Genomic DNA, 108,101 nt, shown 5'->3' on the forward strand with positions numbered 1-108,101 from the left:
CAGCGCCGCGTTCCCTTTACCGCGGGGTGGAGCAGCCCGGTAGCTCGTCAGGCTCATAACCTGAAGGTCGTCAGTTCAAATCTGGCCCCCGCAACCAAATCAAATATCAAACCCCGTCTCTCAAAAGAGGCGGGGTTTTCGTCGTTCAAGGCTTCAAAGGCGCAGAATCCGCGCGGACGATACGCGTCAGAGCGCCGTGAAATTCCTACGAAATGCGGCGCTCGGTACGCATGATCCGACCGATCGACTCGCAGATGGCCCAGTGAACCCGCCGACTTGGCGCCAAGGCCGGGCAAGGCCAGGACCCGAATCGTTACCTCTTCTCCCGCAGACGCGGGCGGCCGGCGTTCCAGTCTCGGGCACGAACGATCATCGCGCGGATATGATCAGGATCCGGGCCATTCTGGCGGACCAGGACTGCCGGCCAACCGGCATAATGCGCAGTCTGCCAGTATGTCGTGGGAGCCACCTCCATCAGCATGGTGACTGTGTCGCGATCGATCGAGATGCAGAACGAACCGGGCTCATGGCCTGCCGACAAAAAAGTCCGGCCGTTCACTTTGACCGCCGGCATGCCATAGCTCGTCGAAATCTCCGCGCCCGGAAGCGTCAGCGCGTAGGCGACGGCCTCATCCCAGCTGAACGACATATCAAGGCTCCCTGCAGTATCCGCAGGCCGACCGGCCTTGGGCTTGGCCAGATCCTCTGCTTGTCATGCCGCTTACCTATCCAGCAGGCAACTCGGCCTCAATGCTGTAGAAACAGTCTTGACTGTTTGTAACTGCGATTACAGGCTCGCCCGGCTCAGAGCGGAGGAGCGCAGCTTGACCGGAACCGGCGGGAGGCGATCGCAGAAGGAACGCAGCGCGGAGACTTCTGCGCGGCTGATGCATGCGACGATCGATCTGATGCATGACCGCGGGCTCGCTCGCACAACCACCCCCGAAATCGCCCGGGCCGCCGGCGTCTCGCGCGGCGCGCTGACGCATCACTTTGCCGGGCGCGAGGCTGTCATCACGGCTTCCGTCGCCGATCTGCTTGGACGCTCGTCACGGAACCTGCATCGCTTCGCCGAGGCGTTTGCAGAGCGGGGTGGCTCCAGCGACGAGATCGTCGACTACATCTGGCAAATGATGTCCGACCGGCTGTTCTATGTGACCATGGAGTTCCTGCCGGAGGCGCGCCACAATGACGAGTTCCGGGCCGATCTCGTGCCCGTGGTGCGCGAATTCCATGCCGGGCTGGACGCGGTCTGGACCGCACTTGCGGCCCGCACCAAGGCCGATCCGGACCATACCCGCGTCGTGATGAACGCCACCATGTGCCTGGTGCGCGGCATGATCGCCCAGACCGTGTTGCGGAAGGACCCCGCCTATTACGCCGCGATGCTGAACTTCTGGAAGCTCCAGGTCCGCCAGCACTTTCCGACACAGGCATCGCCTTCACGCCAGCCTGTCGCGGGGGCACCGGCTTCATGACGCCACTCCTGACGGTCACGGGCCTGAAACTCGACTTCTACGGCGTGCATGTGCTGCGCGGCGTCGATCTCGCCGTGCCGGCCGGAAGTTTTACCGGCCTGATCGGCCCGAACGGCGCGGGAAAGTCGACCTTGTTCAATGCGGTATCCGGCCTCTACCGGCCCAAAGGTGGCACCGTGGCACTGGGTTCGTCGGATGCCACGGGTCTGCCCCCGGAAGAGCTCGTTGCCGCGGGCCTGGTGCGGACCTTTCAGCTGGCGCGGGGGTTCCCCAAGCTCAGCGTCTTCCAGCATCTGATGCTCTATGGGGCGGATCAGCCTGGTGAGAATCTGCTCGCCGGGCTGTTCGGCTCTGCCGCCGCGCGCCGTCGCGAAGCCGAGCTGGCCGGGCGCGCCTTCGACATTGCGCGCCGGCTGAAGCTCGACCACGTGCTTGATAACCCGGTCACGGCGCTGTCCGGAGGACAGAAGAAACTGGTTGAGATCGGGCGGGCGTTGATGGCCAGGCCAAAGATCCTGCTGCTCGACGAGCCGATGGCCGGCGTCAATCCGAGCCTGGCCGACGAGATCGCCGAACATCTCGTCGGGCTCAATCGTGAAGGCCTGACGATCTGCCTGATCGAGCATGACATGGCGCTGATCAAGCGGCTCTGCGAGCCGGTCGTCGTCATGGCCGAAGGCAAAACCCTGACCCAGGGTTCGTTCGAGGAGGTTGCCGCCGACATCCGGGTTCAGGAAGCCTATCTCGGGAGGCGGCATTGAGTGCTGCTGCGGCGACCATCCTGCTCGCGGTCGAGGGTGTTGTCGCCGGCTATGGCGCGGCCGAGGAAATTCTCAAGGGCACGTCGCTCACGGTCGCGCCCGGTGAGATCGTTTCGATCATCGGGCCGAATGGAGCGGGTAAGTCGACCTTGCTCAAGACCGTCGCGGGGCTGGTGGCGGCGCGCAAAGGCCGGATCAGCCTGAAGGGCGCGGATGTCACGGCTGCGAACGCGCTTGGCCGGACGCGGGCCGGCATCGGCTTCGTGCCGCAGGAGCGCAATGTCTTTGGTGCGATGACGGTCGCCGAGAATCTGGAGATCAGCGGTTTCCAGGATCCTGGCGGGATCAGGACACGCAGCGAAGAGATGTATCACCGCTATCCGATGCTGGCCGAGAAGCGGCGTGCGCTGGCGCGGACGCTGTCGGGCGGCCAACGGCAGATCCTGGCGATGGCGATGGGGCTGATGAATGCGCCGAGCCTGCTGCTGCTCGACGAGCCGACAGCTGGGCTCTCGCCCAAGGCGGCCGATGAATTGTTCGAGGCGATCGTCGCCCTGAACAAAGGCGGCCTGCCGATCCTGATGGTCGAACAGCACGCGCTCGAGGCGCTCGAGATCTCGACGCGAGGCTATGTCCTCGTCTCCGGGCGCAACAGCCGTGAGGGGGCAGGTCCTGCTCTTGCCGCCGACCCCGATATCCGCCGCCTCTTCCTGGGTGGCTGAAGCCGACGCCGACGCAGTTCAAAAATTACAAGGGGATCACGATGACCGATTTCATGACGAACCGCCGGACGCTTCTGACAGGCGCTGCCGCGCTTGCTGGCATCGGTGCGCTACCGAAGCTCGCGCTCGCCCAGGGCGCGCCGATCAGGATCGGCACGCTGACGCCGTTGACCGGATCGGGCGGCCCCTATGGCCCGGTGATGGTCAAGGCGGTCAAGGCCGTCATCGATGAGGTGAATGCGGCAGGTGGCGTGCTCGGGCGCAAGGTCGAGCTGATCTCGGAGGACGACCAGACCAGCCCGGAAGCGGGCGTCCGCGCGGCCCGCAAGCTCATCGACGTCGACAAGGTTTCGGCCATTCTCGGGACCTGGGCTTCCTCGGTCACGACCGCGGTCGCGCCGCTCTGCTGGGAATCGAAGACCTTCCTCGCGACCGTCTCGGGCGCGGATTCGATCACTCAGCTGCCGCATCAGGGCTATCTGATCCGCACGCAGCCGACGACCACGCTGCAGGGCCGCAAGTTCGGTGAGTTCGTCATCGCCGAGAAGGCCAAGCGCGTCTTCTTCCTGTCGCCGCAAACGCCCTTCGCCAAGAGCCAGTTCGACAATATCACCGAGGCAGTGAAGAAGGGTGGCGGCGAGACGGCGTCCCTGATCTATGACGACAAGAAGCCGGCTTACCGCACCGAGATCGACGAGGTGCTGCGCTTCAAGCCCGATGCGGTCGTGTTCGGCGGCTATACCCCCGACACCGCTGTGATGCTGAAGGACCTCTTCCGCGCCGGCTTCGGCGGCCTCAAGGTTGCCTTCGGCTATTCGGTGAACCAGAAGCTGGTCGACAGCGTTCCGGCCGATGTCGTCGACAAGACCTACACGATCTCGCCCTCCTCGGCGGAAGGCTCGAAGGCCTATGAGCGGTTGGTCAAGTTGATCGGCGTGCCGTCGCCCGATCCCTACACCACGCAGATCTATGATCAGATCAACCTGGTGCTGATGGCGATCGCTCTTGCCGGCGATGCCTCCGGTACGGCGATCAAGGACTCGATCCGCAAGGCCAGCCAGGCGCCAGGTGGTGCCAAGATCGACAATGCCATTGACGGTCTGAAAGCCATCGCTGCCAAGCAGCCCGTCGACTATGACGGCGCCAGCGGGCCGTGCGACTTCACCGAGACCGGCGACATCAGCGATTCGAAGTTCCGTTACGAGCAGGTCCAGGGCGGGAAGATCGTCCTCGTCAAGATCGCCTGATCCGGAAAGACCCGCACGCGTGACCCTCCTCCTGCAGGCGCTCATCAACGGGCTAATGACCGGGGCGCTGATCGCCGTCCCGGCCGTCGGCTTCTCGGCCATTTTTGCCGTGCTGCGCTATCCAAACTTCGCCATCGCATCCTATGCCACCATCGGTGCCTTTGCCGCGTGGTGGGCGAATGTGGTGCTGGGGCTGCCGATCATCCCGGCTCTCGTGATTGCGTTTGCAATCGCCGGAACCGTCGGCGTGGTTGCGGAGGAGAGCGCGCTCAGCCGCCTGCGCGGAAACGGGGCGCTCATCGTCGCCATCGCCTCGATCGCGCTCAATCTCGTGCTCGAGAACATCATCCGGTTCTTCTTCGGCAACGATATGCGCGGCTACGACCTGCCCCTGATGCGCGACATGCGCTTCGGCGATCTGCGGATTGGACCGCAGCAGCTGCAGAGCCTCGCTCTGGCGGTCGTGATCATGGCCGCAATGTTTGCCTTCCTGCGCTATACGCGCTTCGGCAAGGCCATGCGCGCAGTCGCCGACAATCCCGATCTCGCCCGGCTGAAGGGCATCGATCCGGCCCGGATCGCCATCGTCACCGTCTTCCTGGGCGCAGGGCTCACCGGTGTCGGCGGCGTGCTGATCGGCCTCGATACCTCGATCGACCCGCTCACCGGCTATCGCGTCTTGCTGTCGGTTTTCGCCGCCGCGGTCCTCGGCGGGCTCGGCTCGATCCCTGGTGCCGTGGTCGGAGCACTCGCGCTCGGCATCGCCGAGGAACTGGCGTTGATCGCGGTGCCCGCGACCTATCGCACCGCCGTCGGCTTTATCGCGATCCTGATCATGCTGACCTTCCGTCCACGCGGCATCCTGGGCGAGAGGGCGGTCTGATGGTGTCCTATGTCATCTTCACCCTGACGCTCTGTGGCATCTACGCACTGCTCGCGCTCAGCCTGAACCTGATCTGGGGCGGCGTCGGACTGGTCAATCTCGGTCTCGCCGGGTTCTTTGCGGTCGGAGCCTATGCTTCTGCGCTGGCGACCGGGGCAGGGGCGCCGGTGCTCATCGGCTGGACGGCGGCGCTCGCGGTCGGTGCGGTGGTCGGGCTTGTCGTCACATTCGCGACCTTGCGCCTGCGCGACGACTATCTCGCCATCGTCACGCTCGGCTTTGCCGAGGTGATCCGGCTCGTTGCATTGAACGAGCGCTGGCTCACCAAGGGATCCGACGGCATCTCCGGGATCAAGGCGCCTCTCAAGGCCGAGCTCGGCCTCATGGGCTTCAACCTGTTCTATCTCGGTCTGGTCACGCTGATCGTGGCCGGTATCTGGCTGCTGCTGCGCCGGCTCGACGGCTCGCCCTATGGTCGGGCGATGAAGGCGATCCGCGAGGATCAGCAGCTTGCAGCCTTCACTGGCAAGACCGTGCTGCGCTTCAAGCTCCAGGCCTTTGCGCTTTCAGCTGCCATCGCGGCATTGGCTGGCGCACTCTATGCGCATTTCCAATCCTATGTTTCGCCCGACCATTTCCAGCCGCTGATCACGATCTACATCTTCCTGGCGGTGACCGCCGGCGGTGTCGGTCGCCCGAGCGGCGCGGTCGTGGGCGCCTATCTCGTCGTGATCTTCCTCGAGGCGACGCGCTTCGCCACCGAATGGGTGCCAGGGCTGCAGCCGGTCCAGGTCGCGGCACTGCGCGAGATCCTGGTCGGGCTCGCGCTGATCCTCGTCCTGCACCTGCGGCCGCAGGGGCTCCTGCCCGAATGCATTCCACGGGCACCCAAACCCGTCCCTTCCAAAGCCTGAAGCCCCGGAGTTCACGATGTCCGATGATCTTGCCGCCCTGTCGCGTCTGCTTGCAGAGCCCGGCCAGCCGGACACGCTGTTCAAGGCCTTCGAGGCTGCGACCAAGCGGCTCGTCGGGCATGAGCTCTTCACCCTGCTCTATGTCGATGGCGAGGAGGTCGCCCGGATCTATTCGAACCGCGCGGCCGAGTATCCGGTCTCGGGCCGCAAGACGATGGGGCCGACGCCCTGGGGCGACCATGTGCTCAAGGGGCGCAAGCCCTATCTCGGACGCGACAAGGCCGGAATCCGCTGGGCCTTCTTCGATCATGCGCTGATCGAGAGCATGGGCCTCGGCTCGGTGATCAATGTTCCAGCGCTCTATGACGGCAAGGTCGTCGGCACGATCAACCTGCTCGCGCCGGAAGGCTTCTATCGCGAGGAGCATGTGCCGCTGGTCGAGCGGCTGGCGCCCCTGCTGGTTCCCGCATTCCTGGCTGCCCGCGCAGCAGCGCGCGCTGTCTGACAGCTCCCATCCGACTGGAGAAACGCCGTGGCTTCCACCCTCTTCACCAATGCCCGCATCGTCGACGGTACCGCGCCGGAGCGCGGTGCACCGGTCTCAGTCCTGGTCGAGGGCGGGACGATCCGCGAGGTCGGCAAGGTTGTGTCCGCCGGCAAGGCGAAGGTGGTCGACCTCGGGGGCCGGACCTTGATGCCCGGGCTGATCGACGCGCATGTGCATGTCATCGCCGGTGTCGCCGATCTCGGGCGCAATGCGGCGCTGCCGGATTCGCTCGTGACGGTGCGCTCGCTGGTGATCATGCGCGAGATGCTGCTACGCGGCTTCACCACGGTGCGTGATGTCGGCGGCGCCGATTTCGGGCTGAAGGTCGCGACCGAGGAGGGGCATTTCCCGACACCGCGCCTCGTCATTTCCGGCAAGGCTCTGAGCCAGACCGGCGGCCATGCCGATTTCCGAGGCCGTTATGACGATCGCGAGGCGGTGACGACCCGCCACCGGCTCGGTGCTCTCGGCCGCATTTGCGACGGCATCGACCAGGTGCGCCGGGCGGCCCGTGAGGAGCTCAAGGGCGGAGCCGATTTCATCAAGATCATGGCCAATGGCGGCTGCGCCTCCCCGACCGATCCGATCCATTTCCTCGGCTATTCCGTGAGCGAGCTCGAAGCGATCGTCGAGGAAGCCCGGATGGCCGGCACCTATGTCTCGGCCCATGTCTATACCGACGAGGCGATCCGCCGCTGCGTCGAGGCTGGCGTCCACTCGCTCGAACATTGCAACCTGATCCAGCCGGATACAGCCAAGCTTGCTGCCGCGAAGGGCGCCGTCGCCGTGCCGACCCTGGTGACCTATGACAAGCTCGCCAGCGAAGGCGGCAAGCTCGGCTTCCCGCCGGATTCCGTCGCCAAGGTCGAGAGTGTTCGTGTCGCCGGCATGGATTCGCTCGCCATCATGAAAACGGCGGGGCTGGCCATGGCCTATGGCAGCGATCTGCTCGGCGAGATGCATCGCCACCAGTCCGAGGAGTTCGTCATTCGCGGCCGTGCCCTGCCGGCGCATGAGGTGATTGGTGCAGCCACGCATGTCGCGGCGAAGCTGCTCGGGCTCGAAGGTAAGATCGGCACCGTTGCGCCAGGCGCCCATGCCGACCTGATCGTCGTCGACGGCGATCCGCTGAAAGACCTGGCACTGCTGACCCGCCAGGGCCGGCATATGCCGCTGATCATGAAGGGCGGCTCCTTCATGAAGCGCTCAAGCCTGAACTGAGTTCACCTGCGGACAGAGGGTTGGGCGGTTCCGGGACGATCGGTCAGCCGAGGCCCGGAACCCGGATCCGCTGTCCCATGTCGAGAGCCGCGTTGGTTCACAGGGGCGGAGCCCGTGCGTTCCGACCCTGACTGCCCATTCGTCATTGACTTCGCGGAGGAGGAGAGGAGGATGTTGTCCTGACGCGTCGCCAGGTAACAAAGGGGCGCCTCCGATGACAATCGCAAAGAAACTCCAAGCCTATATCGACGGCGAAGGCATCGCCTATGATACCGTCGCGCATCACCGTACGGCCACCAGCAGTCAATCGGCGCAAGCCGCGCATGTTCCGGGCAGCAGGTTGGCCAAGTCCGTGGTGGTTCACCATGAGACCGGGTATGTCCTGGCCGTCGTTCCCAGCACGCACCGGATCGAACTTTCCACCTTGCAGGACGTGATACACCAGCGGCTCGGCCTCGCCTCGGAGGATGAGGTGAGTTCGCTGTTCGCCGATTGCGATCTGGGCGCGGTTCCGCCGATCGGATCGGCCTATGATGTGCCGGTGATCCTCGATGAAAGCCTTCATGACGCCAGGGACGTCTATTTCGAGGGTGGCGACCACAGGACGCTGGTGCGTGTCAGCGGTCCCGATTTTCGCAACCTGATGAAGGATGCGCGGGTCGCCCGCTTCAGCCACCCGTCCTAGAGATCGGGATCGTTCGGGGCGACGGAACTCCTATCGATCGGCGCGCGCGACCACGGAGCGGAACAGGACATTCAGTCCGGGCTCCAGATCCTCGCGCGTGCAGAGTTCCAGGTTGTTATGGGTGATGCCGTTCTTGCACGGCGCGAAGATCATCGCCGCCGGAGCATGGCGGGCGACGAAATAGGCGTCGTGCCCGGCCTGGCTCAGGATGTCCTGCGTCCGGTAGCCGAGCCCGAGCGAGACGGAGCGGATGCCCTCGATCAGGTCGCCCGCGAATATGCGACCGCCCCAGTTCCAGGTGTCGAGGATCTCGGCCGTGCAGCCGCCGCGTGCAGCAGCTTCGCCAATGGCGCGGCGCACGCGTTCGGCCATGACCAGGGTCGTCTCCGCATCGGGATGGCGGACGTCGCAAACGGCCTGCGCCCAGTCCGACAGGATGCCGGGTTTGTTTGGCCAGGCGACGAGCCGTGAACCCGTCGCCTTTCCGCCTGTGCCGGCGTGTTCCCAGCCGATATCGTCGACCGCGGTGAGCAGGCGCGCGCCGGCCACCAGCGCGTTCTTGCGCCGCTCCATCGGCCAGGGCCCGGTATGGGCGGTCTCGCCGCGGAATTCGACGAGCATGCCGCAACTGGGGTAGCCGCCGGTGACGACGCCGACCTGCATGCCCTCGCGATCGAGGATCGGGCCCTGTTCGATATGGAACTCGAAATAGGCGTCGAAGGCATGCGGGCTTGCCTCCATCTCGCCGAGATAGCCGATGCGCTGAAGCTCCTGGCCAAGGCTGATTCCGTCATCATCGGTGCGGCCGCGGGCCCAGTCCAGCGTGTAGGTGCCGGTGAAGCAGCCCGAGCCGATCATCGGCGGGGAGAAGCGGCCGCCCTCCTCATTGGTCCAGTTCACGATCTCCAGCGGGCGGCGCGTGCGATGGTCGAGCGCATCGAGGGTGCGGCAGACCTCGAGCGCACCGAGCACGCCGGCGATGCCGTCGAAGCGGCCGCCATTCACCTGTGTATCGAGATGACTTCCCATCACGACGGGAGGCAGCGTGTCGTCGCTGCCCTGACGGCGGGCGAAGATATTGCCGATTCCGTCGATGCGGACGCTCAGGCCCGCCTGCCGGCACCAGCCAACGAACTCGTCCCGGACCTGCTTGTCAGCGTCCGACAGGGCAAGCCTGGAGAGGCCGCCCGGCCGGCCGGTTCCGATTTCACCCGATCGTTCGATGGTCGTCCAGAAGCGCTCGATGTCGATGCGGGCGGCAGCAGGCGGGCTCATGGTGAACGTCTCTTGCGCAAGGTCGGTGAGCGAGGCCGTGCGCAGGCGAAGAGCCGTCACGGCATCACGGGATGCACCAACTCTGAGCGGCGCGGCACCGTGCTGGCAAATGGATATTCGTCATGGACTTGCCTGGCGTCGCACATTGGTCGTGGTTCTCGCCAAGCCTGGATCATCGGACGGGATACCGTATCCGGTCCGATGATCCAGGCTTCCGTGCTTGCATCGGCTTTCCCTGAAAACCGCAATTTACCTTTCGGGCCGATGCTTTAGCGCTCCAGCCAGAGCGCGGTTCTCGGCGACAGCGACAGGCTGACGGGTGCCGCGACCTCATGCAGGTCTCCGCCCGACTGGAAGGGCAGGTCGACCGAGACCTCGGTTTCGCCGATCGCGACGCCGTAGCGCATGCTCGATCCCAGGAACTCGCGATGCGCGATCCTGCCGGGCAACGCGACCTGCCCGGCATGCGCGGCGCCAGCCGCGCCGAGAGTCGCATGCTGGGGACGAAAGACCAGCTTGGCGCCCGTGGGAACGGCAACGTCGCCGGGGATTGGCAGCTTCGCGCCGCCCTTAACCTCGAAAGCGCGCTCGGTGCCGCTGCCGACAACCTTGCCTTCGAGGATATTGGCCGTGCCAAGGAAATTCGCGACGAAGAGATTGGCCGGACGCTCGTAGAGTTCCATCGGGGTGCCGACCTGCTGGACGATGCCCTCGTTCATCACCGCGATGCGGTCGCAGATCGTGTTGGCCTCCTCCTGGTCGTGGGTGACGAAGATCGTCGTCAGGCCGAGGCGCTGCTGCAGGTCGCGCAGCTCGCGCCGCACCTGCACGCGCAGCTTGGCGTCGAGATTGGAGAGCGGCTCATCGAGCAGTAGGACCTTCGGTTCGACCGCGACGGTGCGTGCGACCGCGACGCGCTGCTGCTGGCCGCCGGAGAGTTGGGACGGGCGCCTGTCGCCGAGATGGCCGAGCCCGACCAGATCGAGTGCGTTCCCGACGCGCCGCTCGATCTCGGCGCGGGCGACGCCGCGCTCCTCGAGACCGAAGGCGACGTTCTTGCGGACCGTCATATGCGGCCAGAGCGCATAGGACTGGAAGACCATGCCGACATCGCGCTTCCAGGGCGGCAGGGTGGAAATGTCCTGGCCGCCGATCCGGACCTGGCCGGTATCGGCCTGGTTGAAGCCGGCGATGAGACGGAGCAGCGTGGTCTTGCCGCAGCCCGACGGCCCGAGAAAGGCGAAGAATTCACCGGGCCGGATCGCGAGGTTGACGTTCTTCAGCACATGGTTGGTGCCGTAGGAGAGATTGATGCCCTCGATATCGACGGCGACGGCTTTGGTAGCGAGCGGTGCGATGGCGTTCATGATCAGTGGCCCATTCCCTTGGCCTTCTGGCTGCGTTCGATGATGAGATGGGAGAGGAAGGTGCAGGCCGCGACGAGGATGACCGCAACGACGCCGAGTGCCGCGCCAGGCCCGCGTCCGGCGGCGGACTGCATGAAGACATAGAGCCCGTAGGCCAGAGGCGCGTCGGAGTTGGACTGCACCAGCATCAGCGTGGCGGAGAGCTCGACTGCCGCGGTCGAGAAGCTGGTGACGAAGCCGGCGAGAATGCCGCCTGCCATCAGCGGGACGACGACGCGGCGCACGGTCCGGGATTTGGTGGCGCCGAGATTCTCTGCCGCTTCCTCGAGCGAGACGGAGATCTGCTGCAGGGCCGCGTGGCAGGCGCGCAGCGCATAGGGCAGGCGCCGGATCGCGAGCGCCAGCACGATGGTGATCCAGAGCGAGGCGAGCGGCGTGCCGTCCGGCAAGGTGATGCCGTAGAAGGTCCGGAGATAGCCGATGCCGAGCACGACACCCGGGATCGCCAGCGCCGCCGACGCAGTCCAGTCGAGCCATTCGCGGCCGACGAGCTTTGTGCGCAGCACGAGATAGGCGATGGCGACACCGAGCACGATGTCGATCCCGCCAGCGAGGCTGGCATAGATCAGCGTATTCTTGATGTAGATCGAACTCTCACCGAAGACGCGGGCGTAGTGGGCGACGGTGAAGGCGTCCGGCAGCGGCGAATAGGACCAGATCGTCGCAAAGGAGAGCAGCAGCAGTCCCAGATGCGGCGCGAGCACCAGCGCCAGGATCAGGATGACGACACCGTAGCCGAAAATGGCCTCAGTCGGCGACATCACGCGCTTGGCGAGACCGCCGCCGCCGCGTTGGGTTGTGGCGTAGTCGCGCCCTTTCAGCGCCAGGGCCGACAGCCACATGGCAACGACGGAGGCGACGATCAGGACGACCGCGATGACATAGCCCATCGGGTCGGCAATCCCGATCGAGGTCACGCGCAGATAGGCCTGCGGCGCCAGCATGTCCTTGACGTTGAGCAGGAGCGGCGTCGCCAGGTCGTCGAAGACCTTGACGAAGACCAGCGAGGCGCCGGCGAGATAGCCCGGCATGGCGAGCGGGAAGACGATGCGGCGGAACAGGCGGAAGCCGGAGGAACCGAGATTCTGCGCCGCCTCTTCCATCGCCCGGTCGATATTGCGTAGCGCCGCCGAGAGATTGATCAGGATGAACGGGAAATAATGGACCGACTGGACGAAAATGACGCCGTTCAGCCCTTCCATGAAGCCGATCTTGAAGCCGAACCAATCATCCAGCAGCAGGTTGATCGAGCCGTTGCGGCCGAAGAAGAGCTGCATCGCGACCGCGCCGACGAAGGGCGGCATGATCAGGGGCAGGAAACCCAGTGTCTGGACGATCGCAGCGCCGCGGAAGACGAAGCGCGTCGTCAGATAGGCGAGCGGCAGTGCGAAGACCGACGCCCAGACCACCGACATGGCCGAGACATAGACCGAGTTCCAGAACGAGCGGATGAACAGCTCGGTGCGGAAGAAGTCGTAGAAATTGATCAGCGTGAAGCTGTTCGTGCCCTTCTCGGTGAAGGCGACATAGATCACCGTTGCCACCGGCAGCACGAGGAAGAACAGCAGGAAGGCTGCAATGGCCAGCGCGAGCGCGATCTGGCCAGGCGTCGCCGACATGCGTTTGGGGCGCGAGAGCGCGGGGACGGCGGTCATGGGGAGTTCCCGAAAGAGGCTCGATCGATGAAGCCTGCACCGTCATTCCAGGAGACCGCTCGGATGTCCGGGATCCAGGCCTGAGTCTCCGCTGGGAGTTCGGCATGGATCCCGGCCCTGTACTCCGCTGCAGGCCGGGATGACGGCAGTGGCGACGGCTCAGCGCGCGAGCTTGAGCGCTTCCTCGGCCTTGGTCTTGGCCTTGGCGTAGTTCTCGCGGGCGGCATTGGCCCACTGGCTCTCGAGCTCCGCCTGCCTTGCGCCCTTCTCCTTGCCGCCGGTGAAGGCGCCGCGGAGCTCTGCGCTTGCTGCCTGCGCTTCGTTGACCGGCATGGAGGCGATCAGGTTACGCGCTTCATCGGCCGCAGCCTTGGCCTGGGCGTTGGGCTTCTTGGCCAGCGCGGCGTCGACCTCGTGCAGCGTCTTGGTGACTCCCTTCAGCGCATCGAGCTGGAAGGAGATCAGCTGGTCGAACAGGGTGTCGACGACAGCGGTTCGGGCTTCGGACTTGTCGACGTCGAAGCCGATCATCTTCTGGAAACGCGGATCGGTGAAGGGGTTGGGATAGTCGGCGCCGGCCTTGGCATAGACGGCCGGATTGACGGGCAGGCGGCGGATGCCGGGATCGAGCAGGACCTCCTGGCCGGCCGGCGAGAGCAGGAACTCGACAAAGGCCTCGGCCGCCGCCTTGTTCGGCGGGTTCGCGATGATGCCGACATTGGCCGGCACGACGGTGGTCACGGTCGGATAGACGAACTTGACCGGGAAGCCGGAAGCCTGGGCCGAGAAGGCGAAGAAGTCGATGACGATGCCGACGCCGACCTGTCCGGAGTTCACCGCCTCCGGCACACCAAACGAACGTTCCGTGATCGAGCGGAAATTGCCCGACATCTCCTTGAGCGTGCGCCAGCCCTTCTCCCAGCCTTCGCCCTGAAGGATGGTCTCGACGGTCAGGTGCGTGGTGCCGGAACGGGCCGGCGAGGCGATCGAGACATGGTCGTAGAAGGCCGGCTTGGCGAGATCCTGCCAGTCCTTCGGCTCGGGCAGCTTGTTGGCCTTGGCGTAGCGATCATTCCACATGATGCCGTAGCCCGATGCCGCGAAGCCGAAATAGAAGCCCTGCGGATCATTGATCGGGTAGGAGCCGATCTTCTCGGGGATGCCGGCCGCCTTGGGCTTGTAGGGCGTCAGCAGCTTCTTGCCCTTGAGGACTTCGAAAGCGTCAGGAGCCGAGGCCCAGAAGAGATCGACCTGGTTATTGGCCTTGGTCTCCTCGACATATTTCACGCCGGCATTGGTGTTGCGGTTCTGAACCTCGAGCGTGACGCCGGGAGCGGCCTTCTCGAAGGCCTTCTTGATCGGGTCGGTCACGTCCTTGGAGAAGGAGGTGACGACGGTGACCTTGCCGGCCGGAGCCTGGGCGAGGGCGATGGTTGCGAATGACGTGCTGAGCGACAGGCCGAGGGCGGTCGCGAGTGCGACCCTGCGATTGACCATGATTTCCTCCAAGACAGTTTCTGCTCACCCGGCGTCGAGGCCGATGAACATCTGTCAGCAACGACGGTGCCAACCGGGCGTCATATTGATTCTGTTGAGGAAATTCTGGTTTCGGGACGGAGTCTGCGATCTCTGCGGGTCGTTGTGGTAACCGTCGCGCCGAGCGGATGGGTCAGGGCGGTAACATCGCGACGTCAGTCGGGAAGCGCTGCCGCACCACTCAATCCGTAGCGGCGCATCTTGAGGTAGAGGGTTTTGCGGGTGATGCCGAGGGCGGCTGCTGTGACGCCGATCCGCCCGCCATGGCGTTTCAACGCCGCTCCTATCACCTCGGCTTCGGCGAGCGCGATCTGCTCTTCCAGCGTCAGTTCGGCGCTCGATGGTCCGGGGGTGGTCACGGGATCATCGAAATCCTCGTCCATCCCGAGCAGGCTGCGTTCGGCGGCGTTGCGCAATTCGCGGACATTGCCGGGCCAGTCCTGTCGCGACAGGCGCTGCAGCAGATCGCGGCCGAGCGGCGGGGCGGAACGGCCGACGCGGGCGGCAGCCAGCCCGAGGAAATGCTCGAACAGCAGCGGAATGTCTTCGCGCCGATCGCGCAAGGGCGGGAGGCGCAGCGTCACGACATTGAGGCGATAGACCAGGTCCTCGCGAAACCCACCGGTCTTTGCCAATGCTGCGAGGTCAGCCTTTGTTGCCGCGACGATACGGATATCGACCGCGATCTCGCGGTTTGAGCCAAGGCGTTCGATGCGCCGCTCCTGGAGCGCGCGCAGCAGCCGGACCTGCGCGGCCACCGGCATCGACTCGATCTCGTCGAGAAAGAGCGTGCCGCCGCTGGCATGCTCGATCTTGCCGATGCGCCGCTCGCGGGCGCCGGTGAACGCGCCGGCCTCATGGCCGAAAAGCTCGCTCTCGATCATGGTTTCGGGAATGGCGCCGCAGTTCACCGCGACGAAGCGGCCGCTACGGCGCTTGCCGAGATCGTGCAGCGCGCGGGCGGCGACCTCCTTGCCCGTCCCCGTTTCCCCGAACAGCAGCACGTCGGTATCGGCGTCGGCCATGAGGGTCAGGCGCTGACGCAAACGAACGATCGCCGGCGAGGCGCCGACAAGCCGTGCGACCCACGGGTCGTCGGGGGTGGCTCTTGCACGCAGCAGCCGATTCTCGATGATCAATCGGCGATAATCGCTTGCCCGGCGGACGGTCTCGGTGAGCAGCACGGGATCGGCCGGCTTCTCGACGAAATCCCAGGCGCCGTCGCGGATCGCCTTTACCGCCATGGGGACGTCGGCATGGCCGGTGACGAGCACCACCGGAATTTCGGGATCAATTGCCCGGACTGCCGCAAGCAGGCCAAAGCCGTCGCGGCCGGGCATCCGGACATCGCTGACCAGAACGACCGGGCTGTCGCGGGTCAGCAAGGGGAGGGCTGCGTCGGCCGAGCGCTTTGCCGCGACCTCGAAGCCTTCGAGCTCCAAGGTCAGCCGGCAGGCCTCGAGAACCTCGGCATCGTCGTCGACGAGAACAATCCTTGGCGCATTCATGCGTCAATTTCCATGGCAGCCATTGCGCGGTTCGGCAGGGCTTCGAGCATAATCAGAAAACGCGTGCCGGCGGGACCGGAACTGGCGACGGCGAGCGTGCCGCCAAGGTCCTTGATGATGTTGTAGGAGAGCGAGAGGCCGAGGCCGAGCCCCGAACCGACCGGCTTGGTCGTGAAGAACGGGTCGAAGATTCGCTCCAGATGCGCGCGGTCGATGCCAGGCCCGTTATCCTCGACCCAGATCTCGACGGCCTTGCCACGTTGGGACGCGCCGATCGCGAGCGTCGGGTCTGGCCGGCCTGCGATGGCATCGAGGGCATTGGCGATGAGGTTGACCAGGACCTGCTCCAGCCGGATTTCCTCGGCGCGGACATAGAGCCTTTCGGCGGGCCTGTCCTGCTTCAGCGTCACCTGCCCGGCATCGAGGCGCGGACCGAAGAGCGACAGCGCCGTCTCGACCACACCGCCGACCTCGACGGGAGAAAGCGTCACGCCCGGCTTGCGGGCGAAGCGCCTGAGGTGAGCAATCAACTCGGCGGCGCGGGTTGTCAGAGCCTGGATGCGCATGATGGCGTGGCGGGCCTCATCGGGCCGTTCGCGCTCCAGCAGCAGCACGCCGTTATGGGCGTGGGAGCGAATCGCTGCCAGCGGCTGGTTGAGTTCGTGGCTGAGGCCGGCCGCCATCTGGCCGAGCGCGGCGAGTTTGGCCGCCTGGATCAGGTCGTCGCGGGTCTGGCGGAAGACGGCGAGTGCCCGGGCGAGGTCGCCGAGCTCGTCATTGCCGGCGTGGGGCAGCACGGCCGAGGATTGCCCGCTGGCGATGCTGGTTGCGGCCTCGGTCAGCACGCGCAGCCGCGCGACGAGATTGCGGCGGACATAGAACCAGCCGATCAGAAGGGCTCCGATCAGCGAGGCGGCCGCGATCGCCAGGAGCAGGTTGCGGCCGAGCCTGATCGCCGCGGCGGAACGCTCGGCTGCGGCCTTCGCGGTTGCCTCCGTTCTCTGAACCTCCTGGGAGACCAGGGTGCCGAGCTCGCTGACCAGCCGGCGGCTTTCCGTGATCAGGCGTTGTGCGTCGGACTGGGCTGCCAGCTCGGCGCGCTTGATCGCGGGCAGTCCGGTGCCGGCATCGGCAAGTCCGATCAGTCGCTGGGCGATCTGCCTGACGGTAATGGTATCGGGCCAGCCGTTCAGTGCCCTGGCCTCGATTTCGAGCTGGTCGACCGCCTCGCCAATGACGTGGCCGGTCTGCTCCATATCCTCGCGGGTGCGGACCGCGCCGAGCCGCCCATAGAGGCCGACGATCAGGTTCGCCTGGGCATTCAGCGTCATCAACGCCGCGCTCTTGCGGGTCTCCTCGCGAATGGCATTCGGCTTGGCCGCGCCTGATGCTTCGGTCCCGGCCTGGCCCAGCGCGGTCTCGATATTGAAGCGGGCATCGTCGGTGAGCGGCTCGATTTCGTCGAGAAGATCGGCCTGGAGCCAGCGCAGCTCCTCGCCGATGGCACGGTTGCGCTCGCCAAGCGGAAAGCGCCGCTCAGAGACCGCATCAATGGCCTTGAGATTGGTGCGGATCTCGGTCGCAACTGCGGCCAGGGCGGGCGAGGCGAACCCGCCCTCGGCCCGTTCGGCCAGAACCCGGTCGAGCTCATCCAGCCGTTCGCCGACAAGCCGTCGGCTGCGTTCATAGGCGTCGCGCCGCTCGGCATTGGCAAGCTCGGGCATGCTGGCGATGACGCGCGCGCTGGCTTCGGCGAGCCTCGCCGAAGAGGCAAGGCCCGGCAGATGATCGCGGGCGATGGCCGCGAGCTCCGTGCTCAGCCGTTCATAGGAGATGACGCCGACGATACCCGCGCCGACAGCAAACAGACCGACGCCGAGGAAAGCGGCGATCAGGCGTTCGCCGATGCCGAAACGTCGGCCGCGCCAGAGGTGCCTCATGGCAGCCCTCCAGTCAGTCCGTCATCAGAGTTGGTCCAGCCCGCGGCGGTGAGCCGCTCGGCAGCCTGCCGCAACCTGACGGCGGCGTCCGCAGCTTGGGTTGCGATCGCGCTGCGGATTTCGGCTTCGATTCGGGCCTGTGCCTCGGGTACGGCCAGTCCGCGAGGTACGCGCACAAGATCGGAAAAGCGTTTGGGCTGGGCGAGGTCGGAGGCGGCGATGGGCGGGCGTATCAGCGCTCCGCGCGCTTCGGTCAGGAGGCGGGCCGCCTGCTGATCGGGATAGGCAAGAAGCGCGGCCTCCATCCCCTGCAGGCTGCGCCAGAGCCGGGCATGCTCCGCGCGGCGGAAGGTGATCCACTCGTCGAAGATGATGTTGACCAGTTCGTAGCGACCGGCCGACAGCCCGGCATCGAAGCGTGTCCGGTTGAAGAGGCCGGACACGTCCGAAAGATGCGGCGGCGCCTCGTCGGGACCATAGGCAGCCGGTGAGACCGCAAGCCGGCCGATCCGCGGCTCGCGCAGCAGTTTCTGGCCCTCGGGCGAGAGCACGAAGTCGATGAAGAGCTCGGCTTCCTTCGGATTGGGGGAGGTTGCCAGCCGCGCGATGCTGGCTGGTGCGAACAGCGTCTCCTCCGGCAGCAGGAAGCGGCTGGTTTCGCCCTCCGCGCCGACGGTTTCCGCCAGGAAATCGATCGAGATGCCGATGCCGAAGCGGCCACGTGCGACACCTGCCGTCACGCCGAAGCTGCGCGCCGTGATGGTCGCCAGATTGCCGCCGATCTCGGACCAGAGCGCCCAGCCGCGCTCCCAGCCGAGCGATTGAAGCAGGGCTTCGACCATCAGGTGCGTCGTGCCGGAGCGGGCCGGCGAGGTCAGCCCGATATGGCCGGCATAGGCGGGAGCGGCAAGGTCGGCCCAGTTGCGCGGCACCGGCAGCCCACGCGCCGCGAGATAGGACGGGTTGTAGACCAGCCCGTAGCCCGAGACGGCAAAGCCGAGATAGTGCCCATCGGGATCGTTGATGGGGTAACCCGCGATGCTTTCGGGGGAGCCGGTCGGCCGGGCCTGCAGCGGTGCCAGCAGTTTGCCCTGTTTCAGCAATTCGAAGGCGTCGGGGGCTGAAGCCCAGAACAGATCGGCCTCCTGACGCTGCTGTGTCCGAATGTCCGCGACGGCTGCGGTGGTCTTGCGCTGCACGACCTCGACCGCGATGTCTGGGTGTCGATTGCGAAAGGCGGCCCGGAACGGCTCGAAGAAAGAAGGTGGGAACGAGGTGATGATCTGAACGCGGCGAGCTTCCGCCGGGCCGGCGGCAAGCCAGGTCAAGGCCGCAAGGGCAAGGCAGAGACGTCCCGCGCGTCGGATCATGAATCTGTCATATAGCCGGCAATTCGACCCGCATAGATCGACGGGTGGACCTTGGCCCGTGCCGACCCTAAACATCGCTCGGCGCAGCAACGGGAGGTGCGATTGAGCGGGACGAATCTGATCGAGAGCCTGGCAGGGCTGAAGGCGGGCTCGCAGCTTGCGGATGCCGTATCCGAGCGCTCCGGGATCATGGAGATGAGCCAGGCCAGCCATGATGCGGTCCTGTTGCCACGCGAGCCGGGCGGCCTGAACCATGCCGAGCGTGCGGCGCTGGCGGTCAGAATGGCCCGATGGAACGGGGATTCCGGGCTGGCCGCTCACTACCGGGAACTGCTCGGCCAAGCCGGCGAGACCTCCGTGCTGGCCGCGGTTGCTTCGGGCGCTGCCCTTGAGGTGCTCGACGCGGATGCGCGGCTGATCGCCATCACGCGTCATGTCGATATCCTGACGAAGACCGTCAAGGACGCAACGCGGGCGGATATCGAGGCGCTCAAGGCGGCAGGTCTCGCGGAGCCCGACATCGTCCGGCTCGCCGAATTGGCTGCCTTCGTCAATTACCAGGTCCGCGTCATTGCCGGCCTGCGGCTGCTGGAGGAGGTCCTGTGAGCGTCCCGGTCCACGAACTCACGGTCGAGGTGCCGCGCTGGGCGCCCTATGTCACCCCGGTTACGCTCGAGGACGCGACCCCGGAGCAGCTCGATGCGCTGCAGATCACGCCGTCGAACAAGAAGGTTTCGGCCTATGTCCTGACGCTCGCGCATGATCCCGAATCGTTGAAGGTGCGCTCGCCGCTCTTTAACGCCATCATGTATGGCAAGGGCGGGTTGTCCTCGGCCGAACGAGAGCTTGGCGCGGTCGGCGCCTCGATCGTCAATCGCTGCGTCTATTGCGCGGCGGTGCATGCATCGCGCTTCAACCAGCTGACGAAGCGGACCGACGTGATCGAAGCGATCTTCGCGGATGGCGTCGATGCCGAGCTTGAGGAACACCAGCAGGCGATCTTCGATTTCGCGGTCAGGCTCTCGAGGACGCCGTCCGAGGCGACACCGACGGATATTGCCGCGTTGCGCGATCTTGGACTGTCGAAGCTCGAGATCCTCGACCTTATCCTGTCCGCCTCGATCTTCGGTTGGGCCAACCGGTTGATGCATACGCTCGGCGAACCGGTTCGCGACTGAGCCGTCCGCGCAGCAGGGGTAGAAGCGGCTCACGCTTGCGGCTGCCTTCGGACTCTCGGTGCGCAGCGTGCACGATCACTATGCCCTGTCCTGCGGCGTCGTGCCCGGCCCTGTCGGCGAGATGGCCGGCGCAGTCTACGCAATGCGCCCGGAGCTGATGGGGCCGAAGACGCTCGATACCCGCTTCATCACAGAGGACGTGCCTTTCAGGCTCGTTCCGCTCGAACTGCTCGGCGCCGTCCCGGGCCTGCCAGTGCCGTTGCATCAGGCCGGCATCGCGTTGTTCAATGCGGTCTGTGCGCGGGATTTCAGGGCGGAGAACGATCTTCTGCCCCTACTGAATCTGGGCAGCCTGGACGCCGCCGGCCTGCATCGGCGGTCACGCGACGGCTGAGGCCGGGCCGAACCTCTGCTGACAGGCGCTGACAAGCCGTTTGGCCACGATACTGCGATACAGGGGCGCGACACTGTCCGAAAACGGGTGGCCTGAATGCCCGTTTGCGACAAGAATGCCCCCAGCCAGCTTGAACGAGGAACCGTCATGTCCGCAGCAGCAAAGGGCGCCATCAGGATCGGCATCGGAGGCTGGGTTTTCGAGCCTTGGCGCGGCAGCTTCTACCCGGACGGTCTCTCGCAGAAGCGCGAGCTCGAATATGCCAGCAGCAAGCTGAGTTCGATCGAGATCAACGGCACCTATTACGGTTCGCAGAAGCCCGAGAGCTTCGCCAAATGGCGCGAGGAGACGCCAGATGGCTTCGTCTTCTCGTTGAAGGGGTCACGCTACATCACCAACCGCCGGGTGCTCGCGGAAGCTGGCCCCTCGATCGAGAAATTCATCACGGGCGGCGTGCTGGAGCTCAAGGAGAAGCTCGGCCCGATCAACTGGCAGTTCATGCCGACCAAGGCCTTCGACCCGGGGGATTTCGAGGCCTTCCTGAAGCTGCTGCCGAAATCCGTCGAAGGCCGCGCGCTCCGCCACGCCGTCGAGGTTCGCCATGACAGTTTTCGCTCCCCGGACTTCGTCGCGCTGCTGCGCGAATACGGCGTTGCGGTCGTCACCGCAGCGGATTCCAAATACACGCAGATTGCCGATCCGACGGCGCCTTTCGTCTATAGCCGCATCATGGGCACGCAGGAGGCCGAACCAAACGGCTATTCGGCCGGGGACCTCGACGCCTGGGCCGAGCGCGCCCGTCGCTGGGCGGAAGGTGAGGTGCCGAAGGATCTCGACACTGTCGCGACGCCCGCGGGAGCGCAGGGCGGTCGCGATGTCTTTTTGTATGTCATCAGCGGTGACAAGATCCGCAACCCGGCTGCCGCAATGGCCTTGATCGAGCGGGTCGGCGGCAAAGGCTGAGGCCCGTCAGGCCAGCTCCTGGCAAACATCGACCCATTCGGCCTTGGTCAGCTCCACCATCCGTTGCGGGCTGATGCGGAGCGCGCTCTGCGTGGATCCCGCAGCCGGCACCACCTCGTCGAAGGCCTTCAATGTGATGTCGCAATAGACCGGCAGCGGGGAGGCAAGCCCGAATGGGCAGACGCCCCCGACCGGATGGCCGGTGATCTCGCTGACTTCGCCGGCATCGAGCATGCGAGGCTTGCCGCCAAAGGCCGCCTTGGCCTTGCGGTTGTCCAGCCGTGCGTCACCGCGCGCGACGACCAGTACGACCCGCTCGCCGATCCGGAGCGAGAGCGTCTTGGCGATCTGCGCGGGTTCGACGCCATGAGCCGCCGCGGCCAGAGGGACCGTCGCGCTGCTCTCCGCAGTCTCGATGATGGCGATGTCCGGCGCGTGCTTCGCGAAGAACGAGCGAACCGATTCGAGACTCATGCCGAGGCCTTTCCAAAAAACCAGCGCAGCAGCAGCGCGATCGCCATCGGCACGCCGAAGACGATGAGCAGGATGGGAGCCTCCTCGATAAACGTGTAGCCGGCGCGGGTTACGCCGACGACGAGATTGATCAGCGAGACCGCGAGCCAGAGTGGAATGAACAGTTTGACCGCATAGGCGATCGGGTGCGCGCCGCTGCGGTTCAACCGCGGCGCGAGGAACAGCAGGAGGCCGAGCAGCGCAAAGCCGGCCGAGAGCATCTTCATCGTATGCATGCGTCAGGCCTCCTTCGGCCGGAGCGAGAGCGTTTCCCAGGCCGCGACCAGGACGAGGATGAGCGTCGCACCGAAGCTCAGAGCGAGCTGCGGCAGGACCGCGGCCGTCGGAGCCCAGAGAGCAAGCAGCCCGAGCCCGACGAGATGCGACAGCGGATACCATCCCGCGGTGGCCTTCTTGAAGAGCAGATTTCCGATCACGTAGAAGATCGGCCCGGCGATGACGGCGGTCGCTACCTTGAGCTCGGTATGGCCGGTCGGGTGCGCCAGCACGAACTCGTCGCCGACGGCAACCAGGATGATCCCGGCGACGAGGGGTAGCGGGATGAAGGTATAGGCGCTGCGAGCCAGCGAGCCCGGATCTTCCGCCGTGGAGATGCGCTGGCTGCCGCGCTCGGCGCCGACATGAAAATACAACCACCACATCGCGACGGAGCTGAGAAAGGCATTGCCGAAGGCGAGCGCGTCGGGCAGCGTCGCTGCCAGCTTCGAAGCGGTGGCGCCCGTCACCAGCACGGATTCGCCGAGCGCGATGATGATGATGAAGAGCGCACATCGTTCGGCGAGATGCGCGCCTTCGATATCCCATTCGGCGGTGCTGGAGCGGCCGAGGCCCGGCACCCTGAAGCCGATCCAGGGCGCGCCATATTCAAGCGCAAGCGCGAGCGCCCAAAAGCCGAAACGAAGACCGCCATCGGCCAGTCCGCCGCTGATCCAGAACACGCCGGACAGCGCGAACCAGAGGCAGATCCGTTGGAAGTTCCGGTAATTGGCCGGGCTGCGACCCCTCAGGCTGAGCAGCGTGAAGATGCTGCGTCCGAGCTGCATCGCGACATAGGCGCAGGCGAAGACCAGGCCGCGATCCTCGAATGCGCCCGGTAGCGAGGTCGTGAGCGCCAGGCCGATGAACATCAGCACGAACAGCATCAGGCGTACCGACGTCGAGTCGGGATCGAGCCAGTTGGTCACCCAACTCGTGCAGACCCAGGCCCACCAGACTGCGCCGAGCAGCAGGGCGGCCTGGGCGAGCCCGAGCAGCGAGAAATGCTCCAGCAATGTGTGCGAGATCTGCGTGATCGCGAAGACGAAGACGAGGTCGAAGAACAGCTCGACGAAGCTGACCTTGGCGTGTTCGTGTGCGACGCGCGTCCGCAGGGGCGTACGCCGCTGATGTGTCTGCGTCATGCCGGCCTCGCTCGCGACGCCGGCAGAATAGGACCAAGCCGCGCCCGTGGTCGAGAGCGGCCCTTGCGGCCGTTCGCGCCTCAGTGGCGGAAATGGCGATGGCCGGTGAAGACCATGGCGAGGCCGGCCTCGTCGGCCGCCTTGATCACCTCGTCGTCGCGCATCGAGCCGCCGGGCTGGATCACCGCAGTGGCGCCGGCCTCGGCCGCGGCAAGCAGGCCGTCGGCGAAGGGGAAGAAGGCGTCGGAGGCCACGACCGAGCCCTTGGCCAGGCTGTCGGCAACGCCCGCGGCCTTCGCGGCCTCGCTCGCCTTCCAGGCGGCGATGCGCGAGGAATCGACGCGGCTCATCTGGCCCGCGCCGATGCCGACGGTCGCCTGCGCCTTCACGTAGACGATGGCGTTCGACTTGACGTGCTTGGCAACGCGGAAAGCGAAGCGAAGATCGGCAAGCTCGGCCTCGCTCGGCGCGCGCTTGGTCACGACCCGGAGCTCCATGTCGTCGACGACGGCGTTGTCACGGGCCTGCGCGAGGAATCCGCCGGAAACTGTGCGCAGCGCCAGCCCGCCGCCGCGCGGATCGGGCAGGCCGCCGGTCAGCAGCAGCCGCAGGTTCTTCTTGGCGGCAATCATCGCGATCGCCTCGTCATCGGCTTCGGGCGCGATGATCACTTCAGTGAAGACCTCGACGATCTTCTTCGCGGCCTGAGCATCGAGCTTGCGGTTGAGCGCGACGATGCCGCCGAAGGCCGAGACCGGGTCGCAGGCCAGCGCCTTCTCATAGGCTTCGAGCAGCGAGCTGCCGCTGGCGACGCCGCAGGGATTTGCGTGCTTGACGATGACGCAGGCAGCCGAGACTGCAGGGTCGAACTCGGCGACGCATTCGAAGGCGGCGTCCGTGTCGTTGATGTTGTTGTAGGAGAGCTGCTTGCCCTGGACCTGGCGGGCGGTGGCGACGCCGGGACGCTGCTCGGGAGTCCGGTAGAACGCAGCCCATTGATGCGGGTTCTCGCCGTAGCGCAGCGTCTCGGCGAGGCTGCCGCCGAGGGCGCGGTAAGCCGGAGATGTCTCGGCCAGCTCATTGGCGAACCAGTTCGAGATCGCCGCGTCGTAGGCGGCGGTGCGGGCATAGGCCTTCTGGGCGAGCTTGCGGCGCAGCGTCAGCGTGGTCGCACCCTTCTGGCTCTCGAGTTCCCCGAGCACGGCGGCATAATCCGAAGCATCCACCACGACGGCGACGTCGTTGTGGTTCTTGGCGGCGGCACGGATCATCGCCGGGCCGCCGATATCGATGTTCTCGATGCAGTCGTCATAGGAACGGCCGGCGGCGACGGTCGCCTCGAACGGATAGAGATTGACGACGAGCAGGTCGATCGGCGCGATACCGTGGCCGAGCATCGAGGCCTGATGCTCCGGATGCGAGCGGATGGCGAGAAGGCCGCCATGCACCTTGGGGTGCAGCGTCTTGACGCGACCGTCCATCATTTCCGGGAAACCGGTGAGATCGGACACGTCGGTGACAGGCAGGCCGGCCCCGGCGATCGCCTTGGCAGTGCCGCCGGTCGAAACCAGCGCGATGCCGAGACGGTGAAGGGCGCGCGCGAATTCAATCAGCCCTGTCTTGTCGGAGACGGAAAGAAGGGCGCGTTCGACGCGGCGAAGCTCAGTCGGCATCGGGACAATCCGGTGTGCAGTGCAATGAAGGCAGCTTGGCGGGGGCCCTATCATGCTGGGCCCCGGATGCAAAGTGCGGTGCCCGAAGCCCTGTCCGCCGTCAAAGCAGCAGTTGTGCCTCGGGTCCGCCTCGTTCATGCGGCCGCGTGGCTCGGGGTGCCGTTCCGACGCGGGTCAGTTGCCAGGTGACTTGCGGCGTCACGGCAGCATCGAAGTGGATCGCCAGCTGTTCGGTTCGCCGCTTGCCGTCGGCCGCGGCGAGAAAGATGCTTTCTTCGATCGTGACCACGAGGCCGGAGGCCTCGAACTCCCAGACTTCGCCAGAGGGCAGTGCGAGCAAGGCGCTTTCGCCCTCGCGGATCAGGCTCGCACGAATGCCGGGGTGCAAGTGGAAGCGCGCCACGGCCGGCAGCGCTTCCGTTTCCTTGGGCAGGGCAATCTCGTCTTCGCCGGTCAGCGTCGTGCCGTCATTGCTGAGCAGCAGCCGGCGGGTGTGCAGCGCGCCGAGAGTGCGGCGATAGCCGTCGTGGCTCGCGACCCATTCATGGCCAGCCTCGCTGTCCTGCCGCGCGACCCGCACGTCGGAGGGGCCGGCGGTGATGCGGTGCTCGCCGAGCACGAGGCCGAAGGAGGCGCTGGAGCGCTCCGCCAGAATCACCGTGGAATGGGCTGCGGTGCTGCGCGCGGCCAGCCGAAGCTCGGGAGGCCCGAAACGGCTGGCACCGCAATTGACGACGATGCGCTGGCTGCCGCTGGAGAACTCGAAGGACAGGCAGCCTGCATGGGCTTCGACCGAGTTGGCCCCACGGGGCGCCGCACCGGCATCGACCACCACGGTGCTGCGGCCAGCGCCGAGCCGGTCATAGCCGGAATAGGCGGCATGTTCGATGGGGCGGGCACGCGCGTCGTCATAGGCCGCGAGCGTCGCCATCAGATCAGGCGGGGTAATGCCCATGCCGTTGAAAAGGGCGAGCGAACCATCGCCATGCCGGAACAGCCGCAGATGCGGCATCATCCGCTCGATCGCCATGAGCACGCTGCGCGGCGGCTCGAGCCCGCGCGCGACAAAAGTCTCGCGCAGGGGCAGGAGATCGAGCAGCAACTCGATGATCAGCCGCGGATTACGGCTGAGATGGCCGCCATCGGGCAGGATCTGGACGTCGAGCTCGTCGGACAGGGCGGCCTCGGCTCGTCTCAGCCGGCGCTCCTGGCCGTCGAGACTGATCGCGGCGAAAGTCACCGCGATCAGGCATTGCAGCCGCGCTGCACCATCGACTGCGCCGGACAGCGCCAGCGTCAGCCGCTCCGTCAGCCGCGCGACATGGCGGATGAAGCGCTCGTAGAAGGCGTGATCTGCGCCCTCGAGCAGGAGCGGCGAATGCGACAGGAAGGAGATCAGTCGACGCGCGGCGACTGCCGGCAGCCTCGCGATCTCACTGCGGTCGTGCCGCCTGTCGATGAACTCATCGACCAGCGCGCGCGCATTGGCGCGGGCGATCGCGGTATCGGCGGCGCGCATGTGCCGAAGCCATGAGAAGCCGTACAGAGCCTCGGACCAGCCCTCGCTCGGCGGCAGGCAGTCGAAGGGCGATTCGCCATGGGTTCTCAGCGTGCGCCCGGCAAAGGCATAATACCCGGAATAGATATCGCCGGCCGTGGTCGGATCGGCCGTGCGCAAATCATGCGGAGCAAAGAGCAGACGGGTGGCCTGAACATGGCCGAAAGGCCAGAGCCTGCGCGCGGCGCCGACGAACTGGCCACGCGTACGCCGCGCAGCCCGACCGATCGCCGCCTGGGCAAGCCCCCTACGCTCAGTCCAGCCGTTCAATGCCCCCGCTCACTCCGTCCCGATGCGAATCGTCCCGGAGGACGTGGTCGCGCCCTGCGAATCCCGGCTTCGTCATAGCCTGATCAGACGGCTTGCGTAAAATCCTGTCCATCCGGAGAGCCGCGGAGTTTCGCCGCGCAGCTGATGGGGCAGGGTACGAAGGTCGCCGGCGGCGTTGATCGCCTCAGGAAGACCGCCGATTTCCTCGGGCTTGATCGGCAGGCGCGTAAAGTCCGGGTTCGCGGCGAGGAAGGCGTCGATCTGGTGTTCGCCCTCTTCCGGTTCAAGCGAACAGGTGCAGTAGACCAGGCGGCCGCCGGGGCGCGTCAGGCGCGCCGCCGCGTCGAGGAGCCGGGCCTGGAGCGCGGCAAGCTTGTCGCGATCCTCGGGCGTCTTCGTCCAAGCGACATCGGGATGGCGGCGGATCGTGCCCGTGGCGCTGCAGGGAGCATCGAGCAATACCGCGTCGAAGGGCTCGGTCTGCCAGTTTGCAGCGTCGGTCGCCAGGATCTCGGCCGTGAGCCCGAGCCGCTCCAGATTGGCGCGCAGGCGGCGCAAGCGCGGCGCCGAACGATCGACTGCGGTCACGGCGGCGCCGGCCGCCGCGAGCTGTGCCGTCTTGCCGCCCGGAGCGGCGCAAAGATCGGCGATGCGTTCGCCCGGCTTGGCCGCCAGCAGCAGCGCCGGCAGTGCCGCAGCGGCGTCCTGCACCCACCATTCGCCTTCCGCAAAACCGGGCAGGCTCGGCACCGGCGAGCGTTCGCGCAGACGTACCGATCCGGTCGGCAGCACGATGCCGCCGAGTTTCTCGGCCCAGCCTGCAGCGTCACCCTTTACGCTCAGATCGAGCGGTGGCTCGTCGGCGTGGCTTGCTGCGATCGCGGCGGCCGTTTCATCGCCATAGGCGTTGCGCCAGCTTTCGGCGAGCCAGGGTGGGGTATCGGCAAGGGGGGCGGAGCTTCCGTTCAGGATGGCGTCGCGCTCACGGGCGAGCCGGCGCAGCAACGCATTGCCCAGCGCGACGTAGCGGGCCGAGCGCGCATCCTCGTGGAGATGGCGGATCGCGAGATCGACAGCGGCGTGATCGGGCACGTCGAGGAACAGGATCTGGGCCGCGGCGGCGACCAGGATTGGCTCGAACGGGCCGGAATTCTTCGGGCTGCCGCGTTCGAGCCGCGCATTGATGGCGTGCTGGATCGTGCCGAGCCGACGGAAGGCGGTGATGGCGATGGCGCGCGCCAATGCCGCATCGGCTGCATCGAGCCCGAAGGTCGGGCTCATGCGCTCATAGGTTTCGTCGAGCGCGGTGCCGGCCCGCAGCACCTCGTCGATCAGGTTTGCCGCAAGGCGGCGCGCCGGCAGACCCGGTGCGTCATCAGCCGGCCGGGCGGGAGCCGGTGCCGGTTTGCGGCGCGAATTGTCCTGTTCAGTCATCTCAGCCCCACGGGCCAGGCTTGTGGGAGCCGTTCCACGGGCTCCGTGCGGCCTGGCTGGTGAAACCGCCGGCATCGCGACCTCGGCCGATACCCATGGCGCGCGCCTGCTCCATCAGGGCGGCGATGCGATTGCCGGTGTCGGGGTGGGTCGAAAACAGAGAATCCATGCCGCGTCCGCACAGGGGATTGATGATGAACATGTGGGCCGTAGCAGGCTTGGCCTCCGCCGTCTCGTTCGGAATATGCGCGACACCCCCCGCGATCTTGGCAAGCGCGTCGGCGAGCGCGACCGGATTGCCGCAGATTTCGCCGCCGAGCCGGTCCGCCTCGTATTCGCGCGACCGCGAGATCGCCATCTGGATCACCATCGCGGCCATCGGTGCGAGCACCGAAATCAGGATCTGCACCAACAACCCCGGCCGGTTCTCACGCGAACCGAAGAACATGCCGAAGGTGGTCAGCGAGGAGATCGCGCCGGCCATGGTCGCGGTGATGGTCATCGTCAGGGTGTCGTGATTTTTGATGTGGGCAAGCTCGTGGGCCATCACGCCGGCGAGCTCATCGTAGCTCAGCGTGCGCAGGATGCCGGTGGTCGCGGCGACGGCTGCGTTCTGCGGGTTCCGCCCCGTGGCGAAGGCGTTGGGCTGCTCCTCGTCGATCAGGTAAACCCTCGGCATCGGCATGTTGGCGCGCGCGGCGAGGTCGCGCACCATGCCATAGAGCTCGGGCGCGCTGCGCTCGTCGACCTCATGGGCATTGTGGGAGGCGAGCGCGAGCCGGTCCGAATTCCAGTAGCTGTAGAGATTGGTCGCGGCGGCGATGCCGAGCGCGATCAACATGCCGCCCGCGCCGCCGAGCAGATAGCCGACCACGGCGAAGAGCGCGGTTAGGCCGGCCATCAGGATGCCGGTGCGGACGTAGTTCATCTTGGTTCCCTTTGTCTGTTGCAGGCCGGGATGGAGAATTGGCTCTCCCCGAATGCCGATTTCGGCCTTATGTGGTGAAGACCATGCCGATCCCGCAAGAGAGCACTGCGCCGATGCCAAACGACCTTGCCAAGGATCAAGCCGCGGTCCCGACGAGCGAGACCGATCAGACCAAGAGCCTTTCGCCGGCGGCGCAGCGCGCACTGGCCGAAGCACAGGAGCGGCGCGCCGAGATCGACGCCAAGGCGGCGGCGGCAAAGCGTGACAAGGAGCTCAACGGTCGTGGCGGTCTCGACCCGGTGCGCTACGACGACTGGGAAGTGAAGGGAATCGCAAGCGATTTCTGACGGGTGGTTGCCAAGCTCCGCACCTGCCGTCAAACAGGGCGGGACGGGGATGGAACGGCCACGCATGGATCGCGACACCAAACGCCTCGCCGCCTTGCGGCGACTTCTGACCGAGGCGCACCAGAAGCTCGGATTGAAGCTCGGCTTCGCATTATGGGACGGGAGCCGCATCCCGTCCGAGTGGCCCCAGGACGGCCTGGCGATCGCGATCCGAGATTCCGGCGCCGTCGCGGCGCTGCTCCGCAAGCCAAGGCTCGACACGCTGCTGCATCTGCATGTCACCGACCGGATCGCGATCGTGAACGGAACGATCTTCGATCTCGCGGCGGCGCGGCCGGAAGGCAAGGTCGGCCGGCTGGCGCGCGGTATCCCGAAATCGGCGGTGTTCGATGTCGTGCGGCGTTTCGCGTTCGCGCCCGGCGCCGCGCCGCAGGCCGTCGAGCACCTGCAGGGCGACAAGGCGGCCCGCGATGGCGCGCCCGCCACCAACAAGGCCAATATCGCTTATCACTACGACGTTTCGAACGCTTTCTACCGGCTCTTCCTCGATGAGGAGATGGTCTACACCTGTGCCTATTTCACTGAGGATCATACCGATCTCGAGCGGGCGCAGCGCGACAAGCTCGACATGATCTGCCGCAAGCTGCGTCTGCAGCCCGGCGAGAAGTTGCTCGATATCGGTTGCGGCTGGGGCGCGCTGATCTGCCACGCTGCGCAGCATTATGGCGTCGAGGCGCATGGCGTGACGCTTGCCGAGGAGCAGCTCGCGCTGGCTCGCGAGAAGGTCGAGCGACTCGGTCTTCAAGACAAGGTCACGCTGCATCTCAAGGATTTCACTGAGATGGAGGGGGTCTTCGACAAGATCTCCTCGATCGGCATGTTCGAGCATGTCGGCATCCGCAATCACCCGGCCTATTTCCAGGCGGTGAACCGGCTGCTCAAGCCGCGCGGTCTCTACCTGCACCATACGATCTCGCGGCGAGCCAAGAAGACCGAGCGCGCCTTCAACAAGATGCCGGCCGAGTACCGGGCGCTGGTGCGCTATATCTTTCCGGGCGGTGAACTCGACCATCTCGGCATGTCGATCGCCAATCTCGAGCGCCATGGCTTCGAGGTGCATGATGTCGAGGGTTGGCGCGAGCATTACCAGCGCACGACGCGGCTATGGTTCGAGCGGCTGAATGCACGCAAGGCCGAGGCCGAGGCGGAGATCGGTCCCGAGCGGACGCGGATGTGGCTGCTCTATCTGGCTGGCTGTTCGCTCGCCTTCGAGCGCGGTGGCGCGCTGATCAACCAGACGCTGGTCTCGAAGCGGCGCAAGGGACCATCTGGTCTGCCGCTGACGCGCGCCGACCTCTATCGCTGAGCGTGGCGATAAGCGGATAGGCAATATGGCCGGCCTGGAGCCGACCATCTCGTCCCGGACTGAACATGTGATCCAGGGATGCCCGGGTCGTGCCTGGGCATGCGCGCAGCGCGCGTCTACTTCTTCACGAAGAGATCGAGCTTACCGTAGTGCTCGGCGAGCAGGTAATAGAAGGTCAGGCGCGACTTGGTTTTGTCGTCCTTCATGTGCTCGCAGGTTGCCTTGATGGATGCGTCGAGATCGGCGCTCTTGAGACCGAGTTTCTTCTTCAGGAAGTTCTCGCGGACACGCTCCAGTTCGGCCGGATCCGTGCAGGCGACGAAGCGGGTGTCGGGCTTGCCCATGACGAGCGCGTAGGATTTGGACATACCGGCAAAGGCAGCTTCGTTGACGGCCTTCCTGGCGTATTTCTTGACGTCGGCGAGATGATCCATCGATAGCCCCTGTTGGGCTCGGTGCTTCAGGCCCGAGCGCGATTGAAGTCGTGCAGGCAAACGTTAACGCGCTTCTTTGTCGCAGGCGAGAGGTTACGCTAGGCGAGGGTGCCCTTTTTCGGCGAGCTGCCGGGAGCGCTTGCATTGCGTCGGCGAGATGGCGGTCCCCGCTCCGAAATGGGTTGAGCGAGCTGCCTTTCGATGTTGCGATGCAACACCGCCACGGAGCTCGATTCCAGATGAAGCCGACCATTCTGATGGTTCCGCGTCTGCCTGATCGGCTCGTCGCGCGTCTGAACGAACGCTACGCATTGCTTGGCCCGATGGCGCGCTCAGCTCCGGACGCGTTGCCAGAAGGGGCCGGGGAGGCTCAGGCCCTCCTGACCATCGGCAGCCACAAGACGGATGCGGCGTTGATCGACGCCCTGCCGAAGCTGCGGCTGATCGCGTGCTACGGCACGGGCTTCGAGGGGGTCGACAGGCTGCGCGCGAAGGAGCGCGGCATCCTGCTGAGCAATGCCGCCGACAGCAATGCGACAAGCGTCGCGGAATTTGCCATGGGTCTGCTGCTGGCCAGCGCGCGGCAGATCAATAGCGGAGACCGGTTCCTGCGCGCCGGACGATGGCAAGGCAATGCGGTCGCGCGGATGGCGCATGTGCCTGGCCTGGCTGGTCGCAAGCTGGGCATTTACGGACTTGGCGCCATCGGTGCCCGCATCGCCAGTCGCGCTGCGGCCTTCGACATGACGATCGGCTACCATAATCGTTCGCCGCGCGCGGACCTGCCCTATCTCTATCACGACAGCCTGCTCGGGCTGGCTCACTGGGCGGACCTGCTGGTCGTTGCCGTCCGTGCCAGTGCCGAAAACCGCTACGCGATCAACGCGGAGGTGCTGAAGGCGCTTGGCCCGCAAGGGCATCTCGTCAATATCTCGCGCGGCATCGCCGTGGATGAGTCGGCGCTGTGCGACGCGCTCGAGACGGGCGTGATCGCGGGCGCGGCGCTCGATGTCTACGAGAACGAGCCGCACGTCTCCGAGCGATTGCGGGCCTGCGAGAATGCGGTGCTGACGCCCCATATCGGCGCCAATGCGGAATCGGCGCAGCATGCCCAGCAGGATTTGCTCATCGGCAATCTCGCGGCCTTCTTCTCCGGAAAGCCATTATTGTCCCCGGTTGCCCTCTAAGGCATCGGCCCGAAAAGTGGATTGCGGTTCTCTGGACGGCCGATGCAATCACAAGAGATGATCTAAGGCAGGACCACCACGGGCGTGCCCATGCGGACGCGGGCATAGAGGTCGATCACGTCGGGGTTGTGCATCCGGAAGCAGCCAAAGGAGGCTGCGGTTCCGATCGTGCCCGGCGCGTTGGTGCCGTGGATGGCGTATTCACCACCCGGCCCGAGACCGATGACGCGGGCGCCCATCGGATTGCGCGGCGAGCCGCCGGCGATGACGTCGGGGAGGTTCGGCTGGGCGCGCTTGACCTCGGCCGGGGGGCTCCAGGCCGGTTCGACGGCGAGTTCCTCGACATATTTGACGCCGCGCCATTGCTTGCCGGCCTTGCCGACGGCGATCTGGTAGCGGATCGCCTCACCCGGCGCCGTGACAAAATAGAGGCTGCGCTGGCCTGTACGGATCACGATCGTGCCGGGATAGTAGCGCTGGTCCTGGAACTGGACGAGCTCGCGAGCGAGCGCGGGACGGCCGGCGAAGGCAAGGGCCAGCAGGGACATCGCGCCTGCAAGCAGCAGGTCGATGGGGGCGAGGCGTCTGGTCACGGTTCATCTCCCGCTTCGGGTTCTGCGGGAGATGTGGCGCTGCGACCGTGAACCGGCGGTTGAGCGATATGGTGAAGCCTGGATTCACGATGAATCCGGCGTAAAATCGATCATTCCGATGATTTCGGTCAGGCGTTCAGGACCTTCATCCGATTGAGCGCCTCAGTCACATCTCCGTCCGACAGCGCCAGGCCAAAGCCGAAACGCAGCACGTCGCCGCGATGATCCGTGGCGATGCCGCGCTTCGCCAGTGCCGCCTCCAGCGCGCCGGCTTCGGGCGTGCGGAAGGCCAGGAAATTGCCATGTGCCGAGGGATTGCCAAGGGGCGTCATGAGCTGCGCCGGGGATAGCCAGGGAATCGTCAGCGCATCGAGGCCGGAGAGGAATTGCCGTATCAGGGAGAGGGCGTGCGCGTGGACGTGATGCGCAGCGAGGCCATTGGCCTCTAGCCACGCCAGCACGGCTCGCATGCGATAGAGCCCGCCGGGATCGAAGGTGGCGCCGAGGAAGCGGCCGCCATCGGCGGAGTAGCCGACATTGCTGCCGGGCGGAGCCGCGAGCGCACCAAAGGCTGCAAACCATCCGGTGTCGCGCGGGCGCGGGCCATAACCCGGCGGGCAGTGCATGAAGCAGCAGCCCTCGCCGGCCATCGCGTATTTATAGCCGCCGGCGATGTAGAAGACGCGGTCCGCTATCGCCGAAAGGTCGGTCGGCAGGGCGAGGTAGCCGTGATAGCCGTCGATCGCGACCAGGGTTTCCTCGGACGCTACTGCGCCGGCAAGTGCTGCGAGATCGCCGGAGGTCGCTCCTGAATTGAACAGGACCTGGCTGACATAGATCAGGTCGTGCCCACCGGCGATGATCGCCGTCCGGAGGCGCTCGTGAAATGTGGCGAAGGGCTCGGCGTTGATTTCGTCGAGCTGGATCAGCCGCTCTTCGGCCAGTCGCGCGAGCTGCCGCCGCGCCGTGTGGAATTCGGCGTTCGTTGTCAGGACGCGAGGGGGGCGGTCGGTTGGCAGGCAGGAGAGCAGGCGACGCAGGAATTCGTGGGTGTTCGGCGCGAAGGCGATGCTCGACGGATCGGGAAGCCTCAGTTCGCGGGCAATTCCGGCCTGAACCGCCGGAATCAGCTCGCCGAAGACGAGGCTCCATTTATGGCCCGCAAGGCGGGCGGCATCGGTCCAAGCCTGTTCCTGTGCCGCGAAACTGACATCGGGCCAGTCGTGATGGCTATGGGCCGCGAGGTTGATCCGCTCCGGCGCCGCGCTCCGAAAACGGCTGAAATGAGCTGTCCAGTCGCCGCGCATCAGGCCGCTCCGTAGCTGAAACCCATGCGCCGGCGTACCCCCTCGGGCAAAGCCGGCAGGTCCCGGGCGGCAAGCAGATAGCTGGAGAGATGGAAGAGGTCGATGAAGATGCGGTGCTTCTCGGCCGTGGCACGCAAATAGCCCGAGCCCGAGGAGCCGCCGGTGCCGGGCCGGACGCCGATCATGCGCTCGACCATCAGCGCATGGCGCAGGCGCCAGAGCGTCAGGCTTTCGTCGATGTCCATCAGGCTCTGCAGCAGCCGGAAGGGCTGCTGGAGCACTGGCATGTCGCGATAGAGCGCGATGAACAGAGCCGCTTCGATCGCGCGCGCCGACATGTGCCAGGTTGTCCCGGCGGCGTCCGGCTCGAACAGGGCCTGGAAGCGGGCGAGCGCCGTTTCGATCGCGGCGGCATCGGCCTGGCGCTGCGCTTCCGGCAAGGACGGGTCGGTGCCGACGCTGCGCGCATCGCGCTGCAGCGCCGCGGTCACGGCGGCACGATAGCTTTCGCGGAAACTGTAGTCGCCCAGTGCGACGAAGGGCGTGCGCGCGAGCCAGGCGTCAAGCTGGGACAGCAGGGACGGCTTATGCGCGGCGTCGAGCCTGGCCCGATCCTCGGGCGCCAGGCGTTCGCGCATGCTCTGATCGTCGATCCGGAGACGGAGTGTATCGGCAAGACCGAGACGGCTCTCGATCAGCCGGAACTGCACGGACTGGAAGCCCGAGGCCGGGGTCAGCAGGTCGCGGAATTCCAGGAAGCCGGCGGGCGTCATCGTCTCCAGCACGTCGAGCTGGCCGACCAGAAGCTTCAGGATCTCATGAATGCGGCCGAGGCCCGCAACGATGCGGCCAAGATTCTCGTCGGCGACCGGGCTCGCCGAGAAATCGAGCTGGATGCGGTCGAGCTCATGCAGGATCTGCTTGAACCAGAGCTCATAGGCCTGATGGACGATGATGAAGAGCATCTCGTCATGCGCCGGAGTGCCGACCTTCGCGCTCTCCAGGGTCTGGCAGGCCAGCAGATCATCGACCTGCAGATAGCTTCCGTAGGACAATCTGCGCGGTGAAGCGGCCATGATCGCGGACCCCGGTTCGGAGCAGTTATTTCAAACTTAAAATAACTGGTCCGGGGGATCAAGCGGCTGCGGTGGGCCGATGCTGCTGGGGCAGGAGGAAGGGCAGGCCGGCGGCCGGCGCGCGGCTGAAGCTGAGGTCGACCTTGAAGACATTGCGCAGCAAGGCGTCGTCCAGCGTCGCTGCAGGGGCTCCCTGGGCGACGATGCGACCGCGGTCCATCACGACGAGGTGGTCCGCATAGGTCACGGCGAGATTGATGTCGTGGAGCACGATCAGAACGGCCACACCGCGGGCCGCAATCGCACGTGCCATGTCGAGCAGGGCGAGCTGATGGCAGAGATCGAGACTCGCGATCGGTTCGTCGAGGAAGAGTGTCTGCCGTGATGCGACGCTGCGGCCGGCCTCGAGCTGGCAGAGCACGCGGGCGAACTGCACGCGCTGCTGCTCGCCACCTGACAAGGTCTGATAGCGCCGTGCAGCGAGTTCGGCGACGCCGGCTGAGGCCAGGCACTCGCCGACGAGAGCTTCGCGGCGCTGACGCGACAAGGCGCGCCCGACACCGTCCACGCCGAGGCGCGCGACCTCATAGACGCTGAAGGGAAAGGCGAGCCGCGTGTGCTGCGCCATCACGGCGCGCTGGCAGGCCAGGCGCCAGGACGGGATCGCGGAGAGGCGCTCGCCGTCGAGCAGGACCTCACCATTGGCAGGCTTCAGCTCGCCGGTGACCAGCTTGAGCAGGGTCGATTTGCCGGCGCCGTTGGGGCCGATCAGGATCGTGGTCTTGCCGGGTTTGAGATCGAGCGAAGCCTCACTGACCAGCGCCCGCCCGCCGACCACGAAGCTCAGGGACCGACCCGACAGGATCGGCTCGCCATTGATCGGCTCAGACATCGAGACCATCCGCGCGACGCAGCAGGAGCCACAGGAAGAAGGGCGCGCCGAGCGCCGCGGTGACGATGCCGATCGGCAATTCGGCCGGAGCGACGATCAGGCGCGCGACGATGTCGGCGGCGACGAGAAGCGTTGCCCCGCCGAGCGCCGAGAGGGGGAGCAACAGCCGGTGATCGGGGCCGATGGCGAGGCGGATCAGATGCGGCACGACGATGCCGACGAAGCCGATCACGCCGGCCGAGGCGACGCTGGCGCCAACAGCCAGCGCCACCAGCACGATCGCCAACGCCTTGATGCGCTGCACCGGGATGCCGAGATGATAGGCTTCCGCCTCTCCAAGCATCAAGGCGTTCAGCCCGCGGGCCAGCAGGGGCACCGCCAGCAGCAGCGGCAAGACGATGGGCGCGATGACCACGAGCTTTGTCCAGCTCGCGCCGCCAAGGCTGCCGAGCGACCAGAAGGTCAGGTCGCGCAGCTGTCGGTCGTCGGAAATGAAGGCGAGGACGCCGGTGAGGGCGCCCGCCAACGCGCCGAGCGCGACCCCGGCGAGCAACATGGTTGCGACCGAAGTCCGACCCTGGCGGGTCGCAATCAGATAGAGGGTCAGCGTCGAGATCAGGCCGCCGCAGAAGGCGCCGAATGGGAGGGCTGCAAAGGGCAGCTTCATCGTCAAACCGGCGAGGAGCCGGTCACCGAGCACGATCGTCGCGGCCGCCGCCAGGCCGGAGCCGGCGGAGACGCCGACGAGCCCGGGATCCGCGAGCGGATTACGGAAGAGCCCTTGCATCAGAGCTCCCGAAATCGCGAGTGCGGCGCCAACGAGGGCGCCGAGCAGCACGCGCGGCAGGCGGATATTGAGCACGACGAGCGCGTCGCGCCCTTCCAGCAGGGCGGTCTCGCCTGTCAGCCTGGCCCAGAGGATCTCGGCGACCCGGCCAGGCGGAATCGAGAACGCGCCTTGCCCGACGGCCACGATCATCAACAGGCCGCAGAGCAGGACAAGGCCGGCAACGACCAAAGCGGCCTGCCGCCTTTGTCCGGCCGCGAAGCTGACGAGCGCGCTCATCGCGCCGGTCGGACGGACGGCGAGCGTCATGGCGCGGCGGCGGTCTTGAGCGGCGGGATCGCGGCCTCGGGATAGAGCGCCGCCATCAGGTCGCGGGCTGCCGCCGGTGTGCGCGGCCCGAAGCCGAGCAGGTAGAGGCCATCCATTCTGACGAGCGCCATCTTCGCTGCGGCCGGGGTCTGCGAGAAGGTCGGCATGGCGAACACCTCTTCCGGCGATGCATTATGACTGCTGCTGTTGCGCATCATCAGGATCACGTCGGGCGCCGCGGCGATGATGGCCTCCTCGTTCAGGGGCTTGAAGCCCTCGACCGCAGTCGCGGCATTGACGCCGCCAGCCATCTGGATGATCGCATCGGCGGAGCTGTTGCGGCCGCCGACCAGCACGCGGCCGTTCTGGAGCGACAGGACGAAGAGCACGCGCTTCTTGGCCGGCAGGCCGGAACGTAGCGTCAGAAGTTCATCGAAACGCAGCTTCGTCTGCTGTGCGAGGCGAGCGGCGGGTTCGGCTGCACCAGCCACCGCGCCAATCGCCTGGATCTTGGTGACGACACCATCAGGCGAGTTGTCTTCCGGGATGCTGGCGAGGCGCAACCCGGCTTCGTTGAGCAGAGAGACCGCCCCGGGCGGCCCGGCGCCTTCGAGGGCAATGACCAGCGAGGGCTTGAGGGAGAGCACGCCTTCGGCCGAAAGCGCACGGACATAGCCGACGCTCGCCTTGTCGCGCAGGGCCTCGGGCGGGAACTGGCTGGTGGTGTCGACACCGACGATCCGGTCCTGCAGGCCCAGAGCATAGAGCACCTCGGTGATCACGCCGCCGACAGCAACGATGCGATCCGGAGTTTGTGCCTGGGCCGGGCTGGGGAGCATGGATGGGGCAAGGAGGCCGGCGGCGGCCAAAAGGGTCAATCCGATCGCGGCGCTCAGCTCGCGTCGATGGGGCCGTGCGCCGAGCGGCCTCGCAGGCGCCAGGGGGCTTGGCATGATGGTCTCTCCGCTTCCGGGTTTCGCCTCAATGGAAGACGGGATCGAAATCGATCTCGTCTACCTAAGAGTGCGCGACATCTCGTCATCTGAAGGTGATCTAAAGCAGTTATCAGTTTTTAATTATTCTAAGAAACAATAATGCTTAAGCGTTGTTGACGGTGATATTCAGCTTTACTACAAAGGGTCAAGAGCGGCGCGCCGGGACGGTGCGACCGCCCGCGCCAGCCAGCCACACGCAGCCCGCGTCCAGCCAGCCAGTCGCTGCAAGATCTTCAGGTCAGGTTCGGGGCTGGACGCATGAATTCTCACGCCGCGCTGTTGCGCGCTTCCGTTTCCGTGGCGGCGATCGCGCTGTGGTCGCTTGGCGCTCAGGCTCAATCCCAGCCGGCGCCGACCGCCCCCGCTGCGCCGATTGCGCTGGACGAGATCACCGTAACGGCGAGCAAGCAGGAAGAGCGCGCGATCGATGCTCTCGCCTCGGTCTCGGTGATGACGCGCAACGAGATCCGCTCGCAGCAGCCGCAGAGGCTCGGCACTCTCCTGAACCAGATGCCCAGCGTGTCGACGCAGGAAAACCCGAATGATCCGGCAACCGCGATCAATGTTCGTGGTCTGCAGGATTTCGGCCGCGTCGCGGTGACGATCGACGGCGCGCGCCAGAATTTCCAGCGTTCCGGCCATAATGCCAATGGCGCCTTCTTCCTCGATCCCGCCTTCGTGCGCGTCATCGACGTGACGCGCGGCCCGGTTGCCAACATCTACGGTTCAGGCGCGATCGGTGGCGTCGTGTCCTTCGAGACGGTCGATCCCAAGGATGTCCTCAGGCCGGGCGAGCGCGCTGCGCTCGAGATCGGCGGGACGGGCGTGTTCGCCCGCCAGTCCGGCGTCTTCGGCAATGCCATCGGCGCCTTCCGCGCGAATGATGTCGTCGAAGGCCTGGTCGGGCTTTCCTTCCGCTCGCTCAATCCCTATCGCGACGGCAACGGCACGAAGATCGCCGATAGCGGGCAGGACCTGGTTTCAGGTCTCGGCAAGATCGTGATCACGCCCGGCGAAGGCCAGGAGCTCAAGCTCGGCGGCCAGTACCAGCGTTACGATTTCTCCAACGGTGTCGGCACCCCCACGGCCCCGCGTCGCGACAACGAGGTCACGACGCAGAACTACACGGCGCGCTACAGTTTCTCGCGGCCCGATATCCCGTGGCTGAACCTGAACATCGGTGCGTATTCGACCTCGACGGACACAGACCAGACCCAGATCTCGGGTACGGGCGCGGCCCTGGGCGCGAAGCGCTATTTCAAGGTCCAGACCACGGGGTTCGACATCTACAACACCTCGAAATTCGATCTCGGCGCGGCAGCGCTGAATCTGACTTACGGCGCGGACTGGTTCGAGGATCGCGTCAGGACCAGCGATCCGGTCGGCAATGGCGACGAGACGACGCCGTCCGGCAAGCGCAGCGTCTATGGCGGCTTCGTGCAGAGCCACGTCAAGTATTCGATCTTCGACCTGATCGGCGCGCTGCGCTACGACGCCTATGAGCTCAGCGGCGGTCGCACCTCTTCGGATGGCAACCGCATCTCGCCCAAGCTGACGCTCGGCGTCACGCCGCTGCAGGGCCTGCAGGTCTATGGCACCTATGCCGAGGGCTATCGGGCGCCGTCGGTGACCGAGACGCTGGTCGATGGGCCCCATCCCGCTCCGGCCAGCTTCATCTTCCGGCCGAACCCGAACCTGAAGCCGGAAGTGGGCAAGACGCTCGAGGCCGGCGTCAATCTGAAATATGACGACATCCTGAGCGAGGGCGACCGCTTCCGCGGCAAGCTCGCCGTCTACAGGAACGACGTGAAGAACTATATCGACGGTATCTTCGTCGATCCCGGTGCTCCCTGCGGCGCGCCCATTCCGGGCGCCTGCAACGACGCCTTCTTCTCGTACCAGAACGTTGCCAAGGCGCGCATCACCGGCTTCGAGGCCGAACTCGGCTACGACGCGAAGCGCTGGTTCATGACCCTTGCCGGCTCGACCATCCGCGGCGACAACAGGACGCTGAACCAGCCTCTGGAGTCGATCTATCCCGACAAGCTGGTCCTCAACGGCGGTTTGCGCTTCTTCGAGGAAAAGCTGACGGTGGGCGCCCGGCTGACGCTGGTCGACGATCAGAAGCGCCTGCCGCCTGGATCGCAGGTGCTCGCGAGCAAGGCCTATGCGCTGGTCGATCTCTACGCCGACTACAAGATCACGCCGGATGCACGCGCCTATCTCTCGCTCGAGAATGTCGGCGACGTTCGCTATCGCCGCTACCGCGACGGTGACAACAGCCCGGGCTTCGTCGGCAAGATCGGCTTCTCCACGCGCTTCGGCACATGAGGACTGCAATGCCGCGCGACATTGCCCGCTTCCCGTTCAACCAAGCCAGCCAACAGCCAGCCAACTGAGGATAATGACCATGTTCATCGCCATGAATCGCTTCAAGGTCGTCAAGGGAGAGGAGGCCGCCTTTGAGACGGTCTGGTCCTCGCGCAAGACCCGTCTCGACGAGATGAAGGGCTTCATCGCCTTCCATCTGCTCAAGGGGCCGGAGAAGGAGGACCATACCCTCTATTCCTCGCACACGACCTGGGCCTCGAAGGAGGATTTCACGGCCTGGACGAAGTCCGACCAGTTCCGCGAATCGCACCGCAATGCCGGCCAGCCCCGGGCTACGCCGATGTATCTCGGGCATCCCGAATTCGAAGGTTTCGAGACGGTGCTCAGCGAAGCCAATCCGCATTTGCCCCGCCAGGCGGCAGAGTGAGGGAGGACGGCATGTCGATCTCGCAGGCGAGTGCCGCGGCGGTCCAGGACCCGTCACAGGCAGACCCGATGGAGCGCGTCAGGCAGGCGCTGGCAGCCAAGCCGGATGGCGTGATCGAGGCCATCGCCCGCGAGGTCGGCGTGCCGACGCTCGCGGTGCTCGAGGCAGCGCCGGCCGACCAGCGCCATTTCATCGCTGCCGAGCGCTTCGAGGCGCTGTGGCAGGCGCTCTCGACCTGGGGCGATGTGCTCTTCATCGTCCACACCGCCGATATCGTGCTGGAATGTGAAGGGTCGCTTCCCGTTGGCTCCTTCGGCCATGGCTACTACAACATCCATGGCGACAGCCCGATCGGCGGACATATCAAGGCTGGCAACTGCACGGCGATCTACCTGGTCGATCGGCAGTTCCATGGCCGCCGCTCCTGTTCGGTCCAGTTCTTCAATGCTGCCGGGGAAGCGATGTTCAAGGTCTTCGTGCGGCGCGACGAGAAGCGCGCGCTGATTGCCGAGCAGGTTGCGCTCTTCGAAGGCCTGAAGACGCAATTTTCCTGACAGCTCGGGTCTACGATCCGCCAGCTCAACGCCGTCGTCGCGATCTCGTGACGGCGGCGTTCTTCATTGGCCTTGGCTTTGTGCCTCGATGCGACGATTTTTGCCGGCACCGATGGGAACGCTGACACGGCCTGACAGGATGGTCGGCACAATGGGCGATGTGGGAACGCCTGCGTCGCCGACGCGTTGACCGGTCGCGGCGGTTCCCGTGCCGAGGCGATCCCGTTCAGTCGAACCGAAGGCTGCACTCCATGAAAAACCAGATCATTGCCGGAGCCGCATCCACCAGAACAGGCGCGCACCCGTCTGCGAGCGCGGTACTCGAGAACACAACCTCGCTCCAGGATTGGCGTCGGCAGGTGGCTGATCTCTACGCGGCGGTGCGGGCGATGCCGGCGGAAGCGGGCTGGGCGCAGTGGCGCACTGTGCGCGACGGGCTGTTTCGCGAGCATCGGCAGTCGCCGCTTGCGGCCGCCCGGCGGCAACGCTTCAGGGGCATCCGCTATTTCCCCTACGATCCGGCGCTGCGCTTCGAGGTCGGCTCGCGGCCCGCAATCGGGCGCGAAACCATCCGGGTCGAAGCCGGAAAGGACGGCGCCATGGTGCTCAGGCCCTACGCGCTGACCGATGGGCTGGAGGGCGCGCTCGGTCGGGAGCTGACGCTCTACTGGATCGAGGGCTATGGCGGCGGGACCTTCCTGCCCTTTGGCGATGCGAGCAATGGCGAGGAGACCTTTGCCGGCGGCCGCTACCTGCTCGATACGATCAAGAGCGCCGATCTCGGCGCGACATCGGACGGGCGGACGATCCTCGACTTCAATTTCGCCTATTACCCGTCCTGCGCCTATTCCGAGGCCTGGGTGTGCCCTTTGTCGCCCATCGAGAATCGCCTGCCCGCCGCCATCCGCGCGGGCGAACGAAATCCCCTCAGTTGAGCGCTTGCCCGGGGCGTTCGTTCTCCGGGACCGGAAACGCGAAGGCGCTTTTCTCCTTCGCGAGCCCGAAACTTGCATCGCTGTTCGATCCCTCGTTAGCTAACCCCTTGAGCCATCCCAGGAGGCAGCCATGAAACTTGTCAGCATGCGCTTCGCGAAGACGGTCTGTACTGTTGCCGCCATGATCGTGGTCGGGCTGTCGGCAGCAGCGGCCCAGACGATCAAGATCGGTTCCAAGAATTTCACGGAGCAGTTCATCGTTGCCGAGCTCTATGCCGCGGCCCTGGAGGGGGCTGGCTTCAAGGTCGAGCGCAAGATCAATCTCGGCGGCACGCTGGTGGCGCATGAGGCCCTGAAGAGCGGCGCGATCGACCTCTATCCGGAATATACCGGGACTGGCCTCAACGCCGTGATGAAGGCGCAGGGCGTGACCGAGACCGACCCGGAGAAGGTGCGCGGCATGGTCAAGGCCTTCTACGAGAAGGAATTCAACCTGACCTGGCTGAAGCCCTCCGGTATCAATAACGGCTATGCGATCGTGGTGCGCCCTGAGACGGCGAAGGAATACAACCTCAAGACCCTGACCGATCTCGGCAAGGTCTCGTCCAAGCTCCGGCTCGGGGCCGGCACCGAATTCGTCGACCGTCGGGATGGTATCGCGGGCCTCAAGGAGGTCTATGGCGCCGAGTTTGCCGAGTTCAAGCAGTTCGCTGCGCTCAGGCTGCGCTACGAGGCGCTGAACCAGAAGCAGGTCGACATCGCCAACGGCTTCTCCACCGACTGGCAGATCGCGGCAGAGAAATTCGTGGCACTGGACGACGACAAGTCGTTGTTCCCGCCCTATTTCCTCGCCCCGGTCGTGCGTCAGGAGATTGCCGGCAACGCCAAGGTCGTCGAAATCCTCGAGAAGGTCGGGGCGGCGCTCGACAATGCGACGATGCAGGAGCTGAACCGACAGGTCGAAGTCGACAAGAAGGAGCCGCGTGTTGTCGCCGCCGCCTTCCTGAAAGCCAAGGGTCTTGTTCGCTAAGGCGGGCGGTCTGCGGATGGAGCTGGTGCAAGCGGCCCCTGCCGTCGTCATCGGTGTCGGGCTGCTTTCGATCGAACAGGTTCATGCCGTCGCGCATGGTGCTGAGCGGGTCGCGCTGGCTCCCGCACTGTTGGAGCGGCTGAGCGGGGCTCGCGCGGTGGTCGAGCGCAGCCTTGAACGCGGCGAGGCCGTCTACGGTTTGACGACCGGCCTTGGGGCCGCTGTCGACACGCGACTGGCGGCGGATCAGATCGCCGCCTTCCAGCAGCGGGCGGTTCGGGCGCGGGCCGTCGGCGTCGGGCCTTGCCTGCCGCGGGCCGAGGTGCGGGCGATGCTGCTGGCGCGGCTTGCCGGTCTTGCTCAGGGCGCGTCGGGCATTTCGCCGGGTCTTGTCGGGACACTCGCTGCGATGCTCAATGCCGGGGTTCACCCTGTCGTCCGACGCATCGGTTCGCTGGGGGAGGCCGATCTCAGCTCGCTGGCCCAGCTCTTTCTACCGCTGGCTGGAGAGGGCGAGGCTGAATTCGACGGGCAGATTCGACCTGGTCCCGAGGCGATGCGCCTGGCCGGCATAGCGCTTCCGGCCCTTGGGCCGAAGGATGGGCTCGCATTGCTCAATGCCAACGCCGAGAGTGCTGGCTTGGCTGCGCTGGCGCTTCGCGCCATGACAATGGCGCTGCAGGCGCTGACCGCAGCAGGCGCGCTCTCGCTTGAGGCTTACCGCGCCAATCTTTCGCCCATCGCCAGCAATCTGGTCGCCCTTCGGCCGGTGCCGAGCCATGTCGCCGGCGCGGCGAAGCTGCGCGAACTCCTGGCCGGGAGCGATCTCCTTGACGAGGGCGCCGCCCGGCGCGTGCAGGACCCGCTGTCCTTTCGCTGCCTGGCGCCCGTGAATGGAGCCGCATGCGCCGCGCTCGATACGGCGCGCACGCTCGTCGAAGTCGAGCTTAACGCGGCCGCCGACAGCCCGGCGGTGCTCATCACCGAGGATGTCCTGCGTTCGACGGTCAATTTCGACACCACGGCACTTGCGCTCGCGCTCGAAGGGCTCGGACTGGGGGCCGCCCACGCCGCGACGATTTCGGCGTTCCGCGTCACCAAGCTGATGTCGCCTGCGTCCAGTGAGCTGCCGCGCTTTCTGACCCGCCATGGCGGCACGCATGCCGGTTTTGCGACCACGCAGAAGACGACAGCAGCGCTGGAAGCGGAGATCCGCCATCTCGCCCTGCCGCTTGGCCCGATGACCATGCCGGTTGCCGATGGTGTCGAGGACTATGCCCCCATGACGCCGCGCATCGTCGCAAAGACGGCCGTGATCGCCGAGCACCTGTTGCGGCTTGCTGCGATCGAACTCGTCGTGGCGGCCGAGGCGGCGGATCAGCGCGACGGCATCCGGCTCGGTGCTGGTACCGGCCTCGCGCATGGTTTCGTCCGCGCCCATGTCGCTCGGCTCGACGATGACCGGCCAATGGGGCGCGAGTTCGAGGCGCTCGCCGAACGGCTGACGGCAGGAGAGCTTGCCGCTGCCCTATCGGGCCTGCCGGCATGACCTGGACGCTGGAGAATTACGACCGCCTGCTGATCGCGCTCTGGGAGCATATCCAGCTCGTCGGCATCGGGCTCGCGATCTCGCTCGTCATCGGCCTGCCGCTCGGGATCGTCTCGGCGCGGCGGCCGACCTTCTACCTCGTCGTGCTGTTGATTTCGGGGGCGCTCTACACGGTGCCGGCACTGGCGATCTTTGCGCTGTTGATTCCCATCCTCGGGCTGGGCTTCGGTCCGGCGATCGTGGCGCTCGTGATGTATGCCCTGCTGATCATCATCCGGAACACGGCAACCGGCCTGCGCGAGATCGCGCCCGAGATTCTGGATGCCGCCGACGGCATGGGCTACGGCCGATGGCGCCGGCTCTTCGCCATCGAGCTTCCGCTGGCGCTGCCGGTGATCATCGCGGGCATCCGCATCACGGTCGTCACGATGGTCTCGGTCGCGACGGTGGCAGCCTTCATCAATGCAGGCGGGCTTGGCGACATCATCTTCCAGGGCATCACCCAGGATTTCGGCGAGAAGGTCGTGGTCGGCGCGATCATGACCTCGCTGCTGGCCATCGCCTGCGACGAGATCTTGCGCCGGCTTGAACTCGGCCTGCGGGCGGCCCAGGCGGAGGGGGCCTGATGCTCGACTGGATTTCTGCCAATCCCCGCATCTTCTGGACAGCGGTCGAGAACCATCTCTGGCTCTCGGGCGTGGCACTTCTCGCCGTGATGCTGATCGCGCTGCCACTCGGGCTCGCGCTGACGCGCCATCGCAGCCTCGCCAATTCGGCGATCGCGATCGTCAACATCCTGCGCACCGTGCCCAGCCTGGCCTTGCTCGTCATCATGCTGCCCGTGCTCGGCACCGGCTTCCTGCCCTCAGTGGTGGCGCTGACGCTGTACGGCCTGCCGGCTCTGCTGCTCAACACCTATACGGGCTTGACCGAGGTCGACCGCGACATCGTCGAGGCGGCGCGCGGGCAGGGACTTTCGGATGTGCAAGTCATGACGCGGATCGAGATCCCGCTGGCGCTGCCGGTGATTTTTGCCGGCATCCGCACGGCTGCCGTGCAGGTCGTCTCGGCGGCGACGCTCGCCGCCTTCATTGGCGGCGGCGGCCTTGGCGAGCTGATCACCGCCGGTATGGCGAATTTCAATTTTCCGCAGCTGATTGCCGGAGCGGTAGCGGTCGCCCTGCTCGCGCTCCTGGTCGAGATCGGTTTTGCGAGCGTCGAGCGGGTGATGACGCGTTCCGCGCGAATGGGGGCCTGATGATCCGTCTCGAGAATGTCAGCAAACTGTTCGCGGGCATCGCGCGCGCCGCCGTCGACAGCCTCGATCTTTCTGTGCCCGAAGGCCGGACCTGCGTGCTGATCGGCCCCTCCGGCTGCGGCAAGACCACGACGATGCGGATGGTGAACCGGCTGATCGAACCGAGCTCCGGCCGGATCATCGTCGAGGGTGAGGATGTGACGCAGGCCGATCCGGTGCTGCTTCGCCGCCGCATCGGCTATGTCATTCAGCAGGTCGGCCTCTTCCCGCACATGACCATCGCCGAGAATGTTGCGACCGTGCCAAAACTGCTTGGCTGGCCAGCCGGGAAGATCAGGTCGCGCTCGGAGGAGATGCTGGCACTCGTCGGGCTAGAACCTGCGCAGTTTCTTTCGCGCTACCCGCGCCATCTCTCGGGGGGGCAGCGCCAGCGCGTCGGGGTGGCGCGCGCCTTGGCGGCCGACCCGCCGGTCATGCTGATGGACGAGCCGTTCGGTGCGGTCGATCCCGTGGTGCGAGGGCGCCTGCAGGAGGAATTCGTCGCGATCCTGCGTCGGCTGAAGAAGACGGTGATTTTCGTCACCCATGACATCGATGAAGCGATCCGCATGGGCGATGTCGTCGCCATCATGAAGGACGGCCGACTGGTGCAGTATGACACACCCGACCGCTTGCTGGCGGCTCCGGCCGACGCATTCGTCGCTGATTTTGTCGGTGCCGACGCTGCCCTGCGGCGCCTCTCTCTGGTCAGCGCGGCGGATGCGGTCGAAGAGGGAGCGCCAGAGAGTTCCGACCTGCGGCTTCCGGCATCGGCCAATCTGCGCAACGTGCTCTCGGCGCTTCTGACCGAGGGGCGGGGCGGGGCGACCATCGTCGACGACGAGAGCCGGCCGCTGGGGCGTATCACGCTTGCGGCGATCCGGGCGCGTAGTGCCGGGCGTCCGGCCGAACCCTAGCCCGGCCGACCATAGCCGGCGGCTTCCGCCCTGCGGGCGTCCTGAAGCAGCACGTCATAGGTGCCGTGTTCAACAACGGCGAAACCGGAGAGCTTGAGGCGAGCCAGCAGAGCCTGCGCCTGCGGCAGGGCTGCAGCCTCGAGCAGCGCATCGCGAAGGTTTGCAAGTGGAGCCGCTTCCAGCGTGCCGGAGGCGACCAGGAGCGGCATCGGTCTCGGGAGTGTGGTCTCGATGATCCGCAGCCGTGCAGCCGTTTCAGGCTCATGCGCGAGCAACAGGTCGTGAAAATACGAGTCGAGCGGACCAATATCGATTTCGTCGTTCAGCAGCGCGGCAATGACCCGGCGCGGCGTCAGGAGCGGGCCGATGCTCTGCCGATAGAGCGGCCCTGTCTTCCAATGCGGGAGCAGGTGACAGCGCAAGGCGTTGAAGCCGGACTGCGAGTGCTCGACCGTCCAGCCAAGGCGCTGGCCGAAGCTCCCGGCGAGCGTGGCGATCGGGCTATCGGTGCGGGTGACGAGATGAGTTGCATAGAGGGGCCGCCCGCCCGCCAACGCCGAAGCCGGGATCGGGGCCGCGATCGGCTGCACGGGGAAGCTGCCGCTTGCGAAGGGATAGCCGCAGATGAAGGCGAGGCCGAGATCGCCGCGTTGCCAGAGGTCCTCCAATGGAGCCGGTGCTGCATGATCGACGACAGTCAGCGGAACCCCCGACCGACTGGAGATCCAGGCGAAGAGATCTGTCCAGGCAGCACGAACCGTCGGGTTGACGGCATACATCCGCGCATTGGCGACAAGGTGCGGGGCGGCAGGATTCGTCATGCGTACCGCAGCCTCTGACCAATCCCCATGCGCCCGGCCTTCTCCAGCATGAAATGACCAAGCGCGATGTCGGAGAGCGAGAGGCCGCGATGCCAGAACAGGATGGTCTCGTCGTCGCCTTCGCGCCCGGGCTTCAGCCCGGCGACGATTTCACCCATCTCGGCATAGAGGGTCGCCTTCGAGAGCTTGCCGGCCTCGACATGGGCGCGTAGCGAGCCGAACTGGCCTGACCGGCACTGGCCCCAGTCGTCGACGACGAGCTTACTCATGATATCGGTGAGCGAAAGCTCGACGGCGCTCATCGTGCCATAGGGCACGACGAAGGCGCCGGGCTTGATCCAGTCCGTTTTCAGCAGCGGTTCGGGCGCGTCGAGGCGCGAGGCTTCAACAACGATATCGGCGCCGTCGACGCAGGAACGCCAGTCCTCTGTCACTGTGACGGGCTTGCCGAGATCAGCTGAGAGCCGTGCTGCGAATGCGTCGCGGCTTTCGCGCCGCCGGGAATGCACACGGATCTCGTCGAAGTCGAACAGGGAGTCGAGCAGGCGTACGTTCCAGTAGGCCGTGCCGCGTGCTCCGATATGGCCCAGTACTCTGGCACCCTTGCGTGCGAGGTATTTCGCGCCGATGGCCGTGACTGCGCCGGTGCGCATATCGGTGAGATGGCTCCCGTCGATGATGGCTCTTGGCACGCCATTGGACGGGTCCATCAACAGGAGCAGGCCGAGTTCCGAGGGCAGGCCTTCCTTGTAGTTGTCGACGAAGTCTCCGATCACCTTGACGCCCGCCAGGCTGATCGGCGCACGAAATGCACCCCTCAGCACGTTGAAATGACCGCTGCTGCCTCCTGGAATCAGGTGCATGCGCGGTTCGATCACGGTTTCCCCGCGTCCTTGCGCCGCCAGTCCGGCCTCCACTGCGGAGATGATCTCCTGGTCGGTCAACCCGAGTGCCTCGACGTCCAACGCATTCAGAAAATCGATGTGGATGGGGGTGCGCGTCATGGGATCAAGCCTCTCGATCTGCGAGGGAAACACTGACGGGGACGTCCCCAGATGACAATGGAGCTCGGTTAGAACGCTGATAAATGACGGGTTTTGCCACTTTTCCGCCACAACCTGCGTGGTAGCGAGAACCCTCCCCGGCGCGACCAGCGAAAGTGCTGCCAGATTTACCGTGCGTTAACCATACCGGCGCAGCGTGCAACCTGCGGAGTGAAGCGACGTGATCGAAGGGGTTGATCGCGAGCGAACTCCGGCAGGCGAGCGCCACGGCCCCCGGCCGAGCGAAGACGACCTGCCCGACATCCCGACCGGGGACGTGGATATGGCTGCGCAACTCGCACTGGACAGGGGCGGCTTTGCCGCGGCCGCCTCGGTGCCCGTCCCGGCCGAGCCGATCGCCGCCGATGGCTCTCCCGTCAGGCGGACGGGTCTCCGCAACGGCTTGATGCTGGCGCTGCGCTTCATCCAGGCACGGATTCTTTCGGTATGGGGCCTGCTCTTCGCAGCGGCCCTGTGCCCGCCCAAGGTCTTCGCGGATTTCGCGATCTTTTCGGCGCTGGCCAATTTCGTCGCGATCGCGGTTCTGCTGCGCTTCGAGGCCGTGTTCTTCCAGAGCCATGACAGGGTGCGTCTCGGCAAGGCGTTTCGACTGGCCCTCGCTGCGGGGATGGTTTTTCTTGCCGGGATGACTGCGGCAATCCTGTTCGCGGCCTCCGCGGGCTGGGTTCTGCGCGGCTTTGGTGCGCTCTTCCTGATTTCGTTGGCCAGCCGCGCGGCCATCAGGCTGATCACCGCCGAGGCGACCGCGGAGGGTGATTTCACGACGATCGGCAACAGCAATGTCGTGCAGGCGATTGTCCAGCCGGCCATGATGATCCTGCTGATCTGGCCGCTCGGCCCGACGGCGCTCGCACTGTTCGCCGCCGATGCCTTCGGCCACGCGGTGGCTGCGATTTATCTGTTCTGGCGCCGTCGCAAGGCGCTGATCGGCTTCGTGAGGCTGCGTTACTGGTCACAGCGGGAATTGGTGGAGTCGGCGATACGCTGGCGCACGGCGCCAACCTATCTGCTGCCCTCGGCGCTGCTGTCCTTCGGTTTCATGGTGGCGCCGCTGCTGGCGTTGCCCTTCGCCGGTAACGCCCTCCTGGCGGCGCATGTCGCGCTCGCCATGCGCCTGCTGGAAATGCCGATGCAATTGTTCAACGCAGCGGTCACTCCGCTGGCGATGAACGATCTGCGCAAGCGCGAGGGAGCGGATCGGCAACATTGGGCCCGTCGGATCACCATGGGTATGGTCGCCATTGTCGTCGTGCTCTTCGCGGGCGTGGCCATCGCCGCAATCGGGGCCGACTACGTGCTCGAGGGCACACAATGGGAAGGGGTCGGCGAGATCATGGCGCTGCTCTCGCTGTTCTATGGCTGCAGTACCCTGGTCGGACCGCTGCACGAGATCGGTTCACTGTCGCTGTATCCGCGACGGCAGATGATGACGAATGCGATTTCGCTGGCCGGTGCCGCGCTGGTTATGTGGTGGTTCGGGACTTTGTCGGTCGCGCTGCTCACCGCGATCGGATGCGTTTCGTTCGCGCGCATGATGGCGCATATCCAGTTTACCTGGACGCGGATGGGGGGCGCTCCTGCCCTGCCGCGTACGGCGCGTTGAGCAGGTCTACTCGCGCCGGATCAGGCGGTCGGCGATCAGAGAAGACAGAAAGCCCGTCTTGAAGTCTCTCTCAAGCGCCTCGGGATCGTAGCTGCGCTCGACCCAGTCGAGGAAGGCGATGCCCTTGGCCTCGCCCTCGCGGGCATAGGCTTCGAAGAACGCGTCGAGAATCCCGGTCTTGGCGAAGCGGAAATGGCCGTAGCGCAACGAGAGCTGTTTCATGGCTTCGTCGAGCGGGCGATTCTCGTGCACCAGCAGATAGAGCACCGAGAAAAAGCCAGCCCGGTCCGCGCCCGATTTGCAATGTACCAGCGCAGGTTCCTTCAGGCCCTCGAAGAAGGCCTTGGAGCCGAGGATTGTTTCGCGGTCAGGTGCACCGCGCGAACGCAGGACGAACTCGACCAGTGCGATGCCGTGGCGTTCGCAGGCTTCGCGCTGCAGCGGCCACGCGCCGTGCTCGCGGCCTCCGCGCAGGTTGACGATCGTCTTGACGCCCTGACGGGCGAACCAGGCGATGTCGGTGGGCGCGGGCTGGGCGGCGCGCCAAAGGCGCGGCGTGACCCGGTGGGCATTGAGATAGGCCAGGCGGAAGATGCCATGATCGACCAGCAGCATGTTGGCCCAGGCGCGCAGCCGGTCGACCCGGCCGGTAAGCGGCCGGTCCCAGCGCGCGATGCGTGCCATGCGCCTCGCATAACGCTGATCGTTGCGGCGCAGCAGGTTCAACACCACAAAGTTCCATGCTTGATCATCTGCAGCCCGATATCAGTGGGAAGGGCCATGCGCAAACCCTGATGCCCCGTCCGCCTAAAGGTCGGGCTTGGACTTTTGCGCTACAGCGCGCATAAGGCGCGCCAGTTTTTTGTCTCAACAGGTATGACCCATGCGCCTAGATGCCATCTCCATCGGCAAGAATCCGCCCGACGAAGTCAATGTGGTCATCGAGGTGGCCATTGGTGGCGAGCCGATCAAGTACGAGATGGACAAGGAAGCCGGCACGCTCTTCGTCGATCGCTTCCTCTACACCCCGATGCGCTATCCCGGGAACTACGGTTTCATTCCCCATACGCTGTCGGAAGATGGCGACCCCTGCGATGTGCTGGTCGCCAATACACGGCCGCTGATTCCGGGCTCGTATATCGCGGTCCGTCCCATCGGTGTGATGATGATGGAGGACGAGGGCGGCGGCGACGAGAAGATCATCGCAGTGCCGGTGCCCAAGCTCACCAAGCGCTACGAGAACGTCCACAACTACACCGATCTGCCGCAGATCACCCTCGATCAGATCCAGCACTTTTTCGAGCACTACAAGGATCTCGAGCCCGGCAAATGGGTGAAGCTCACCGGCTGGGGTGACGCCACCAAGGCAAAGCAGCTCATCGTCGAGGCGATGCAGCGGGTAAAGAAGGCCAAGGCCTGAGGCCAGCGCCCGGTATTTTCCGTCATGGCCGGGCCCGCCCCGGCCATGATCTCGTCCCGTCGCCCAGATCGGGGCGGGCCCCCGGCGCAAGGCCGGGCACGGCGCGGATTACGCCGCGATTGCCTCACTCAGCGCCACGACGCGCCTGGCCATCTCGGCGTGAAGCCGCTCGACCATGCGGCCGTCGAGTTGGATCGCGCCCTTGTCGGCATTCTCCGGCTGTTCGAAGGCGGTGATGATCGCCTTGGCGCGGGCAAGCTCATGATCATCCGGCGCGAAGGCGGCATTGGCCGCAGCGACCTGTGAGGGATGGATCAGGGTCTTGCCATCGAAGCCGAGATCGCGGCCCTGCGCGCATTCGGCCGCAAAGCCATCCTCGTTCTTGAGATCGTTGTAGACGCCGTCGACGATGTCGATGCCATGGGCACGGGCCGCGAGGATGGCCGTCACCAGCCAAGGCAGCATTGGCGCACGGCCCGGCACGAAGCGGGCGCGGGTTTCCTTGGCGAGATCGTTCGTGCCCATCACGAAGCAGGCAAGCCGCGTCGAGGGATCTTTCGCCGCGGCGGCAATGCGCGCGGCGTCCAGGACGGCGAGCGGCGTTTCGATCATCGCCCAGATCCGGATCGCCGGATCCGCCCAAAGGCCGGTCAGCTTGTGGCCGATTTCGATCAAGGTTTCGGGGGCCGACACTTTCGGGATCAGGATCGCGTCGGGCTTGGCCTCGGTCGCTGCGGCAAGATCCGCTTCGAACCAGGGCGTGTCGACGCCATTCACCCGAATGACCAGTTCGCGCCGACCATAGCCTCCGGCCCTCACCGCGGCGCAGACCTGCTCGCGCGCCACGTCCTTGGAATCCGGGGCCACCGCATCTTCCAGATCCAGAATCAGCGCGTCGGCGGCAATCTCGCGAGCCTTTTCGAGCGCACGGGCGTTCGAACCAGGCATATAGAGGACGCTGCGGCGTGGGCGGATCGCTGTCATGGGAGACTCCTTAACGACGGCTGATCGGATTTCGCTGCAATGCACACTAGACGCGACCGCAATGCAACGACAGTTCATCGAAAGGTGAAGAGGGGGCGGATGGGCTGGATCGCCGGTGTCGACGGCTGCAAGGCGGGCTGGATCGTTGCGATCCTGGGCGACGCTACGCCCCTGCGTCCGCAGTTGCGGGTGATCTCGCATTTCTTCGAGCTTTTTGAGGGATCGGAGCCACCTGACGTCGTGGCCGTCGATATGCCGATCGGCCTGCCGGATCGGATTGTCGGATCCGGGCGCGGCCCCGAACGGGCGGTGCGCAGCCTGCTTGGCGAGCGGCAATCTTCGGTGTTCTCGATTCCCTCGCGCTCGGCAGTCCAGGCTGCGCAGTACCTCGAAGCCTGCGGTGTGGCGGTCGCGACCTCCGAGCCGCCGCGCAAGGTCTCCAAGCAGGGTTTCTTCCTGTTCCCAAAGATCCGGGAGATCGACGGCTTGTTGCGGCAGCAGCCAGCCTGGCGCGAGCGCGTCTATGAAACCCATCCCGAGCTTGCCTTTCGGACGATGCGCGGCGCTCCTCTGCTGAACCCGAAGAAGGTCCGGGGCGCGATCAATCCTGAGGGCATGGCCGAACGACGGGAACTCCTGATCGCGGAAGGCTTATCGGCGAATGGCGTTCACGCAAGGCCGCCGCGCGGGGCTGCGGCAGACGATATGCTGGATGCGTTCGCGGCGCTGATCGTCGCCAGACACATCCGGGGCGGGCGTGGAAAGCCCTTCCCCGATCCGCCGGGACGCGATAGCCACGGGCTTCCCATCGCGATCTGGACTTTCGCGCCGGATCGCCCAGCCTCTCAGGATCGCCCCATGTCCGACCGTCCGGTGTCCCATTCCATGATCGAGGCGGCTGCCGCGCGCATCGCCGGCCATGCCCGCGTCACGCCGATCATGCGCTTGGGCAAGGGGGCGCTCGGATCCGTGGGGGACATCTCGCTCAAGCTCGAATGCCTGCAGCACGCAGGGTCCTTCAAGACGCGCGGCGCCTTCAACAACCTGCTGTCCCTGCCGGTGCCTGCTGCCGGGGTTTCGGCGGCTTCCGGCGGCAACCACGGCGCGGCAGTGGCCTATGCGGCGCGCGAACGCGGCGTGAAGGCGACGATCTTCGTGCCGGAGATTTCGCCCGCGGCCAAGATCGAGGCCATCCGGCGTTTCGGCGCGGAGGCCGTGGTCGGCGGCGCGCAGTATGACGATGCGCAGACTGCCTGCGATCGCTTCGTCGCGGAAACCGGCGCGCTCAAGATCCATCCCTTCGCTGCGGTCGAGACCATAGCCGGCCAGGGCACGCTCGGGCGCGAGTGGGATTTGCAGGAGCCAGATCTCGATACCGTGCTTGTCGCGGTCGGCGGCGGCGGCCTGATCTCGGGAATCGCCTCCTGGTTCGCTGGATCGAAGGTCAAGGTGGTCGGCGTCGAACCCGCCGGCTCGCGTGCCTTGCAGGCGGCGCTCGAAGCCAAGGGACCGGTCGCGGTCGATGTCGCCTCGGTGGCGGCGGATTCGCTCGGCGCCCGCAATGTCGGCCAGCTGGTCTATGACGCCTGCAAGGACACGGTCGATCACGTTGCGCTCGTGCCGGATGCCGCCATCACCGAGGCCCAGGCGCGGCTCTGGCGCGATTTCCGTCTGGCCGTCGAGCCCGGTGGGGCCGCCGCCCTCGGCGCGCTGATCTCGGGAGCCTACAAGCCTGCTGCGGGCGAGCGCCTGGGCGTGCTGGTCTGCGGCGCGAATGTCGATCTCGCCAAGCTGCAGGCGATTGTGGCGTAGGCTTCGCGCCGTTTCCTGTTGCGGCGCAGCGGACAGCCGCGGGGTGCGCTCGGCCGACCATTCCGGGCCTGCGCCTTACCCCATCGTCGCAGTGGGGCGGGGCTGGACGCAGGCTCTCACGGCAGCGCACAATCCGCCAGCCTGACCAGACGCGAGACGCCGATGTCCCAGACCGCGACGCTGCCCGCTTCCAAAACCAGCCCGGGCCGCTTTTTCGAGGATTTCCGGCTGGGCGAGACGATCGTCCATGCCACGCCGCGGACTGTGACCAGCGGCGATGTCTCGCTCTATACGGCGCTCTATGGGCCGCGCTTCGCGGTGCAGTCGTCGGACAGCTTTGCACGCGCGGTCGGTTATCCCGCGGCGCCGGTCGATGATCTGCTGGTCTTCCATATCGTCTTCGGCAAAACGGTGCCGGACGTCTCGCTGAATGCCGTTGCCAATCTTGGCTATGCGGATGGACGCTTCCTCAGGCCGGTCTATCCGGGCGACACCTTGTCGACCACCTCGGAGGTGATCGGCCTGAAGCAGACCTCGGCGGGTGATGCCGGCATCGTCTATGTCCGCTCGATCGGCCGCAACCAGCGTGGCGAAATCGTGCTGAGCTATGCGCGCTGGGTGCTGGTGCGCAAGCGCGAGCCGCGAGCCTCGGCTCATGCCGAGCAGGTGCCCGAACTGCCGAAGGTTGTTGGTCCCGAACAGCTCGGGGAGGGCTGCCCGGCTCTCGATCTCACCGCCTATGACGATGCGCTTGCAGGCTCGGCGTTTCGCTGGGGCCATTATGCGGTCGGCGAATGCATCGACCACGTCGACGGCATGACGGTGGAAGAGGCAGAGCATCAGCTTGCCACCCGTCTCTACCAGAACACTGCAAAGGTGCATTTCGATGCCTATGGCGCGCGCGAGACGCGTTTCGGCAAGAGGCTGATCTATGGCGGCCATGTCATCAGCCTGGCCCGTGCCCTATCGTTCAACGGTCTCGGAAACGGCCTTCACATCGCGGCGATCAACGGTGGAAGGCATGTCGCGCCACTTTTCGCCGGTGATACCGTCTATGCTTGGAGCGAGGTGCTGGAGAAGGCCGAATTGCCGGGCCGAAGCGATGTCGGTGCCCTGCGCCTGCGACTCGTCGCGACCAAGAACCTGCCTTGCACGGAGTACCCGTTGAAGCTGGGCGATCAATATGCCGGTGGCGTCATCCTCGATCTGGATTACTGGGTGCTGCTGCCACGCTGAGGCGTAAGCATAAAGTTACAATTTGCGATTTATGTAACCACCGATTCGCTGCCTCGCATTGCAGCGCCGGAATGGTTTCTATAGAGACCCAATCACTCTAGAACCATTCCCAAATGGATCGGGCCCCCGGCGGGCCGCAGAGTCGGAGAGTTCACCTTGGCCGAAACCAAACCGATCGCGCGCCCGCTTTCGCCGCATCTGCAAATCTACCGCTGGTCCTGGACCATGGCGATGTCGATCGCGCATCGCGTCACCGGCACGGCGCTCTATGCCGGCACGGTGCTCATCGCCGCCTGGCTCGTGGCTGCAGCCTCCGGCCCGGGTGCCTATGAAACGGCTCAGGCGATTGCCGGCTCCTTCCTGGGACGCCTCGTGCTGTTCGGCTATTCCTTTGCGCTGCTGCACCACATGGTCGGCGGCCTGCGCCATTTCGTCTGGGACATGGGGCACGGCTACGAGCCCGAGACGCGCACGAATATGGCGAAGTACAGCGTCTTCGTCTCGGCGGGCCTGACGATCCTGCTCTGGGTCGTCGCCTACGCGATGCGCTGAGGAGGTTCGTCATGTCGTCAAATTCTTCGATGCGTACCCCGCTCGGCCGCGTTCGCGGTCTCGGTTCGGCCAAGTCCGGCACCGGCCATTTCTGGCTGCAGCGCGTCACTGCCGTGGCGAACGTCTTCCTGACGATCGTCTTCCTCGGCGTTGTGATCTCGCTCTTCGGCAAGCCCTATGTGGCTGCGGTCGCAACGCTGTCGCACCCGCTGGTCGCGATCCTGATGCTGCTCTTCACGCTGTCGGGCGCGGTCCATATGCGCCTCGGCATGCAGGTCGTGATCGAGGACTATGTCCACCACGAGGGGCTGAAGATCCTCGCCGTGATGGCCAACACCTTCTTTGCGATCGCGATCGGCGCGGCTTGCGTCTTTGCGATCCTGAAACTCTCTTTCGGAGGCTGAACCCGATGGCGATCACCAGAGCCCAATCGGTCCCGGCCTATACGGGCCAGGCCTACCCGATCACCGATCACACCTTCGACGTCGTGGTCGTCGGCGCCGGCGGCGCGGGCCTGCGCGCGACGGTCGGCTGCTCGCAGGCGGGCCTGAGGACGGCCTGCATCTCCAAGGTGTTCCCCACCCGCTCGCACACTGTTGCGGCGCAGGGCGGCGTTGCCGCTTCGCTTGGCAACATGGGCAAGGACACCTGGCAGTGGCACATGTACGACACCGTCAAGGGGTCGGACTGGCTCGGCGACCAGGATGCGATCGAGTATCTGGTGCGCAACGCGCCGGCGGCGGTCTACGAGCTCGAGCATTGGGGCGTGCCCTTCTCGCGCACCGAGGACGGCAAGATCTATCAGCGCCCCTTCGGCGGCATGACCACCGATTTCGGCAACGGTCCTCCGGCCCAGCGCACCTGCGCTGCCGCCGACCGCACCGGCCACGCCATGCTGCACACGCTCTATGGCCAGGCGCTGCGCTACAATACCGAGTTCTTCATCGAGTACTTCGCCATCGACCTGATCATGGACGAGGATGGCGTCTGCCGGGGCGTGATCGCGCTCAAGCTCGATGACGGCACGCTGCATCGCTTCCGCTCGAAGATGGCGATCATGGCGACCGGCGGCTATGGCCGCGCCTATTTCTCCGCGACCTCGGCTCATACCTGCACCGGCGACGGTGGCGGCATGGTGCTGCGCGCCGGCCTGCCGCTGCAGGACATGGAATTCGTGCAGTTCCACCCGACCGGCATCTATGGCGCCGGCTGCCTCATCACCGAGGGGGCCCGCGGCGAGGGCGGCTATCTCACCAATTCCGAGGGCGAGCGCTTCATGGAGCGCTACGCACCCTCGGCCAAGGATCTGGCGTCGCGCGACGTCGTCTCGCGCTCGATGACCATGGAGATTCGTGGTGGACGCGGCGTCGGCAAGAACGGCGACCATATCTACCTGCATCTCGACCATCTCGACCCGAAGATCCTGCACGAGCGCCTGCCGGGCATCTCGGAGAGCGCCAAGATCTTCGCCGGCGTCGATGTCACCCGCGAGCCGATCCCGGTCCTGCCGACCGTGCACTACAACATGGGCGGCATCCCGACGAACTATCATGGCGAGGTGCTGACCAAGGTCGACGGCAATCCCGACACGGTGGTGCCGGGCCTGATGGCGATCGGCGAGGCGGCCTGCGTCTCGGTGCATGGCGCCAACCGCCTCGGCTCGAACTCGCTGATCGATCTGGTCGTCTTCGGCCGCGCTGCCGGCCTGCGCTGCGCCGAGATCGTGACTCCCGGCGAAAAGCAGCCCGAGCTGCCGAAGACTTCGGCAGATCTCGCGCTGACCCGCCTCGACAAGTTCCGCAACGCGTCGGGCGGCACGCCCACGGCGGAGCTGCGCAACCGCATGCAGAAGACGATGCAGGACAACTGCGCCGTCTACCGCACCGGCGAGACGCTGCAGGAAGGCCACAAGCTGATCCATGAGGTCTGGGCCGGTGCCTCCGATATCGCAACCACCGACCGTTCGCTGATCTGGAACTCGGATCTGGTCGAGACGCTCGAGTTCGACAACCTGATCACCCAGGCCGTCGTCACCATGGATTCGGCGCTGAACCGTCCGGAAAGCCGCGGCGCCCATGCCCGCGAGGACTATCCGGAGCGCGACGACAAGGACTGGATGAAGCACACCCTGTCCTGGATCGATGACGAGAAGCGGACCGTCACGCTCGACGACCGCCCGGTCCATACCTACACGCTCTCGAACGATATCGAGTACATCAAGCCCAAGGCGCGGGTGTATTGAGGACGATCTGACCGATGGCCGAATTCAATCTCCCCGCGAACTCACGACTGACCGAAGGCAAGGCCTGGCCGAAGCCGGCCGGCGCCAAGAAGCTGACAGAGTTCAAGGTTTATCGCTGGAACCCGGATACCGGCGCGAATCCACGCACCGACACCTATTATGTCGACCGCGAGGATTGCGGACCGATGGTCCTCGACGCGCTGATCTGGATCAAGAACAAGATCGACCCGACGCTGACCTTCCGGCGCTCATGCCGCGAAGGCATCTGCGGCTCCTGCGCCATGAACATGGACGGCAAGAACGGGCTGGCCTGCACCACCGGCATCGATGAATGCGGCGCGAAGGGCAAGGTCGCGATCTATCCGCTGCCGCATATGCCGGTGATCAAGGATCTGGTGCCGGACCTCACACGCTTCTATGCGCAGCACGCTTCGGTCGAGCCCTGGCTCAAGACCACGACGCCGGCGCCGGAGAAGGAATGGGCGCAGGGCAAGGAGGACCGCGAGAAGCTCGACGGCCTCTATGAGTGCATTCTCTGCGCCTGCTGCTCGACGTCCTGCCCGAGCTACTGGTGGAATGGCGACCGCTATCTCGGTCCTGCCGTGCTGCTTCAGGCCTATCGCTGGCTGATCGATTCCCGCGATGAGGCCACCGGCGAGCGCCTCGACGACCTGGAAGATCCCTTCCGGCTCTATCGCTGCCACACGATCATGAACTGCGCCAATGCCTGCCCGAAGGGCCTGAACCCGGCCAAGGCGATCGCAGAGATCAAGAAGATGATGGTGGCGCGGCAGGTCTGAGGCGCCACTCATTCGGCGGTGCGGTCGTCTGACGCGACGGCCTGCGCCGGCTTACGCGTCCCGGGCGCATTTCGGGGAGAGGCTTCGGCTCTCGCCCGTTGCGCCGGAGACTGATTGGCGCTATCGGACGCGCCTCGGCGCGCGACCGGATCGTCGGGATCAGAGATACCGCGCCGGCGCGAATGGCGCCGGATCAGCGATCGGCTTCTCGCCGCAGATCAGCGCAGCCAGGATTTCGCCGGTGACCGGCCCGGTCGCAAAGCCGATATGCTGGCTGCCGAAGGCGAGCCAGAGACCGGGATTTCGCGGCGCTTCCCCGATCATCGGCAATGAATCGGGCAGGGTCGGCCTGGCTCCGCGCCAGGTCGTGGCTTCGGTCGCCTCGGTCAGGTCAAATGCTTCCTTCGCCCGCGGCAGGACAGCGTCGATCTGCGCGAAATCCGAAGGCGCATCGCGGTTGGCGAGCTCGACACCGCTGGTCAGGCGGTAGCCCTTTTCCATCGGCGCGAGGAAGTAGGCGGATTCGACGTCGTAGAACGGGCGCGAAAGGCTGCGTCCGTCGCCTGCTTTGTAATGACGGTGATAACCGCGCTCGACATTGAGCGGGACGCTCAGCCCGAGCGGGCGCAGCAGGTCGGGGCTCCATGGGCCGAGCGCGACTACCGCAAGATCGGCATCGAAGCTGCCGGAATCGGTCATAGCGCGCCAACCCTGGGACGTCTTGGAGAGCCCTGAGGCCGCGGCGCGGATGATCTTGCCGCCGCGTGCCACGAAGAGCGCCGCATAGGCTGCGACCACGGCCTGCGGCCAGTCGACCGAGCCGTTGTCGCGCAACCACAGACCGGCCGAAAAGATCGGGTTGAGATCGGGCTCGACTGCGGAAAGGGCCTGCCGGTCGAGATAGTCGGCACGAAAGCCATGATCCTCGAGCCATTGCTGCTCGGTGCGGGCAGCCTGTTGACCGGCCTCGCTGCGCCAGAGCTTCAGCGTGCCGGTTTCACGCAGGCGATGGCTGATTCCAGCCTCTGCCATCCACGCCTTGTGCAAGGTCAGGGCCTGAGCGGTCAGACCCTGGAGCGCGGCAACGCGCGGCGCGAGGCGGGATGGGCGCGCCTCGGCGAGGAAGCGCAAGGTCCAGCCGGGATTCCGCAGTAGGTGGCCCCAGCGATAGCGAACGGCAGCGTGCTGGTTGCCGAGATAGTTCGGCAGGCTCTTCCAGAGCGAGGGATTGTTGAGCGGGACGACGGAGGTCGGGCTGACCACGCCGGCATTGCCGTAGGAGGTTTCGCTGCCGGGCTCGCGCCGGTCGATCAGAGTGACCATGAAGCCGCGTTTCTGCAGCGCGAGCGCACAGGATACGCCGACAATGCCGGCGCCGAGGACAAGCGAGGTGCGGGTCATGCGAGGGAGGTCTCTCCATCCACCGGCGCGTGCAGCCAGTGGTCGAGGAAGCCGTCGAGCCAGGCCCTGACGGCGGGATCATAGCGATACCAGCCTTCGAGATGCTGATGGCGCAGCTGGGCCCCGGGCATCAGGGTGCGCTCATGGGCGCGCACCGACCAGCGGCACATCATCGCCGGGGTGACCTCGGGATGAAACTGGATGCCATAGGCCTTGGGGCCCGAGCGAATGGCCTGGACCGGGAAATCGCCCCCGGTTGCGAGGCATTCGGCGCCGTTTGGGCAGTCGAAGCCTTCGCGATGCCATTGGTACACGGTCGAGGGCCAGGCGAAGCCGGCCTCGCTTGCATGCGAATGGCCGGCTTCCGTCAGCGCAAGATCGTAATAGCCGATCTCGGCCCGGCCCTGCGGATGCGTGTAGACGGTGCCGCCGAGATGCCTCGTGAGCATCTGGGCGCCCAGGCAGATGCCGAGAAAGGGGGCCTCCTCCTTCAGGCAGGTCCCGATCCAGTCGATCTCGGCCTTGACGAAATCATCGGGGTCGTTGGCGCTCATCGGGCCGCCGAAAATCACGGCGCCGGCATGATCGCGCATGGTCACCGGGAGTGGATCGCCGAAGCGCGGCTTGCGGATATCGAGCGCGTGCCCTCGCGCCGCCAGAAGGCGGCCGACTCGGCCGGAGGTCGAATGTTCCTGGTGGAGGACGATCAGGACAGGCTTTGGTGCCGGCCTGTTCCTGCGGGGGCGGAGGGGGGAGCGGAGCTTGCGGGCAGCGCTGAGACGAAAAGGTTGATCGTTCATCACGGGCTTCGGATCGCTCACGCGCCAAGGTCGCGCCCAATGGCGCAACGTCCATCCATGGACTGACAATGCGGTTCCATGCGGGACCGAGCAAGCAATTCATGCGCCAAGAGCGCATGACGCGCAGGTGTTTTCTGCATGGCGGCGCCCTGATTCCGCCAGGAGCGCACGCTTCTTGACTTCAAGTTCACGATAGGTCATGAGAATGAACGTTCATTCTCATTGTGGGTCCCTCATTTGCCGCCGCCCTTTGCCTTCGCCTCCTCCGAGCGCGTCCTGACGGAACGCCATTCGCGCATCCTCGATGCGGCGGAGCACGTCTTCGCGCGCGCCGGTTTCCATGCCGCAACGATGAATGACGTTGCGGCCGAGGCCGGCATGAGCCCGGGCAATCTCTACCGCTACTTCGCTTCCAAGGACGTGATCATCGCGGGGATGGCCGAGCGGGACCGGGCCTCGATCGTCGCTGATTTCGCGGCACTTGATCCGCGCGCCGGCAACCTCCTTGACCAGCTCGAGGCACTTGCGCGGCGTCATCTCGTCGATGAGCCGCGCGAAAAGGCCATCATCGCGTTGCAGATCTGGGCGGAAGCCGCGCGCAATCCGGAAATGGCGGCGATGTGCGCCGATATCGACGGCATGGTCATGACGGGCCTGACGGCAGCGGTCGCCGCGGCCAAGGACGGCGGCGAGCTGCCGGCCGATCTCGACGAGGTCCGCTTCCTCCAGGCGATGTCGATGCTTGCCGATGGCTTCTTCTGCCGGCGCGCCTTGGATCCGAATTTCGACACCGAAGCAGCTGCCGAGACGATGTTCACCGCGATGCGCGGATTGGCCCAGGCAATGCGCCTGCAATCCCCAGACACAAATCAGCCATGACTGATTCGAAGGTTATCACCATGTTGCCGCTTCCCCTCGCGCTGACGCGCCTGGCTGCCCTGTCCCTGCTGACCCTGGCGCTGCTGCCAACACTCTCGGCCTCGGCCCAGACACCGGCCAGCGCAGCCGCGCAGGCAACGGCTCCTGCTCATGGCCCGGCCGTGACGGTTACGCCGGCCAGGACCGCGGAAATCGTACAGAGCGTCGTGGTCTCCGGCTCGATGATCGCGCGCGACGAGGTTCTGGTTTCGCCAGAGATCGATGGCTTTGCGCTCGTCGAGATCCTGGCCGAGGAGGGGGACCGCGTGACGGCGGGCCAGGTGCTGGCGCGCCTCTCGCGGACGACGCTTGACGTCCTTCACACCCAGAACGAAGCACAGATCGCGCGCGCCGAAGCAACGATCGCCCAGGCCAAGGCCCAGGTCACCGAAGCGGAGGCCAATCGAGTCCAGGCCGAGAACGCGTTCGAGCGGACCAAGGCCCTGCGCGATTCGGGCAATGCCAGCGTCGAGACCTTCGACCTGCGTTCTGCCGCGGCGAGGACGACAGTCGCCCGGGTCAACTCGGCGCAGCACGCGCTTGCCATCGCGACAGCCGATCTTGCGCTCGCCAAGGCGCAGGAGCGCGATATTGCCGTGAAGCTCGCGCGTACGGAGATCAAGGCTCCCGCAGCCGGAATCGTCAGCCAGCGCCGCGCCAAGCTTGGCGCCATGGCTCCGCTGGCCGCCACCGAGCCCCTCTTCCGCATCATCGCGGATGGCGCGATCGAACTCGAGGCCGATGTCGCGGAAGTCGAGCTTGCTTCGCTCAGGCTCGGCCAGAGGGTCGCAGTCACGCCGGCGGGCGCCCAGAAGCCGCTTGTCGGTGAGATCAGGTTGATTGCGCCGCAGGTCGACAAGGCGTCTCGGCTCGGGCGCGTGCGGATCGCTCTCAGGGACAATCCGCCGGTCGCGCTTGGCTCCTTTGCGCGTGGCGTGATCGAAACCGGCCGCAAGACGAGCATCACCCTGCCGCTCTCCGCCATCACCTATTCGCGCAATGGAGCGCTGGTGCAGAGCGTCAAGGACGGCAAGGTCAGCACCAAGAAGGTGACACTGGGACTGACCGGAAATGGCCGGATCGAGATCACCTCCGGCCTTGCCGAAGGTGAGACCGTGGTCGCGCGCGCCGGCACTTTCGTGCGCGACGGCGACGCGGTTACGCCGATCGCGGCGAATTGACGGGGCCGGCGGAATGAACATCAATTTCTCGGCCTGGTCGATCCGCAAACCGGTCCCGGCCATCCTGCTTTTCGTAGTGCTCTGCGTGCTCGGGGTGATGTCGTTTTCGACGCTGCCGGTGACGCGGATGCCGAATATCGACGTGCCTTTCGTCTCGGTTTCGGTGACCCAGGCCGGCGCAGCGCCGGCGGAGCTCGAAAGCCAGGTCAGCAAGCGCATCGAGGATGCGGTCGCCAACATCACTGGCGTCAAGCATGTGATGTCGACGCTGACCGACGGCCAGTCGCTCACCCTGATCGAGTTCCGGCTGGAGGTGAACACCGACCGGGCCGTCAACGACGTCAAGGACGCCATCGCCAAGGTCAGAGCGGACCTGCCACGCACTATCGACGAGCCGGTGATCCAGCGCATCGATGTCGAGGGCCAGTCGGTCCTGAGCTATGGCGCATCGTCGCCCGGCATGACGCTCGAGCAACTCTCCTGGCATGTCGACGATGTCGTTGCGCGCGAATTGCAGGGGCTGAAGGGTGTTGGCCGCGTCGATCGCTACGGTGGCGTCGATCGCGAGATCAGGATTTCGCTCGATCCCGACCGGCTGCTGGCGCTCGGCACCACGGCCGGTGAAGTCAACCGGCAGATTCGCGCCACCAATGTCGACCTCGCCGGCGGGCGCGGCGAGGTTGGCGGCCAGGAACAGGCGATTCGTACGCTCGCCGGCGCACGCACGGTGGCCGACTTGGCCGAGACCAAGATCTCGCTCACCGGCGGCCGCGAGGTGAGGCTGAAAGAGCTTGGCCGGGTCGAGGATTCCAATTCCGAACCGCGCTCCTTCAGCCGCCTGGACAAGCAGCCCGTCGTCACCTTCGCGGTGTTCCGCTCCAAGGGCTCGAGCGAGCTCTCGGTCAAGCAGGTGGTTGCAGCGCGCATCGACGAGCTGAACAAGCGCTACCCGTCGATCGAGCTGAAGCTGATCGACGATGCCGTCGCCTATACCCACGGCAACTACCAGTCGGCGATGGAGACGCTGTTCGAGGGCGCGGCGCTGGCCGTGCTCGTCGTCTTCCTCTTCCTGCGCAACTGGCGCGCGACGCTGATCACCGCTATCGCCCTGCCGCTTTCGGCCATTCCCACGTTCTGGGCGATGCAGATGCTGGGCTTCTCGCTCAATCTCGTCAGCCTGCTCGGCATCACACTCGTCACCGGCATCCTGGTCGACGACGCGATCGTCGAAATCGAGAACATCGTGCGCCATATGAAGATGGGCAAATCGCCTTATCGCGCGGCGATGGAGGCGGCCGATGAAATCGGCCTGGCGGTCATCGCGATCACGCTGACCATCGTCGCGATCTTCGCGCCGGTCTCCTTCATGGGCGGTATCGCTGGGCAGTATTTCCGCCAGTTCGGCCTGACGGTCGCCATCGCGGTGCTGTTCTCGCTGCTGGTGGCGCGGCTGATCACGCCCATGATGGCGGCCTATCTGATGCGACCGGTGAAGCACGAGGATGACAAGCCCGGCCCGTTCATGCGCGGCTATGTCGGCTTGCTGCGGCTCACGCTTGCGCGGATTCGCCTGCCGCTGCTGCCACGCTTCGACGGCACGGGGCGCTGGCGCAAACTGCCATTCAACATGGCCTATCTGACCCTGGTGGTCGGCTTCATCTTCCTGTTCGGCTCGATCCAGGCGACGGCCTTGCTGCCGACCGGCTTCTTCCCGGAGGAGGACACTGCGCGTGTCGTCGCCAGCGTCGAGCTGCCGCCGGGCGCCACGCTGGAAGAAACGCGCGTCACCACCGACCAGATCGTCGACGCGCTGAGGACGATTCCCGAGGTCAGGCATGTCTTCGTGCTCGGTGGCGCTTCGCCCACCGGACAGCGGGAGGTCCGGCGTGCCTCGGTCACGGTCATGCTGACGCCAAAGGGCGACCGGGCGATCAAGCAAAAGGACCTGAAGGTCGTCATCGCAGAGAAGCTCGCCAGCGTCCCCGATGCCCGGGCCTGGTATGTCAATGAGCGCGGCGAGCGCGAGATGGCGTTCTCGATTCTCTCCAAGGACGGCGATGCGCTCGACGAGGCGGTGGCCCGGATCGAAGCGCGCATGCGCCAGGTCGACGGCTACCTCAATGTCGCGACTGCCGGCTCGCTCAGCCGGCCAGAGCTGCGCGTCACCCCGAAGCTCGAGCAGGCGGCAACCCTCGGCGTTACGCCGGAGGCAATCTCGGAAGCGGTGCGCATCGCGACGATCGGTGATGCGGGTGCCAATCTCGCCAAGTTCAATGCCGGCGACCGGCTGGTGCCGATCCGTGTCCAGCTCGATGAGGCTGCCCGCGCCGACATCCGCAACATTGCGGCCCTGCGTGTCACCAATACCAGCGGCGTCTCGATTCCGCTGACGGCGGTGGCCGATATCGGCTTCGGCGAGGGGCCGAGCTCGATTGACCGCTATGATCGCGTCCGACGGGCTGCGATCGGCGCCGATCTGAAACGTGGTTTCGAACTCGGCACCGCGCAGGATACCTTCAACGAGATCGTCAAAGAGGTCGGATTGCCGGCCGGCGTCAAGATTGCCGCTACCGGTGACGCCGAGATCCAGGGCGAGGTCGTGCAGGGCTTCATCACGGCGATGACCACTGGCCTGATGCTGGTCTTTGCGCTGCTGATCCTGCTGTTCGGCTCGATCGCCCAGCCGGTGACCATCCTGCTCTCGCTGCCGCTCTCCTTCGGCGGCGTGGTGATCGCGCTGCTCGCGACCAATAATCCGGTCTCGATGCCGGTCTATATCGGCCTGCTGATGCTGATGGGCATCGTCACCAAGAACGCGATCATGCTGGTCGATTTCGCGGTGGAGGAGGTCGCCCGCGGCAAGGACCGGATCACGGCGCTGCTCGAGGCCGGGCGCAAGCGGGCCCGGCCGATCGTGATGACGACGATCGCGATGGCAGCCGGCATGCTGCCCTCAGCCTATGGCGTCGGCGACGGCGGCGAGTTCCGCGCGCCGATGGCGATCGCGGTGATCGGCGGTCTGATCGTCTCGACCGTGCTCAGCCTCGTCTTCGTGCCATCGTTCTACACGGTGATGGACGATGTCGGCCGTGGTTTCAGCTGGCTCTTCGGCCGCTTCTTCAGCAAGCCGGAAGATGAATCGGCCTGGGAGCCCATGGGGGATGAGGAATCGCCCGGCGAAGCCAGCGCCAAGGCGATGAGTGGAAAGCTGCCGCCGCCGCGACTGGCGGCGGAATAGGGCCGAAGCGCGGGACGGAGCCGAGCGGAAGCGGCTCCGTCGATGGCTTCGAGATTGGGCCGCAGAACCTGCTGCACGTCGCAACAGGGGGCGCAATCTCAGGCCAGTTCAGAGGGGCGGCCCCAAGCGTGGCAACGAACCTCAGCCCTTCCGCACGAGCAGAACCGCTGCCAGAATCGCCACGCCGCCAAAGGCCTGCGCGGGCGAGGGCTGCTCGGCAAAGATCGCCCAGGCAGCGAGAACACTGACCAGCGCCGGCCAGACCATCACCAGCGAGGCGGCGCTGGCGCCATATTGGCCGAGCGCCAGCGTGATCAGTCCCTGGCCCAGTGCATGCGAGACGAGGCCGAGCGCGATCACCGCGAGCCAACCCTGCAGGCTCTGCGGCAGGATGGTCTCGCCAAGCAGGATCGCGACCGCGATGCAGAAGACGGCGCAGAGCGCGCTGGAGATCAGGCCGATGCGCCCCGCATCGGCAAAGTCGCGGGCCCGGCGAATGGCGATGATGTAGACGGCGTAGGAGAAGGCCGCTCCGACTGCCAGGCTGTCGCCAAAAATGCTGCCCGGACTGGCCGCGGCCGTAGAGGACGTGAATTTCGGCAGCACCAGCATCAACGCGCCGCCGATCGCCAGCAACAGCGCGCCGAGGATGCGCCCGGTCGGCTTCTCACCGAGCAGGAGCCAGGCTGCCAGAACAACGACGACCGGCGAGAGATTGCCCAGCAGCGAGGCGTTGGCGATCGTCGTGAAGCCAAGCGAGGCATTGTAGAGCGTCACGTCGACGGCGAAGGCGAACCCGGCCAGTGCGATGGGCCACCACCCGTGAGACCGCGCGGCACCTGATATGGCCTTGCGCCGTTCGAACGCGGTCCAGGCTGCGAGCACCGGCAGGGCAAAGAGCATGCGCCAGAAGCCGGCGGCGGCCGGTCCGACATCGGCATAACGCACGAAGATGCCGGAAAAGCCGATGCAGGTCGCGCCCGTCATCAGGGCGACGAACATGGCGAGGCCGGGTGCGGCCGGACGTGACAAGGCGAGGCTCGGGGTGGTCATCAGGGTCATCCGCGACGGGCAGTGCCGGCGATATAGGGCGCTTCCTTCAATCGGAAAAACGGATTATTCTCATCGTTCCATTCGAATTTCCGATGGGTGAGGCGATGGCGACTCATTTCGATCTGGCGGCGCTGGATATGCTGGTGACGGTCGCCGAGACCGGCGGCTTCACGGCTGCGAGCGTCAGGCTCGGCCGCACGCAATCGGCGGTTTCTGTCCGCATCCAGGATCTTGAAGCGCAATTGGGCCAGAAGCTGCTCGAGCGCTCGCGGCGTGGGGTGACGCCGACCGATGCCGGCGAACGGCTGATCGGTCATGCCCGGCGCCTGCTCGCGGTCGAGCGCGAAGCTCTGGCTGATCTGGGCGGCGAGGCAGCCACGGGGCGACTGCGCGTCGGCGTGCCCGACGATTATGTCGACGCCTATTTGCGACCGCTGATCGCACGGTTTGCGGCGGAGCATCCGCGCGTCGAGCTGGAACTGCGTTGCGATCTCTCGAAACGGATCGAGCCCGCGCTTGCGGCCGGCGAGTTCGATATCGCCGTGATCACGCAGGATCCGGTGCGGCCAAGGGGAGAAACGCTGCGCCGCGAGCCGCTGGTCTGGGTCGCGGCGCGCGGTCATCGCCCGGAATTGCAGGAGGTTCTGCCGCTGGCCTTGTTTTCCGAGGGCTGCCGGGCGCGCCCGCGTGTCCTGGCGGCGCTCACCGGAGCAGGGCGGGCGCATCGGCTGGTCTTTTCCTCCTCGCATACGGCAGGCGTGATCTCCGCGGTCGAGGCCGGATTCTGTGTCACGGCGATCACCGAAAGCGCGGTGCCGCCGAGTCTGCGGCGGCTTGGCGCGGCTGAGGGCCTGCCACCGCTGTTCGAGCTTTCGGTCGGTCTCATCGTCGCGCCTAGCCCTAGTCTCGCGGCCCGGCGCTTTGCACAGGCGCTTCGCGAAGAAATGGCCGCTCCACGGCTTGCCGCGTGAGCCGCCCGCATTGCCCTTCGGCCCGCGGCCCACTACTGAGAAGCAATGAAATTCCTCGACCAAGCCAAGATCTATGTGAAGGCCGGTGACGGCGGCGCAGGCTGCGTCTCCTTCCGGCGCGAAAAATTCATCGAATTCGGCGGCCCCAATGGCGGCGACGGCGGACGCGGTGGCGATGTCGTGATCGAATGCGTGCAGGGGCTCAACACGCTGATCGACTTTCGCTTCCAGCAGCATTTCAAAGCCAAGATCGGCGAACATGGCATGGGCAAGGACCGGCATGGCGCCAACGGCCCGCCGATCGCGCTCAGGGTGCCGCCAGGTACGCAGGTCTTCGACGAAGACGGGGAGACCCTGATCGCAGACCTGACCGAACCCGGTCAGCGTTTCGTTCTGTGCAAGGGCGGCAATGGCGGTTTCGGCAACGCCTATTTCAAGACTTCGACCAACCAGGCGCCGCGCCATGCCAATCCGGGCCTGCCGGGCGAGGAGCGCTGGGTCTGGCTTCGCCTGAAGCTGATCGCCGATGCCGGGCTTGTCGGCCTCCCCAATGCCGGCAAGTCGACTTTTCTTGCCACCGTGACCGCTGCGAAGCCCAAGATCGCCGATTACCCCTTCACCACCCTGCATCCCGGCCTTGGCGTCGTGCGGGTCGACGGGCGCGAGATGGTGTTGGCCGATATTCCTGGCCTGATCGAGGGAGCGCATGAGGGGCATGGGCTCGGCGATCGCTTTCTCGGCCATATCGAGCGCTGCCGCGTGTTGCTGCATCTGGTCGAAGGCACCAGCGAACACGCCGGCAAGGCCTACAAGACCGTTCGGGAGGAGCTCGAGGCCTATGGCGAGGGCCTGGCCGAGAAGCCCGAGATCGTGGCGCTGTCGAAAGTGGACGCCCTGAGCCCGGAACTGCTCAAGGAGCAGGTCGCGCGGCTGAAGCGGGCCGCCAAGCGCGCGCCGATCGTGCTGTCATCAGCGTCTGGCCAGGGCGTCGACGATGCCTTGCGGGCCCTGTTCGCTGTGGTCGAAGAGGCGCGGCAGGAAGAGGCCAAGGCCGATGCACCGGCGCTGGAAGCCGGCTGGCGCCCATAACCCGTGATTTGCCACGGTGTTGTTGACCACCGTTCCCAGCGAGCTGCAAACGGCTTGCGTGGAAACGCACGCCACCGTCTAAGTCTTGGGTGCCGTCAAAGGGGGACTTGTCAGGTGATTTCGAAGCTTCGGCCTCTCGCGTTCGTTTCCGTCGTGATCTTCAGTGGCGCAGCCCATGCCCAGGCGCAGCGCCCCTCCGCGAATGCACCGTCTCCGGCCGTTCCTGGGGGCGTTTCGCAGCCGGACAATACGACGGCGACCTATGGCGACTGGACACATCGCTGCCAGCAGGGCGTCGGGACCCGGATCTGCGAGATCGTGCAGACGCTCGAGGTGCAGGGGCAGCGCGGCCCGGTGGCGCTGATCGCGCTCGGGCGGCCGGTGCGCAATGAGCCCTACAAGCTGGTGGTGCAGGTGCCGCCGAATGTGAGCCTCGGCGCCAAGGCCGGTATCCGCCTTGCGCTCGGAGAGAAGGACGAGGGGACGCTTGCCGACTTCCAGCGCTGCCTTCCCGGCGGCTGCTTCGCCGAGGTGAACGTGAGCGACGAGCTGCTGAAGCGCTGGCGCGGCTATAGCGAAGCCGGCCAGCTCCGCTATCAGGATGGCGCCAATCGCGCCGTTGTGCTGCCCTTCTCGTTCAAGGGCTTTCAGTCGGCCGTGGACGCGCTCGCCCGCGAGCCCTGAGATCGGCGCGTTTCAGTTCTCGGTGAATTGCAGCCGGTGCAGCCGGGCATAGGTGCCATCATGCTCGATCAGGGCGTCATGGCTACCGGTCTCGACGATCCGGCCCTCTTCCAGCACGACGATGAGATCGGCCTCGCGCACGGTCGAGAGGCGATGGGCGATCACCAGCGTCGTGCGGTTCTTCATCAGCCGGGCGAGCGCCTGCTGGACGAGCCGCTCTGACTCGGTGTCGAGTGCGCTCGTCGCCTCGTCGAGCAGCAGGATTGGCGCATCCTTCAGGATGGCCCGAGCAATGGCGACACGCTGGCGTTCGCCGCCTGACAGCTTCGAACCGCGCTCACCGACCTGCGTATCGTAGCCATCGGGCATGGCCATGATGAAATCATGCGCTGCTGCGTCCCTGGCGGCGGCCATGATCTCGGCCTCGCTCGCTCCCGGTCGGCCAAAGGCGATATTGGCCCGCACCGTATCGTCGAAGAGCATGACATCCTGGCTGACGACGCCGATCTGGCCGCGCAGGCTGGCGAGCGTGACGTCGCGCAGATCCTGCCCGTCGATCTCGATGCGGCCCTCGTTCGGGTCGTAAAGGCGCGGCGCGAGCGTGAGCAGCGTCGACTTGCCGGAGCCGGAGCGACCGACCAGCGCCGTCATCTTGCCACCCTGTGCGACGAGATCGATGCCCTCCAGGGCGCGGGCATCATCGCGATAGCGAAAGCGAACGTGCCGGAAGGCGATCTCGCCGGCGCCGACCTTGAGGGGCTGCGCACCGGGCCGCTCGGTGACCAAAGGCTTCTCGTCGATCAGGGCATAGTAGCGTTTCAGCGAGGCTCCGGCTTCCTGCAGGATGGCGTTGAGGTTGCCGAGCGAACGCATCGGCTGCGCCGCGAGCAGCAGCGCCGAGACATAGCCGGTGAAATCGCCGATCGTGCTGGTGCCCGCAGTGATCCTGACGCCGATGGCGGCGAGGACGCCAGCGACCGCCATGCCACCGGCGACCTCTAGCAGAGGATCGAGCCGGCCGCGGGCATTGGCAGCCTTCATCTTGAGGGAGCGGATCGTCTCGAAGGCATGCGCGGCGCGCGCCTTGAGATAGGGCTCGAGCGAATCCGTCTTGGCGACGCGGGCACCTTGCAAGCTCTCGGTGACGAGGCTTGCCATGATGCCTGTCTGCTCCTGCTGCGACATCGCCATGCGGCGCAATTTCTTGCCGATCCGGCCGATCGGGCGCGCGACGATCGGCGCGATCAGCAGGACGACAAGGGTCATCTGCCAATCGATCCAGAGAAGGGCCCCGACCAGTGCGATGGAGGTCATGACATCGCGCACGGCAATGTTGATGATCCGGGTCAATGCCTCCTTCACATAGGTGAAGTCGGTGGTGAAGCGCTGGGTCAGCGACGCGGGGTTTTCGCGCTGGAGCTGTGCAAGGTCGGCATCGATCAGATGCGCGTAGAGCGCGGACTGCATATCCGCTTCGATTCGGCTGACGACGCTATTGGTCATCACGGTCTGCGTGAGCAGCGAGAAGCCCTTGATCGCCGTAACGATGACGACGACGACGGCAACGGCATTGACCACGCCGATTTCGATGCCGATCGACTTTGAGACGAGACGCTCCATTCGGCGCACGAAGCCCGTCGCTTCCGCCGATAGGGGGTCGGCGAAGGCGTCGAAGGCCGCCTTGATGAGCAGCGGGTAGAAGCTGGTTGTCGCGGCGATCACCACCACAAGTGCCAGGATCATCGCCATCTGGGGCAGGTAGGCGTTGACGCGCTCGCGCCAGACGCGGGCGAAGAGCGCAAAGGTGTCGTCGGTAACGCGGCCGATCTTCATGGCGCGGGGCCTAACATGGTCGACCGCGATATGCCACTGGCACGGCGGCGGGGTGGCTCTTCGCGCTCCGGTCTTGTTCCAGACAAGAAGCTGGCGTCCCATAGCCACAGTGCTGCAACTGATTCCGGAGATAGCGTACACCCATGCCCGCGCCCCCGCCGGCCCAGATCGGCCAGAGCTTCGCCGAGATCGACACGCCAGCGCTCGTTCTCGATCTCGACGCCTTCGAGCGGAATCTCGTCGCCATGGCCGCCTATACGCAGGCCCATGGCGTACGTCTTCGTCCTCATGCCAAGACCCATAAGAGCCCGGATATCGCCCTGCTACAGATCGCGCATGGCGCCGTCGGCCAGTGCTGCCAGAAGGTCTCCGAAGCCGAGATTCTCGTTGCGGGCGGTGTCGGCGATGTTCTGGTCACCAACGAGATCGTCGGTCCGGCCAAGCTCGACCGGCTCGCCAAGCTGGCGCGCAACGCACGGATCGGCCTTTGCGTCGACCATCCCGAGGGCGTGCGCGAGGCAGCGGAGGCGGCGGCGCGGCACGACGTGATGCTCGATGTCATGGTCGAGCTCGATATTGGCGGGCGCCGCTGCGGCGTGGCCGTCGGCGAAGCGGTCCGGATCGCCGAGGCGGTCGCGCGGAGCAACTCGCTGCGCTTCACGGGCGTTCAGGCCTATCATGGCTCTGCCCAGCATATGCGCTCGATCGACGAGCGGCGCGAGGCGATCGAGCGTGCCGGGCTGCTCGCCCGCAATGCGGTGGAGCGTCTCGCCCAGGCGGGCCTCAACTGCGAATATGTCAGCGGCGCCGGCACCGGTACCTATGAGCTCGAAAGCCAGTCCGGCATCTGGAACGAGATTCAGGCCGGCTCCTACATCTTCATGGATGCCGATTACGCCCGCAATCGACAGGCGGACGGCACCCCCTTCAGGTCGTTCGAACACGCACTCTTCGTCCTCGCCGGGGTGATGAGCAAGCCCGTGCCGGATCGCGCCATCGTCGATGCCGGGCACAAGGCGGCGGCGGTCGATTCCGGCATGCCGATGCCGTTCCAGCGCGATGGCGTGATTTATACCAAACCCTCCGACGAACATGGCGTCCTCACTGGCGACCCGATCGCCCTGCCGCATCGCGGCGACCGCATCCTGCTCGTTCCCGGCCATTGCGACCCGACGGTGAACCTGCATGACTGGTATGTGGGCGTGCGCGGGCTGCACGGTCCGGATGCGCATGTCGAGACGCTCTGGCCGGTTGCGGGGCGCGGCGCACTGACCTGAAGACATCGAGGCCGCGCATGATTGCGTCCGGAAGCCGCTTCATCTTTTCGGACACAAGGTCCGATGCTGGCTGAGTTCCTGCTGACCCTTGCGACCCCGGTCGGACGGATGACGCGGCAGCTCGGCCTGTTGCGGGAGAGCACGGCGCTCTGGGCGCGGGGGTTGCGCCAGCGCGAGAGCTGGGCGCCGCACCACCAGCGCTGCCAGGCGGTCGTGACGCAGATCGTCGGCGAGCTCGAACGGCACCGCACGGCCGTCGTGCTTGGCTCGGGTTTGGTGCGCGACGTGCCGCTCGATCTGCTCTGCGCTCGTTTTCAGCGTGTCGTGCTGATCGATGCGGTGCACCTGCCCCAGGTCCGGTTGCGCATGGCATTGCGCCGAAATGCCGAACTGGTGACGCGCGATCTGACTGGCGTCATGGGCTGGCTGGCGGGGGAGCGCCAGGGGCGTAGCGACCCGCTGGCCGATTTCAGTGCGGACACGGAGGTCGATCTGGTGATCTCGGCCAACCTGATGTCGCAGCTCGCCTGGCCGGTCGAGGACTGGCTCGAGGAGAACGGGGACCGCGCAGCCGCCCTCCCGGATGATCTGCCGGCGCGCTGCATCGCCTGGCACCTCCAGGATCTTGCGCGTTTCGCGGGGCGCGTCTGCCTGATCAGCGATGTCGAGATGCGCGAGCATGACCGCGATGGCACGGTGAGGGACCAATTGGATCTGGCGCGCGGGGTCCCGCTCCCGCCGCCTGACGAACGCTGGGACTGGCTTGTCGCGCCCTTTGGCGAAGCTGAAAGGGACCGCGAATATGTCCACCGCGTCTGCGCCTGGAGAAATTTCCAGACGCGCGAAACTGAAGGCATTGGCTGGGCGAGCGCTGTGCCATCGTCGTCGAAGGCGACAAGTCGCTGCTCGATCGGTACCGTCTCATCCAGTACCGTGTCATCGTGGCGGACCTCGGCCGAGCACCTGCGTGAGACGATCAATGATCGATAGGCTATCGTGAAAGAGCTGATCAGCGCCGAAGGGCAGACCGCGACCACCGAATTGCAGGGCGCCGCGCTCACGGCCTTTCTTCGCCAATACGACGCAGGCCGGCGCATGAGCCAATCCGCCCTCCCATCGTCGTCGAGCTGCTGATGGCGCAGGACACTTTCCCCGCGGCTCCACGGCGGCAGCCGGCCCTGCTCCACGCCGCCGGGAGCCTGCGCGCGGCATTGACCGAGGTGGCCCAGGCATTCGAAACCCTGACCGGGGTTCAGGTCGAACCTGCCTATGCCCCTTCGGGATTGCTGCGCGAGCGGTTGGCCAAGGGCGAAGCGGCGGAGGTGTTCGCTTCCGCCAACATGGACCACCCGGCTGCACTGGCGGAAGCGGGCCTGGCCGAGCCGGTCGTGCTCTTCGCGCGCAACGAACTCTGCGCCTTCGTTCGGCCGGGCCTGATGGTCACTGCCGAGACAGTGCTGGAGCGGATGCTCGATCCATCCATCAGGCTCGGCACCTCGACGCCGAAGGCAGATCCCTCCGGCGATTACGCCTTCGAGGTTTTCGCGCGGGCCGAAGCCTTGATGCCCGGTGCAAGGGCGGCGCTCGAAGCCAAGGCGTTGCAGCTGACGGGCGGTCCCAGCAGCGCCGCCGCCCCTGACGGCGTCAACGCCTATGGCCACGAGCTCGCCCGTGGCGAGGCCGATATCTTCCTGGCCTATTGCACCAATGCCCAACCGCTCGCCCGGGAGCAGCCCGGCGTGACGCTGGTCCGGTTGCCGCCCGCGCTCGCGGTCGGGGCCGATTATGGGCTGACCGTGATGAGCGCGGCCTCGCCAAACGGCTACCGGCTTGCCATGTTCATCCTGTCGCAGGCGGGGCAGGAGATTCTGGCGAAACACGGCTTTGCAGCGCCGGTTCTTCCGAATAGCGGGTCGAAGTGACGGAGCAGGCAATGGATTGGCAGGCGACGCGACCGGGCGAGACCATCGCTGCCTTGCCCGATCGGCAGGACGCGCATCTCGTCTTCATCGGCCGGCTGCGCACGCCCTTCGCCTCACGCGATCAATGCCCGCGGCGTGGAGACCCGGAATCGGGGCCGATCTGCCATGTCGAGATCGATGCGACCTGGTGGCCGGCGCTGGCCGGGGTCGAAGCCTGCGCGTATCTCGACCTGCTGTACTGGATGAACCTGGCCCGAAGGGATCTGCTGACCCAGAGCCCGAAATCCAGCGGCCGGCTCCTCGGCACTTTTGCGTTGCGCTCGCCGGTCCGCCCCAACCCGATCGCCCTGTCGCGGGTCAGGCTCATCGGAGTCGAGGAGGGCGCGCTGCGGGTGCGCGGGCTCGACTGTGTCGACGGTACGCCGCTTCTCGACATAAAACCGAACCGTTGCCCGCAATCGGGCGCCGGCACGGAGCATCATCATGCGCGGACCTGACCGTCGTGCCGTTCTGGGCGGCCTTGCCACGGCGCTGGCCGCGCCGCGCATTGCGCGTGCCGCAACCGTGCGCGACGGCGCCGGGCGCGAGATCGCCATTCCGGCCCGGGTCGAACGCGTCTTTCCGGCGGGGCCACCGGCCGCCATCACGCTCTACACGCTTGCGCCCGACCTGCTGCTCGGCTGGCCGCGCGCCAATCGCGCGGAGGAGCGCGAGTTCCTGCTGCCTGGAATTGGCGACAGGCCGGAAGTCGGTCGGATCACAGGGCGCGGCAACAGCGCCAATCTCGAAGTGGTGCTCGGCCTCAAGCCGGACCTGATTGTCGATGCCGGTTCGACGGGCAGGACCTATGTCGAGCTGGCGATGCGGGTCCAGGAGCAGACCGGCATCCCCTATGCGCTGCTCGACGGTCGCTTCGAGCAGATTCCGGCAAGCTATCGCATCCTCGGTCAGCTGACCGGACGCGGCGAACGGGCCGAGACGCTGGCGCGCTGGTGCGAGACCGCAATGGCGACGATCATGGGGCGTATCGCGATGATTCCCGGGGAGAAGCGTCCCTCAGTGTATTATGCGCGCGGACCGCGCGGGCTGGAGACGGGGCTCGGCGGCTCGATCAATGTCGAGACACTGTCCTTCCTCAGGGCGCGCAATGCCGCGGCCGAGACGCCGGGCAGCGGTCTTGCGAATGTCTCGCTCGAACAGATCCTGTCCTGGAATCCAGAGGTGATCGTCACCATCGATCCCGTCTTCGCCGATGGCGTCTCCAGCGATCCTGCCTGGGCGAATGTCCGGGCGGTGCGCGATCACCGCGTGCATCTCTCCCCGAAGCTGCCCTTTGGCTGGGTCGATTTTCCGCCTTCGGTCAACCGGATGATCGGGCTGTGGTGGCTGGCGAAGCTGCTCTATCCCGCACAGTTCCCGGAGGATATCCGACTGCTCGCACGGGAATTCCACACGCTGTTCTATCAGGTGACGCCGACCGACGCGCAACTCGACCGTATCCTGACCGGGCGAGGCTAACCCCTTGTCGCCATCCTCCGCGCGCGGAAACCTGTTCGCCGTAGGCCTGCTCGCGCTCGGCGTCATGCTTGCCTTCGCACTTGGGCGCTTCCCGGTCGGACCCGGTGATCTTCTGCGCATCCTCTGGGCGGGGGTGAGCGGTCAGCCGTCGGGCCTGCCGCCGCAACTGGAAACGGTGATCTGGAATATCCGCGGCCCGCGCGTGATTGCGGCCATGCTCTGCGGGGCAGCGCTCGCGGTCGCCGGCACAGCGTTTCAGGGGCTATTCCGCAACCCGCTGGTCTCACCCGATATCCTCGGCGCTTCGTCTGGCGCGGCGCTCGGCGCGGTTGTCGGCATCTATTTCTCGCTCGGCATCGTCGGCATCCAGCTCGGAGCCTTCATCGGTGGGTTGATCGCGGTCGGCGCCGTCTATGTCGTCGGCTCGACCATCCGGCGCGGCGACCCGGTGCTGGCGCTCGTCCTGACCGGCGTCGTCATCGGCTCGCTGCTTGGCGCCGGGATCGGCCTCGTGAAGTACTGGGCCGATCCCTACAACCAACTCCCGGCCATGACCTTCTGGCTACTGGGCAGCCTTGCCGGGACCGCAAAGCCCGATCTCCTGCCGCTGCTCGGCCCGGTCGCCCTCGGCTCCGTGGTTCTGATCGCCCTGCGCTGGCGCATGAACGTCATGTCGCTGCCGGAGGAGGAGGCGCGGGCGCTCGGACTGAACACTGGCCCCTTGCGCCTGACCATCGTCGCGGCAGCGACACTGGTCACGTCAGCGAGCGTTGCGGCGGCCGGGATCATCGGCTGGGTCGGCCTCGTCGTGCCGCATCTCGCGCGGTTCCTTGTCGGGCCCGATTTCGGCAAGCTCGTGCCGACCTCCGCGATCCTCGGCGGCGGCTACCTGCTGATCATCGACACGCTGGCGCGAACGATCGGCCCGGTCGAGACTCCGCTTGGCATCCTCACCGCGGTGATCGGCACGCCCTTCTTCATCTGGCTGCTCGCGTCCGCCCGCGGAGGCTGGTCGTGAGCCTGAGTGCCGTCGATCTCGCCTATGGCTATCCTGAGCGCCAGATCGGCCGGGCGATCACGCTGGCCCTGCGGGCGGGTGAGGTGCTTGCCCTGCTCGGGCCGAATGGCAGCGGCAAGACGACCCTGCTGAAAACCCTTCTCGGCCTCCTGCCTCCGCAAGCCGGCGGGCTGACGCTCGACGAGAAGCCGCTTGCCGGCCTGACAGTCTCAGAGCGGGCGCGGGCGCTGGGTTACGTGCCGCAGGCACATGCCGGAACCTTCGCCTTCTCGGTCTTCACCGTCGTTCTGATGGGGCGCACCGCTCATGGCGCGCTGTTCGCCGCGCCCTCGCGGCATGATCGCGAGGTGGCGATGGCGATGCTGGAGCGTCTTGGCATCGGGGCGTTGGCCGAGCGCCCCTACACGCAGATCTCGGGTGGCGAGCGCCAGCTCGTGCTGATCGCCCGCGCGCTGGCGCAGGAACCACGCTACGTCATTCTCGACGAGCCGACCGCAAACCTCGATTTCGGCAACCAGGGCAAGGTGATGACGCAGATCAGGCGCCTCGCGGCGGAAGGACTGGGCGTGCTCTTCACCACGCACGACCCCAATCAGGCGCTGCGGCATGCCGATCGCGTCATCATGATTCGCGAGGGCGGGATGCTGGCGAGCGGCGTCGCGCAGGACTTGCTGACTCCGGCCCGCCTGATGGAGCTCTACGGTGTCGGGATCGAGACGGTGCGTGATGGCGAGGGGCGAGTCGCGTTCCTGCCGGGCGAATAGAGATGTCCCAGCGTGGCCTCGGGGGGCCGCCGGAAGGATATCCAGAGGACATGATCAATCCGCCGGCGTGGCTGGTAGCTGGCCTGTCTATGCGCGCCCCAGCTCCACCGGCACAGAGAAGGAGCGCTTGACCTGCCCGAGCGCGAAGCTCGATTCGATCGAGGCGACATTGTCGAGCCGTGTCAGCTTGTCCTTCAGGAACCGTTCGTAGGCGGCGAGGTCGCTGACGATGATGCGGAGCAGATAGTCGCGCGGGCCGGTCATCAGGTAGCAGTCGGCCACCTCCGGCCAGCGCGTCACCGCCGCCGCGAAGCGGTCGAGCTCTTCCTCGCGCTGGCGCTCCAGCTTGATCGAGGCGAAGACCGAGACCGGCAGGCCGAGCTTGTCCTGGTTCACGACCGCGACATAACCCTCGATGATGCCGGCCTCCTCCAGCAGGCGAACCCGCCTTGCGCAGGGTGAGGGCGAAAGACCGACTTTCTCGGCCAGGTCCTGATTGCTCATGCGTCCGTCGGCCTGGAGAGCCTGGACGATACGCCGGTCGATATCGTCGAGTTTGTAGTCTGGCATCTTGTCTCACTTTCGTTCGCAGAATTAGCGGAAAGCGCTAAGATGGAAAGCATCGCCGGCGATCTTTGGCAAAAATCGCTGCTGGAAGCGTGCATGATGGCTTTGCCGCATCGAGAGAAGCCAAATGACCGATCCCCGTCTGCCGATTCTCGCCGAACTGGAGAAGAAGATTCTCTGGCTCGCCTCCTGGACGATCCATAACGCCAACCACCTGCGCGATAACGGCGATGGGATGAAGGTGGGCGGGCATCAGGCTTCGTCCGCGTCGTTGGCGACGATCATGACGGCCCTCTACATGGCGGCGCTGAAGCCGCAGGACCGGGTCGCGGTGAAGCCCCATGCTTCGCCGATCTTCCATGCCATCAACTATCTGATGGGCCTGCAGACGCGCGAGAAGCTCGAGAATTTTCGCGGGTACAAGGGCGCCCAGAGCTATCCCTCGCGCACCAAGGATATCGACGATGTCGATTTCTCGACCGGCTCGGTCGGCCTCGGCGTCGCGCAGACGCTCTTCTCCTCACTGACCCAGGATTATGTGAAGGCCCATGGCTGGGGCGCAAGCCGGCCGGATGGGCGCATGGTGTCGCTGATCGGTGATGCCGAGCTCGACGAGGGCAATATCTTCGAGGCCCTGATGGAGGGCTGGAAGCACGGTGTCCGTAACACCTGGTGGGTGATCGACTATAATCGCCAGTCGCTTGATGCCGTGATCCGTGAGGGGCTCTACGACCGTTTCGAGACGATGTTCCGCAATTTCGGCTGGGATGTCGTGACGCTGAAATACGGCTCGCTGCAGCAAGCCGCCTTCAAGGAGAAGGGCGGCGAGCGGCTGAAGGCCTGGATCGATTCCTGCCCGAACCAGCTCTATTCGGCCCTGACCTTCCAGGGTGGCGCGGCCTGGCGCAAGCGTCTGATGGATGATCTCGGCGACCAGGGGCCCGTGACGACGCTGATCGAGAGCCGCTCCGACGCCGAGCTCTCGAAGTTGATGTGCAATCTCGGCGGCCACGACCTGCCCTCGCTGCTCGAAGCCTTCGAGGGCATCGATCACGACCGGCCGGTCTGTTTCCTCGCCTATACCGTCAAGGGCTTTGGCCTGCCGCTCGCCGGGCACAAGGACAATCATGCCGGGTTGATGACCAAGGAGCAGATGGAAGGCTTCAAGCAAGCCAACACGATCCGCCCCGGCCATGAATGGGACCTGTTCGAGGGGCTGTCGCTGCCCGAAGCCGAGCTCCGCGGCTATCTCGACAAGGTGCCGTTCTTTTCCCAAGGGCGCCGTCGCTTCTCGGCGCCGTCCCTGCCCGTGCCTGCGAAACTCGAGGCCGGCATCCAGGCGACGATGTCGACGCAAATGGGCTTCGGCAAGGTCCTGGACGAGCTGGCGAAGCTCGGCGGGCCGCTGGCGGACCGCATCGTCACCACCGCGCCGGACGTCACCGTCTCAACCAATCTCGGGCCATGGGTGAACCGGCGCGGCCTGTTCGCCCGCGCCTCGATGGCCGATACCTTCAAGGACGAGCGCATTCCCTCGATGCAGAAATGGGAATTCTCTCCGAAGGGCCAGCATATCGAGCTCGGCATCGCCGAAATGAATCTCTTCATCAATCTCTCGGCGCTTGGCCTGTCGCATTCGATCTTCGGCGAACGGCTGATCCCGATCGGCACGCTCTATGATCCCTTCATCTCGCGCGGGCTCGATGCGCTGAACTATGCCTGCTACCAGGATGCGCGCTTCATGGTGGTCGCGACGCCATCGGGTGTGACGCTGGCGCCCGAGGGCGGCGCGCATCAGTCGATCGCGACACCGCTGATCGGCATGAGCCAGGACGGGCTCTGCGCCTTCGAGCCGGCCTTCGTCGACGAACTCGCCGTGATGATGCGCTGGTCCTTCGAATACCTGCAGAAGGACGGGGAGGACGATCCCGACGAGCGCACCTGGCTGCGCGACGAGACCGGCGGCTCGGTTTATCTCAGGCTCTCGACGCGGCAGGTCGAGCAGCCGAAGCGGACAATGACGCCCGATCTCGAGCGCGACATCATCGATGGCGCCTATTGGCTCAGGAAGCCCGGCCCGAACGCCTCCGTCGTCATCGCCTATACCGGTGCGGTTGCGCCGGAGGCGATCGAGGCTGTGGGGCTGCTCGGCGAAGATCGGCGCGATGTCGGCCTGCTCGCCATCACCTCGGCCGATCGGCTCAATGCCGGCTGGCAGGCGGCCGAACGGGCTCGACAGCGCGGCAATCATGGCGCGACCAGTCATATCGAGCGGCTGCTCGGCGAACTGTCCCGCGATTGCGGTATCGTTTCGGTGCTCGACGGACATCCCGCGACACTGGCCTGGCTTGGCAGCGTGCACGGGCACAAGCAGAAGGCGCTTGGCGTCGAGCATTTCGGTCAGACCGGCACCGTGGCCGACCTCTATCGGCATTTCGGGATCGACGCGAACGCGATTGTGCACGCGGCACAGGCAGCGGCGCCGGGCCGACCAGTCCGCTATCTGAAGGCGTTGCCGTAAGCGAGAAGGGTGCAGCTCCCCCTCCCGTAAGGAGAAAGAGCCGCGGCTGTTGGATGGTGAAGTGCGCGGGCAGAGCGGCCCGCGCTCTACTTCGCCAGCCCTTGTTTCACATTAACGCCTGCGAGCAGCGCGCCGCCCACGAGGAAGAAGGCGATCAGCACCGCCAGCCCCGCCTGCTGGCTGGCAAATACGGTCGTCGCCAGCGCCACGAAGGTCGGGCCCATGAACGAGGTCACCTTGCCCGATAGCGCGAAGAGGCCGAAGAATTCGCCATGCCGGCCCGCCGGTGCGAGACGGGCCATCAGGCTGCGCGAGGAGGCCTGGAGCGGGCCGGCGACGAGGCCGATCAGCAGGCCAAGAGCGAGATAGATCCGCTCGGGCATCGAGGCGAACAACCCGTCTCCCGCAGCGGGGGGCGTGGCTGGCAGCACGAAGAAAATCCGGTCCGGCCCGAGCGAGAGGATGCCGAGGCAGGCAAAGAGCAGGCAGGCGATGGCGCCCAGGACCACGGGCTTGCCGCCAATGCGGTCATCGAGCTTGCCGCCGCACCAAGCGCCCAGCGTGCCGGTGATGGTGAGCAGGATCCCGAAGATACCGAGTTCGATGGTCTGCCATCCGAAGACGCCGGCCGCGTAGATGCCGCCGAAGGCGAAGAGCGCCACAAGGCCGTCCTGATAGATCATGTTGGCGAGCAGGAAGCGCCCGAGCGAGGGCAGGCGTGGCAGCTCGGCAATGGTCGCCTTCAGGCGCGATAGGCCGCCCTGTGCAGCTTCCTTGAGGCGCATCCCGGTTCCCGGTGAATCCGGCGTCAGCAGGAACATCGGCGTGACGAAGATGACGAACCAGAGCGCGGTGAGCGGCCCCGAGGCGCGGTCCCCCTCGCGCGCTGCTGCGTCGAGGCCGAGGATCGGCGTGAGGCCAGCCAGCGTCTTGCCCGTGAGCGGATCTGCGGCGAGCAGCGCCAGCGTGATCGCAAGCGAGATCAGACCGCCGAGATAGCCGATGGCCCAGCCCGTGCCGGAGAGCCAGCCGAGCCGCTCCGGTGGCACGAGCCGCGTCATCATTGCATTGTTGAAGATGGTGGCGAATTCGGCGCCGATCGTGGCGATGATGAAGCCTGCGAGCGCAATCGGAACGGCGGCGGGCGAGCCGGGCCTTGCGAACCAGAGCAGGGCCGAGCCGATGACGAGCAGCGCGCCGAAGGCCGCAATCCAGGGCTTGCGCGGGCCCGTGCGATCAGCGATGCCGCCGAGCAGGGGAGAGAGCAGGGCGATGCAGAGACCCGCGAAGCCCGTGGCATAGCCCCAGAGCGCCTGTCCCTCTGCTGCGTCCGCCGCAAGGGCGGAGGCGAAGAAGGGCGCAAAGACGAAGGTGGTGACCAGCGTGAAGAACGGCTGTGCGGCCCAATCGAAGAACAGCCAGGCCGTGACGGCCCGGCGCGGCGGATACGTGACGGGCGCGATAACCGCCGCAGGCGCGTGGGAAATGTTCACTGCAGGGTCGTTTCGGGATCGCTGCCGCCGCGCGCCAGCTCGATTTCGGTGATCGCGACCAGCACATCGGCGCGGTTCTTCAGGCTGGAGGCCTCGAGCAGCGCCTGCTTCTCGCGCGGACCGAAGGGGCACATCATCGAGAGCGCGTTGACCAGCGCTTCGTTCGGCGCTTCGTTGATACCCTTCCAATCGATCTTGAGGTCATTGGCCTTGGCGAAGGACCGAAGCGCCCTGAGCAGGCTGTTGCGGTCGACCTCATCCTCACCCGCGCGGGCGGTGAAATCGATGGCGAAGTCGTCATAGCTGACACGGCATTGGCGATAGGCCGTCGTCACCGAGAGTTCCTCGACGATGCGGAAGCGCGCGATACCCGTCAGCGTCAGGATGTAGCGGTCGTCGCCCGTCTCGGCGAACTGCGTGATCCGGCCGAGGCAGCCGACCTGCAGCAGGCCGGGCGTAGCGGCCTGGCGGCCGCTTTCCGGTTCGGGCTGGATCATGCCGATGGTGCGGTGGTCCCGCAGCGCATCGTCGACCATGGCGATATAGCGCGGCTCGAAGATGTTGAGCGGCATCTGCCCACGCGGCAGGAGGAGCGCACCGGCCAACGGGAAGACCGGGATCACCAACGGGCAGTCCTGGGCTCCGTTATAGACGGCATTCATGCCCATGGGCGTGTCGCTCCCTTCCATCCCGGCACCCTATGAAAACAGCAGCGTCGAGAGCTTGCGGCGCCCCGCAACGCTGGCGTCGTCCATGTGGCCCCAGGCCTCGAAGAACTGCAGCAGCTGCTTGCGGGCGCCGTCGTCGTTCCACGTCCGGTCAGCCTTGATGATGGCAAGCAGTTGGTCGACGGCCTCCTCCCGCTTGTCATGGGCATTCAGCGCCAGCGCCAGATCGAAGCGAGCCTGATGATCGCCGGGGTTGGCCGCAACCTTTGCTTCGAGTTCGGCGGTATCACCGAGCGAGGCGGCCTGTTCCGCAAGCTCGATCGCGGCACGTACCGCGGTCAGGGCCGGATCGGACGCCTTCGTTTCGGGGGCCGCGGCAAGGATGCCCTTGGCGCCGTCGAGATCGCCCATGTCGAGATGCAGGCGCGCCAGTCCGGCGAGTGCGGCAACATTCTCGGGCTCGAGCGCCAGCACATTGGCGTAGAGTTCACCCGCGCCTGCCGCGTCGCCGGCCTCGAGCGCTTCCTGCGCGGCGGCGATCAGCTCTTCGGTTGCGCCCGGGCCCATCGGCCCGACGAGCTTCTCGATGAAGGCCTTGATCTGGCTTTCCGGTTGGGCGCCCATGAAACCGTCGATCGGCTGGCCGCGCTGGAAGGCGATGACGGCAGGGATCGACTGGATGCCGAGCTGGCCCGGGATCTGCGGGTGCTCGTCGATGTTCATCTTGACGAGCTTGACCTTGCCACCGGCCGCCTTGATCACCTTCTCGATGACCGGGGTCAGCTGCTTGCAGGGGCCGCACCACGGCGCCCAGAAATCGACCAGAACAGGCTGGTTCATCGATTCGGCGACGACATCCTGCCGAAAGCCCTGCGTCGTCGTATCCTTGATCAGGCCGGGTTGCTCGGCCGCATCGCTGTTGAGCAGCATGGCTCTTCCTTCATCTCGTCAACTGGGTCGACCGCGGCCACTCTGGGGCCGATCACGGTCGGGCATACGAAAACGGGCGCATGACCATGGGCCGCGCGCCACATAGATGGGGAGGTTCAGTCGTTCTGTCCATCGACCGGTACTGGCAAATCGACGATCAGCGGCTCATGTCCGGTGCCGCGCAGAAAGCCCAGCATGTCGTCGCGGGCGATGCGCAGTGTCGCGGTGTTGATCAACGGGTGGAAATTCATCGCCTCGCCGCTCATCAGATTGGCGTCCAGCACCATCGTTACATCACAGGCGCGATCATTGATCACGGCAAACGCGGTGACCGAACCGGGTGTCACGCCGAGCTTCTCCTCCAGCAACTCAGCCGAGCCGAAAGAGAGCCTGCCGCTGGCTCCCAGCGCCTGATGCAGCCGCTTCAGATCGATTCGGGTGCTCTCCAGGGCCGAGACCAGGAAGAGCCGGCCCTTCTTGTCCTTGAGAAACAAGTTCTTGGTGTGGTGCCCGTCGATCGTGCCGCGCAGGGACTTCGATTCGGCGACGGTGAAGACCGCCTCGTGATCGAGCCTGTGGAAAGGTATGCCCTGGGTGGTCAGATGGGAGCAGAGCTCGTCGGGTGTCAGTGGCGCGGTCATTGTAACTCGACGGAAACAAAGAGTTCTTGGCGTTGCCTAGCCCGCCGGACGGCATCACCGCAAGGGTGCTGATCCAGGGCCGACGGGGCGCTAATCGGGGCCTCGGCGAAAAACTTTGCAACAAGGCGCTTGCGCTTCGCAGCGCTTTGGGCAATAAGCCCGCCACGCGCCGCTTGGCGCGCCAATGTCCGGATGCGGGTGTAGCTCAGGGGTAGAGCACAACCTTGCCAAGGTTGGGGTCGAGGGTTCGAATCCCTTCGCCCGCTCCAGACATTCTTCCCAACCAAGACTGCCGCAGGCGCCGGGTTTCCCGGCGCTTTTTGCGTTTCGGACAAAGCGGACGCCTGAGTGCCCGCGGGCACTCAGGCGTCCGCGGTTGCTGGAACTACGCGCTCGCGAGAACCATTCCCGGCTTGGGTGTTGACGGGGCGTCCTGCGCATCTGGGCCGCCCGCAGAGGCCACCCTCGCGCGCCCGGCAAAGCTTTGCCTCCCGCGGTCGCGCGCGGGGGGGAAGGTCGTGATGAAGGACTTACAGCCCGGCCTCCAGGTTCGCGCTCCTGGCCGTTTGCACGATGAGTCGAGAGATCAGTTCGGGAGCTTCGACATGCGGCATGTGTCCGATGTCGGCGAGCAGGTGAAGGGCGACGAAGCCCGGCAGGCCTCTGCTATGGGAAACCGGAATGATGCGATCGGCTTGGCCCCATATCACGCGAGTCGGGACGTGAAGCGACGCGATTGCATTCCCGATCTGAATGGTCTGGGTTGCGTCTGGAAACAGGCGCGCTGCGAGTTCCCGTTGCGGCGCGTCCACGCCAAGCCGCGACCGTTCCCGCAAGACCGATTCGGCATAGCTCTGTGGAAGCCGGGAAGGGGCGGCGACGAGGCGCTCCAGCCAGGGGAGCAGACTGGCTGGCGAGCGGGCTGCCAGGAAGCCCTCCAGAAATCGACCATCAATGTCCGGACCGAGGCCTGCTGGCGCAATCAGGGTCAAGGATCGCGCGCGAATTGCTGAATTCGCGGCGATGGTGGCTGCGACAGCGCCACCAAGGGAGTGCCCGACGAGGTGGCATTCTGTCAGGCCGCTGTCCTCGAGATAGGCGAGCGTTGCATCCAGCAGCGCGTTCAGGCTCGGGATGGCTGCGGCCGCGGCGCGGCCGTGGCCGGGCAGATCTGGAGCGAATGACGGCATGGTGGGGTCGAGATATGCACGGACGCTGTTCCAGGCGCCCGAATTGGCCCCAAAGCCATGAATGAAGACAATGGGAAGAGGGCCGCCGCCATTGTGCCGAGCGGGTCGAAGCTCCTGCCGAAGCGTGGAGCTGACTTGCACAGGCTCGGGACTGTGCTCCGCCAAGATCCGCTCGATATCGCGACTCTTGATTCGACCTCCCGGACCCGTGCCAACTATCGCTGCCGTATCGAGCCCCGCCTGCCGGGCAAGGCGGCGAGCCAGTGGAGAAATCGAAATCCGCTCCTTGGAAAGGCAGGTCGGGGCGGAGTTCATGGACTCCTGGGGGGCAATCGCCACGGTTGGCTCGAGTGCGCCAGCTTCCTGGACTGCATCGCCGTCATCGTCGATATGGCCCAGCACGCTGCCGACGCCGACCTCGGCCCCCGCCGAGGCGATGATGGCAACGAGCACGCCGTCGCGCTCGGCCTCGATTTCAGTCGCGGCTTTCGCGGTCTCCACGACGACGACGACATCGCCTTGCTTCACCGCGTCGCCCAGGGCAACCGCCCAGGACACCACGGTTGCGCTTTCCATGTATTCGCCGGCGCTGCCGGTGAGCCTGATCTCGCTCGTCATGACTGGCCTCCGCTCATGCCACTGCGCGTCGTGCTGCTGCCGCGATCTTGGCGGCGTCAGGCAGCACCGCATTTTCGAGCGGCTCGCTGTAAGGGATCGGAATATCGTGGGTCGCGACGCGTTCGACGGGAGCGTCGAGTTCGTCGAATGCGGTTTCCATGATGGTGGCGCTCAGTTCTGCGCCATAGCCGCAGAAGCGCCAGCCTTCGTTGACCACAACGGCATGATGGGTTTTGGCGATCGAGGCGCGGATGGTGTCGCGATCAAGCGGGCGCAGGCTGCGCAGATCGATCACCTCGGCGGAAATACCTTCGTCCGCAAGAAGCTCGGCCGCCTTCAGGGATTCGATCACCATCCGCGAGGAGGCGATGATCGAAACGTCGTGGCCTTCCCGCGCGATCCGGGCCTTCCCGATCGCGACCAGATGATCGCCGTCCGGAACCTCGTCGCGGCTGTTGTAGAGGAGCTTGTGCTCGAGGAAGATCACCGGGTGATCGTCACGGATCGCAGCCTTCAGGAGGCCCTTGGCGTCAGCGGCAGTCGCCGGCGCGACCACTTTCAGGCCGGGAATATGGGCGACGAGCGCGTCCAGGCTCTTGGAATGCTGGGCCCCGGCACCAGCCCCCCCGCCACCCTGGGTGCGGAGCACGAACGGCATGGTGACCTGACCATTCCAGATATAGTTGTAGATCGATGCCTGGTTCATCAGTGCGTCGATGCTCAGCGGCAGGAAGTCCGCATACATGATTTCGAGTACGGGTCTCGTGCCGGCCATGGCGGCGGTGACCGCCATGGCGGTCAGCGTCTGCTCGGAGATCGGTGTGTCGCGAACGCGCTCGGGACCGAATTCCGCGAGCAGGTCCTTCGTCACCTTGAAGACGCCGCCATAGACCGCGATGTCCTCGCCGAAGAGCCAGACATTGGAATCGCGCTGCATCTCCTCGCGCAGGGCGGCACGCAGGGCTTCGGCATAACGCATCATTGCCATCACACGGCTCCTGCGTAGTAGGGGGCGCTCGGGGCATGGTCGACGAAGCCCGGCAACGGATCAGCCAGCGCTTGCTCCACGGCGGCATCGACGGCGGCGCGCGCTTCCGCGTCGACAGCATCCAGTTGTGCCGGCGATACGCTCGCGGCCAGCGAGCGGCGGGCAAGGACGATCGGGTCGCGTTCACGCCACGCTGCAAGGTCGTCCGCGCTTTGATAGCCGCCGACGTCGCTGGTCGAGAACCCGACGATCCGATAGGTCTTGGCCTCGATAAGCGAGGGGCCTTCGCCACGCCGCGCCCGGTCGACGGCTGTGGCAACCGCGCGATAGACGGCGGTGATGTCGTTGCCGTCGACGCTCTCGCCTGGCATGCCATAGCCGGCCGCACGAACCACCAGGTCCGGAACGGAGGACTGGGTCGAGTGATGCGCGGTCAGGCCGTATTGATTGTGCTCGAGCACGAAGACGACCGGCAGCTTCCACAAGGCTGCGATGTTCATGGATTCATGGCAGATGCCGGTCTGTGCCGCGCCGTCTCCGAAGAGGCACATGGCGACACGAGCGCCGCCATCGGCGCGGTTTCGCATCTGGAGTGAGACCGCAAAACCCGTCGCTGCCGGGATCCCGCCGCCGACGATGGCATTGCCGCCGAGAAGCCCGTTTGCTGCATCGGCAATCAGCATATGGCCGGCGCGACCCGCGCAGGCCCCGGTCGAACGGCCCAAAATCTCGGCTATGATCGGGTGAAGTCCCACGCCCTTGCCGACGTAATGGGCGTGGCCGCGATGGGTGCTGGTCAGCAAGTCGGCGGCATCGAGCATTGCGGTCGCGCCAATGCCAACGGCTTCCTGCCCGTCGCAGCGATGGATGGGTCCTCGCGTCTTGCCGGCTTTGTGAAGCTCGCCCAGTCGTTCCTCGAGATGCCGCACCGCAATCATGCGGCGCAGCATCTCGATCTGTTCGTCAATCGTGGGCGAATTTCTCATCGTCGGTGTTCTCCGCGCAGCCGAGTCGAGCGTCCTGATGCGAGACGATCGCCGCGCGTGACCGGCACATGCGTGGAGAAAGCCAAGCGTTTTCGAAGATCGGCTCTAGCGCATTTCCCGGCGCAGCGCTATAAGTGTACGCACAATGGAATGCACTATTTGCATGGCTGCGAACTTTCCATCTCGACACGGCCTGGGGCTCGATCGTGTTGGCGGGTTTTCCCGCGCGAAACGGGTTGAGCGGGCAGGGCGCTTACAGGGAGAAACACGATGATCTTCGACCACCGCGTCTACACGGCCCGACCCAATCGCCTTCCGGACTTCCTGCGGCTTTACGAGGATGTCGGCCTGCCGATGCAGCGCCAGTATCTGGGTGAGCCCTTCGGGTTCTTCCAAACCCATATCGGCGAGCTCAGCCGTGTCGTTCATCTCTGGAAATATGACAGCCTCGCCGACCGCGAAGCTCGCCGCGACGCGATGGAGGCAGATCCGGCCTGGCAGGCCTATCGCCGCCAGGTGGTCGAGGCCGATCCTCTGATGGACATGCGCAACCAAATTCTGAAGCCGGTATCGTTCTTCAATCCGAAGGTTTGATCCGGCCTGCCTGCCTGCCGGTCCATGCGGAATCCTGACTTCATGAAACTCGATTTCTTTGCCGGCAACGAGAGTTGGCGGATCGCTTGCAAGACCGCGCGCGCGCCTCGCACGCTCCAGTCTCTGGCCGTCACGTTGCCCGCAGCTCTGCAGCTCCACACGCCCAAGATCGCAGGCCAGCACATTTACTGGCATGCTCCGTTCGTCGAGGACGCCGAGGGCGGGGTTGATGTCATGGAGGCGCCTCCCGGCGCTTTCCTGTACTGGCCGGCGCGGCAGTTCCTCGAACTCACTTTCGCGCCGCTGCAGGCCGAGACCGCCACAGTCACGCTGCTGGGCCAGATCGAAGGCGGCCTGCCCGCCTTGCAGGCGCTCGGCCTGCGCCTGCGCGAAGGGCACGGAGTGAAGGCCTTCGATGGACGCCTCGTGCTCGCCGAGAGTGCGCAGGCGCAAGCGGCAGCCGCACCGGGTTCGAGCCTGCCCGAGGCGCTTGTCGCGCGCCGCAGGGCACTGTGGCAGGCCAGCCCACCAGACATCGAGGGCATGCTCGCCTCGCGCGCGATCATGCACCCCTCCGGCCCGCTCTTCCTGGCTGAATCCGAGGCGCGCATCCTTCAGGAGCTGTTGTGGTGGGTCCGCCGCGGCCTCTCCAGCGAAGAGCCACGGGTTTCACGCAGCATTGCGGCACTTGCCTGCAACAAGGCCGGTACCCGCCTGCGTGACTTCTGCCATCTCGGCGAGAGCGCCGAAATCCTGTTCGCGCTCGAGGCTGCCTTCCGGCGCCCCGAGATTGCGCTGGTGGAGTTAATCGACGAGGCGATCCTGTGTGCCGGTCGCCTCGCCGCCTGGCTGGACCTGCGGATCCCGTGGTCGGCCGTCAACAGCGCCGTCCGCACGGCCCTGGACGGGAGCGCGGCGGCGGCATGACCAGCGCGTTCGCTCCCTTGCAAGATGGCGGCAGGATCGCCTTCACCGAGACCGGCGCCGGCGCGCCGCTCGTTCTGATCTCCGGACTGGGCGGCCTCGCCTCGTTCTGGGCCGATTTCGCCGGCGTCTGCGCCAGCCATTTTCGCGTGATCACCTACGATCATCGCGGCGTCGGGCGTTCCAGCCCGTTGGACGGTCCGACCAGCATCGCCGCGATGTGCGACGATCTCATTGGCCTGCTCGATCATCTGGGCATTGAGCAAGCCGCGATCCTCGGCCACTCGACGGGTGGGGCCATCGCGCAGCGATTGGCGATAGACCATCCGCAACGTCTTTCGCGCCTCGTCCTCTCGGCGACCTTCGCGCGACCGTGCGCCTATATGAAGCGACTGTTCGCCGGCCGTATCGAGATCCTCGACTGGCTCGGCGTCGACGCCTACAGGCGTCATGCCGTCACGCTGCTGAATGCGCCCTACTGGCTGGCCGAGAACGACGCCCGCATCACTGCGGAGCTGACAGGCGGTGCGCCTGCGACCGAACGCGATGCTGCGACGATTCGGGCGCGCATCACTGCAGTGCTGGGGCATGATGCCGACGAAGCTCTCGGCACGATCGCCTGTCCAACACGGGTCGTGGTCGCGGCCGACGACATCGTGACCCCGCCCTATCATTCCGAGCGCCTCGCGCGAGCCATCCCCGGCGCCGAACTCGCCGTGCTTCCCCGTGGCGGTCACTACGCCATGCGGGCTGAGCCGGCGCTCTACCGGGACGCCGTACTCGATTTTCTGCGTGGCTGACCGGCCCGCATGCCAAGGATCTTAAGCGATGCAAGACATTCTGGGACGCGGACCGATCGGCGTCGTCGGCCTCGGCACGATCGGCCAGCGCTGGGCGGCGACCTTCGCCCATGCCGGCTACGAGGTGTCCTGCTACGATCCCGATCCCGCCCGCTGGCAGACCTTTCAGTCCCTGCGCACGACACTCGCCGATGATCTGCAGCGGCTGGCTCCCGCCAAGGTCGAAGCCGGAGAGATCCGCTTCTCCGCCGACCTCGCGACTGCGATGGCAGGTGTTCGCTTCGTCCAGGAATCCGGGCCGGAGCAACTCCCATTGAAGCAGGCGCTGCTGGCGGACATCGAACGGCATGTCGCAGCGGACGTTGTGATCGCGTCCTCGTCCTCAGCCCTGCTCGTCTCGGACATGCAGGCGGCATGTGCACATCCTGAGCGAGTGGTTCTCGCCCACCCGTTCAATCCTGTTCATCTGATGCCGCTCGTCGAGATCGTCGGCGGGAAAGCGACCTCGCCGGAGGTCGTCGAGCAGACGCGTGCCTTCTACGAGGATCTCGGCAAGAAGCCCGCCGTGCTCCGGCGCGAGGTCACAGGCCATCTGGCCCTGCGGCTGATGGGGGCGATGTGGCGCGAGGCGATCGCCCTCGTCGAAAGCGGCGTCGCGTCGGCTGAGGATGTCGACCGAGCTTTCTGTTATGGCCCTGGCCCGAAATGGACCTTGCAGGGCTCGTTCATCTCGAACCACCTCAACGCCGAAGGTATCGAGTCCTTCCTGACCAAATACGGCAAGACCTATCAAGACATCTGGGACGATCTCGGCGATGCCCGCCTTGATGCCCCGACCGTGTCACGCGTGTCGAAAGCCGTGCGCGAGGCGATTGGCGAACGCAGCGATGACGATCTGCGCGACCAGCGAGACGCCGGACTGGTCGATCTGCTGCGCGTGATGTCACAGCGCGCGGCGCTTTGAATGCAGGCATTGAAAGGGACCGGATGATGCAGAACACCTTCCCCTATCAAACCGCTCTCGTTACGGGCGCATCGCGCGGAATCGGCGCCGCGATTTGCCGCAAGCTCGCGACCCTTGGGCTCACGATCTACGGCGTCGCACGCAGCCAGGACGCACTCGCAGCCGTCGTCGCCGAAGCCGGGGTCATCCCGGTGGTTGCCGATGTTCGTGATGCTGCGGCGATCATCGCCGCGCTCGACGGCGCCGAGATCGACATCCTGGTCAACAATGCCGGCATGGTTGCGTCGGTGAAGCCGCTCTACGAGCAGACCGCTGAGGACATCTCGGAGACGATCGCGGTGAACTTCACTGCGCCCATGCTGCTGATGCAGTCCCTGTTGGGCGGCATGGTCGAGCGTCGTCGCGGGCATGTCATCAACATCACAACGACTGCCGCTCGGGGGGTGTTTGCGGGGACATCTGCCTATGGCGGAGCCAAGGCAGGGCTCGCCCATGCCAGCCGCTCTCTGCGTTACGATCTTGCCGGCAGCAATGTCCGCGTTACTGATCTCGCTCCGGGCCGCGTCGAGACCGATATCTATCTCCAGGCCTTCGCGGGCGATCGCAGCCGCCTGCATGATTCGATGTATGGCGCCGTGCGTGCCCTGAAACCACAGGACATTGCAGACACGATCGCCGCCGTGCTCTCCCTGCCGGAGCATGTCGACATCACCGAAATCGAGGTTTCGCCAACCGACCAGGCCGTGGGTGGCCATGTCTACAAGTCGCCGCCGGCCTGAAGGAGGCCGGAATTCAGGGGCACCGGCCCGCACTTCCATCCATGAGCTTGGCGAGGACGGCGTCGCAGGCCGCGGTCCAGCCCTCCTGGACGCCATGCTCGGACAGCACCGCGAGACCGCGCTCCGTGATCCCGCCCGGCGTCGCGAGATTCGCAATCAGCGTCTCAACGGGCTCCGGCCTTTCGGCAATCATCCGGCCGGCGGCCACGAAGGTCGTCGCGGCAAGTTGGCGAGCGGCCTCAGGGCTCATGCCATGAGCGACGGACCAGTCGCGGCCGAGGCCGATGAGGCTCTGAACCCAGCCATAGATGGCGGCGCTGACCGTCGCGGTCTCGAATTGGGCTTCATTCTCAAGGGCAATGACCGGGCCCAGCCGTGCAAGCAGTGGGTGGACTTCGGGAAAACTCGGGAACGCCGTTGTCGGGCTCGCTCCGAGAGAGGCGGCTGTGAGCGGCATGATCCGCATGACGCGGGCAGGCGCGGCGGCTCTTTCCAACTGCGCGAGGGGGACCCCCGCGCAGGCCGAGACCAGAATGTGCTCCGGGCGCCAGGGCAAGTTGCTGATGGCAGCAATCGCATCGCCCGGGCGTGTCGCGAGAAAGACGATGTCCGAACCGGATACGAGCGCGTCATTGCGCTCGGCGAGCTCAAGCCCGTGACGTTTGGCCAGTTTCGGCCCATGACCGCGCGGCGACAGGGCCAGATGGGGAAGCTCCTGCCGATCGCGCAAAAAGCCTTCAATCATCGCCTCGGCCAGATGCCCGACCCCGAGAAATGCGATCCGTGTCATGATGATCCCAAGAAGAAGCGGCCGACCGGATTCGGAAGGCGCTGGTTGATTTTTTCCCGTTGCGCGATTTGAAGCTTGAACTGACCGCTTCTTGGTGATGCGAGAGTGGGGAAACGTCGTCGACAATGAGAGACGGAATGCCGAAGACCGCGAAGGCCCCGACCGTCAAGGCAGCCCCACCGCGTCGGGCGGCGGACAGCGCAGAACGCGCCTATCGCGCGATTCGGCAGCAGCTCGTCGAATTCAAGATGCGGCCGGAGGAGCGCATCAACGAGGTGCATCTGGCGCAGATGCTGGAGCTGTCGCGCACGCCGGTCCGAGAAGCGCTGAACCGACTGGCGAGCGAGGGTTTTGTCGTCTTCACGCCAAACCGGGGCTTTTACTTCCGCGGCCTCGATATCGACGATCTCGTCGATCTGTTCGAGATGCGCTCCATCATTGAAACCGGCGCGTTCGCTCTTGCGTGCGAGCGCGTCGATCAGGCCGGGATCGAGCGCCTTCAGGCGTTCTGGGAGGACGCGCGTCGGCGCTATGCCAATAACGATCCCGACGAGATCCTCGAGCTGGACGAAGCCTTTCATGTCCATGTCGCAGAGCTTGCCGGCAATCCCGAGGTCGTGCGCCAGCTCATCGGCGTCAACGCTCGAATCCGGTTTATCCGACGAGTCCAGATCGAAAACGGCCCCCAACACTCGAGTCTCGTCGGGGATCATTCGCGGATCGTCCAGGCGCTTGCCGAGCGCGACGCCGCAAAGGGCATCGAAATCCTGCGCGCACATATTTCGCTGACTTTCGCCGAGGCGCGCAGTGTTCTCAAGGATGCGCTCCTGAAGATTTTCGTGCCGGAAGAGTCGGGGTCGGCACGGCGCCGGGCACGCGTTCCGCGGAACTGACATCCCGATCCGCCTTCGGGATATGAGGACGTGGCGAGACCCGCTGCGTTTCTGACGCGCATTTCCTCCCGCCGCGCATTTGCGCGCGCTCACTCGGCCGGCCAATGTCAGCCGGCGAGGCGGGACTGCGTGCAGGTAATGCCTGCCTGCCAAACAAGCTGCTGACATCGCGATCGTTCTTATTCCCTATGCCCCGCGATTCGGGGTGCTGGATGCGGGGTCTCGCATGGCCTGCCCACCCTTGCGCCACGCGCGTTCTCATCTTTGTGCAGCCGCCAGAAATTGAAGTTTCAAAAGTGCCTGTACAACTGCATGCACTTATGACACGGTCATTGGTGTCAGGGAAAGCGGCTCCGCGCAAAACGGTAGTGAGATGCTCGATCACGTACTCGGCCTGGACCATATCGTTGTTGCCGTGAGCGAACTCTCGGCATCGGCCGAACGTTGGCGCGCGCTGGGGTTTTCGGTGTCGCCGCGTGGTCTCCACAGCGACTATCTCGGCACCGCCAATCACACGATCATGTTCGAGGACGACTATGTCGAATTGCTCGGCGTGCTTGCCCCGACGGACTTCAATCGGCCGACCCGCGACTTCCTCGCCGCCGGAGCGGGGCTGGAACGTCTCGCGATGCGGACCGACGATGCGCAGGCGGCGCTCGATACGCTCAAGCGAGGCGGCATTTCGGCGACTGGGCCGTTCGAATTCCGCCGGCCGGTCGAACTGGGCAGCGGCGGCATGGGAGAGGCGGGGTTTCGCATCTTCCAATGGCCGCTCGAGACGGCGCCTGCCGGTGTGCGCCTCTTCGCCTGCCAGCATTTGACGCGAGAGGCCGTCTGGCTGCCCTATCTCGTCCGCCATGCGAATGGTGCCCGGGCCCTGAGCCGGATCGAGATCGTGGCTGAGGATCCGCCGGCTGCTGCGGCGCTCTGCGCGCAAATGCTCGGCCTCACATTGGCGCAGGGCGAGGACGGTGATTTTTGCGTCGCCATGCGTCCGCGGGGTGCGGATCTCGTCTTCATGGATGCAGCAAGTTTCGACAGGCGTTGGCAGGTCGGCGCGCAGGCTCGAGGCACAGGCTGCGGAATTGTCCTCGACGTCGCGGCTGTCACGACCGCTGAGCCATTCGCCGAATGGAGCATAGCCGGCGAATGGCCGCTGCATTGCGCCTCCGTCGAAGGGGCTCTGATTGGCTGGGAAGCCGAAAGGCGGTCCGCGCGGCCTTGATCGATCGCCTGACGCCAGCAGGCCTGAATTCACAATAATGGAGGGGAACATGACTGCATCAACATTTACGCGTCGTCAGATGCTCGCATCGGCAGGTGCGGCGGCGCTGCTAGCGGGCTTGCCGATCGGAGCGTTCGCTCAGGAGCCGCGGCGGGGCGGTACGGTGACGGTGCACATGCCGCAGGAGCAGCGCATCCTGAACCCCGCATTGCGGGCCTCGACCGGTGTCTATGTCATCGCCTCCAAGATCATGGAGCCGCTGGTCGACCTGAACGAGAAGGGCGAACTCGAGCCCATGTTGGCGACGAGCTGGGAAGGCTCGCCGGACGGCAAGACCATCACGATCAAGCTGCGCGAGGGCGTGAAGTGGCACGATGGCAAGCCTTTCACCTCCGCTGACGTGCAGTACACGGCGATGGAGCTTTGGAAGAAGCACCTGAACTACGGCACGGCGCTGCACTCCGCCCTGGAGGCGGTTGATACGCCGGACGCGCATACGGCGATCTTCCGCTACAACCGTCCGATGCCGATGGACCTGTTCATGGGTGCCGCGCCCGACCTGGGCTACATCGCGCCCAAGCACGTCTACGAAGGCACCAACATCCTCGACAATCCGGCGAATGTCGCGCCGATCGGGACCGGACCGTTCAAGTTCGCGCAGTATGAACGCGGCCAATATGTCATCGCCGAGCGCAACCCCGACTACTGGCGCAAGGGTTACCCCTATCTCGACAAGATCATCTGGCGCTTCATCACCGACAAGGCCGCGGCCACGGCCGCGATCGAGGCCGGCCAGGTCCATATGAGCAACTACTCCTCGCTGCCGCTGGCCGACATCGACCGGCTGGGCAAGGACGCCCGCTTCGAGGTCTCCTCGCGCGGCAATGAGCGCCAGCCCTTCCAGAACACGATCGAGTTCAACCTGCGCCGCAAGGAGCTCGCTGACGTCCGGGTCCGCCGCGCCATCGTCCACGCGGTCGACACCGACTTCTTCATCGAGAACTTCCTGTACGGGAACGGCAAGCGGGCGCATGGGCCGATTCCGTCGGTCTCGGCCAATTTCTACAAGGCGGGCGCGCCCGACTATCCGTTCGATGTCAAGAAGGCCAATGCCCTGCTCGACGAGGCCGGCTTCAAGCGCGGCGCCGACGGCACGCGCTTCTCGCTCAAGATGCTGAGCCCGCCCTTCGGCGAGGATATCCCGCTCTGGTCGACCTTCATCCAGCAGTCGCTGCAGCAGGTCGGAATCAAGGTCGAGCTTCAGCGCCCCGATGCGGCGACCTATCTGACGGCGGTCTATCGCGACTGGAACTATGATCTCTCGACCGGCTGGCACATCTATCGCGCCGATCCGGCGATCAGCACCATGGTCTGGTATCGTTCGGGCAGCCCGAAGGGCACTGCGTTCACCAACCAGTGGGGCTGGGAAGATCCCAAGGCCGACAAGATGATGGACGATGCCGCCTTCGAGATCGATCCGGCCAAGCGCAAGGCGGCCTATCCCGAGATCGTCAAGCTGCTGAACACCGAGCTCCCGCTCTGGATGGCGACGGAACGCCAGTTCATCTCCGTGACCAACAAGAAGCTCAAGAACCACCACAACAATCCGCGCTGGCCCTCGAGCCACTGGGCGGATCTCTGGATCGAATCCTGATCGCGGCGCGCCCTAGAAAAGTACGGCCATGCACATTCTGAAACTGGCCGGACGACGCCTGATGAGCAGCATTCCCACGCTGCTCATCCTGCTCGCCGGGTTATTCGTGCTGCTTCAGTTCGCACCCGGCGATACGGTTGATGCATTGATGGCGCAGATGGGCGGGGGCGACCCCGCCACTGCGGCAGAGTTGCGTCGCTTCTATGGGCTCGAAGGCAGCGCGGCTGTTCGCTTGCTGGACTATCTCTGGCGGCTCGTCCGCCTGGATCTCGGCTTCTCCGCGATCTACAACAAACCCGTCGCCACGGTTATCCTGGAGCGGCTGCCGGCAACACTCCTGCTGATGTTCTCGGCGCTGAGCTTCGCCTTCTTTGCCGGCATGCTGCTCGGCATCGTCTCGGCACAGCGCGTAAACGGCTGGGCCGATACGCTGATCTCGCTGCTCGGTCTCGTCTTCTATGCCACGCCATCCTTTTGGCTTGGCCTGATGAGCATCGTCGTCTTCTCGATCTGGCTCGCCTGGCTCCCGCCCGGGGGCTTTCAGGAAATCGGTGCGGGGCTGACGGGCATTTGGCTCGTGCTCGATATCGCCCGGCATCTGGTCCAGCCGACGATCACCTTGTCTCTGATCTTCCTTGCCATCTATCTGCGCATCATGCGGGCCTCGATGCTCGAGGTCTCGACGCTGGATTTCGTGCGAACCGCTCGCGCCAAGGGGTTGAGGCAGGGCGAGATCATCCGGCGGCATGTGCTGCGTAATGCTCTCTTGCCGATGATCACGCTGATCGGCCTGCAAGCCGGCACGATGCTGGGTGGTTCGGTCGTCATCGAAAGCGTGTTCTCGCTGCCCGGCATCGGGCGTCTCGCATACGAATCCGTGGTTCAGCGCGATCTCAATACGCTGCTCGGCATCGTGTTTGTCTCTGCCATCATGGTCATTTGCGTGAATTTCGTCGTCGATCTCATCTATGCGCGCCTTGATCCGCGGATCACGGCCGGGGCGTCCTGATCATGAAGGCGCTTCGACATTTTCTGTTCAGCCCGGCTGCCGTGCTTGGCCTGCTCCTGCTCATCGGTATCGTCGGCCTCGCAATCTTTGCCGATCTGCTCTACCCGCGCGATCCGCTGGCGCTTGCCGGCCGGCCCCTGCAATGGCCCTCACTCGGTGGTCGGTTCCTGCTCGGAACGGATGCTTCGGGCCGTGATATCGCGGCGCAGATTGCCCACGGCGCGCGCACCACATTGCTGATGGGTATGGTCTCGACACTGATTGCGATTGCGATCGGTATCGTCGTCGGTGCGCTCGCCGGCTTCTATGGCGGCATGACGGATGACGCCTTGATGCGCATGACGGAGGCCTTCCAGACGCTTCCGAATTTCATCCTGCTGCTCGTGCTCGTGGTGGTGGTGGGTTCGAATATGACGGCGGTGACGATTGCGATCGGCGCCGTTTCCTGGCCGGCGGTGGCGCGTCTGACGCGCGCCGAGTTCCTGACCCTGCGCAATCGCGAGTTCGTCCAGGCCTGCCGGACACTCGGCCTGACCAACCGCTGGATCATTTTCCGCGAGGTCCTGCCCAACGCGCTGGCGCCGATCATCGTCTATGGCAGCGTCGTGATGGCGACGGCGATCCTGCTCGAAAGCGCGCTCGCCTTCCTCGACCTCTCCGATCCCAACATCGCCTCCTGGGGCAACCTGATCGGCCAGGGGCGCAAGGTCTTGCGCAGCGAGTGGTACGTCTCCGCGATTCCCGGCGTGGCGATCCTGCTGACGATCCTGTCCGTCTCCCTGGTTGGCCAGGGACTGAACGATGCGCTGAACCCGAGGCTGCGCGGCCGATGACCCCCCTCGTTCGTATCGAAGATCTGTCGATCGCCCTGCCCGGCGGGGCTGACCGGCCTTATGCGGTCGAAAAGCTCTCGCTGACCCTCGCGCCGGGCGAGATCGTCTGCGTGGTCGGGGAAAGCGGTTCCGGCAAGTCCATGACCGCGTCGGCGCTGATGGGGCTGCTTCCCACCAGCCTGCCGGTGCGCGGCGGCAGGATCATGCTCGGCGAGCGAAACATTCTCGGACTTTCCGAAGACGAGTTGCGTGCGATCCGGGGTCCCGAGATCGGCATGATCTTCCAGGAGCCGATGACGGCCCTGAACCCGCTGCGAACCGCAGGCGACCAGATCGCCGAGATGTTCCGGGCTCACACCAAACTCTCGAAGCAGGAGATCGGGGCTCGCGCGTTGAAGCTGCTGGACGAGGTCGGCATTCCCGAGCCGGCTTCGGCCTACCGGGCTTATCCCCATGAGCTGTCGGGGGGGCAGCGCCAGCGCGTGATGATCGCCATGGCGCTCGCGCTGGAACCCAAGATCCTGATCGCGGATGAGCCGACCACCGCCCTCGACGTCACGATCCAGGCGCAGATCCTGACGCTGATCAGGGACATCCAGCGGCGCACTGGCATGGCCGTCCTGTTCATCACCCATGATTTCGGCGTCGTTGCGGAGATCGCCGACCGGGTGATGGTGATGCAGCATGGCCGCGTCGTCGAAAGCGGAACTGTCGGCGACGTGCTCAATGATCCCAAGGCAGACTATACGCGCGCGCTGATCGCGGCGGTTCCGAGCATCACTCCGCCGCCGCCGCGGGTATTGCCGAATAAGACGATCGCGACGGTGCGCGATCTGTCGAAGACCTATCGGACCGGCGGTGGTTGGTTTGGACGGCAGCGCCGCGTGACCTATGCGGTCAAAGCGGTCGATATCGATCTGCCGAGCCGGGCTACCCTGGGCATCGTCGGCGAAAGCGGTTCGGGCAAATCGACCCTGGCACGCTGCATCGTGCGCCTGCTCGATCCCGATCACGGAACGATCGAGCTCGATGGTGTCGATTTCGGCAAGCTTGGCGGCGAGACACTGCGCCGCCACCGCCACCTCGTCCAGATGGTGTTCCAGGATCCTTACGCTTCGCTCAATCCGCGTCGTACGGCCGGGGACCTGGTCTCCCAGGGGCTGGTCGCCCGCGGCGTGAAACAGGACAAGGCCCTGGCTCGGGCCAAGGAGCTGTTCACGTTGGTGGGGCTTGATCCCAGCGCCACCGATCGCTTGCCGCATCAGTTCTCGGGCGGGCAGCGCCAGCGCATCGGGCTCGCCCGGGCGCTTGCGCTCGAGCCAAAGATCCTGGTCGCCGACGAGGCAGTTTCGGCGCTCGATGTCTCGGTCCAGGCACAGGTTCTGCAGCTGCTCGTCGAACTGCGCGATCGGCTCTCCCTGTCGATGATCTTCATCACGCATGACTTGCGCGTCGCGGCGCAGATCTGCGACCGGATCGCGATCATGCAGCGCGGCGAGGTCGTCGAGCACGGCGTTACCGCCGAGATCTTCGCTGCTCCCAAACATCCTTATACGCAGAAATTGCTTTCCGCCGTCCCGGGAAGAGTCAACGCAGTGGAGATGTCCCGATGACCGAGGTTCACGAAGCCGGCGAGACATTCGTCATCCAGCCCGGCCAGGCGACGAGCTATTGGCAACCTGTTCCGGCCAACGGGCATATCGAGGTGGTCGTCGATCCCGCGCGGGTGCGCATGGACCACCCATTGGCTCTGGGAACTCAGACGGTGCCGCCTGGTGGCTATGTCCGTGAACACAGCCACGATCGCCACGAGGAGGTGATCTATTTCATCAAGGGCAAGGGGCGAGCCGTGCTCGACGGCAAGGACGTCCCGCTCCAGCCCGGCACCGCGATCTTCGTCGGCAAGAGCCGCCGGCATATGTTCATCAACGAGGGGACCGAGGACCTGCACTGGGTCTGGCTGATCGTGCCGAACGGCCTCGAGGACTTCTTCCGTCTGATCGGCCGTTCGCGGGTCGCGGGCGAGGCGGCGCCGGCCAATTTCCCGCGCCCGGAGAATGTTCTCGAAATCGAGCGGCAGACGGTGTTCGCTGCGCCACCAACCGACCAACGCAAACCCTGATCTGTTGCAATGGGACTGCCATGAGCAGGAAGCGTATAGGGCTGATCGGCTTCGGAACGATCGCGCGCGAGGTGCATGCGCGCCTCCAGCAGCCGGCGGCCTTTCACTTCACCGTGCTGCTGCGGCCGGATTCCCCGAGCTGCAGCGCCGTACCCGAGGGCGTCGAGGTTACCACAACGGTGTCGGAGCTGATTGGCAGTCGACCCGACCTCGTTGTCGAGGCAGCCGGGCACGCCGCCGTCATCGAGGCCTTGCCGGACGTCCTGGCGGCTGGTCTGCCGGTTATCGCGGCTTCCACGGGGGCCTTTGCCGATACTGATTTCCTGGCTCGCATGACCAGGATTGCGGCACTGAGCGGGGCGCGGCTCATCCTGCCATCCGGGGCCATCGGTGGGCTCGATTATCTCGCGGCGCTACGCGAAGCCGACCATGCCCGGATTCGCTACACCTCGCGCAAGCCACCGGCCGCGTGGGCGGCCGAGCTGGCGCAAGCCGGGCTTAGCGAGCGGTCGCTTGTCGCCGAGATCGTGCTCTATGAAGGTAGCGCGGAGGAAGCGGCGCGGCTCTATCCGAGGAACCTGAATGTCGGGCTCACCATTGCGCTCGCAGCGCGTGCAGCACGGGTGACGACGCGGATAGTTTCCGATCCCACTGCAACGGGGAACATTCACGAGATCGAGGCGGAGAGCTCCCTCGGCTCGGCCTATCTGCGCTTCACCAACTTGCCCTCCGCCGGCAACCCAAAGACTTCGGCAATCACGGCCTCCAGTCTGGTCGCTGCAATCCGACGCCAGTTCGACATCGTGGCCATCTGACGCGGGAATTCGGGCGCGCTTGGCCGGGAGAATTTCATGACTCACATGGTGCTGCCGCCGCTCGCGGACCTCGTTCCCGCTGCGCTCCGGCCGGGCGCCGAGCTTCTTGCCGATGGCGCGGTCATGGCGCGCCATTGGCAGGTCGGTCGCAACCTTTTCCTCGACACGATGGGTGTTGCTTCCGAGGCGGCCTACAAGCGCCAGGCGGCCGTTCAGGGCCGCATCATGCAGCACGCCCATATCGGCTTTCGCAGCGTCGACAGAACGCTGGACGCGATCAGGACCGTGCATGAGAGCTGCGCCAGGCTCGGCACGGTGGTCGATCGCTTCGGTATCACCCTGGACTGGTCGATGGGGTATCCGCTTGCCCAGCGCTCCCAGCGTCCGCGCGGCACCGGCATCGTCCTCGACGGGCCGGAGGACTTTTCGCGGATCACCGGCGTGGTGCCGGCCGCGGCGCATTTCGGCGATTTCATGCTGGGGTTACCCGGCGCCGTGGAGAATACCCGGGCCGCGCTGGCAGCCGGGGTCACCACTGTCGGGAACCTCGGCCAATATTTCACGTTCCGCCTCCCCGATTGGGACGACGATGTCGCCACCACGGAGGCGACCGTCACGGCGCTTGGGCTGATCGCCGCCCAGCCGGTCGAAGTGCTGGTTCATTCCAATCTTGACGACGGCTTCGCAGGTCTTTTCGCCGATATGAGTTCGGCGCTCGGCATGGTTCTGATCGAGAAATACATCGTCGACGAGTTGATCGGTGCCAGGGTCTCGCATTGCTACGGGCACCATTTCACGGCGCCGCTTATGCGGCTCGCCTTCCACCACGCACTGATGCAGGTGTCGGACACGCCGGGAAGCATGATCTTCGGCAACACGGTGAGTTACAGATCCACGCCGGCCGGGAATTTCGCAAGTCTGGCGAGCTACCTCCAGGCCGATATCTGGTCGCTGCAGCGCCGGGCGAGCGGGCATGCGATCAATCCCGTTCCGGTGACCGAGAACGAGCGCATCCCCGATACCGACGAAATCATCGATGCACAGGTCTTCGCAGCCCGGATGGTCGAGCACGCGTCCGCCAATCTCGGCCTGATCGACCTGGCTTTGGTCGACGGGATGGCCGCAAGCCTCATCGCCGGCGGCCGGGCCTTTGCCGGCAAGGTTTTGACGGGCCTGCAGGAGGCTGGAATCGACACGCGTGACCCTGCAGCTCTCATGCTGGCCTTGCGCCGGATCGGCCCGAAGCGCCTGGAGGCACTCTATGGTGCGGGCTCGATCGACCGTGCGGCGTGGGGCGGCCGGCGCGCCATCGTGCTCGCCGAATGGGTCGAGGAGCTGCAGCACGCTACAGACTCCTGGGTCGCGAAGGTCCCGGTCGCCGCCCGGTCGCTGCTCGGAGCGAGCGGTCTCAAGGTTTGTGTTGCCAGCAGCGATGTCCACGAGCACGGCAAGAATCTGATCGAGCACCTCCTTACGAACCTCGGAGTCGAGGCTGTCGATGGCGGCACCTCGGTGGACCCCGATGATCTGGTCGAGATCGCGCTGTCACAGGGATGCGATGTCATCGCCATCAGCACATATAACGGCATCGCCCTTCGGTTCGCGACCGAGGTGTTGGGCGCACTCGAGCGGGCGGGGCGGTCCATCCCGGTCTGCATTGGCGGCCGGCTGAATCAGATTCCTGACGATTCGAACTCCGGGTTGCCGGTCGACGTGACCCGCGAGATTTCGGCGCTCGGCGCCCTGCCATGTGAGACGCCGGAGCGAATGGTCAGCGAGCTCGAAGCCCTGGCGCGCTCGAAGCGTGGCGACAGGCGGTCGGGGAGCGCGTTCGGCTAGCCCATCGCCGCAATTGCAGTTTCCCTCTCTGGGATCTGTTTCCGCGGAACTTTGTGAGCGGCCTCGCCGCTAGGAGATTACGTTGTCGCCCCGCCCCCGGGGCTCCCGATCAGATCGAGCGTGCGCTGATCTGGCTTGCCGTCGAAAAAGCGCTGCAGGCCTCGCTGGAAGATGGTGCCGTCGCTGCCCGAGGCCAGCGCAAAAAGCGTCATGCTGGAGCGCAGCTTCATGTCGTCGGGGGAGCCGAAGATGGTGTGCGCCGATTGGCCCTCGATCTCCAGGATCGCGGCGGTGCACGCGACGAGGCGGGGACCGAGGACGGGATCGGCGAGATAGGCACGCGCTTCCGCCAGCGAGGCCAGGCCGTAGCGCGCTGCCGTCGGCGAAAGGCCGAGGCCGCGCAGCTGCGGGAAGACGAACCACATCCAGTGGGTCCGCTTCCGGCCTGCTCGCAGCTCGGCAAGAGCGGTTTCGAAGATCGGCTCCTGGGCGGTAACGAAGCGCTGAAGGTCGTGAAGCTCCGTCACGGCTTGCCCTCCCATCGTGTGGCGCGGCAACCACCCGGCTGAACGACTTTCCGAGTGCCGCCGCGGCTTCCTATTCTATGTGAAGAAACGCGCGGGGCGGAAATCGGCGAGCTCCTGCCGTTCGATGCCGGTCAGGATCTCGTCCGCGGCCATGGCCCCGAGCGCCGGCGAGAGCGTCGCGCCGCTATGCGTGACCATCAAATAATAGCCGTCGAGGCCAGGTACGGGCCCGATGGCCGATAGGCCATCCCTGGGGATGGGGCGCTGGGTGACGCGCGTGGCTTCGGGCTTGATTGGTGCAATACCGGGAAGGATCTTCGTGAGCCGCTCGATCACGATCGCAGCCTGCGCCATGCCGGGATGCTCGCTGACCTCGGGCGTCACCTGCGCGTCGGCTGCTCCCCAGTGCACCATCAGCCTTCCCGCGCCATCCGGTCGGAAATCGCAAAGCGGCGACGAGATCACGCGCTGGATCGAAGCCGGCACGGGTGGAGTGAAGACCAGGAAGCCGACCGTGGGTTCCAGCGGGATATTGGGTGCAGAAGTGCCGATCGTGTCGTTGGACCAGCGGCCGGTGCAGTTCACCACCATATCGGCATGGAATGTCTCGCCGGTTTCGCAGCGCACGCCTTTGACCTTGCCCCCTTCGACGAGGAGGGCCTTCACTCTGGTCTGTGTCCTCAGCTGCGCGCCAAGCCGGGATGCCGCGCGCATCATGGCGTGGGCATAGACGACCGGGTCGAGCCAGCCATCGCTCGGGTACCAGGCGATGGGCGCATCACCGATCGCCTGAGGATCGATGTCCGGCTCGAGTTCGAGCAGCTGCTTGCGGTCGATCCACTCGGCCGCGTAGCTCCAGTTCTGCAGGCGCGAAACCTTGGTGCGCTGAGCGTCGCGCTCGGCCTCTGCCTTCCATTCGACGCGACCGCCGCCATGCCACCAGGGTGTTGCGCCAAACTCCTCCTTCAATGCTGCGTGCGCCTTCATGCCGGCGACGTTCAGGTCGTGATAGCTGCGAGGCTCCTTGTTGCAGGCGTTGGTCCAGGCGAAGCTGATGCCGGACGTGCCGCCGCCGACCCGTGTCGCCTCAAGCACGGTAACGCGCGCGCCCGCGAGCGCGAGGCGGTAGGCGACCGAGGTTCCGAGGACTCCGGCACCGATCACGATGATCTCAGGCATAGTATTCTCCGGCACAGTGTGAATCCGCTCGTGATGCGGTTCAGTCCGCGCACCGGCTTGTTGCCGGCGGGCGTCCTGGACTGCCGCGAGCGGAAGCGAGGCAGACCTGGGAATGTGCAGAGCGCCGCGTTCGGCGTCCAGACCGGCAGCGCAGATCCTCGGGCATGTCGTGGGAATGGCCGGTCGCTGTCCGGGATCGCCCCCAAGACGGTGCGCGTGAGAAGGACCTTCGCTGCCGTCGATGGCGGCGTCCCGCGCCTCGGAATGGAGCAGATCCGGGCCCGGGAAGTGGATAACTCAGCAAGGCATTGCGATCATTGGTTTTATTTCGGCGCTCTCGGCGACGGGGCGCCAAAATAAGAGGCCCTGTCACGGAACTGTCGGAAAAGTTTTGTTTTGGCGTTGACAGGTGGAGAGGGCGGGGCCTATAACGCGGCCATCGAGACGGCGCCGCCGCTGGCGGGGCCGCTCTACTGCGCTTCATGAGAGCTTCGGGCCTTGTAGCCGAGAGATCGGT

The 108,101-nt window shown here is 65.6% G+C and carries 102 protein-coding genes, 2 tRNA genes and 1 pseudogene; 64 read left to right on the plus strand and 41 right to left on the minus strand.

Features of this window, described 5'->3' with window-relative positions:
* Positions 1–20 precede the first annotated feature (20 nt).
* Positions 21–97 (plus strand) — tRNA-Met (locus AB4099_RS29050).
* A gap of 216 nt (positions 98–313) precedes the next feature.
* On the opposite strand, the gene AB4099_RS29055 is transcribed toward AB4099_RS29050, so the two are convergent.
* Positions 314–649: an MmcQ/YjbR family DNA-binding protein gene (locus AB4099_RS29055; protein WP_113517720.1), complete on the minus strand. Its 336-nt coding sequence runs from the start codon at positions 647–649 to the stop codon at positions 314–316.
* 238 nt (positions 650–887) lie between these two features.
* On the opposite strand from AB4099_RS29055, the gene AB4099_RS29060 reads away from it, so the two are divergent.
* From AB4099_RS29060 to AB4099_RS29100, 9 genes are all read left to right on the plus strand, one after another.
* Positions 888–1,478, plus strand: coding sequence for a TetR/AcrR family transcriptional regulator (locus AB4099_RS29060; RefSeq protein WP_113517719.1), 591 nt, complete (start codon positions 888–890; stop codon positions 1,476–1,478).
* Entirely contained in the window at positions 1,475–2,239 is a 765-nt protein-coding gene (locus AB4099_RS29065; protein ID WP_113517718.1) for an ABC transporter ATP-binding protein, read from the plus strand. Before AB4099_RS29060 ends, AB4099_RS29065 begins: the two co-directional genes overlap by 4 nt.
* The gene (locus tag AB4099_RS29070) at positions 2,236–2,961 is read left to right on the plus strand and encodes an ABC transporter ATP-binding protein (protein WP_441480655.1); all 726 of its coding nucleotides are present in this window, start codon (positions 2,236–2,238) and stop codon (positions 2,959–2,961) included. Before AB4099_RS29065 ends, AB4099_RS29070 begins: the two co-directional genes overlap by 4 nt.
* 41 nt (positions 2,962–3,002) lie before the next feature.
* Positions 3,003–4,208: an ABC transporter substrate-binding protein gene (locus AB4099_RS29075; RefSeq protein ID WP_441480656.1), complete on the plus strand. Its 1,206-nt coding sequence runs from the start codon at positions 3,003–3,005 to the stop codon at positions 4,206–4,208.
* Positions 4,209–4,227: 19 nt separating this feature from the next.
* On the plus strand, positions 4,228–5,091 hold the full coding sequence (locus tag AB4099_RS29080; protein ID WP_441480657.1) for a branched-chain amino acid ABC transporter permease: 864 nt from the start codon (positions 4,228–4,230) through the stop codon (positions 5,089–5,091).
* Positions 5,091–6,005, plus strand: a complete 915-nt coding sequence (locus AB4099_RS29085; protein WP_441480658.1) for a branched-chain amino acid ABC transporter permease — start codon at positions 5,091–5,093, stop codon at positions 6,003–6,005. Before AB4099_RS29080 ends, AB4099_RS29085 begins: the two co-directional genes overlap by 1 nt.
* Before the next feature lie 16 nt (positions 6,006–6,021).
* Positions 6,022–6,510, plus strand: a complete 489-nt coding sequence (locus AB4099_RS29090) for a GAF domain-containing protein (protein ID WP_441480659.1) — start codon at positions 6,022–6,024, stop codon at positions 6,508–6,510.
* 27 nt (positions 6,511–6,537) lie between these two features.
* A complete protein-coding gene (locus AB4099_RS29095; RefSeq protein ID WP_441480660.1) occupies positions 6,538–7,773 on the plus strand; it encodes a metal-dependent hydrolase family protein in 1,236 nt (411 codons plus the stop codon).
* Between the two features lie 214 nt (positions 7,774–7,987).
* Positions 7,988–8,458, plus strand: coding sequence for an aminoacyl-tRNA deacylase (locus AB4099_RS29100; RefSeq protein ID WP_113517713.1), 471 nt, complete (start codon positions 7,988–7,990; stop codon positions 8,456–8,458).
* Positions 8,459–8,488: 30 nt separating this feature from the next.
* On the opposite strand, the gene AB4099_RS29105 is transcribed toward AB4099_RS29100, so the two are convergent.
* The 7 genes from AB4099_RS29105 to AB4099_RS29135 form a co-directional block, all read right to left on the minus strand.
* Positions 8,489–9,733 (minus strand): Zn-dependent hydrolase, encoded by a 1,245-nt coding sequence (locus AB4099_RS29105; RefSeq protein WP_113517730.1) that lies wholly within the window; start codon positions 9,731–9,733, stop codon positions 8,489–8,491.
* A gap of 269 nt (positions 9,734–10,002) precedes the next feature.
* Positions 10,003–11,100 (minus strand): ABC transporter ATP-binding protein, encoded by a 1,098-nt coding sequence (locus tag AB4099_RS29110; RefSeq protein ID WP_441480661.1) that lies wholly within the window; start codon positions 11,098–11,100, stop codon positions 10,003–10,005.
* A 2-nt stretch (positions 11,101–11,102) separates the two neighbouring features.
* Positions 11,103–12,815 carry an ABC transporter permease gene (locus tag AB4099_RS29115; protein ID WP_113517711.1) on the minus strand — a complete coding sequence of 571 codons (1,713 nt, stop codon included), beginning with the start codon at positions 12,813–12,815 and terminating at the stop codon, positions 11,103–11,105.
* A gap of 159 nt (positions 12,816–12,974) precedes the next feature.
* Complete coding sequence (locus AB4099_RS29120; RefSeq protein ID WP_441480662.1) at positions 12,975–14,312, minus strand: ABC transporter substrate-binding protein; 1,338 nt, start codon at positions 14,310–14,312, stop codon at positions 12,975–12,977.
* A gap of 194 nt (positions 14,313–14,506) precedes the next feature.
* Positions 14,507–15,859, minus strand: a complete 1,353-nt coding sequence (locus tag AB4099_RS29125) for a sigma-54-dependent transcriptional regulator (protein ID WP_113517709.1) — start codon at positions 15,857–15,859, stop codon at positions 14,507–14,509.
* Positions 15,856–17,799: an ATP-binding protein gene (locus tag AB4099_RS29130; RefSeq protein ID WP_441480663.1), complete on the minus strand. Its 1,944-nt coding sequence runs from the start codon at positions 17,797–17,799 to the stop codon at positions 15,856–15,858. Before AB4099_RS29130 ends, AB4099_RS29125 begins: the two co-directional genes overlap by 4 nt.
* On the minus strand, positions 17,796–19,169 hold the full coding sequence (locus AB4099_RS29135) for an ABC transporter substrate-binding protein (RefSeq protein ID WP_113517707.1): 1,374 nt from the start codon (positions 19,167–19,169) through the stop codon (positions 17,796–17,798). Before AB4099_RS29135 ends, AB4099_RS29130 begins: the two co-directional genes overlap by 4 nt.
* A gap of 102 nt (positions 19,170–19,271) precedes the next feature.
* Here AB4099_RS29135 and AB4099_RS29140 point away from each other — a divergent pair, with 102 nt between their 5' ends.
* From AB4099_RS29140 to AB4099_RS29155, 4 genes and pseudogenes are all read left to right on the plus strand, one after another.
* Positions 19,272–19,775, plus strand: coding sequence for a CMD domain protein (locus AB4099_RS29140; protein ID WP_441480664.1), 504 nt, complete (start codon positions 19,272–19,274; stop codon positions 19,773–19,775).
* A complete protein-coding gene (locus AB4099_RS29145) occupies positions 19,772–20,347 on the plus strand; it encodes a peroxidase-related enzyme (RefSeq protein ID WP_441480665.1) in 576 nt (191 codons plus the stop codon). Before AB4099_RS29140 ends, AB4099_RS29145 begins: the two co-directional genes overlap by 4 nt.
* Before the next feature lie 37 nt (positions 20,348–20,384).
* Positions 20,385–20,741: pseudogene (locus AB4099_RS29150) on the plus strand (NAD/NADP octopine/nopaline dehydrogenase family protein); the annotation flags it as partial.
* A gap of 147 nt (positions 20,742–20,888) precedes the next feature.
* Entirely contained in the window at positions 20,889–21,704 is an 816-nt protein-coding gene (locus AB4099_RS29155; RefSeq protein ID WP_441480666.1) for a DUF72 domain-containing protein, read from the plus strand.
* A gap of 6 nt (positions 21,705–21,710) precedes the next feature.
* On the opposite strand, the gene AB4099_RS29160 is transcribed toward AB4099_RS29155, so the two are convergent.
* From AB4099_RS29160 to htpX, 7 genes are all read right to left on the minus strand, one after another.
* The gene (locus tag AB4099_RS29160) at positions 21,711–22,178 is read right to left on the minus strand and encodes a YbaK/EbsC family protein (protein WP_113517702.1); all 468 of its coding nucleotides are present in this window, start codon (positions 22,176–22,178) and stop codon (positions 21,711–21,713) included.
* Positions 22,175–22,453: a hypothetical protein gene (locus tag AB4099_RS29165; RefSeq protein WP_113517701.1), complete on the minus strand. Its 279-nt coding sequence runs from the start codon at positions 22,451–22,453 to the stop codon at positions 22,175–22,177. The genes AB4099_RS29160 and AB4099_RS29165 overlap by 4 nt, the downstream gene beginning before the upstream one ends.
* 3 nt (positions 22,454–22,456) lie before the next feature.
* Positions 22,457–23,638, minus strand: coding sequence for a low temperature requirement protein A (locus tag AB4099_RS29170; RefSeq protein ID WP_441480667.1), 1,182 nt, complete (start codon positions 23,636–23,638; stop codon positions 22,457–22,459).
* Between the two features lie 80 nt (positions 23,639–23,718).
* The gene (gene purH / locus AB4099_RS29175) at positions 23,719–25,311 is read right to left on the minus strand and encodes a bifunctional phosphoribosylaminoimidazolecarboxamide formyltransferase/IMP cyclohydrolase (protein WP_441480668.1); all 1,593 of its coding nucleotides are present in this window, start codon (positions 25,309–25,311) and stop codon (positions 23,719–23,721) included.
* 100 nt (positions 25,312–25,411) lie between these two features.
* Positions 25,412–27,139, minus strand: coding sequence for a heparinase II/III family protein (locus tag AB4099_RS29180; protein ID WP_441480669.1), 1,728 nt, complete (start codon positions 27,137–27,139; stop codon positions 25,412–25,414).
* A gap of 72 nt (positions 27,140–27,211) precedes the next feature.
* Positions 27,212–28,573, minus strand: coding sequence for an RsmB/NOP family class I SAM-dependent RNA methyltransferase (locus AB4099_RS29185; RefSeq protein ID WP_441480670.1), 1,362 nt, complete (start codon positions 28,571–28,573; stop codon positions 27,212–27,214).
* A gap of 1 nt (position 28,574) precedes the next feature.
* The gene (htpX, locus tag AB4099_RS29190) at positions 28,575–29,501 is read right to left on the minus strand and encodes a zinc metalloprotease HtpX (protein ID WP_441480671.1); all 927 of its coding nucleotides are present in this window, start codon (positions 29,499–29,501) and stop codon (positions 28,575–28,577) included.
* Between the two features lie 113 nt (positions 29,502–29,614).
* Here htpX and AB4099_RS29195 point away from each other — a divergent pair, with 113 nt between their 5' ends.
* Together AB4099_RS29195 and AB4099_RS29200 are read left to right on the plus strand one after the other, a co-directional pair.
* A complete protein-coding gene (locus tag AB4099_RS29195) occupies positions 29,615–29,848 on the plus strand; it encodes a DUF1674 domain-containing protein (RefSeq protein ID WP_113517729.1) in 234 nt (77 codons plus the stop codon).
* 64 nt (positions 29,849–29,912) lie between these two features.
* A complete protein-coding gene (locus tag AB4099_RS29200) occupies positions 29,913–31,214 on the plus strand; it encodes a class I SAM-dependent methyltransferase (RefSeq protein ID WP_441480672.1) in 1,302 nt (433 codons plus the stop codon).
* 116 nt (positions 31,215–31,330) lie between these two features.
* Here AB4099_RS29200 and AB4099_RS29205 read toward each other — a convergent pair whose 3' ends face one another.
* Positions 31,331–31,648, minus strand: a complete 318-nt coding sequence (locus AB4099_RS29205; protein ID WP_069878671.1) for a DUF2853 family protein — start codon at positions 31,646–31,648, stop codon at positions 31,331–31,333.
* A 239-nt stretch (positions 31,649–31,887) separates the two neighbouring features.
* Between AB4099_RS29205 and AB4099_RS29210 the strand changes: the two genes are divergently transcribed.
* Complete coding sequence (locus AB4099_RS29210) at positions 31,888–32,835, plus strand: 2-hydroxyacid dehydrogenase (RefSeq protein WP_441480673.1); 948 nt, start codon at positions 31,888–31,890, stop codon at positions 32,833–32,835.
* Positions 32,836–32,897: 62 nt separating this feature from the next.
* Here the strand turns inward: AB4099_RS29210 and AB4099_RS29215 are convergent, their stop codons facing one another.
* The 6 genes from AB4099_RS29215 to AB4099_RS29240 all read right to left on the minus strand — a co-directional run bounded on the left by AB4099_RS29215 (position 32,898) and on the right by AB4099_RS29240 (position 38,752).
* The gene (locus tag AB4099_RS29215; RefSeq protein WP_113517728.1) at positions 32,898–33,383 is read right to left on the minus strand and encodes a L,D-transpeptidase; all 486 of its coding nucleotides are present in this window, start codon (positions 33,381–33,383) and stop codon (positions 32,898–32,900) included.
* 173 nt (positions 33,384–33,556) lie between these two features.
* A complete protein-coding gene (locus AB4099_RS29220) occupies positions 33,557–34,735 on the minus strand; it encodes an aminotransferase class V-fold PLP-dependent enzyme (RefSeq protein WP_441480674.1) in 1,179 nt (392 codons plus the stop codon).
* Positions 34,735–35,811: a tryptophan 2,3-dioxygenase family protein gene (locus AB4099_RS29225; protein ID WP_441480675.1), complete on the minus strand. Its 1,077-nt coding sequence runs from the start codon at positions 35,809–35,811 to the stop codon at positions 34,735–34,737. The genes AB4099_RS29220 and AB4099_RS29225 overlap by 1 nt, the downstream gene beginning before the upstream one ends.
* A gap of 58 nt (positions 35,812–35,869) precedes the next feature.
* On the minus strand, positions 35,870–36,703 hold the full coding sequence (locus tag AB4099_RS29230) for a heme ABC transporter ATP-binding protein (RefSeq protein WP_441480676.1): 834 nt from the start codon (positions 36,701–36,703) through the stop codon (positions 35,870–35,872).
* Positions 36,696–37,799: a FecCD family ABC transporter permease gene (locus tag AB4099_RS29235; RefSeq protein WP_441480677.1), complete on the minus strand. Its 1,104-nt coding sequence runs from the start codon at positions 37,797–37,799 to the stop codon at positions 36,696–36,698. The genes AB4099_RS29230 and AB4099_RS29235 overlap by 8 nt, the downstream gene beginning before the upstream one ends.
* Positions 37,796–38,752 (minus strand): heme/hemin ABC transporter substrate-binding protein, encoded by a 957-nt coding sequence (locus tag AB4099_RS29240; RefSeq protein ID WP_441480678.1) that lies wholly within the window; start codon positions 38,750–38,752, stop codon positions 37,796–37,798. Before AB4099_RS29240 ends, AB4099_RS29235 begins: the two co-directional genes overlap by 4 nt.
* 300 nt (positions 38,753–39,052) lie before the next feature.
* On the opposite strand from AB4099_RS29240, the gene AB4099_RS29245 reads away from it, so the two are divergent.
* The 9 genes from AB4099_RS29245 (at position 39,053) to AB4099_RS29285 (ending at position 47,834) form a co-directional block, all read left to right on the plus strand.
* Positions 39,053–41,125, plus strand: coding sequence for a TonB-dependent hemoglobin/transferrin/lactoferrin family receptor (locus tag AB4099_RS29245; protein WP_441480679.1), 2,073 nt, complete (start codon positions 39,053–39,055; stop codon positions 41,123–41,125).
* Positions 41,126–41,204: 79 nt separating this feature from the next.
* On the plus strand, positions 41,205–41,552 hold the full coding sequence (locus AB4099_RS29250) for an antibiotic biosynthesis monooxygenase family protein (protein WP_441480680.1): 348 nt from the start codon (positions 41,205–41,207) through the stop codon (positions 41,550–41,552).
* Between the two features lie 11 nt (positions 41,553–41,563).
* Positions 41,564–42,106 carry a heme utilization cystosolic carrier protein HutX gene (hutX, locus tag AB4099_RS29255; RefSeq protein ID WP_441480681.1) on the plus strand — a complete coding sequence of 181 codons (543 nt, stop codon included), beginning with the start codon at positions 41,564–41,566 and terminating at the stop codon, positions 42,104–42,106.
* A 251-nt stretch (positions 42,107–42,357) separates the two neighbouring features.
* Positions 42,358–43,041 (plus strand): DUF1684 domain-containing protein, encoded by a 684-nt coding sequence (locus AB4099_RS29260; RefSeq protein WP_441480682.1) that lies wholly within the window; start codon positions 42,358–42,360, stop codon positions 43,039–43,041.
* Positions 43,042–43,171: 130 nt separating this feature from the next.
* Positions 43,172–44,071, plus strand: a complete 900-nt coding sequence (locus tag AB4099_RS29265) for a glycine betaine ABC transporter substrate-binding protein (RefSeq protein WP_441480683.1) — start codon at positions 43,172–43,174, stop codon at positions 44,069–44,071.
* A 25-nt stretch (positions 44,072–44,096) separates the two neighbouring features.
* Positions 44,097–45,620: an HAL/PAL/TAL family ammonia-lyase gene (locus AB4099_RS29270; protein WP_441480684.1), complete on the plus strand. Its 1,524-nt coding sequence runs from the start codon at positions 44,097–44,099 to the stop codon at positions 45,618–45,620.
* Positions 45,617–46,246, plus strand: coding sequence for an ABC transporter permease (locus AB4099_RS29275; RefSeq protein ID WP_113517686.1), 630 nt, complete (start codon positions 45,617–45,619; stop codon positions 46,244–46,246). Before AB4099_RS29270 ends, AB4099_RS29275 begins: the two co-directional genes overlap by 4 nt.
* Complete coding sequence (locus AB4099_RS29280; RefSeq protein WP_113517685.1) at positions 46,246–46,878, plus strand: ABC transporter permease; 633 nt, start codon at positions 46,246–46,248, stop codon at positions 46,876–46,878. The genes AB4099_RS29275 and AB4099_RS29280 overlap by 1 nt, the downstream gene beginning before the upstream one ends.
* Complete coding sequence (locus tag AB4099_RS29285) at positions 46,878–47,834, plus strand: ABC transporter ATP-binding protein (RefSeq protein ID WP_441480685.1); 957 nt, start codon at positions 46,878–46,880, stop codon at positions 47,832–47,834. Before AB4099_RS29280 ends, AB4099_RS29285 begins: the two co-directional genes overlap by 1 nt.
* Here the strand turns inward: AB4099_RS29285 and AB4099_RS29290 are convergent.
* Both AB4099_RS29290 and AB4099_RS29295 read right to left on the minus strand, forming a co-directional pair.
* Positions 47,831–48,655, minus strand: coding sequence for a phosphate/phosphite/phosphonate ABC transporter substrate-binding protein (locus AB4099_RS29290; protein WP_441480686.1), 825 nt, complete (start codon positions 48,653–48,655; stop codon positions 47,831–47,833). The genes AB4099_RS29285 and AB4099_RS29290 overlap by 4 nt on opposite strands.
* Positions 48,652–49,659 carry an ornithine cyclodeaminase family protein gene (locus tag AB4099_RS29295; protein WP_441480687.1) on the minus strand — a complete coding sequence of 336 codons (1,008 nt, stop codon included), beginning with the start codon at positions 49,657–49,659 and terminating at the stop codon, positions 48,652–48,654. The genes AB4099_RS29290 and AB4099_RS29295 overlap by 4 nt, the downstream gene beginning before the upstream one ends.
* 220 nt (positions 49,660–49,879) lie before the next feature.
* On the opposite strand from AB4099_RS29295, the gene AB4099_RS29300 reads away from it, so the two are divergent.
* Positions 49,880–51,322, plus strand: a complete 1,443-nt coding sequence (locus tag AB4099_RS29300; RefSeq protein ID WP_441480688.1) for a polysaccharide biosynthesis protein — start codon at positions 49,880–49,882, stop codon at positions 51,320–51,322.
* A 6-nt stretch (positions 51,323–51,328) separates the two neighbouring features.
* On the opposite strand, the gene AB4099_RS29305 is transcribed toward AB4099_RS29300, so the two are convergent.
* Complete coding sequence (locus AB4099_RS29305) at positions 51,329–52,051, minus strand: fused DSP-PTPase phosphatase/NAD kinase-like protein (RefSeq protein WP_441480689.1); 723 nt, start codon at positions 52,049–52,051, stop codon at positions 51,329–51,331.
* Between the two features lie 154 nt (positions 52,052–52,205).
* On the opposite strand from AB4099_RS29305, the gene ppa reads away from it, so the two are divergent.
* A complete protein-coding gene (ppa, locus tag AB4099_RS29310) occupies positions 52,206–52,742 on the plus strand; it encodes an inorganic diphosphatase (protein WP_441480690.1) in 537 nt (178 codons plus the stop codon).
* A 108-nt stretch (positions 52,743–52,850) separates the two neighbouring features.
* Here the strand turns inward: ppa and AB4099_RS29315 are convergent, their stop codons facing one another.
* Positions 52,851–53,726 (minus strand): HpcH/HpaI aldolase/citrate lyase family protein, encoded by an 876-nt coding sequence (locus AB4099_RS29315; RefSeq protein WP_441480691.1) that lies wholly within the window; start codon positions 53,724–53,726, stop codon positions 52,851–52,853.
* A gap of 99 nt (positions 53,727–53,825) precedes the next feature.
* Between AB4099_RS29315 and AB4099_RS29320 the strand changes: the two genes are divergently transcribed.
* From AB4099_RS29320 to AB4099_RS29345, 6 genes are all read left to right on the plus strand, one after another.
* Positions 53,826–55,538, plus strand: coding sequence for a serine/threonine dehydratase (locus AB4099_RS29320; protein ID WP_441480692.1), 1,713 nt, complete (start codon positions 53,826–53,828; stop codon positions 55,536–55,538).
* Between the two features lie 162 nt (positions 55,539–55,700).
* On the plus strand, positions 55,701–56,774 hold the full coding sequence (locus AB4099_RS29325) for a MaoC family dehydratase (RefSeq protein ID WP_113517677.1): 1,074 nt from the start codon (positions 55,701–55,703) through the stop codon (positions 56,772–56,774).
* 156 nt (positions 56,775–56,930) lie between these two features.
* On the plus strand, positions 56,931–57,326 hold the full coding sequence (gene sdhC, locus AB4099_RS29330) for a succinate dehydrogenase, cytochrome b556 subunit (RefSeq protein ID WP_113517676.1): 396 nt from the start codon (positions 56,931–56,933) through the stop codon (positions 57,324–57,326).
* An 11-nt stretch (positions 57,327–57,337) separates the two neighbouring features.
* Positions 57,338–57,730 (plus strand): succinate dehydrogenase, hydrophobic membrane anchor protein, encoded by a 393-nt coding sequence (gene sdhD / locus AB4099_RS29335; RefSeq protein WP_441480693.1) that lies wholly within the window; start codon positions 57,338–57,340, stop codon positions 57,728–57,730.
* Positions 57,731–57,735: 5 nt separating this feature from the next.
* Positions 57,736–59,568 (plus strand): succinate dehydrogenase flavoprotein subunit, encoded by a 1,833-nt coding sequence (sdhA, locus tag AB4099_RS29340; RefSeq protein WP_113517674.1) that lies wholly within the window; start codon positions 57,736–57,738, stop codon positions 59,566–59,568.
* 14 nt (positions 59,569–59,582) lie between these two features.
* Complete coding sequence (locus AB4099_RS29345) at positions 59,583–60,368, plus strand: succinate dehydrogenase iron-sulfur subunit (protein WP_113517673.1); 786 nt, start codon at positions 59,583–59,585, stop codon at positions 60,366–60,368.
* A gap of 159 nt (positions 60,369–60,527) precedes the next feature.
* Here the strand turns inward: AB4099_RS29345 and AB4099_RS29350 are convergent, their stop codons facing one another.
* Together AB4099_RS29350 and AB4099_RS29355 are read right to left on the minus strand one after the other, a co-directional pair.
* Positions 60,528–61,769, minus strand: a complete 1,242-nt coding sequence (locus AB4099_RS29350) for an NAD(P)/FAD-dependent oxidoreductase (RefSeq protein ID WP_441480694.1) — start codon at positions 61,767–61,769, stop codon at positions 60,528–60,530.
* Complete coding sequence (locus tag AB4099_RS29355) at positions 61,766–62,569, minus strand: glutamine amidotransferase (protein WP_441480695.1); 804 nt, start codon at positions 62,567–62,569, stop codon at positions 61,766–61,768. Before AB4099_RS29355 ends, AB4099_RS29350 begins: the two co-directional genes overlap by 4 nt.
* Positions 62,570–62,806: 237 nt before the next feature.
* Here AB4099_RS29355 and AB4099_RS29360 point away from each other — a divergent pair, with 237 nt between their 5' ends.
* From AB4099_RS29360 to AB4099_RS29370, 3 genes are read left to right on the plus strand one after another with little or no spacing between them, the layout of a single operon-like run.
* Positions 62,807–63,448, plus strand: coding sequence for a TetR/AcrR family transcriptional regulator (locus tag AB4099_RS29360; protein ID WP_441480696.1), 642 nt, complete (start codon positions 62,807–62,809; stop codon positions 63,446–63,448).
* A 20-nt stretch (positions 63,449–63,468) separates the two neighbouring features.
* The gene (locus tag AB4099_RS29365; RefSeq protein ID WP_162768379.1) at positions 63,469–64,668 is read left to right on the plus strand and encodes an efflux RND transporter periplasmic adaptor subunit; all 1,200 of its coding nucleotides are present in this window, start codon (positions 63,469–63,471) and stop codon (positions 64,666–64,668) included.
* Positions 64,669–64,681: 13 nt separating this feature from the next.
* Complete coding sequence (locus AB4099_RS29370; protein ID WP_441480697.1) at positions 64,682–67,906, plus strand: efflux RND transporter permease subunit; 3,225 nt, start codon at positions 64,682–64,684, stop codon at positions 67,904–67,906.
* 141 nt (positions 67,907–68,047) lie between these two features.
* Here AB4099_RS29370 and AB4099_RS29375 read toward each other — a convergent pair whose 3' ends face one another.
* Entirely contained in the window at positions 68,048–68,959 is a 912-nt protein-coding gene (locus AB4099_RS29375) for a DMT family transporter (protein WP_441480698.1), read from the minus strand.
* Positions 68,960–69,063: 104 nt separating this feature from the next.
* Between AB4099_RS29375 and AB4099_RS29380 the strand changes: the two genes are divergently transcribed.
* The 3 genes from AB4099_RS29380 to AB4099_RS29390 all read left to right on the plus strand — a co-directional run bounded on the left by AB4099_RS29380 (position 69,064) and on the right by AB4099_RS29390 (position 71,703).
* On the plus strand, positions 69,064–69,930 hold the full coding sequence (locus tag AB4099_RS29380) for a LysR family transcriptional regulator (protein ID WP_113517721.1): 867 nt from the start codon (positions 69,064–69,066) through the stop codon (positions 69,928–69,930).
* Positions 69,931–69,975: 45 nt separating this feature from the next.
* Entirely contained in the window at positions 69,976–71,019 is a 1,044-nt protein-coding gene (gene obgE, locus AB4099_RS29385) for a GTPase ObgE (RefSeq protein WP_441480699.1), read from the plus strand.
* 114 nt (positions 71,020–71,133) lie between these two features.
* Positions 71,134–71,703 carry an invasion associated locus B family protein gene (locus AB4099_RS29390; RefSeq protein WP_162768377.1) on the plus strand — a complete coding sequence of 190 codons (570 nt, stop codon included), beginning with the start codon at positions 71,134–71,136 and terminating at the stop codon, positions 71,701–71,703.
* Between the two features lie 12 nt (positions 71,704–71,715).
* On the opposite strand, the gene AB4099_RS29395 is transcribed toward AB4099_RS29390, so the two are convergent.
* Complete coding sequence (locus AB4099_RS29395) at positions 71,716–73,536, minus strand: ABC transporter ATP-binding protein (RefSeq protein ID WP_113517665.1); 1,821 nt, start codon at positions 73,534–73,536, stop codon at positions 71,716–71,718.
* A 143-nt stretch (positions 73,537–73,679) separates the two neighbouring features.
* Here AB4099_RS29395 and AB4099_RS29400 point away from each other — a divergent pair, with 143 nt between their 5' ends.
* From AB4099_RS29400 to AB4099_RS29435, 8 genes are all read left to right on the plus strand, one after another.
* On the plus strand, positions 73,680–74,813 hold the full coding sequence (locus tag AB4099_RS29400; protein ID WP_113517664.1) for a DSD1 family PLP-dependent enzyme: 1,134 nt from the start codon (positions 73,680–73,682) through the stop codon (positions 74,811–74,813).
* A gap of 63 nt (positions 74,814–74,876) precedes the next feature.
* On the plus strand, positions 74,877–75,803 hold the full coding sequence (locus AB4099_RS29405; RefSeq protein WP_441480700.1) for a hypothetical protein: 927 nt from the start codon (positions 74,877–74,879) through the stop codon (positions 75,801–75,803).
* A 6-nt stretch (positions 75,804–75,809) separates the two neighbouring features.
* Positions 75,810–75,947 (plus strand): hypothetical protein, encoded by a 138-nt coding sequence (locus AB4099_RS29410; RefSeq protein WP_441480701.1) that lies wholly within the window; start codon positions 75,810–75,812, stop codon positions 75,945–75,947.
* Positions 75,947–76,735, plus strand: a complete 789-nt coding sequence (locus AB4099_RS29415) for a molybdate ABC transporter substrate-binding protein (RefSeq protein WP_441480702.1) — start codon at positions 75,947–75,949, stop codon at positions 76,733–76,735. Before AB4099_RS29410 ends, AB4099_RS29415 begins: the two co-directional genes overlap by 1 nt.
* An 11-nt stretch (positions 76,736–76,746) precedes the next feature.
* The gene (locus AB4099_RS29420) at positions 76,747–77,232 is read left to right on the plus strand and encodes an SAM-dependent methyltransferase (protein WP_113517661.1); all 486 of its coding nucleotides are present in this window, start codon (positions 76,747–76,749) and stop codon (positions 77,230–77,232) included.
* Positions 77,219–78,253 (plus strand): iron ABC transporter substrate-binding protein, encoded by a 1,035-nt coding sequence (locus AB4099_RS29425; protein ID WP_441480703.1) that lies wholly within the window; start codon positions 77,219–77,221, stop codon positions 78,251–78,253. Before AB4099_RS29420 ends, AB4099_RS29425 begins: the two co-directional genes overlap by 14 nt.
* Positions 78,254–78,257: 4 nt before the next feature.
* Positions 78,258–79,271 carry a FecCD family ABC transporter permease gene (locus AB4099_RS29430; RefSeq protein WP_441480704.1) on the plus strand — a complete coding sequence of 338 codons (1,014 nt, stop codon included), beginning with the start codon at positions 78,258–78,260 and terminating at the stop codon, positions 79,269–79,271.
* Positions 79,268–80,035 carry an ABC transporter ATP-binding protein gene (locus AB4099_RS29435; RefSeq protein WP_441480705.1) on the plus strand — a complete coding sequence of 256 codons (768 nt, stop codon included), beginning with the start codon at positions 79,268–79,270 and terminating at the stop codon, positions 80,033–80,035. Before AB4099_RS29430 ends, AB4099_RS29435 begins: the two co-directional genes overlap by 4 nt.
* Positions 80,036–80,122: 87 nt before the next feature.
* Here AB4099_RS29435 and AB4099_RS29440 read toward each other — a convergent pair whose 3' ends face one another.
* Positions 80,123–80,605, minus strand: a complete 483-nt coding sequence (locus tag AB4099_RS29440; protein WP_441480706.1) for an Lrp/AsnC family transcriptional regulator — start codon at positions 80,603–80,605, stop codon at positions 80,123–80,125.
* A gap of 124 nt (positions 80,606–80,729) precedes the next feature.
* On the opposite strand from AB4099_RS29440, the gene AB4099_RS29445 reads away from it, so the two are divergent.
* Positions 80,730–83,123 carry a transketolase-like TK C-terminal-containing protein gene (locus AB4099_RS29445; protein ID WP_441480707.1) on the plus strand — a complete coding sequence of 798 codons (2,394 nt, stop codon included), beginning with the start codon at positions 80,730–80,732 and terminating at the stop codon, positions 83,121–83,123.
* Positions 83,124–83,209: 86 nt separating this feature from the next.
* Here AB4099_RS29445 and AB4099_RS29450 read toward each other — a convergent pair whose 3' ends face one another.
* The 4 genes from AB4099_RS29450 to AB4099_RS29465 form a co-directional block, all read right to left on the minus strand.
* On the minus strand, positions 83,210–84,616 hold the full coding sequence (locus AB4099_RS29450; RefSeq protein WP_113517655.1) for an MFS transporter: 1,407 nt from the start codon (positions 84,614–84,616) through the stop codon (positions 83,210–83,212).
* Positions 84,613–85,284, minus strand: a complete 672-nt coding sequence (locus AB4099_RS29455) for an LON peptidase substrate-binding domain-containing protein (RefSeq protein WP_113517654.1) — start codon at positions 85,282–85,284, stop codon at positions 84,613–84,615. The genes AB4099_RS29450 and AB4099_RS29455 overlap by 4 nt, the downstream gene beginning before the upstream one ends.
* A gap of 30 nt (positions 85,285–85,314) precedes the next feature.
* Complete coding sequence (gene trxA, locus AB4099_RS29460) at positions 85,315–86,214, minus strand: thioredoxin (RefSeq protein WP_113517653.1); 900 nt, start codon at positions 86,212–86,214, stop codon at positions 85,315–85,317.
* A gap of 116 nt (positions 86,215–86,330) precedes the next feature.
* The gene (locus tag AB4099_RS29465) at positions 86,331–86,855 is read right to left on the minus strand and encodes a prolyl-tRNA synthetase associated domain-containing protein (protein ID WP_113517652.1); all 525 of its coding nucleotides are present in this window, start codon (positions 86,853–86,855) and stop codon (positions 86,331–86,333) included.
* A 194-nt stretch (positions 86,856–87,049) separates the two neighbouring features.
* Between AB4099_RS29465 and AB4099_RS29470 the strand changes: the two genes are divergently transcribed.
* Positions 87,050–87,124 (plus strand) — tRNA-Gly (locus AB4099_RS29470).
* 261 nt (positions 87,125–87,385) lie between these two features.
* On the opposite strand, the gene AB4099_RS29475 is transcribed toward AB4099_RS29470, so the two are convergent.
* From AB4099_RS29475 to AB4099_RS29485, 3 genes are read right to left on the minus strand one after another with little or no spacing between them, the layout of a single operon-like run.
* Positions 87,386–88,663, minus strand: coding sequence for an acetoin dehydrogenase dihydrolipoyllysine-residue acetyltransferase subunit (locus AB4099_RS29475; RefSeq protein WP_441480708.1), 1,278 nt, complete (start codon positions 88,661–88,663; stop codon positions 87,386–87,388).
* A 13-nt stretch (positions 88,664–88,676) separates the two neighbouring features.
* Entirely contained in the window at positions 88,677–89,651 is a 975-nt protein-coding gene (locus tag AB4099_RS29480; RefSeq protein ID WP_441480709.1) for an alpha-ketoacid dehydrogenase subunit beta, read from the minus strand.
* A complete protein-coding gene (locus tag AB4099_RS29485; protein ID WP_441480710.1) occupies positions 89,651–90,637 on the minus strand; it encodes a thiamine pyrophosphate-dependent dehydrogenase E1 component subunit alpha in 987 nt (328 codons plus the stop codon). Before AB4099_RS29485 ends, AB4099_RS29480 begins: the two co-directional genes overlap by 1 nt.
* A gap of 270 nt (positions 90,638–90,907) precedes the next feature.
* Between AB4099_RS29485 and AB4099_RS29490 the strand changes: the two genes are divergently transcribed.
* Genes AB4099_RS29490 through AB4099_RS29510 form a run of 5 tightly spaced genes read left to right on the plus strand, consistent with a single transcriptional unit; the run spans position 90,908 to position 94,698 of the window.
* Positions 90,908–91,231, plus strand: a complete 324-nt coding sequence (locus tag AB4099_RS29490; protein WP_113517648.1) for an NIPSNAP family protein — start codon at positions 90,908–90,910, stop codon at positions 91,229–91,231.
* Between the two features lie 42 nt (positions 91,232–91,273).
* Positions 91,274–92,158: a hypothetical protein gene (locus AB4099_RS29495; protein ID WP_441480711.1), complete on the plus strand. Its 885-nt coding sequence runs from the start codon at positions 91,274–91,276 to the stop codon at positions 92,156–92,158.
* A complete protein-coding gene (locus tag AB4099_RS29500; protein ID WP_441480712.1) occupies positions 92,155–92,955 on the plus strand; it encodes an alpha/beta fold hydrolase in 801 nt (266 codons plus the stop codon). Before AB4099_RS29495 ends, AB4099_RS29500 begins: the two co-directional genes overlap by 4 nt.
* Before the next feature lie 28 nt (positions 92,956–92,983).
* A complete protein-coding gene (locus AB4099_RS29505) occupies positions 92,984–93,919 on the plus strand; it encodes a 3-hydroxyacyl-CoA dehydrogenase NAD-binding domain-containing protein (protein ID WP_441480713.1) in 936 nt (311 codons plus the stop codon).
* A gap of 26 nt (positions 93,920–93,945) precedes the next feature.
* Positions 93,946–94,698 (plus strand): SDR family oxidoreductase, encoded by a 753-nt coding sequence (locus tag AB4099_RS29510; RefSeq protein ID WP_441480714.1) that lies wholly within the window; start codon positions 93,946–93,948, stop codon positions 94,696–94,698.
* 13 nt (positions 94,699–94,711) lie between these two features.
* Here the strand turns inward: AB4099_RS29510 and AB4099_RS29515 are convergent, their stop codons facing one another.
* Complete coding sequence (locus tag AB4099_RS29515) at positions 94,712–95,488, minus strand: pyrroline-5-carboxylate reductase family protein (RefSeq protein WP_441480715.1); 777 nt, start codon at positions 95,486–95,488, stop codon at positions 94,712–94,714.
* Positions 95,489–95,625: 137 nt separating this feature from the next.
* Between AB4099_RS29515 and AB4099_RS29520 the strand changes: the two genes are divergently transcribed.
* From AB4099_RS29520 to AB4099_RS29560, 9 genes are all read left to right on the plus strand, one after another.
* Positions 95,626–96,381 carry a GntR family transcriptional regulator gene (locus AB4099_RS29520; RefSeq protein WP_162768372.1) on the plus strand — a complete coding sequence of 252 codons (756 nt, stop codon included), beginning with the start codon at positions 95,626–95,628 and terminating at the stop codon, positions 96,379–96,381.
* 373 nt (positions 96,382–96,754) lie between these two features.
* The gene (locus AB4099_RS29525) at positions 96,755–97,606 is read left to right on the plus strand and encodes a VOC family protein (RefSeq protein ID WP_441480716.1); all 852 of its coding nucleotides are present in this window, start codon (positions 96,755–96,757) and stop codon (positions 97,604–97,606) included.
* Between the two features lie 49 nt (positions 97,607–97,655).
* Positions 97,656–99,260, plus strand: a complete 1,605-nt coding sequence (locus AB4099_RS29530) for an ABC transporter substrate-binding protein (protein WP_441480717.1) — start codon at positions 97,656–97,658, stop codon at positions 99,258–99,260.
* A 28-nt stretch (positions 99,261–99,288) separates the two neighbouring features.
* On the plus strand, positions 99,289–100,269 hold the full coding sequence (locus AB4099_RS29535) for an ABC transporter permease (protein WP_113517639.1): 981 nt from the start codon (positions 99,289–99,291) through the stop codon (positions 100,267–100,269).
* 2 nt (positions 100,270–100,271) lie between these two features.
* Positions 100,272–101,102: an ABC transporter permease gene (locus tag AB4099_RS29540; protein WP_113517638.1), complete on the plus strand. Its 831-nt coding sequence runs from the start codon at positions 100,272–100,274 to the stop codon at positions 101,100–101,102.
* Positions 101,099–102,715: an ABC transporter ATP-binding protein gene (locus tag AB4099_RS29545; RefSeq protein ID WP_113517637.1), complete on the plus strand. Its 1,617-nt coding sequence runs from the start codon at positions 101,099–101,101 to the stop codon at positions 102,713–102,715. The genes AB4099_RS29540 and AB4099_RS29545 overlap by 4 nt, the downstream gene beginning before the upstream one ends.
* Positions 102,712–103,224 (plus strand): cupin domain-containing protein, encoded by a 513-nt coding sequence (locus tag AB4099_RS29550; protein WP_113517636.1) that lies wholly within the window; start codon positions 102,712–102,714, stop codon positions 103,222–103,224. Before AB4099_RS29545 ends, AB4099_RS29550 begins: the two co-directional genes overlap by 4 nt.
* 20 nt (positions 103,225–103,244) lie before the next feature.
* Positions 103,245–104,039, plus strand: coding sequence for an aspartate dehydrogenase (locus AB4099_RS29555; RefSeq protein WP_441480718.1), 795 nt, complete (start codon positions 103,245–103,247; stop codon positions 104,037–104,039).
* 36 nt (positions 104,040–104,075) lie between these two features.
* The gene (locus tag AB4099_RS29560; RefSeq protein ID WP_441480719.1) at positions 104,076–105,878 is read left to right on the plus strand and encodes a cobalamin-dependent protein; all 1,803 of its coding nucleotides are present in this window, start codon (positions 104,076–104,078) and stop codon (positions 105,876–105,878) included.
* Between the two features lie 77 nt (positions 105,879–105,955).
* Here the strand turns inward: AB4099_RS29560 and AB4099_RS29565 are convergent, their stop codons facing one another.
* Together AB4099_RS29565 and AB4099_RS29570 are read right to left on the minus strand one after the other, a co-directional pair.
* On the minus strand, positions 105,956–106,405 hold the full coding sequence (locus AB4099_RS29565) for a DUF1810 domain-containing protein (protein ID WP_441480720.1): 450 nt from the start codon (positions 106,403–106,405) through the stop codon (positions 105,956–105,958).
* Positions 106,406–106,480: 75 nt separating this feature from the next.
* Entirely contained in the window at positions 106,481–107,584 is a 1,104-nt protein-coding gene (locus tag AB4099_RS29570) for an NAD(P)/FAD-dependent oxidoreductase (protein ID WP_113517632.1), read from the minus strand.
* Between the last annotated feature and the right edge of the window lie 517 nt (positions 107,585–108,101).

The sequence above is a fragment of the Allobosea sp. 2KB_26 genome (genome assembly GCF_052115715.1).
GTDB lineage: Bacteria > Pseudomonadota > Alphaproteobacteria > Rhizobiales > Beijerinckiaceae > Allobosea.

Excerpts from the sequence above, each read along its gene's own strand:
- AB4099_RS29055 (WP_113517720.1), bottom strand. The coding sequence starts at position 649 with ATGTCGTTCAGCTGGGATGAGGCCGTCGCCTACGCGCTGACGCTTCCG.
- AB4099_RS29060 (WP_113517719.1), top strand. The coding sequence starts at position 888 with ATGCATGCGACGATCGATCTGATGCATGACCGCGGGCTCGCTCGCACA.
- AB4099_RS29065 (WP_113517718.1), top strand. The coding sequence starts at position 1,475 with ATGACGCCACTCCTGACGGTCACGGGCCTGAAACTCGACTTCTACGGC.
- AB4099_RS29075 (WP_441480656.1), top strand. The coding sequence starts at position 3,003 with ATGACCGATTTCATGACGAACCGCCGGACGCTTCTGACAGGCGCTGCC.
- AB4099_RS29085 (WP_441480658.1), top strand. The coding sequence starts at position 5,091 with ATGGTGTCCTATGTCATCTTCACCCTGACGCTCTGTGGCATCTACGCA.
- AB4099_RS29090 (WP_441480659.1), top strand. The coding sequence starts at position 6,022 with ATGTCCGATGATCTTGCCGCCCTGTCGCGTCTGCTTGCAGAGCCCGGC.
- AB4099_RS29100 (WP_113517713.1), top strand. The coding sequence starts at position 7,988 with ATGACAATCGCAAAGAAACTCCAAGCCTATATCGACGGCGAAGGCATC.
- AB4099_RS29105 (WP_113517730.1), bottom strand. The coding sequence starts at position 9,733 with ATGAGCCCGCCTGCTGCCGCCCGCATCGACATCGAGCGCTTCTGGACG.
- AB4099_RS29110 (WP_441480661.1), bottom strand. The coding sequence starts at position 11,100 with ATGAACGCCATCGCACCGCTCGCTACCAAAGCCGTCGCCGTCGATATC.
- AB4099_RS29115 (WP_113517711.1), bottom strand. The coding sequence starts at position 12,815 with ATGACCGCCGTCCCCGCGCTCTCGCGCCCCAAACGCATGTCGGCGACG.
- AB4099_RS29120 (WP_441480662.1), bottom strand. The coding sequence starts at position 14,312 with ATGGTCAATCGCAGGGTCGCACTCGCGACCGCCCTCGGCCTGTCGCTC.
- AB4099_RS29125 (WP_113517709.1), bottom strand. The coding sequence starts at position 15,859 with ATGAATGCGCCAAGGATTGTTCTCGTCGACGACGATGCCGAGGTTCTC.
- AB4099_RS29130 (WP_441480663.1), bottom strand. The coding sequence starts at position 17,799 with ATGAGGCACCTCTGGCGCGGCCGACGTTTCGGCATCGGCGAACGCCTG.
- AB4099_RS29135 (WP_113517707.1), bottom strand. The coding sequence starts at position 19,169 with ATGATCCGACGCGCGGGACGTCTCTGCCTTGCCCTTGCGGCCTTGACC.
- AB4099_RS29155 (WP_441480666.1), top strand. The coding sequence starts at position 20,889 with ATGTCCGCAGCAGCAAAGGGCGCCATCAGGATCGGCATCGGAGGCTGG.
- AB4099_RS29160 (WP_113517702.1), bottom strand. The coding sequence starts at position 22,178 with ATGAGTCTCGAATCGGTTCGCTCGTTCTTCGCGAAGCACGCGCCGGAC.
- AB4099_RS29165 (WP_113517701.1), bottom strand. The coding sequence starts at position 22,453 with ATGCATACGATGAAGATGCTCTCGGCCGGCTTTGCGCTGCTCGGCCTC.
- AB4099_RS29170 (WP_441480667.1), bottom strand. The coding sequence starts at position 23,638 with ATGACGCAGACACATCAGCGGCGTACGCCCCTGCGGACGCGCGTCGCA.
- purH (WP_441480668.1), bottom strand. The coding sequence starts at position 25,311 with ATGCCGACTGAGCTTCGCCGCGTCGAACGCGCCCTTCTTTCCGTCTCC.
- AB4099_RS29185 (WP_441480670.1), bottom strand. The coding sequence starts at position 28,573 with ATGACTGAACAGGACAATTCGCGCCGCAAACCGGCACCGGCTCCCGCC.
- htpX (WP_441480671.1), bottom strand. The coding sequence starts at position 29,501 with ATGAACTACGTCCGCACCGGCATCCTGATGGCCGGCCTAACCGCGCTC.
- AB4099_RS29195 (WP_113517729.1), top strand. The coding sequence starts at position 29,615 with ATGCCAAACGACCTTGCCAAGGATCAAGCCGCGGTCCCGACGAGCGAG.
- AB4099_RS29200 (WP_441480672.1), top strand. The coding sequence starts at position 29,913 with ATGGATCGCGACACCAAACGCCTCGCCGCCTTGCGGCGACTTCTGACC.
- AB4099_RS29205 (WP_069878671.1), bottom strand. The coding sequence starts at position 31,648 with ATGGATCATCTCGCCGACGTCAAGAAATACGCCAGGAAGGCCGTCAAC.
- AB4099_RS29210 (WP_441480673.1), top strand. The coding sequence starts at position 31,888 with ATGAAGCCGACCATTCTGATGGTTCCGCGTCTGCCTGATCGGCTCGTC.
- AB4099_RS29215 (WP_113517728.1), bottom strand. The coding sequence starts at position 33,383 with ATGTCCCTGCTGGCCCTTGCCTTCGCCGGCCGTCCCGCGCTCGCTCGC.
- AB4099_RS29220 (WP_441480674.1), bottom strand. The coding sequence starts at position 34,735 with ATGCGCGGCGACTGGACAGCTCATTTCAGCCGTTTTCGGAGCGCGGCG.
- AB4099_RS29225 (WP_441480675.1), bottom strand. The coding sequence starts at position 35,811 with ATGGCCGCTTCACCGCGCAGATTGTCCTACGGAAGCTATCTGCAGGTC.
- AB4099_RS29230 (WP_441480676.1), bottom strand. The coding sequence starts at position 36,703 with ATGTCTGAGCCGATCAATGGCGAGCCGATCCTGTCGGGTCGGTCCCTG.
- AB4099_RS29235 (WP_441480677.1), bottom strand. The coding sequence starts at position 37,799 with ATGACGCTCGCCGTCCGTCCGACCGGCGCGATGAGCGCGCTCGTCAGC.
- AB4099_RS29240 (WP_441480678.1), bottom strand. The coding sequence starts at position 38,752 with ATGCCAAGCCCCCTGGCGCCTGCGAGGCCGCTCGGCGCACGGCCCCAT.
- AB4099_RS29245 (WP_441480679.1), top strand. The coding sequence starts at position 39,053 with ATGAATTCTCACGCCGCGCTGTTGCGCGCTTCCGTTTCCGTGGCGGCG.
- AB4099_RS29250 (WP_441480680.1), top strand. The coding sequence starts at position 41,205 with ATGTTCATCGCCATGAATCGCTTCAAGGTCGTCAAGGGAGAGGAGGCC.
- hutX (WP_441480681.1), top strand. The coding sequence starts at position 41,564 with ATGTCGATCTCGCAGGCGAGTGCCGCGGCGGTCCAGGACCCGTCACAG.
- AB4099_RS29260 (WP_441480682.1), top strand. The coding sequence starts at position 42,358 with ATGAAAAACCAGATCATTGCCGGAGCCGCATCCACCAGAACAGGCGCG.
- AB4099_RS29265 (WP_441480683.1), top strand. The coding sequence starts at position 43,172 with ATGAAACTTGTCAGCATGCGCTTCGCGAAGACGGTCTGTACTGTTGCC.
- AB4099_RS29275 (WP_113517686.1), top strand. The coding sequence starts at position 45,617 with ATGACCTGGACGCTGGAGAATTACGACCGCCTGCTGATCGCGCTCTGG.
- AB4099_RS29280 (WP_113517685.1), top strand. The coding sequence starts at position 46,246 with ATGCTCGACTGGATTTCTGCCAATCCCCGCATCTTCTGGACAGCGGTC.
- AB4099_RS29285 (WP_441480685.1), top strand. The coding sequence starts at position 46,878 with ATGATCCGTCTCGAGAATGTCAGCAAACTGTTCGCGGGCATCGCGCGC.
- AB4099_RS29290 (WP_441480686.1), bottom strand. The coding sequence starts at position 48,655 with ATGACGAATCCTGCCGCCCCGCACCTTGTCGCCAATGCGCGGATGTAT.
- AB4099_RS29295 (WP_441480687.1), bottom strand. The coding sequence starts at position 49,659 with ATGACGCGCACCCCCATCCACATCGATTTTCTGAATGCGTTGGACGTC.
- ppa (WP_441480690.1), top strand. The coding sequence starts at position 52,206 with ATGCGCCTAGATGCCATCTCCATCGGCAAGAATCCGCCCGACGAAGTC.
- AB4099_RS29315 (WP_441480691.1), bottom strand. The coding sequence starts at position 53,726 with ATGACAGCGATCCGCCCACGCCGCAGCGTCCTCTATATGCCTGGTTCG.
- AB4099_RS29320 (WP_441480692.1), top strand. The coding sequence starts at position 53,826 with ATGGGCTGGATCGCCGGTGTCGACGGCTGCAAGGCGGGCTGGATCGTT.
- AB4099_RS29325 (WP_113517677.1), top strand. The coding sequence starts at position 55,701 with ATGTCCCAGACCGCGACGCTGCCCGCTTCCAAAACCAGCCCGGGCCGC.
- sdhD (WP_441480693.1), top strand. The coding sequence starts at position 57,338 with ATGTCGTCAAATTCTTCGATGCGTACCCCGCTCGGCCGCGTTCGCGGT.
- sdhA (WP_113517674.1), top strand. The coding sequence starts at position 57,736 with ATGGCGATCACCAGAGCCCAATCGGTCCCGGCCTATACGGGCCAGGCC.
- AB4099_RS29345 (WP_113517673.1), top strand. The coding sequence starts at position 59,583 with ATGGCCGAATTCAATCTCCCCGCGAACTCACGACTGACCGAAGGCAAG.
- AB4099_RS29350 (WP_441480694.1), bottom strand. The coding sequence starts at position 61,769 with ATGACCCGCACCTCGCTTGTCCTCGGCGCCGGCATTGTCGGCGTATCC.
- AB4099_RS29355 (WP_441480695.1), bottom strand. The coding sequence starts at position 62,569 with ATGAACGATCAACCTTTTCGTCTCAGCGCTGCCCGCAAGCTCCGCTCC.
- AB4099_RS29365 (WP_162768379.1), top strand. The coding sequence starts at position 63,469 with ATGTTGCCGCTTCCCCTCGCGCTGACGCGCCTGGCTGCCCTGTCCCTG.
- AB4099_RS29370 (WP_441480697.1), top strand. The coding sequence starts at position 64,682 with ATGAACATCAATTTCTCGGCCTGGTCGATCCGCAAACCGGTCCCGGCC.
- AB4099_RS29375 (WP_441480698.1), bottom strand. The coding sequence starts at position 68,959 with ATGACCACCCCGAGCCTCGCCTTGTCACGTCCGGCCGCACCCGGCCTC.
- AB4099_RS29380 (WP_113517721.1), top strand. The coding sequence starts at position 69,064 with ATGGCGACTCATTTCGATCTGGCGGCGCTGGATATGCTGGTGACGGTC.
- obgE (WP_441480699.1), top strand. The coding sequence starts at position 69,976 with ATGAAATTCCTCGACCAAGCCAAGATCTATGTGAAGGCCGGTGACGGC.
- AB4099_RS29395 (WP_113517665.1), bottom strand. The coding sequence starts at position 73,536 with ATGAAGATCGGCCGCGTTACCGACGACACCTTTGCGCTCTTCGCCCGC.
- AB4099_RS29400 (WP_113517664.1), top strand. The coding sequence starts at position 73,680 with ATGCCCGCGCCCCCGCCGGCCCAGATCGGCCAGAGCTTCGCCGAGATC.
- AB4099_RS29405 (WP_441480700.1), top strand. The coding sequence starts at position 74,877 with ATGCTGGCTGAGTTCCTGCTGACCCTTGCGACCCCGGTCGGACGGATG.
- AB4099_RS29415 (WP_441480702.1), top strand. The coding sequence starts at position 75,947 with ATGGCGCAGGACACTTTCCCCGCGGCTCCACGGCGGCAGCCGGCCCTG.
- AB4099_RS29420 (WP_113517661.1), top strand. The coding sequence starts at position 76,747 with ATGGATTGGCAGGCGACGCGACCGGGCGAGACCATCGCTGCCTTGCCC.
- AB4099_RS29425 (WP_441480703.1), top strand. The coding sequence starts at position 77,219 with ATGCGCGGACCTGACCGTCGTGCCGTTCTGGGCGGCCTTGCCACGGCG.
- AB4099_RS29440 (WP_441480706.1), bottom strand. The coding sequence starts at position 80,605 with ATGCCAGACTACAAACTCGACGATATCGACCGGCGTATCGTCCAGGCT.
- AB4099_RS29445 (WP_441480707.1), top strand. The coding sequence starts at position 80,730 with ATGACCGATCCCCGTCTGCCGATTCTCGCCGAACTGGAGAAGAAGATT.
- AB4099_RS29455 (WP_113517654.1), bottom strand. The coding sequence starts at position 85,284 with ATGGGCATGAATGCCGTCTATAACGGAGCCCAGGACTGCCCGTTGGTG.
- trxA (WP_113517653.1), bottom strand. The coding sequence starts at position 86,214 with ATGCTGCTCAACAGCGATGCGGCCGAGCAACCCGGCCTGATCAAGGAT.
- AB4099_RS29465 (WP_113517652.1), bottom strand. The coding sequence starts at position 86,855 with ATGACCGCGCCACTGACACCCGACGAGCTCTGCTCCCATCTGACCACC.
- AB4099_RS29475 (WP_441480708.1), bottom strand. The coding sequence starts at position 88,663 with ATGACGAGCGAGATCAGGCTCACCGGCAGCGCCGGCGAATACATGGAA.
- AB4099_RS29480 (WP_441480709.1), bottom strand. The coding sequence starts at position 89,651 with ATGGCAATGATGCGTTATGCCGAAGCCCTGCGTGCCGCCCTGCGCGAG.
- AB4099_RS29485 (WP_441480710.1), bottom strand. The coding sequence starts at position 90,637 with ATGAGAAATTCGCCCACGATTGACGAACAGATCGAGATGCTGCGCCGC.
- AB4099_RS29490 (WP_113517648.1), top strand. The coding sequence starts at position 90,908 with ATGATCTTCGACCACCGCGTCTACACGGCCCGACCCAATCGCCTTCCG.
- AB4099_RS29495 (WP_441480711.1), top strand. The coding sequence starts at position 91,274 with ATGAAACTCGATTTCTTTGCCGGCAACGAGAGTTGGCGGATCGCTTGC.
- AB4099_RS29500 (WP_441480712.1), top strand. The coding sequence starts at position 92,155 with ATGACCAGCGCGTTCGCTCCCTTGCAAGATGGCGGCAGGATCGCCTTC.
- AB4099_RS29505 (WP_441480713.1), top strand. The coding sequence starts at position 92,984 with ATGCAAGACATTCTGGGACGCGGACCGATCGGCGTCGTCGGCCTCGGC.
- AB4099_RS29510 (WP_441480714.1), top strand. The coding sequence starts at position 93,946 with ATGCAGAACACCTTCCCCTATCAAACCGCTCTCGTTACGGGCGCATCG.
- AB4099_RS29515 (WP_441480715.1), bottom strand. The coding sequence starts at position 95,488 with ATGACACGGATCGCATTTCTCGGGGTCGGGCATCTGGCCGAGGCGATG.
- AB4099_RS29520 (WP_162768372.1), top strand. The coding sequence starts at position 95,626 with ATGCCGAAGACCGCGAAGGCCCCGACCGTCAAGGCAGCCCCACCGCGT.
- AB4099_RS29525 (WP_441480716.1), top strand. The coding sequence starts at position 96,755 with ATGCTCGATCACGTACTCGGCCTGGACCATATCGTTGTTGCCGTGAGC.
- AB4099_RS29530 (WP_441480717.1), top strand. The coding sequence starts at position 97,656 with ATGACTGCATCAACATTTACGCGTCGTCAGATGCTCGCATCGGCAGGT.
- AB4099_RS29535 (WP_113517639.1), top strand. The coding sequence starts at position 99,289 with ATGCACATTCTGAAACTGGCCGGACGACGCCTGATGAGCAGCATTCCC.
- AB4099_RS29540 (WP_113517638.1), top strand. The coding sequence starts at position 100,272 with ATGAAGGCGCTTCGACATTTTCTGTTCAGCCCGGCTGCCGTGCTTGGC.
- AB4099_RS29545 (WP_113517637.1), top strand. The coding sequence starts at position 101,099 with ATGACCCCCCTCGTTCGTATCGAAGATCTGTCGATCGCCCTGCCCGGC.
- AB4099_RS29550 (WP_113517636.1), top strand. The coding sequence starts at position 102,712 with ATGACCGAGGTTCACGAAGCCGGCGAGACATTCGTCATCCAGCCCGGC.
- AB4099_RS29555 (WP_441480718.1), top strand. The coding sequence starts at position 103,245 with ATGAGCAGGAAGCGTATAGGGCTGATCGGCTTCGGAACGATCGCGCGC.
- AB4099_RS29560 (WP_441480719.1), top strand. The coding sequence starts at position 104,076 with ATGACTCACATGGTGCTGCCGCCGCTCGCGGACCTCGTTCCCGCTGCG.
- AB4099_RS29570 (WP_113517632.1), bottom strand. The coding sequence starts at position 107,584 with ATGCCTGAGATCATCGTGATCGGTGCCGGAGTCCTCGGAACCTCGGTC.